We start from the raw sequence: 111,571 nt of genomic DNA, 5'->3' as shown, positions 1-111,571 counted from the left end.
TCGTGGGCGACCGCGAGGACGTGGCCGCCGGTGTCGGCCGGGACACCGGCGTCGGCGAGGCGGCCGGGCAGGGCGTCCAGGGCGCGGCCGGTCAGCAGCGCGCCGAGGACGGCCGGGCCGAGCGCGGCGCCGACCTGGCGGAACGCGTTGTTGCCCGCGGCGGCCATGCCGGCCAGGCGGTGCGGGACGGCGGAGACCGCGGAGGCCGTCATCGGGGTGAGGACGGCGCCCACGCCCACGCCGAGCAGCACCAGCCGCCAGGCCAGCGACCCGTAGGACGTGTGGGCGTCGATGCCGGTCAGCGACAGCAGCGCGCCCGCCATCGCCAGCAGACCGGCGGTGATCACGACGCGGGCGGAGACCCGGTGCATCAGCCGCCCGACCGGCACGCCGACGAGCAGCGACGTCCCGGACACCAGGACCATCCGCAGCCCGGCCTCCAGCGTGCTCAGCTGCTGGACGAGGCCGAAGTACAGGCTCAGCGCGAAGAAGAACCCGATCAGCCCCAGGAAGCTGATCATCGCGATCAGCGAGGTCGCGGCGAACGCGGGACTGCGGAACAGCGCCAGGTCGAGCATCGGGCTGCTGCTGCGGCGCTCCACCAGGACGAACCCGACCGCGCCCACCGCGCCCAGCACCAGCGCCGCCACCACCTGCGGCGCGCCGAAGCCGTCCGCGCCGCCCTCGATCACGCCGTAGACGACCGCGGTGACCGCGACGGCCGCCGTGATCTGCCCCGGCCAGTCCAGCCGGCGGCCGTGCGGCGCCTTCGAGTCGGGCAGCAGGAACGCCGCGACGCCCAGCACGGCCAGCGCCACCGGAATCGGCAGCAGGAAGATCCAGCGCACCCCGACGTGCTCCAGCAGCACCCCGGCGATCAGCGGACCCACGGCCAGCGAGGCCATCATGGACATCGCCCACACGCCGATGAACCGGCCCCGCTCCCGGTGGTCGGGGACGGCATGGCTGATCAGTGCCAACGTGGTCGGCAGCAGCGCCGCCGCGCCCAGACCGGACACCGCCTGCCCGACCCACAGCGCCTGCACCGAGTCCGAGGACAGCGAGACCGCCGCGCCCAGCGCGCAGAACGCCATGCCCGCCTGGAACACCCGCCTGCGGCCGTGCACATCGCCCCACACGCCGGTGGTGAGGATCAGCGCCGCCATCGGCAGCACGAACGCGTCCGACACCCAGGACAGTTGGGACGTCGACGCGCCCAGTGTCCGCTGGATCGCCGGCAGGCTCACCGAGACGGTGGTCACGGGCAGGTAGGCGACGAAGACGCCCAGGCAGGCCATGACGAGCGTGACGCCCCGTCCGGCCCCGGGCCGATGCCTCGTTGCAGAGTTCACGGGTGGTTTCTGTTCCTTCGACTGCGGGATGCCGCCGAGCACCGGCGACTGCGGAATGCCGCCCGGCGCCGGCGGCCGGGGAATGCCGCCCGGCATCGGCCGCCGGGTGGGCGCGGACCAGCTTCACCCGTGCGGGCGAGAAACCGGCAAGCGATCCCAGGAACCGTGCAGCAACCTCCACACAGACCGACCAGTGTGTGAGGATTCCTCCGTGCACGACGACCTCGACCACAGAATCATCCACGCGCTCTGCTGCGCCCCGCGGTCCTCCTTCCGCCGCCTCGGCGAGATCATCGGGGTGTCCGAACAGACCGTGGCCCGCCGCTACGCCGCGCTGCGCCGCGACGGGGTGATCCGCGTCGTCGGTCTGAACAGCCCGATCGGCCAGGGCCGCGGCGACTGGATCGCGCGGCTGCGGTGCCGCCCGGACGCCGCGGGGCCGGTCGCCGACTCGCTCGCCCGCCGGCCCGAGGTCGGCTACGCGAGCATCGCCTCCGGCGGGTCGGAGATCATCTGCGCCATCCGCTCGACGGGTGGGCGCGACGACGTGCTGCTGCGGCAACTCCCGAAGGCCGCCTCGATCCGCGACATGAGCGTCGACCTGATCATCCACGCCTTCGGCCCGCCGGGCACGGCCGGCTGGAGCGCCGGCAGGCGCGCCCTCACCGAGGAACAGCTGCGACTGCTGGCCGCCGAGCGCCCCGTACCCGCCGGGCCGCCGCTCGCCCCCACCGACGAGGACCGCCCGCTGTTCGACGCCCTGGCGGAGGACGGCCGCGCCTCCCACACCCGCCTCGCGGAGGTCACCGGCTGGTCCGCGGCCCGCGTCGCCCGCCGACTGGAGGCGCTGGAGGCCGGCGGCAGCCTCACCTTCGCCGTCGACATCCTGGCCGAACGCCTCGGCCACGAACTCAACGCCATCCTCTGGCTCCAGGTCGACCTGCCCGAACTTCACCGGGTCGGCGAGGAGTTGGGACGCCACGACGAGTCCGCCTTCGTCGCGGCCACCAGCGGCAAGCACAACCTGATGGCCATCGTGGTCTGCCGCGACACCGCCGACTTCTACCGCTACCTCAGCGGCCGGCTCGCCGAGATCGACGGCATCAGGGGCTACGAGATCAGCGTCCGCGCCCGCCGCCTCAAGCAGTCCGTCTCCCTCATCCACCAGGGGCGGCTGATCCACCCCGCGCTGGGCTGAGCCGCTGCCGAGGGCCTACGACCCGCCCGCGACCAGGGCGTCGCCCAGTGCGGAACGCGCGTACAGGACGGAGCGGCCGGCGCGGGTGCGGGTCAGCAGGCCGGCGGTGGCCAGCGCCGAGAGGTGACGGCTGACCGCGCCCGGGGTGACGGACAGCCGGTGCGCGAGGGCCGTGGTGGAGGCCGGCTGGTCGAGCAGGAGCAGCAGGCGGGCCCGCGGCGGTCCGATCAACTCGGCCAGCGCGTCCGGGACTCGGAGCGGCGAACTCTCGCCCATCAGGGCCCGGCCGCGCGCCGGATAGCTGATCGCCGGCGGCTCGTCCGCGTCGATCACGGTGTGCGCGCCCAGCGCGAACAGCGTCGGGACCAGCACCAGACCCCGGCCCGCCACCGGCGTGTACCGGCCGCCCAGCGCCTGCACCCGCGGGTCCGGGTCGTCCAGCCGCAGCACCCCCGCCTGCCAGGACAGCCGGTGGTCCAGCTCCGCGAACAGCCCCTCCGCGCCGCGCTCCGCGAACATCCGCCCCCGGTACGCCAGATCGGCCTCCAGCACGGTCCGCGCCCGCGGCCACCACTGCGGCAGCAGGCAGCGTTCCCAGTACGCCCGCAGCTGCGCCACGCAGCGCGCCAGCAGCTCCGCCGGATCGTCGGCCAGCGCCTCGGCCACCGACTCCGGCATCGGCGCGCCGTCGCCCCGGTAGGCCGCCGCGAAGTCCTTCGCCACCGTCTCCGGCGGCGTCCCCGCGATCGTCGCCAACTCGCTCTCGACGGACGGCCGTTGGCAGGTGGGGCGGGGCGTCAGGAAGTCCGGCGCCCAGGCCCGGGGCGTCACCAGGGCGTCCAGCAGCGCGGTGTCCAGGGTGCGGTACTCCGCCTCCCAGGACTCCGTCCAGCGGCGCTGCCACGGGTACTTGGCCGCGTGGCGGCGCGTCCGCAGGCTGAACACCGCCTCCTGCAGCGGGGAGTAGGTGATCCAGGTGGTGGCGAGGTCGTCCACGCCGAAGGCGAACTCGAACATTGACCCCAACGGTAAAAGGATTCCGGGCAGTTGGGAACCCTGGTGTCCTGACGCCCATGACCGCGACCACCGCCGCGCCCTCCGGGCGCCGCTCCCTGCTGCCCGCCGAACCGGTGCTGCGCCGACTCGCCGTGATGACCGGCGTCAACACCGTCGGCAACGGCCTCTACTACTCCGTCAGCGCGCTCTACTTCACCCGCCAAGTCGGGCTCAGCGCCGGACAGTTGGCGCTCGGGCTCGGCGCCGCCGGGGTCGCCGGGATGCTGGCCGGCGTCCCGTTCGGGCGGCTCGCCGACCGGGTCGGGCACCGCCGACTGCTGTACGTCCTCGGGCCGTTGCAGGGACTGGCCGTGCTCGGCTACGTCTTCGTGCACGGATTCGCGCCGTTCGTCGCCGCGATCGTCGTCGCCACCGTGCTGGAACGCGGCGCGGTCGTGGTGCGCAGCGCGCTGATCGCGCACCTGCTGCCCGCCGCCGACCAGGTCCGCTCCCGGGCGCTGCTGCGGTCGGTGATGAACGCCGGGCTGATGCTCGGCGGCGCGGGCGCGATGATCGCCCTCCAACTGGACAGCCACTGGGCGTACGCCACCGTGCTGGTCCTGGACGCGGCGAGCTTCGCCGCGACCTCGCTGCTGCTGCGGGGCCTGCCGGACGCGACCGTGCCCGCCGGGGAACGCGAACGCACCGGGCGGCCGCGGACCGCGCTCGCCGACCGGCGCTACCTGCTGGTCGCGTTCCTGCACGCCGTGCTGGAACTCCAGTTCGCCATGCTGGAGATCGGCATCCCGCTGTGGATCGCCGTCCACACCTCCGCGCCGCGCGCCCTGGTCGCCGTGGTCGCCGTCGTCAACAGCCTCTCCGTGGTGCTGTTCCAGGTCCGCGCCAGCCGCGGCGTCGTCGACATCCGCTCGGCGGCCCGGGCCTGCGCCCGCGGCGGCATCCTGCTCGGCGCGGCCTGCCTGGTCTACGCGGCCGCCGGCGGGCGCGGCACCGCGACCGCCGTGACCCTCGTGCTGGCGGGCGTGCTGCTGCACTCGCTCGCCGAACTGCTCACCTCCGCCGGCGGCTGGACGCTCAGCCTCGACCTCGCCGACCCCGCCGCGCACGGCGAGTACCAGGGCGTCTTCATGAGCGGGCAGGCCGGGTCGCACGTGATCGGGCCGCTGATCGTCACCGCCACCGTGCTCACCCACGGCGTCGCCGGATGGGCCGTGCTCGGCGCACTGCTGGTGGCGGCCGGACTGGCCATGCCGGCGGCCGCGGCGGCCCGTCGTCAGTCCCCCGAGAAGCCGAACACGCCGAAGTGGGACGCCTCGCCGTCCGTGTAGAGCAGCACGAATCGGCCGGACCACCGCAGGTTCGCCTCCGCCGGCAGCTCTTCGCCCTCCACCGCCCGCCGGTACTGCGCGACCGTCGGCCGGTCCGTCCCGAAGTGGTGCATCAACCGCGCATGCGGCAGCGGCCGCACCGTCCCCAGGTCGTCGTACCCCGACGGCGCCTCGGTCACCAGCACCGCCCGCGGAATGTCCAGGATCGAGTGGGTGCCCTCCTCGCCCATGAACTCCTCGTCCTCCCAGAGCTCCTCGAGCGACTCGTACTCCCCGGCCCCGATCCACCCCGTCCCCGCGAACACCTCCGCATGCAACGCACTCAACGTCCGCTGCGGCGTCCCCCGATACACGGTCAGGTAGTCCCACCCACTGGCGCCCATCTGCACCCTCCTCCGATTTCCGCCAGGACGCTACCGCACCCGGCCGACACCGTCAGTCGCCCGACATCCCGAAGACCCCCAGGTGGGTGGCCTCCTCGCCGTTGTACAGAACGACGTACTTCCCCGTCCGCCGCAGGTCGACCTCGGTCCGAAGTAGTCGAGCAGGCTCTGCGCCGGCAGCGGGCGGAGACTGGCCAGGTCCTCCCCGCTTCGTCGTTGCCCGGACGGTACAGGCCGACACCGTCGGAGCCGGCCGGCCGGCCAGGTCAGTGGCGGGTGGTGAGGGTGTGGGCGGCTTTGGCGCAGGTTCGGGCGAGGGTGGGTTCGTCGATGGTGGTGAGGTGGCTGTGTTCGACGACGGGGGTGCCGTTGACGAGGAGGAGGGTGAGCGGGGGGAGGGCGCCGAGGACGAGGGCGGCGACGGGGTCGGCGATGGTGGAGTGGAGGAGGCCGTCGACCTTCCAGAGGGCGAGGTCGGCGAGTTTGCCGGGTTCGACGGAGCCGATCTCGGCCTGGCGGCCGAGGAGCCTCGCGCCGCCCATGGTGCCGAGACGCAGGGCCTGGCGGACGGTGAGGGCGTCCGGGCGGCCGTGCAGGCGGTTGATCAGGAGGGCGTTGCGGAGTTCGGCGCCGAGTTGGCCGGACTCGTTGGAGGCGGTGCCGTCCACGCCGAGGCCGACCGGGACGCCGGCGGCGAGCATGTCGGGCACGCGGGCGATCCCGGCGGCCAGGCGGGCGTTGGAGGACGGGCAGTGCGCGACGCCGGTGCCGGTCTCGGCGAACTTGGCGAGGTCGGAGTCGGTCATGTGGACGCAGTGCGCCATCCAGACGTCCTCGCCGAGCCAGCCCGTGGACTCGAAGTAGTCGGTGGGGCCCATGCCGAAGAGCTGACGGCAGAAGGCGTCCTCCTCGGCGGTCTCCGAACCGTGGGTGTGCAGCCGCACGCCCTTGCGGCGGGCCAACTCCGCCGATTGGGAGAGGAGTTCGGTGGAGACGGAGAACGGCGAACAGGGCGCCAGGGCGATGTGGAGCATCGAACCGAAGGACGGGTCGTGCCAGCGGTCGACCGCGGCCTCGGAGGCGGCGAGGATCTCGTCGGTGTCCTCCACCGCGTGGTCCGGCGGCAGGCCGCCGTCCTTCCGTCCGCGGTCCATCGAGCCGCGCAGCGCCGTGAACCGCAGGCCGAGCTGCTGGACGGCCTCGATGGACGCGCCGAGCAGGTCGCCCGCGCCGCGCGGGAAGACGTAGTGGTGGTCGGAGGCCGTGGTGCAGCCCGACTTGAGCAGGGCCGCCGCCGAACCCAGGCTCGCCGCGTGCACCAGCTCGGCGTCGATCCGCGCCCAGGTCGGGTACAGCGCGACCAGCCAGTCGAACAGGATGGCGTCCTGGGCCAGCCCGCGGGTCAGCCACTGGTAGAAGTGGTGGTGGGTGTTGACCAGCCCCGGCGTGAGCAGGTGCCCCTCGCCGTCGATCCGCCGCGCCACGTTCTCCAGTCCCGCCGGCGCGGGCCCGTCGCCGACCGACTCGACGGTGTTGCCGAGGACGACCACGTGCCCGCGCGCGTACTCGGTGCCGGCCGCGTCGACGGTGGCGATCGCCGCGTTCTCGATCACGATCCGCCGGTCGGCGGCCGGAGGCTGCACTGCCATGGGAGCTCCAGGGTCGCAGGGGCCGTCAGGAGACGGGGATGACCGGGGTGGTGCCCTCGCGGTGCACGGTGCCCTCGATCAGGCCGTACATCCGGTCGGCCGCGAAGTACACCTCGTTCTCGTTCTTCAGCCCGAACGGCGCGAGATCGACCAGGAAGTGGTGCTTGTTGGGCAGTTCCAGTCGCACTTCGTCCACTTCCGGGCGGTGATCGAGCACCCGGGTGCCCATCGCGTGCAGTGTCTGCTGCAACGAGTACGAGTACGTGTCGGCGAACGCCTCCAGCAGATGCCGCCTGACCTCCTGGTACGACTGGTTCCACTCCGGTTGCCGCCGGCCGTCGTTGCCGTGGAAGTCGAAGGCCCAACGAGCGGTCACCTGGGTGGCCAGGATGCGGTCGTAGGCCTCCTGGAGGGTGGTGTAGCGGTCCTTGAGGTAGCCCCAGAACTCCGAGTCGGTGGTGTTCATCACCACCAGGTCCCGCAGCCCCGAGATCACCCGGAACCGGTCGCCGTCGTACACCGCCTCGGTGGTGCGCACCTCCTGCCCGCTGCGGACGAAGGAGTGCCCGGTGTCCGTCGGGCCGCTGCGGATCCGGTCCCAGGTGTACTCCTCGACCCGGATCCGGGCGCTGCGCACCACGCCGCGCTCGGAGTGCTCCACGAAGTGCCGGGCCAGCAGCAGCGCGAAACCCTCGGCGGACTCGATGCCGTACTTCTTGGCGAACGCGTACACGGTGTTCTTGGTGCTGTCGGTGGGCAGACAGTTGGCGTTCGAGCCGGTCAGGTGGACGTCGTCGAACTCGCCGCGCAGCGAGACGGAGACGTTGAGGTCCTTGATCTCGTGACGGGTGGAGTCGCGGCGGACCCGGACGATGCGGTTCTCCGCCTTGCCGTACTGGTTCTGGCCGAGCACGTGGGCCATGACGTGTCTCCTCAACGGTGGGCGGCGGCCCGGGATCGGGGCCCTAGCTGCCGCGGTAGACCGAGTAGCCGAACGGGTTCAGCAGCAGCGGCACGTGGTAGTGGCGCTGGTCGGGCGCGACCGTGAAGACGATCGAGACCTCCGGGAAGAACGGTGAAGTCCCGGACGAGCCTTGGTACTTGGCGGTGTCGAAGAGCAGCCGGGCGGTCGTGCCGCCCGCCACGTCCGGCAGGTCCGCGGCCCGGCCGTCGGCGTCCGTGACGGAGGCGCCGAGCGGCTGCCAGCCGCCGCCGGTGCGCACGGCCAGCTCGACCGGGACGCCGGCGGCCGGGCGGCCGAGGCTGGTGTCGAGCACATGGGTGGAGATGCCGGCCATCGGACCGTCCTTGCGGTTGGCGGAAGGTGACGAAGCGTCAGGAGGTGGCGAGGAGTCGGTCGAGGCGGAGGTCGTTGATCTTGCGCAGTTCCGCGCGGACGGCCTCCGCCTCGGTGGCGGCGTCGTGCGGCAGTCGCTCGCGCACGGCGGCGAGCACGGCGGCGGCGGTGCGACCGGTCGCGCAGATCAGGAAGACGTGGCCGAACTTGGCCTCGTAGGCGGAGTTGGCGGCGGCCAGCGCGACCAGGACGGACGGCTCGGCGCCCCGGATACCGGACTGCTCGCGGGCGGAGGCGGCGTCGCCGGGCCGCGGCGTGCCGATCCGGGCATGGCCGGCCAGCGCCTCGTTCAGCTCGGACGGCGAGAGGCCCGCCGTCGCCCGGGCGTTGGCGGCGAGCAGCGCGGCGCGGTCCGGCCAGGGGCGGGACGCCGCGACGGCGGCGGCCCAGGCCGGGCTGGAGCAGATGCCGAGCAGGAGTTCGCGCAGGTGGGACGGCTCGGCGGTGGCCAGTGCGGCGAGGGGCATGGGGACGGGGGGTGGCTCGGTCACGGAGGGACCTCCTGGGGTTGGTGCCACCCGGACCAAGCTAGAGCGGGCCCGACGGGCCGTCAACACTCTGTTGAACTGTTCGTACTGTTCGTGACGACCCCGCGCGGCAGGCGGCACGGTTCAGGACTTCTCCTGCCGGTTCAGGTAGTTGTACACGGTGAACCGGCTGACGCCGAGCGCCGACGCGACGGTCTCCACCCCGTGGCGCACCGTGAACGCGCCGCGTTCCTCCAGCAGGGCGACCACCCGCTGCTTCTCCGTGCGCCCCAGCTCGGCCAGCGGGCGGCCGTCGAACTGCCGGGCCATCTCGGCCAACAGCAGGTCGAGCGCGCTGCTCAGGTGCGCCAGCCGCACCGCGACGGCAGGCGCGCCGTCCCACTCCAGGACGACGTCCTCGGGCCGCGCCTCGGCCGGGTCGACGGCGGTGGCACCGACCGCCTCCAGCAGCGGCTTCAGGGCGGCGGTGAGCGGGTGGTCGGGGGTGTCGCTCACGGCGCCTCCCGGCTGTCGGGCTCGTCCAGGGCGACGGTCGGAGCGGTGGTCGGTGCGGCGGTCGGTGCGGCGGTCGGAACGAGGGGTTGTTCCGGTGGGTCGGTCAGCACGCTGACCTGGAGCGATATTCGGCTCGCGCCGACCGCCAGGGTCTCCCGCAGGAGCCTGGTCACGGCAGCCAGCGCCTGCTCGGCGTCCCCCTCGGCGCTGGTGCCGAACGGGCCCACCGAGACGGCCAGTCCGGCTTCCTCGGCGGCCCGGCGGGCGGTCCTGGCGTGCTCGGGGAAGCCGTTCAGGTCGAACGGTTCGGTCGTGAACTCCACCATCAGTCGCACTCGATCACCTTAGCGATTACCAGATCCGATGACGGTCGGACGGGCGGATTGGATGAAGGATCGGTGGAGTTCGGCTTTCGGACTGTGGAACTCCTGTGGCGGGAGCGGCCGTGCGCCGGTCAGCGGGCGCGCATCATCACGGTGAGCCGGGGCGAGTCCGCCGAGGCAGCCTGGCCGTTGACCGGACGGTAGCCCCAACTCTCGTACAAGGACTGGACTTTGCCTTCCCCGGCGGCCGGGTTGACCATCAGCAGGACACGGCTCTCGGCGCGGCGGGCGAGCAGCTCGTCGTGGATCCGCCGGGCGGTGCCCGTGCCGCGCCACGCGGAACGGACGCCGATCTCCCGGAGGGCCAGCACGGGGGAGTCGGTGAAGCCGGCGGGCAGCGGCTCGTCCATCCGCTCCCAGTAGCGGTCGGCGGCGTCCACGGTGGTGCCGTACGCGTACCCCACCGGCAGGTCGCCGTCGTGGCCGAGGACGAGGGCGAAGCCCGGGACGGCGAGGTGCCGGTCGAGGCGCTCGGCGAACGCTTCGAGGCCGTAGTTGGCCAGGTGCAGCAGCGGGGCCCGGACATCCGCGTAGACGTCCAGCAGATCCCGGCGGACCCGGGCGCCGAGGATGGTGTGGTGACGGAGCTCGACGGTCACGCGGTGGTCCTCCTGGCGGTGCGGCCCGACGGTCGGTTGTTCGCCAAGTATGGCCCGATTACGCCGCATTGACGCGGCAGTGGGGTCGGCCTACGCTCCCAGCACTCCCGGCGTACGGAGGCCCCTGGTGTCGCTCGGCGATGGTGTGGTGTTCCGCTCCCGGCGGGTGGCGCTGCCGGACGGCGAGCGGCCCGCCGACGTGCTGGTCCGGGCCGGACGGATCGCGCAGGTCGCCGCGTACGGCGCTCTGGAGGCGGACGGGGAGCGGGAGTTGACCGACCTCGGCGGCCTCGCACTGCTGCCCGGACTGGTCGACACCCACGTGCACGTCAACGAGCCCGGCCGCACCGAATGGGAGGGCTTCGCCTCCGCGACCAGGGCCGCGGCCGCCGGCGGCGTCACCACGATCGTCGACATGCCGCTGAACTCCGTGCCGCCGACCACCAGTTCGGGAGGCCTGGCGGTCAAGCGGAAGGCCGCCGAGGGGCGGGTCTGGGTGGATGTCGGGTTCTGGGGCGGTGCGGTGCCCGGGAACACCGGCGAGCTGGAACTGCTCTACAGGGACGGGGTGTTCGGCTTCAAGTCGTTCCTCGCGCCGTCCGGGGTGGAGGAGTTCCCGCACCTGGCCGACCCGGCCGAACTGACCGCCGCACTCACCGAGCAGGCACGACTCGGCGCACTGGCGATCGTCCACGCCGAGGACCCGGCCGTGCTGGACGCCGCACCGCACGTCCCCGGCCGGCGCTACCGCGACTTCCTGGCCTCCCGCCCCGACGAGGCCGAGTCGGCGGCCGTCGCCGCACTGCTGGAGTGCGCCCGGCGCACCGGCGCCCGGGTGCACCTGCTGCACGTCTCCTCCGCCACCGTGCTGCCGCTGCTGCGCCGCGCCCGGGCGGACGGGGTGCGGGTGACCGCCGAGACCTGCCCGCACTACCTGACCTTCCTCGCCGAGCAAGTCCCCGACGGGGAGACCGAGTTCAAGTGCTGCCCGCCGATCAGGGGAGCCGCCAACCGGGAACTGCTCTGGCAGGCGCTCGCGGACGGCGAGTTCGCGGCCGTGGTCTCCGACCACTCGCCGTCGACGGTCGCACTGAAACTCGGCCGACGGACGGGCGGGAGCGGGGACTTCGCCGCGGCGTGGGGCGGCATAGCGTCGCTCCAGGTGGGTCTCCCGGCGGTGTGGAGCGAGGCGCGCAGACGCGGCCACTCGCTGGCGGACGTGGTGCGGTGGATGGCCGCCGGGCCCGCCGACCTGGTCGGCCTGACCGGCACCAAGGGCGCCGTCGCGGCGGGCTGCGACGCCGACCTGGTGGCGTTCGATCCGGACGCCGAGTTCACCGTCCGCCCCGAAGGGCTGCACCACAGGAACCCCGTCACCCCCTACGCGGGCCGCACCCTCACCGGGCAGGTCCGCCGCACCTGGCTGCGCGGGCGGCCCGTCGAACTCGGCGGCGAACCGTCCGGGCGGCTGCTCGTCCGTCGCTGAAGTCGGTCGTTGAAGTCCGTTGGGAGGAGAGTCGGTTGAGCAGTGCCGAGATCGTCGGGCAGTCGTCGTTCGGCGGGATGGTCGACCTGGCGTCGCGGGCGCTCGGGGCGGGCGTCGTCGCCACCAACGAGGACACCTTCGCCGACGCGGAGAACCTGCTGGTCGCTGCGCCCGCCGAGTTCCGGCCGCACACCTTCGGGCACAAGGGCCAGATCATGGACGGCTGGGAGTCCCGCCGGCGGCGCGGCATCAGCGCCGAACAGCCGCACCCCACCGACGAGGACCACGACTGGGTGATCGTCCGGCTGGGCGCGGCCGGACTGGTGCGCGGCGTGGTGGTGGACACCGCGCACTTCACCGGCAACTACCCCGAGACGGCGTCCGTGCAGGCCGCGTCCGTCCCCGGCCACCCCTCGCCCGCGGAGGTCGCCGCCGCCGACTGGGCCGAGATCGTCCCGCGGACGGCGCTGCGCGGCGACACCGCGCACGCGTTCGCGGTCTCCGACCCGGTGCGGTACACGCACGTCCGGCTGAACATCTGGCCGGACGGGGGTGTCGCCCGGCTCCGGGTGTACGGCGAAGTGCTGCCCGATCCACGGGAGTTGGCCGGGCTGACGTTCGACCTCGCCGCGCAGGAGCACGGCGGCGTCGCCGAGGACGCCTCGGACCGGTACTACTCGTCGCCGCACCACCTGAACGCCCCCGGGCGGGCGGCCGTGATGGGGGACGGGTGGGAGACGCGGCGGCGACGCGACAAGTCCCACGACTGGGTGCGGCTCGCCCTGGCCGGGGAGGGGGAGGTGCTGGCGGCGGAGGTGGACACCTCGTGCTTCGTCGCCAACGCACCCGGGTGGGTCGAGCTGGTGGGGGCGGGCGCGGACGGGGAACGGGTGCTGCTGCCACGGACGCGGCTGCAGCCGGACACCCGGCACCGCTACCGGCTGGCCGAGGGCGCGGCGGTCACGCATGTGCGGGTGAACGTGTACCCGGACGGAGGGCTGGCGCGGGTGCGGCTGGTGGGGCGGTTGACGGCGGCGGGGGAGGAGGCGTTGGCGCTCCGGTGGTTCAACGCGTTGCCGGAGCGGGAGGCGGGAGAAGTCGCGGCGAGCGACTGGTGGGAGGCGAGGAGAAGCGCTCTCGGCCGTTCCCCGGGAACGGGCGTCGGGGCATATGCCTGTCAAGGGGTTGGTGCTCTGGCGGGGGAATATCCGGTGAGCTGATGATGGGGGGTCGGTGGGCTGGCTACGCTGGGCGGATGGTGGGCCGCGAAGGGAGGGGGTCGGGGGATGGCGACGGTGAGCCGTGGGCGGAGTGATCTGCTGGGGCCGGGCGGTGGAGGTGCGGGGCCGTTCGGGGTTCTGCGGCGTGCGCTGCGGCTGTTGGAGGCCGTGGACCGGTACGCCGACGGCTGCACGATCGGGGAGTTGGCGCGGGCGCTGACCATGCCGGAGTCGGCGGTGCGGCAGCTCGCGGAGGAGTTGGAGACCGAGGGCTACCTGCTGCACCTGGAGGGGGTGTGGACGCTCGGCGGGGCGTTCACGCTGCTCGGCGCGCAGCACCGGGAGCCGCTGGTCCGGGCCCGGCTGCACCACCGCCTGGAGGACCTGCGGGACGAACTGGGCGCCGCCGTGTACTTCAGCCGGTACCAGGACGGCGAGTTGCTGGTGGAGGCGGTGTGCGACGGCAAGGACGCGCCGGCCGTGCACGAGTGGGTGGACTTCCGGGCCACCGCGCACGCCTCCGCGATCGGCAAGTGCCTGCTCGCCCAACTCGACCACGACGCACGGCTGGACCACTTCGCCCGCCACCCGGTGGCGCGGCTCACCGCGAGGACCATCACCGAGACCGACCGCCTGATGCACCGGCTCGACCGACAGCCCGCCACCGTCCCCGTGCTGGACCTTCAGGAGTACTCGATGGACACGGTCTGCGCCGCCGTCCCGATAGTGGCCGGGAACACGGTGGGCTGCCTGGCCACCTCGCTGCCCGTCGAACAGGCGTACCGACTGCGCGAGGCCGCCGAGCTGCTCACCGCGAGGGCCACGCCGCTGATGCTCGCGATGGCGGTGTGAACGCCTGACGGCCACGCCGGCCCTGCTGCGACAGCGGGGCCGGCGTGGCCGGCGGGCGCACTGCGGGAAGGACGCCACCGCGCAGCGCGCGGGGCGCGTCGGTCCGGAAAAGCACGACGGGGGCTGCCGCGTGGATCCGGCGATCCGTTGCGGCAGCCCCCGTCGGTTCGACGTAGTCCCCTCGTTTCCGGACCGGCAGGCGGTCCGGAGCGACGTCGAAGGTTCGAGCCCGTCCCCCCGGGCACGGGCTTCCCCCGGTGCGTTCCACCGTAGGGGGAGGGCGCGGGCCGGAGTTGGCAGCGCGTGTCCGGCGAGTTGGCGAGGGGTCGACTCTCAGGGGCAGGCGTGCCGCCGGTGGTCGCGCGGGGCGAGGCCGTACGCGGTGCGGAAGGCGCGGCTGAAGTCGTCGGGCCGGGGGATGCCGCAGCGGGCGGCGATGGTGCCGATGGGGACGGCGCGCAGAGCCGGGTCGGCGAGGTCGCGGTGCGCCTTTTCGAGGCGGAGGCGGCGGATCCAGGCGGCGACGGTGTCGCCGTCGGTGTGCAGCGCGAACAGGCGGTGCAGGTAGCCCACCGAGATGTGGTGGGCGGCGGCGACGGTGGCCGGCGACAGCTCGGGGTCGTGCAGGTGGCGGCGGACGAAGGCGCGGACCTGTTCGACGAGGGAGCGCCGACGGGCGCTCTCGGGCAGCCCGGAGTCGTCCGCCAGCTCGTCGGCCAGCCACGCGGCGACCAGGTCGACGGCGATCGGGCCGAGCCGGTCGGCGACGGCGGGGCCGAGGGTGGGGGCCTGCCGGTCGATGCTGAGCAGGAAGTCGGCGAGCACCGCCGCCGGGCCCTCGGCGGCGCGGAAGCCCCGCCCGAGCAACCGGCGCAGTCGGTGCGGCGGGACGGGCAGCAGCGCGGTGGGGAAGTCGATGCCGACGGCCTCGACGCGGGGCCGGCCGTCGGCGGCGTCGCGGGCGCCGAGCGCCCGGAGCTCGTACGGGCGGGAGCTGTCGAGCAGGGTGATGTCGCCGGGCCGGAACAGCTGGGTCTGCTCGCCGTCGCGGGTCAGCGCGAGCGCGCCGCCCTGGACGAACGTCAGGTGGAACACCCCGGGGTCGGAGCGCCGGACCCGGGCGTCGCTGCGGCGGAAGCGGGCGGACGGGAAGGAGGTGCCGAGGAAGGTCACCGGGCCGAGTTCGGAGCGGCGCAGCTCGGCCTCGAACCGGTCGAGGTCCGGGGAGGTGGCGTCGCAGTCCCTGGTCAGGCCGATCAGGTCGCGCCAGACCTCGAACCGCTCCTGCGGCCGGAGTTCCGCGAACGGGTCGACGCTCTCCGTCGCCGCGGCCATGCCGGTGCCCACCTTCCGTCGTCCCTCGGCCACTCGCCGTGTCCGGCACAGCATCTCAGGCCACCGCCGGGGCTCCGCACGGCGGGTGTCGCCGGAGGCCCGGAGCGGCCCGTGGGCCGATCGAACGAAATCGGTGGACACTCGCCGCCGGCGGGAGGGCGGGCGGCCCGGCGGGCTGAACACTGACTGCCGGCCAGAACCGGGACAGACCGATCGAGGAGACCTGGTGAACCACGGAATCAGTGTGCTGTTCCGGGCGATTCCGCTGCTCATGGGCGCGGTGTCGGCCGCGCTGGGCGGCTGGGTCGTCGCCCACTCCAGCGGGCCGAGCGCCCGGGTCGCGGGCCTGACGCTGATCTTCCTGGCCGCCGTCTGCCTCTGCCTGTTCGCCACCGTGGCGACCGTCGTCCGGCAGCTGATCGGCCGCTTCACCGCAGTGGACCGGCTCGGCTACCCGCTGTTCGGCTTCGCGGTCGCCGGCGTCGCCATCGGCTACGGGCTCCGCCTGCTGACGGAGAACCGCCGGCCGCCGCCCGACTTCGTGGCCGGGAGCGTGGTCCTCGGCCTCGGCCTGGTCTGCGTGTGTGTCTCGTCCGTGGCCGCCGTCGCCACCCGTTTCACGCTGATCGGGGAGAACGCCGCCCTTCCCGACGGCTCCCCGCCGCGCTCGCCCGCGCCGTTCCGTCCGGCCACGGCCCGGGCGCTGGTGGCGCTCCCGGTCCTCGCGGCCGCCGTCGCCGCGGCCTGGGCGACCGTCCTGCTGGCCAACGGGGGCGGCGGGGACTCCGACGGACGCTTCACGGCCGGGCACCTGGTGGTCGACCTGGCGATCGTCTGCACCGCCCTGATCGGGCTGGTGGTCAGCCTCCTGCGGCAGATCCGGAACACCTACACCCGGCGGGACCGGATGTGGTGGCTCGTCCCGGCCGCCGTGCTCGGCGCCATGGACATCACCGGGGGCCTGGTCGTCGTCACGCTGAACCCCCGGCCCGCTCAACTGGCCACCGGATACGTCCAGATCGGGCTGGGGCTGATCTGCTGGACCGTCCTCGGCGCGGTGCTGCTGCTCGCCCTCGTCTGGCGCCGCGCCGCGCCGTCGGCCCACCACGTCCCGCTGATCCCGGTCGGCACCACCCTGCTCTGCCTGTTCATGTCGGCGTTCCTGTTCGAGTCGGCCGACCCGGACGTGATCGTCGCGGCCCGGGTCCTGGTCGGCCTCGGCGCCGTCTGCTTCGCGCTGTTCGCCGTCCTCTCCGTCCTGGAGAGCGGCACCGCAGGCCGGGACTGACGAGACGACCGCCCGAAAACAGCGAAGGCAGGGAGCCGATGCTCTCCTGCCGCTATCCAACTTATACCGGACAGGGGGCCTTGCGGCAAGGCCCCCCCGGTGGCGCACAATCGCTCATCTGAACCGGGGAACCCGCGCAAACAGCGCAGACGGGGCGAAACGCGCGCAACGCCCGGCAGCGGATCGGAGAGCAGTTCCATGACCCACCAGACGACCAGCGCCTTTGCTCTGCCCGAGCGGCTCGCCGCCAAGGCGGACCCGGCCCTGATCGCCGACGACGACCGGCACTTCGCCACCGTCGCCGCCACCCTCGAACAGGACATCGCCGACCTGACCGCCCGCCTCGACCAGGCCCGCCGCAACCCCGGCGGAGCCGGCCGCGCCGCCCTGGACCGCGACAACGAGATCCACCGGATCTCGTCCCGGCTGCGGACGTTGCGCCGCTTCGGCAGCGACCTGTGCCTCGGCCGGATCGTCCTCGCCGGCCAGGACGAACCCGTGTACATCGGCCGCCTCGGCCTCGCCGGCGCCGACGGCCACCGACTGCTCATCGACTGGCGCTCGCCCGCCGCCGAACCGTTCTTCGCCGCCACCCACGCCAACCCGATGGGCCTCACCAGCCGCCGCCGCTACCGCTGGCAGCGCGGCACCGTCGGCGACTACTGGGACGAGGTGTTCACCGCCGACGCACTCGACGGCCACGCCGCCCTCGACGACCAGTCCGCGTTCATCGCCAGCCTCGGCTCCGCCCGCTCCGAGCGGATGCGCGACGTCCTCGCCACCATCCAGGCCGACCAGGACGCCGTCATCCGGGCCGGCTCGCGCGGCGCCCTCGTCCTCGACGGCGGCCCCGGCACCGGCAAGACCGTCGTCGCCCTGCACCGCACCGCCCACCTGCTGTACTCCGACCCGCGCCTCGGCCACCGCAAGGGCGGCGTGCTGTTCGTCGGCCCCCACCAGCCGTACCTGGCGTACGTCGCCGACGTGCTGCCCAGCCTCGGCGAGGAGGGCGTCCAGACCTGCACCCTGCGCGACCTGGTCCCCGAGGGCCCGGCGGTCGCGGAGGAACCGGATTCCGAGGTGGCCCGGCTGAAGGCCGCCGCCGGCATGGTCGGCGCGATCGAACAGGCCGTCGGGATCTACGAGGAACCGCCCACCGAGGCCTGCAAACTCGCCATCGAGTGGTACGAGATTTCGGTCCAGCCCGAGGACTGGTCCGAGGCCTTCGCCGCCGTCGGCCCCGGCACCCCGCACAACGAGGCCCGCGAGACCATCCTCGACGAACTCATCACCATCCTGATCGACAGGAACGCCCACGCCCTCGACGACGAGGAGCACAGCATCTCGCCCGAGATGCTCGCCCGCGAACTCCGCCGCGACCGCGAACTGCTCACCGCGCTGCGCCGCGCCTGGCCGATCCTCGAACCCACCGACCTGGTCGGCGACCTGTGGACCGTCCCCGCCTACCTGCGGCTGTGCGCGCCCTGGCTGAGCCGCGAGGAGATCCGCACCCTGCAGCGCACCGACCCCGCCGCCTGGACGCTCGCCGACCTGCCGCTGCTGGACGCCGCCCGCCGCCGCCTCGGCGACACCGCCGCCGACCGCCGCCAGCGCGCCCACCGGGCCCGGCTGGCCGCCGAACGCGAAATGATGGACGGCGTCGTCGACCACCTGCTGAACGCCGACGACGACGGCGAGGGCGCGACCATGATGCTGGGCGGCGCCGACCTGCGCGACGCGCTGATCGACCACTCCGAGCCTGAACCGGTCAACCCCGACCTGCTGGCCGGCCCGTTCGCGCACATCGTGGTCGACGAGGCGCAGGAACTCACCGACGCCGAATGGCAGATGCTGATCGCCCGCTGCCCGTCCCGCTCGTTCACCATCGTCGGCGACCGCGCGCAGGCCCGGCACGGCTTCACCGAGTCCTGGACCGAACGCCTGGAGCGGGCCGGCCTGGACCGCGTCACCCTCACCTCGCTGAGCGTCAACTACCGCACGCCCGAAGAGGTCATGGCCGAGGCCGAACCCGTCATCCGGGCCGCCCTCCCCGACGCCAACGTCCCCACCTCGATCCGCCGCAGCGGCCTGCCCGTCCTGCACGGCGCCCCCGCCGACCGCGACACCCTGCTCGCGGCCTGGCTGGCCGACCACCCCGAGGGCACCGCCTGCGTCATCGGCGACCCGACCTGGCCCGGGCTGCCCCGGGTCCGCTCGCTCACCCCCGAACTCGTCAAGGGCCTGGAGTTCGACCTGGTCGTCCTGATCGACCCGGAGGCCTTCGGCGAGGGCATCGAGGGCGCCGTCGACCGCTACGTCGCGATGACCCGCGCCACCGGGCAGCTCGCCATCCTGCGCAGCCGGCCGGTGGGCGCCGGGGGGTGAGCCGGCCTCACAGCGAGTTGAGCACCCGGTAGCGCAGATGCGTGACGGTCGGGGAGGCGATCGCCTCGACCGGCTCCAGGGTGGCGCGGACGTCGTCGAGCAGCCGCACGCCCGCCCCGAGGCCGAGGGCCACCGGGACGAGGTGCAGGACGAGTTCGTCGAGCAGCCCCGCCTGAAGGTACTGGCGGACGGTGGACGCGCCGCCGGCGATCTCCACGTCCTGCTCGCCGGCGGCGGCCCGGGCCCGGTCGAGGGCGGCCTCGATGCCGTCCGTGACGAACTCGAAGGTGGTGCCGCCCTCCATCGGCAGCGGCTCGCGCGGGTGGTGGGTGAGCACGAACACCGGCGCGTGGTACGGCGGTTCGGGCCCCCACCAGCCCGTCCAGGACTCGTCCCAGGCGCCCCGGCCCGGGCCGAACATGTTCCGCCCCATGATGTGCGCGCCGGTGTTGGCGTGCAGCACGCCCAACAGGTGCGCGTCCTGCTCGCGCCCCGGTTGGTCGGTCTCCCACATCCAGGAGGTCAGGGGCTCCCGCACCCCCGGGCCGAACGGGTGCTCCAGGCTCTGGTCCGGCCCGGCGGTGTACCCGTCCAGCGAGACGGCCAGGTTGGCGGTGACGACTCCCACGAGGGCTCCCGGTGGTTCGACGGCTGTGTGTCCCCCCGGCGAATGCTAGGCAGCCGGGCGGCCATTCAGCGGGAGCCACGAGTGGGGGCGGGCACGGACCCCGGCCAGGCGGTGGCGTCCACGGCGAGCCAGGGCGCGGCGGCCACCGCCGCCGGCGTCAGGCCGGTGAAGGTCCGCACCTCGCGGTGCAGGTGGGACTGGTCCGCGAAGCCGCTCTCGGCCGCGACGCCGGCCGCCTCGCGGCCCACCGCGAGCAGGTGGACGGCGTGGTCGAAGCGCACCAGCCGGGCCGCCCGCTTGGGCGTGACGCCCAGCTGGGCGCGGAACCTGGCCCACAGCAGCTGGCGGCTCCAGCCGACCTCGTCCGCCAGCGCCTCCACCCTGGCCCGCCCCCGGCTGCCGAGGGTCCGCCGCCAGACGTGGGCCACCTCCGGGTCGACGCGCGGGCGTTCGGCGCGGCGCCGTTCGAGCCAGTCCGCCGCCACGGCGAACCGCTCCTCCCAGCAGCTTGCCGCGCGCAGCCGGTCCTCCAGCCGTCCCGCGTCCCGGCCCCAGACGGCCTCCAGGGCCGCGACCGGTCCGCCGGGCTCCGGGCCGAGCAGCGCGGCCGCCGCGACCGGGTCCAGGCGGATCTGCAGACAGTCCACCCCCCGTCCCGCCGCCCGGAGTTCGCCCGGGAGCAGCCCGACGACGACACTGCCGCGGGTGCGCCGGCCGTGCGCGTCGTAGACGATGCCCCGGTCGTCCCCCGCCCGCCCGCCGCTCAGATCGACGAGCACCGTCACCGCCGGATGCGCGACCATCGTGATCCCCGCGGCCTCCGCGTCCCGCTGCCGGAACCCGGCCATGGTGACGCCCGGCAGCAGCCCGGGCGACGGGGGCGGGAGCGCGATGTCCACCGCGGACCAGTCGGGTGGAGAGAGAGGTGACGGCACGTCAAAATCCTAAGCCGGAACGGCTATCGGTCGGCGGCGGCGAAACCCAGCAGCAACTCGGCGGTCGGCCCGGGCGCTTCGAGCATGGGCGCGTGCCCGACACCGGGCAGCATCACCACCCGCGCCACCGCGTCGTAGCGGTGCGCCGAGGACGGATCCCACCGCGGGTCGGCGGTGCCGAAGACCACCAGGGCGGGCAGTCCGAGCGCGGCCAGCCGCTCCGGCGCCCCGCGCTCGCGGAGGTACGCCTCGTTGGCGCGCAGCACCGCGCGGAACGTGCGGTAGGTGATCAACCGCGCCCCGGCCACCACCTCGTCCGGAATCACCACCGGGCGGGCGGCGATCGCCGTCAGCCCCTTGCGGACCACCGCGTCGGTGCGCAGCGCCCACAGCAGCGGCCCCAGCGGCGGGGCCAACAACAGGCGCAGCAGCAACGGCTCCGGCAGCAGCGCGTCCATGCCCGGGCCGGTGCCGACCAGCGCGAGCGAGCGCACCAGGTCCGGCCGCCGCTCGGCGAGCGCCGTGGCGACGTACCCGCCGCTGGAGTGCCCGACCGCGACCACCGGCCCCACCCCCAGCCCGTCGAGCACCGCCGCCACCCGCCCGGCCTGCACCGGTACGTCGTACGGCGGCCGCTGCGGGGACCGGCCGCACCCCGGAAGGTCGACTGTGATCACCCGGTGGTGCGCGGCCAGCACCTCCGCCACCGGGCCCCAGAACGCGCCGGACGCCCCCGACCCGTGGACGAGCAGAACCGGCGGCGCCTGCGCAGGCCCGTCGCAGACCACGTGCATGCCGTACGCGCGTTCGCGCGGGAAGTCATTCATGGCAGCGATGATGCGCGCGGGCCGACGGCCGGTCTTGGACAAATGTCGCCGGCGGCGCACCGCCTTCGGTGTTCCACGGTGGCCCGGACGCGGGATCGACGTCCCCGCCTCCCGCCCGGGCCGGACGCGACGGCGGAGGATCACTCCGACCGCACCATCGCCCCGACCACTGGAGCCCCGATGACCAGGCGCATCCTCACCGTCTGCCTCGGTAACTACTGCCGCAGCCCGTTCGCCGCGCGCGTCCTCGCCGATCTCGGCGGTGCGGCCGTGGAGGTGCGCTCCGCCGGGCTGACCGGCGCCTGGCGGGAGGCGCACCCCGAGATGGTCGCCGTGGCGGGCGTCCTCGGCTACGACCTGACCGGCCACCGGGCCACCCGCGTCACGGCGGAGCTGATCGAGTGGGCCGATCTGGTTCTCGCCATGGACCACGCCGTGCTGGACCGGCTCTACGCCCTGGCCGGCCCCGACAGCACCACCGAGATGCGGCTCTACCTCGACCACGACCGCGACGTCCCCGACCCGATGGGCCGCTCCGCCGTCGAGTTCGTCTACTGCGCACTGCTGATCGAGGCGGGCGCGGCCAGACACCTGCCCTGACGGGACGTCAAGTGCAAGGCCCGGCAACGTTGTCGAAGGATCGGCCCGTCCTGTTCCCCGACCCGAGCCCGGTCAGTCGTGCTGTGGCGAGAGGTGTGCGGACAGGGCGCGCAGGAAGTCCGGGGCGTCGAAGATCGCGCCGGCGGAGGCGACGCCGGTGGTCCTGGTGCGGCCGGTGAGGATGCGGTCGACGGCCTCCACGGCGAGCGGGGCGCTGACGGCGTAGATGTCCTGACCGGCGACGGACGCGCGGCGTTCGGCGGTGCCGGAGCGGACCAGGACGTCGACGACGAAGGTCTGTGCGGAGCGGCCGCGTTCGTCCACGGCGGTCGGCGCGGAGGCGTCGGGCGCGGACAGGTCCGCGGCCGCGTTCGCCGTCATGTAGGTGCGCACCTCCGGGACGGCCAAGTGGCTGGGGACGGTGACCACGTCGGCCATGGTGAACCCGCCGATCACGCGCCGCGGGCCCAGCGGGGCGGGGAAGCGCCAGTCGAGGGTCGGCAGGGCGTCGTCGTGGTACTCCAGCCGCCCGCCGGTGAAGCGGACCCGGCGCCCGGCCCGGCGCTGCGCCGAGACCGCGCCCGCGGCGAGCGTGCCGGCCGTGGGGTGCCAACTGCTCAGGCCGTAGGCGATGTGTGCCTCGTCCGCCGACGTCCAGTCGCCCATCGCGGCTGTCACCAGCAGGTCGCCGAGGCCGCCGTAGAAGGCCATCGCCGGGACCACCGCGGTGCCTGCCGCGCGGGCGCGCTCCGCGAACCGGGCGAAGGTGTCGAGGTTCGCCTCGATCTCGGCCGCCACGTCGACGTACGGGAGGCCGGCCCGCAGTGCCGCCTCGATCAGCGGGGCGGCGGTGGCGGCGAACGGCCCCGCGCAGTTGATCACGGCGGCGGCGCCGCGCAGGGCGCGGTCCAGCGAGGCCGGATCGTCCACCGAGGCCTGTCGCGCCTCGGAGCCCGGTTCGGCCGGCGCGGCCAGCTTGTCCCGGTCGCGGCCGACGAGCAGCGGGACGTACCCGCGCTCGCGCAACTCCGCGACCACGAACCGCCCGGTGTGCCCGTAAGCGCCGTACACCGCCACATTCCTGCCCGACTCCATGCCGCCTGCTCCCGCTCGTCCGAAATGGTCCGACTCCGACGAGGAAGACCCTCTCCCGTCCGGCACGCGGTGCCCAGTGTCCGGAACGACACGACCCGTACAATTTCCGACATGGTCTCCGCCGCGCACTCCGTCGCGATCGCCGCCACCGACGGCATGCTGCACTTCGAACTCGCCCTGGCCCAGGAGGTGTTCGGCTCGCGCCCGGACGCCGTGCCGGGCCCCTGGTACGACGTCAAGGTGTGCGGTACGCAGGCCGTCCGGGTCGGCCGGTTCCTGCTGGAGCCCGACTGCGGCCTCGACCGGCTGACGGACGCCGACACCGTGATCGTCCCCGCCCTCGCGGACATCGACCGGGACCCGCCGGCCGAACTCGTCGACGCCGTGCGCGCCGCCCACGGGTCCGGCGCCCGGGTGGTCTCGCTGTGCACCGGCGCGTTCGCCCTCGCCGCCGCCGGCCTGCTCGACGGGCTGCGCGCGACCACGCACTGGGCGCACACCGAGGAACTGGCCAGGCGGTACCCCCGCGTCGAGGTGGACCCGGACGTGCTCTACGTCGACAACGGCCGGGTCCTCACGTCCGCCGGCAAGAGCGCGGCGATGGACCTGTGCCTGCACCTGGTCCGCCGTGACCACGGCTCGGCGATCGCCAACGTGGCCGCCCGCCGCCTCGTCGTCCCGCCCCACCGGGCAGGCGGGCAGGCGCAGTTCGTCACCACACCGGTGCCCGCCCGGGACGACCACCCGCTGGCCGAGCTGCTCCCGTGGGTGATGCGCCGGCTGGACGAGCCGCTCACCGTCGAGGACCTGGCCCGCCGGGCGAACCTGAGCTCCCGCCACCTGGCCCGCCACTTCCGGACGGTGACCGGCACCACCCCGCTGCAATGGCTGCTGACGCAGCGGATCCGGCGCGCGCAGGAAATGCTGGAGACCACGGACGACAGCGTCGACGCCATCGCCGCAGCCTCCGGCCTGGGCACCTCCACCACCCTGCGCCGCCACTTCCACCGCACCGTCGGCGTGCCGCCGGACACCTACCGCCGCACCTTCCGGGCGTGAGGGGTCAGTCGCGGCGGGCGACCGACAGCAGGACGTCCACCAGGCGCTCCGCCGCGTCCGGGCGACCGTGCTCGCGGGCGCGGGCCGCCATCGCGGTGCGGCGGTCCGGGTCGTCCAGCAGGGGGCCGAGCGCCGCGCGGAGGTCGTCCGGCGTGACCGTTCCGAGCAGGGCGACGGCCGCCCCCGCCTGCTCCAAGTGGGCGGCGTTGTGGGCCTGTTCGTTGCCCGCCGCCGAGGCCAGCGGGACGAACACGGCCGCCTTGCCGAGCGCCGTCAGCTCCGCGAGGGTGCCCGCGCCGCTGCGGCTGACCACCACGTCCGCCAGCGCCAGCACGTCCGCCAGCTCGGCGCCCATGAAGCCGGTCAGGTAGTAGTGGCCCATCAGGTGGGCCGGCAGCCGCGCCGCCCGGGCGTTCAGGTCGGCCTCGTTCGCCGGCCCGCACTGGTGGACGACGTTCGCCCGCTCCAGCAGCCACGGCAGGACGCCGGACACCAGGTCGTTGATCTGCGCCGAGCCCTGCGCGCCGCCCGTGACGTACACCGTCGGCAGCGAACGGTCGAAGCCGTACAGCCCGAGCGCCGCCACCGCCTTGTCCGGGTGCCCGGTCAGCACGGCCGGGCGGACCGGATTGCCCGTCACCACGGCCGTGCTGCGGGCGGAACCCGGCAGCAGGGGCAGCGTCGACTCGGAGGAGACCGCGACCCGGGTCGCGGCCCGCGCCAGTACCCGGTTCGCCAGCCCCAGCCGCACCGTCTGCTCGTGCACCACCAGCGGGGCCCGGCACGAGCGGGCGGCCAGGCCCACGGGCACCGCCACGTACCCGCCCGTCGCCAGCACCACGTCCGGCCCGAACCGCCGGATCAGCGACCGCGCCTGCACCGCGCCCCACGGCACCCGCAGCATGTCCCGCACATTCGCCGGTGACAGCAGCTTCAGCGGATTGCTCGACCGCCGGACCTTGCCCGTCGCCACCGGCTCGAACCTGATCCCCTCGGCAGGGGCGATCCGCGCCTCCAGACCCTTCGCCGTCCCCACCCACAGCACGTCCACCGCCCGGCCCTCGGCCGCCAGCCGCTCCTGCAGCGCCCGTACCGCCGTCAACGCCGGATACGTGTGCCCGCCCGTACCTCCGCCGGTCACCACCAGACGCAACGCCCGCTGTTCGTCGCCCACTTCGCGCCACTCCTCCTGCTCGATCCGCTGCTGCGCCTCCAGGGTGCACGCTTAGCCGGTACGCCGTCACATCCGATGGGGGACACGAGGACATGCACGAGGCTTACCTGGATCCCGAATTGGCGGCGGCGCTGGCGGCCCGGGGCGGCACACCGGCGCCGTTGACGCCGGAGCGGGTGCCGCAGTGGCAGCAGGCGGACGCGGCGGCGCGACCACGGCCCGGCGTACCGGAGTTGACGGCCGACGGCCGGTTCGAGGCCGGGGTCGGGGACGGTGTGGTGTGGGCGCGCCCGTCCGGGGCGCGCGGGCGGCTGCCGGTCCTGTACTACCTGCACGGAGGCGGGCTGATCGGCGGCAACGCGTACGCCGTACTGCCGCGCGTGCTGCGCGAGTTGGCGGAGCCCCTCGGCCTGGCCGTCGTCTCGGTCGAGTACCCGCTCGCACCCGGCGCCCGGTACCCGGAACCCCTGCACGCCTGCCGGGACGCCCTGCACCGGACGCTGGCCGACGCCGACCTGCTCGGAATCGACCCCGAACGGGTGATCCTGGCCGGCAAGAGCGCCGGCGGCGGCCTCGCCGCGGCCCTCGCGCTGCTCCTGCGCGACAAGGGCGGCCCGGCGGTCATCGGCCAACTCCTGCTCAGCCCGATGCTCGACGACCGCGGCGACACCGCCTCCGGTCGCCAACTCACCGGCCACGACACCTGGGACGCCGTCTCCAACGCCACCGCCTGGTCCGCCGCCCTCGGCCCCCGCCGTGGCGCTCCCGACCTCCCGCCGTACGCCGCCCCCGCCCGCGCCGCCTCGCTGGCGGGCCTGCCGCCCGCCTACCTGGAGGTCGGGTCGGCGGAGACCTTCCGGGACGAGGTGGTGGCCTATGCGAACACCCTCTGGCAGTCCGGCGGCCACGCCGAACTCCACGTCTGGCCCGGCGCGTTCCACGGCTTCGACACCCTCGTCCCGGACGCGGCCGTCAGCCGCACGGCGGCGGCGGCCCGACGGGAGTGGCTGCGGCGACTGCTGGCGTGAGCCGGTCCGGGTCAGCCCGGGACGGCGGTGGGGGTCCAGCCGGTGGAGGTCCAGCCGGTGGGGGTGCGGGTGCAGTGGAGGTGGTGGTGGTCGCGGGTGGGGGAGGCCTGCCAGAACTCGGCGGTGGTGGCGTGGAGGGCGTAGCAGTGGAGGGCGGGGGAGGGGGTGGTGCAGGCGGGGGCGGGGCGGACGGGGCCGCGGAGGCGGACCTGGCGGCCGGGGCGCGGCCAGTAGACGGTGAGGGCGGCGTCCGGGCGGGCGGTGAACTGGCGGGCCTTCGGGGAGTCGGGCTCGGTCCAGAAGTGCCAGGCGCCGGCGGACGCGTCGACGTCGCGCAGGACGAGCACCCGGGCGTCCGGGCGGCCCTCGGCGTCGACGGTGGAGAGCGTCATCACCTGCGCGTCGGGGACGTCCGAGGCGAGGGCGTCCAGCAGCCAGGTGGTGAAGAGGGCGGCCGGGTCGGCGGGTGCGTCCGGGTTCGGGGCCGGGTAGTCGGCGGCCGCGAGGACCGGACGGGCGATCAGGGCCCGGACCAGCGGGCCGGGTTCGGTGCGGTCGGTCACGGTCTCTCCCGGGGTGGCTCCGGGCCACCCTATCGAGCGGCTTATTAGACTCAATGTTGATAAGACTCGTCGAACCCCTTGTCGAGCCCGATACCCGCGAGTAGTTTGCCCCTGTGCCCACGGGTCCACCGGGACCCCCGAAGGCCGGCCCGCCGCCCCTCAACCCCCAGTCGCAGGTACAGGAGGCACCCCCATGCCGCGCACCACCCCCTCCCGCAGCCTTCGGCCCGGGCGGCCCGCGTCCGTGCACGACAACCTCGTCCTCGAACCCCGCGACGTCCACTTCGACTGGTCACAACTGCCCCTGCACTGGATCCCCGACGAGCCGATGGCCACCCACACCATCAACGTCCTGCACCTGCTGCTCCCCGAGGGCGAACGGTGGTTCGTCAAGGTGTTCAAGGAGGCCCTGCCGCTGATCCGGGACGAGCAACTGCGCGAAGAGGTGCTCGGCTTCATCGGCCAGGAGGCGATCCACGCCGAGGCCCACCAGGAAGTCCTCGACCACCTGCTCGCCCAGGGCCTCGACCCGCGCCCGTACGTCCGGCAGATCAGCTGGCTGTTCCGCCGCGTCCTCGGCGACCGGCCCGCGCTGACCGCCCGCAAGCGCCGCGAGAACATCATCGAACGGGTCGCCTTCATCGCCGCGATCGAACACTTCACCGCGTTCCTCGGCAACTGGGCCCTCAACTCGCCCGGCCTCGACCGCGCCAAGGCCGACCCCACCATGGTCGACCTGCTCCGCTGGCACGGCGCGGAGGAAGTCGAACACCGAAGCGTCGCCTACGACTTGATGCGCCACCTCGACCCCGGCTACCTGCGCCGGATTCGCGGCATGGTCATCTCCGGCCCGCTCCTGATCCACCTGTGGGTCCGCGGCGCCCGCTACATGCTCGCCGCCGACCCCTCGCTCAACGGCAGCCTGGTGCCGACCTGGGGCGAGTACCACAAGGCCGCGAAGCGTGGACTGCTCCCCGAACCCGCCCGGTTCGTCCGCTCGGCGCTGCGGTACTTCGGCCCCGGGTACCACCCCACCAACGAGGGGAGCTCCTCGCAGGCGCTCGCGTACTTGGCGAAGTCGCCTGCGGCGAGGGCTGCCGCCGCGCACTGAAGGGGTGTCGCAAAGCCCGTCCGCAAGGTCGCGAGCACGTGCAGGTCACTGTCCTGCGCCGCGATCTTGCGGACGGGGCGCCTTCCGCTTCGCGCAGTTCTCCCCCAGCCCTGGCGGGCCGGGAGGTGCCCCCACGCGCCCCTGGTTGTGCTCTCCCGTGTCTGTGCTCTCTCCTTCTCCTCCAACCCCAAGAACTCCCGGAGTCCCTCATGGATCTCGAGACCCCGCCGCCGGACCTGTACGGCCGTCCTCGGGCGGATCGGATGTTCGCGCGGTTGACCGCGTTCGGTGACTGGTACCCCGAGGTGCTGGGGCGGCCGGGGTTGCGGCGGAGCCCCCGGCGGGCCGAGTCGCGGCCGGTGCCGCCGCTGCACCTGGTGGTGACGTCGCACCAGGTGATCGCCGAGGACGTGGTCGAGCTGCGGCTGGCCGACCCCTCGGGCGGGGTGCTGCCGGAGTGGCAGCCGGGAGCGCGGGTGGTGCTGACGCTGCCGTCGGGGCTGGAGCGCCACTACTCGCTGTGCGGGGACCCGGCCGACCGGCACGTCTACCGGGTCGCGGTGCGGCGGATCGCCGACGGCGGCGGCGGTTCGGTGGAGATCCACGACGAACTGCACGTGGGCATGCGGCTGCAGGTGCGCCGCCCCCGCAACGGCTTCGCGTTCTGCGGGGAGCCGCAGGTGCTGTTCCTGGCCGGCGGCATCGGCGTCACGCCGCTGCTCCCGATGGCCCGAGCAGCCCAACACGCCCGGATCGACTGGAAGTTGATCCATGTCGGGCGCACCGCTGCCGCGCTGCCGTTCACCGAGGAGCTGAAGGCGCTCGACCCGAACCGGGTCGAGATCCGCACCGACGACGTGCACGGCGTCCCGGACGCCGCCGAGCTGCTCTCGCACGCCGCGTGCAACGCCGCCGTGTACGTGTGCGGCCCCGCGCCGATGCTCGGCGCCGTGCAGCGGGCGCTGGACGCCTCACCGGCGGCGTCGCTGCACTTCGAACGGTTCGGCGCCGCGCCGATCGTGGACGGTCGGCCGTTCGCGATCCGGCTGGGCGAGGACGGCGGGACGGTGACCGTCCCGGCGGACCGCTCCGCGCTGGACGTCGCCCGGGACGCGAGGCCGGACCTGGCGTACTCCTGCAAGCAGGGCTTCTGCGGCACGTGCGTGCTGAAGGTGGCGTCCGGCACGCCCGAGCACCGCGACCGCAGGCTGACCGAGGAGCAGCGGGCCGCGGGCCTGATGCTGCCGTGCGTGTCCCGAGCCGCCGAGGGCGAGACCCTCGTCCTGGAGGTGTAGACCGTGGCCCAGCAGCAACTGCCCCGATTCCCGTTCGACGACAAGGACTTGGCGAAGTTCCGGGAGGTGCAGCAGCTGGCGTACCACTGCGCGGAGCAGGTCGCGGCGTGGATCGAGCCGGGTGTGACGGAGCGCCGGGCGACGGCGAAGCTGCGGCGCAGCCTGGTGCAGGCCGGCGTGCAGGACTTCTTCCACGTGCCGTTCGCCTGGTTCGGCGACCGCACCGCGTTCCGGCACTTCCACACCCCGCTGCAGTTCTTCGCGGGCTCCCGGGTGCTGAAGGAGGGCATGCCGTACGTGCTGGACTGCGCGCCGGTGGTGGACGGCTACACCGCCGACATCGGCTACGGCGGCAAGGTCGGGGAGAACCCGGTGTGGGACCTGCTCGCCCAGGACCTGCGCGTCTACCGGGAGTTGATCCTGCGCGAGGTGAAGGCCCGCAGGACGCTCGCCGAGGTGTACGCCGCGGTGGACGCGCAGATCGCCGAGCACGGCTACGACAACCGCCACCAGGTGTACCCGGGCCGGGTGATCGGCCACCAGGTGACCAGGACGACCGCCCGCGGACCGGCCGGCGTCAACCTGTTCGGCTTCGGCGTGCGCACCCTCCAGACGCTGGGCCGCGAGCTGGTCAAGGAACGCCTGGAGGGCCGCTCCCCGCTGTGGGCCGGCGGCAAGGCGTCCCGGCACGCCCCGACGCCCGGACTGTGGGCCGTGGAACCGCACATCGGCTTCCGCACGGTGGGCATCAAGTTCGAGGAACTCCTCGTGGTCACCGAGGAGGATGTGTACTGGCTCGACGACGACCTGCCGCACGTGCGGCGCTGGGCACTCCAGGAGGGCACCGTATGACCGGCCGCAGCACCGAGATCCGCCGCCGCACCGTCGACTCCGGCGGGCTGAGGCTCGCCGTGTACGAGCAGGGCGACCCGACGCACCCCACCGTGCTGCTGGTGCACGGCTACCCCGACGACCACAGCGTCTGGGACGACGTCGCGCACGACCTGGCCGCCGACCACCACGTCGTGCGGTACGACACCCGCGGCTCCGGCGCGTCCGGCGTGCCCGCCCGGCGCGAGGACTATCGGCTGGAACTGCTCGGCCAGGACCTGTTCGCCGTCGCCGACGCCGTCAGTCCCGACCGTCCCGTGCACGTCGTCGCCCACGACTGGGGCAGCGTGCAGTCCTGGGAGGCGATCACCACCCCCGGCTCGTACCGGCGGTTCGCCAGCTACACCAGCATGTCCGGGCCGTGCCTGGACCACATGGGCCACTGGATGCGGCACCGGCTGCGCCGCCCCACGCCCCGGCACGTCTCCCAACTGCTGCGCCAGGGGCTGCACTCCTGGTACATCGGCCTGTTCCACCTGCCCGTCCTCGCGCCCGCCGCGTGGAAGCTCGGCCTGGCCAGGCTGTGGCCCAAGGTGCTGAGCGACCTGGAGGCCGTCCGCCCCCGGCCCGGCCACCCGCAGCCCACCCTGGCCAAGGACGCCGTGCGCGGCATCGAGCTGTACCGGGCCAACATGCGCCCCTCGATCGCCAAGCCGCGCGAACGCCACACCGAGGTGCCCGTCCAGCTGATCACCCTGCAACGCGACCGCTACGTCTCGGAGTTCCTCTCCGAGGGCCTGGAGCGGTGGGTGCCCCGGCTGACCCGCCGCACCCTGAACGCGACGCACTGGTCGGCGCTGCTGGAGAAAGGCCCGGTGATCGCCGGCCTGGTCCGCGAGTTCGCCGCCCGCGACCACGGCTCGCCGCGCCAGGAACCCTCCGAGGGCGGCGAGTTGGTGGTCGTCACCGGCGGCGGCAGCGGCATCGGCCGGGCCACCGCACTGGCCTTCGCCGACCAGGGCGCCCGCGTCGTGGTCTGCGACCGCGACCTGCCCGCCGCACAGCGCACCGCCGAACTGTGCGCGCTGTCCGGCGCCAAGTCCGGCGCGTACCAGGTGGACGTCAGCGACGGCGCGGCCGTGCACGCGTTCGCCAAGCAGGTCGCCGCCGACTTCGGCGTCCCCGACGTGGTGGTCAACAACGCGGGCGTCGGCCACTCCGGGACGTTCCTGGAGACCACCGAGGAGGAGTGGCGGCGCGTCCTGGACGTCAACCTGTGGGGCGTCATCCACGGCTGCCGCGCCTTCGGACAGCTGATGGTCGACCACGGCCAGGGCGGACAGATCGTCAACCTGGCCTCCGCCGCCGCCTACCTGCCGTCCAAGGTGCTTGCCGCGTACGCCACTTCGAAGTCCGCGGTGTTCATGCTGTCGGACTGCCTGCGGGCCGAACTCGCCCCGCACCGGATCGGCGTCTCCACCATCTGCCCCGGCATCGTCAACACCAACATCACCCGCACCACCACCTTCTCCGGCCTCGGCGAGGACGAGCAGGCCGCCCGGCAGGCCAAGGTGTCCAAGATGTACGCCCGCCGGGGCTTCCCGCCGGAGAAGGTCGCCGCCGAGATCGTCCGCGCCGTCCGCACCGGCAAGGCCGTCGTCCCCGTCACCGTCGAGGCCAAGGCCGCGAAACTGCTCGGCCGGATCAGCCCCGGACTGCTCCGTGCCGCAGCCCGGATCAACGCCGGGTGACGGCACAGTAGTTGAGGCGTGCGGCGCGGCCGTGACGAAAACCGGCTGCGCCGCAGGTCCGACGGGCGCGAGACTGCGGGCGCATGGACACCCCCGAAGTCCGCGCCCTGGCCCACGTCGCCGCCCGCAGCGGACAGCACGACCCGCAGGAGCTGAAGAAGGTATGGCACTGCCTGGCCCGCTTCGGCCGTCCCGTAGACTGACAGCCCATGGATCTCACCGCCATGGCCGCCCCCCTCGCCTCGTTCGCACTGGTCGTGGGCCTGCTCACACTCACCCCCGGCCTCGACACCGCCCTCATCCTGCGCACCGCCGCCCTCGGCGGACGCCGACAGGCCTGGGGCGTCGTCCTCGGCATCCAGACCGGCACCCTGCTCTGGGGCGCCGCGTCCGCCGCCGGCCTCAGCGTGCTGCTCACCGCCTCCCGCGCCGCCTACGAGACGCTCCGCTGGGCCGGCGTCTGCTACCTGCTGTGGATGGGCGTCCAGATGCTCCGCAACCGCCACCAGGAGACCGACCTCGCCGCCGAGGAGACCGTCAACTCCGGCGGCTGGTGGGCAGGTTGGCGGCGCGGGACGCTCACCAACCTGCTCAACCCGAAAGTCGGCGTGTTCTACGTCGCCGTGCTGCCGCCGTTCATCCCCGCCGACGAACCGCACCTGGCCGCCGGCGTGCTGCTCACCTCGGTGCACGTGGTCGAGGGCACCCTCTGGTCCGCCGTCCTGATCGCCTTCGCCCACACCCTGCGCAACTGGCTGCGCCGCCCCGCCGCACGGCGGGTGCTGGACCGGATCACCGGGACCGCCGTGATCGGCTTCGGGGCCAAACTGGCCCTCACCGACTACTGACTTCGGCGCGTCAGGGTGAATCTGTGCGAAGTGCCTGATGAGCCCGAAGCGGTGGCTGTACCGGTGGTGTGTCGGTCGGTGCCCTTACGCGGGTCGGAACTCGGTGACCAGCTGATGGAAGGCGTCCGGGCGCGTCAGGTTGACGAAATGGTCGGCGCCGGGAACGTCGATCCGCCGGGTGCCCGACACACCGTGCGAGATCCGCAGCGCGCAGCGTCGGGTGAAGTCCGTCTCGTGCTCGCCGACCACGACCGTAGTCGGCGCCTGGACGAGGCCCAGATGTTCGATCCCCGGCCGGGCCTCGGGCAGCGGCTCGGCGGGCCACCCGGCGAAGAAGCCGGGCGAGTCGGCGTACATCTCCTGGATGCGGGCGCGCTGTTCCGGCGTGGTCCTGGGGGACCAGACATTCAGGTCGTGGCTGGCCGCGGCGGCGAAGTCGCCCCGGTCGACGGCGTGTTGGCGAGGGGTGAGGGCGTGCAGGAGGGCGGCCAGGGCGGCCCGGTCCTCCGGATCGGGGTCCGGAAGGTACATGGCGGTGCCGACCAGGATCAGGCCGGACACCCGGTCGGGGTGTGCCACGGCGAAGTCGAGGGCCTTGCGGCCCCCGTCGGACGATCCGACCAGCACCGGGCGCGCGACGTCCAGCGCGTCCAGGACGGCGAGCAGGTCGCGCGTGAAGGACCACGGACGCACCGGTTTCGCGGAGCGCGTGCCGGTGCCGCGATCGTCGTACCTGGTCACCCGGTGCCCGGCGGCGAGGGCGCCGAGGTTGGAGTCCCACATCCGAAGGTCCATGGCCCCGGCGTTCAGCAGGACCAGGTCGGACCCGACACCCGCCTGCGAGGCGAAGATCTTTCCGCCGTCGGAGGTCTCGACGAATCTGTCGACCGATCGAACCATTGACCTGTCTTCCTCTCCTCGGGTGCGGACCGCGGCTTGGGGTGAGGGGTGTTCGCCGGGGTCTTCCCACATGCGGACACTGTTCGAACTATCAGAAGTGTGACATGTGAGGTTGCACTGACGAAACGCCGGCTGCCAAGGCGGACCAGTACCGGTCTCGCCCTCGACAGTCCAACGTCACCCTGACAGGCCGAAGTCAGTAACGGGGGCCGGGGCCTCGGGCCCAGGCTCCGGCTCAGGCCTCGGTGGTCTGACGGCGGCGGTGAGGCGGGCGGCCGTTTCGGCGACCGCTGCGCGCAGCTCCGCCCCGCCCAGCACCCGGAAGTCGAACGGGACGGCCGCCAGCCACTCCTGCGCGTACATCGCCGGATTGCGGGTGCTGCCGTGCAGCACGCAACGCCCGTCCGACGCCTGCAGCCGGCCCATCGGGGCGCTGATCCACGGGGCGACCTCCTCCAGCGGGGCGTCGAACAGCACGTGCGTCGGATAGGTCCAGCCCGTGCCGAGATGGGCCTCCAGCAGGGCCACCGGGTCCAGGTCCGGCGGCATTCGGAACCCGGTCGTGGTCTCCTCGGCCGCCTGCACCCGGTCGATCCGGTAGGTGCGCACCGCGTCCGCCCGGTGCGAGTGGCACAGCAGGTACCAGCGGGCCCGGCGCGCCACCACCGCCCACGGATCGACCTCCGCCCGCCACTCGTTGCCGGCCTGGGTCCGGTACGCGATCACCACGCGCCGCCGCGCCGCCACCGCCTCCACCAGCGTGTTCACCACCCCCGGATCCGCGTACACCGCCCACGGGTCCGGCGCGGCCGCCGCGTGCTCGCGCAGCGTCGCCGCCTGCCGCCCGACCTCCTCCGGCAGTACCCGGACCACCTTGTCCAGTGCCGCCCCCACCGGATCACCCGGATCACCGGCCGCCGGACGCCCGTCCAGCACCGCCATCACCAGACCCAGCGCCTCCGCCTGCGTGAACGCCACCGGCGCGAGCCGCGTCCCCCGCCGCAACCGGTACCCGCCGTGCGGGCCGCGCTCCGACTCCACCGGAACGCCCGCCTCCCGCAGGATCGCCACATACCGGCGCGCCGCACGGTCCGTCACCCCGAGCCGCTCCGCCAACTCCTGGGACGTCGTCCCCGGCCGGGCCCGCAGGATCTCCAGCGCACGCAGCGCCCGGGCAGTGGGGCTCATCTCGGTCGACACCCCCGGCAGCCTAGTCCGCGGGCGCGGCGTCGGACGGGCGTCCGCCGCCGTGGGCGGCCAACGTGGTCGACCGGACGGCTCCCGGTGGTTCGGTGCTCGGCGGCGGTCTTCGGCCGGGGTCAGGGAATTGCGTGGCCCGGGCCCGGCCGGCCGTGCAGGATGGCCCGGTGATCGACTCCGAACCGCCCGCAGCGGCGCTCGCCTGGGCCGGCGAGGCCGCGGGCGCCGCAGCCCCGGCCCGTACCGTGCGACGACTGACCGGCGGTGCGCATGCCGCCACCCACCTGCTGCGCACCCGACAGCCCGAGCGGGACCTGGTCCTGCGCCGGTTCCCGCCGGGCGACCGCGCGGCGGCGTCCGAGGCGCGGGTGCTGGCAGCCCTCGACGGCCTGGACGGCCGGGCCCCGCGACTCGTCGACGTCGACGCCGACGGGCACCGCTTCGGCCGGCCGGCCGTCCTGATCACCCGCCTGCCCGGCCGCGCCGACATCACCCCCGCCCGCCCCGACCACGCGGCGGCCGAGCTCGGACGCGCACTGGCCCGCCTGCACGCCGTCCCGCTCGCCGGCCTCCGCGACGGAATGACGGCCGGCTCCGCCGCCACCGGCCCCGCCGCGCCGGTCCTCGCCGCCCACCTCCGCCAACTCGCCTCCCAGCCCGAGGTATTGACGCACTTCGACTACTGGTCCGGCAACGTCCTCTGGCAGGACGGGCACCTCACCGGAATCGTCGACTGGTCCGGCGCCGCGCGGGCGCCGCGCGGCTTCGACGTCAGCTGGTGCCGACTCGACCTGGCGCTGCTCCACGGGACGGCCGTCGCCGACGCGTTCCTGGCGGCGTACCAGGGCGCGGCCGGGGAGGAGGTGCCGGACATGCTGCTGTGGGACCTGTTCGCGATCGCCAACTCCCATGCATCCGTCGAGAGTTGGCAGGCCAACTATCAGGACCTCGGGCGCGCCGACCTGACCGGTGCCACGCTGCGCCGACGCCACACCGAGCGGACGGCGGACCTCCTCGCGCGCCGATGATCCTTTTCCGAGGCCCGCCGACAATCAGGAAGCAGATCGTCCTGAACCGCTCCTAGCCTTGGAGACGTACCCGCTTCTCCACCTCTCAGGAGCTCACTGTGGACATCCTGCTCATCGGCGGCCTCTGGCTGGACGGCACCGCCTGGAACGCCGTGACCCCCGCCCTCCGCGAACTCGGCCACCGCCCGGTCCCGTTGACACTTCCGGCCACGCCCTCCACCACCCTGGACGAGCAACTCGTCGCCGTCGTCGCCGCGGTGGACGCCGCCTCCGGCCCCGTCATGCTGGTCGCCCACTCCGCCGCCTGCACCCTCGGCTGGCTCGCCGCCGACGCCCGCCCCGACCGGATCGCCCCACTCGTCCTGGTCGGCGGCTACCCGCAACAGGACGGCCACCCCTACGCCGACTTCTTCGAGATCCGCGACGGCGTCATGCCGTTCCCCGGCTGGGCGCCGTTCGAAGGCCGCGACAGCGCCGACCTCGACGAGACCCTGCGCCGCCGGATCGCCGCCGACGCCGTCCCCGTCCCCGAGCCCGTCGCCCGCGGCCTCGTCCACCTGACGGACCCCCGCCGCCACGACGTCCCGGTCGCCATGATCTGCCCCGAGTTCGACCCCGACCAGGTCCGCGCCTGGGTCGCCGGAGGCCAGGCCCCCGAACTCGCCGCCGCCAAGCACGTCGAGTACCACGACTTCGACTCCGGCCACTGGCCCATGTTCACCAAGCCCACCGAACTCGCCGCACTCCTCGCCACCCTCGCCTGACCCGCACCTACAACCACCGCTCGGCGGCCTCCACGCTGTCGCTCACGCTCGTGTTGAACGCGATCGCCGCGCCCGGCGCATGCTGCCGCACGAGATTCACCACCTGCGCCGGATTCAGAGCCCGCCGAACGAGCCGGCCGCAGCAGCGGCGGCGAACGACGCCCAGGTGTCGTTCGAGAAGCGGAGCCGGGGGCCGGCGGGGTCCTTCGAGTCGCGGACGGCGGTCGTTGCGGCGTCCGGGGCCGCAACCTCCACGCACTCGCCACCGTTGCCGCCGCTGTAGCTCGACTTGCGCCACTCAAGCGCTTCGGTGTTGTTCACTCGCGTGCTCCTCTGCCGACTTGTCGATGAGAGCCGGCGACGCCTCCGGCGAGAGGGCGTCCGCCCGAGCAAGATCGTAGGTCGGGCGGACCTTTCTCACGACCTCCGTGCTCTCGACCAGCACACCCGTGTGCGGTCCCTCGACATATGCCACGTCCGGACTGGCATCGGCAAACGTCATCAGGGTCAGCGCACCCTCAAGAGCGGCATGTGCGCCAGAGCTGACCTCCAGCACCTGCACAACCGCTACCCCGGAGCGGATCAGCTCTGCCAGGTACCGGAGCTGACCGGCCATCACCGAATGTCCGCCGACCGGGCGGCGGATCGCCGCTTCGTCCAACAGCCACCACAACACCGGCCGTGTGGACGCAGCTGTGTACGCCGGACAGGAGCAACCGGCGTCGGGATACTGGGCGTTCATGGATGAGATACAGGTCGTCGTGGCCCACTCCGAGCGTGCGACGCTGCGCGTCGGCGACGTGTTCCTGAAGGTGGACGCCGATCAGGCGCGGATCGACACCGAGGTCCGGGCGATGGCTCTGGTGCCGGTTCCGACGCCTGAAGTCCTGTGGCGCAAGCCGCCCGTGCTCGCGATCGCCGCGATACCGGGGACGACGCTGGGCCGCCTCGGCGGGCCGGCGACCGGGTCGCCGGCCGCGTGGGCCGCGGCGGGCGCCGCCATCCGGGCACTGCACGACGCTCCGCTCCCGGCCTGGCAGGGGCGGGCGGGCCGGAGCGTCGGCGCACTGGCGGCGGAACTCGACGGTGAGTGCGAGCTGCTCGTGGCGAACGGCATCCTGCCCACCGACCTCGTCACCCGCAACCGCCGGGTCGCCGAGGCCGCGTTCCGCCCCTGGACGCCCGCGTTCACCCACGGCGACCTCCAGATCGCGCACGTCTTCCTGGAGGGCACCGAGGTCACCGGCATCATCGACTGGTCCGAGGCCGGCCAGGGCGACCCCCTGTACGACCTCGCCACCTTCACCCTCGGGCACGAGGACCGCCTCGACGACCTCCTCGCCGGCTACGGCACCGCCGTCGACCTCGACGTGATCCGAGGATGGTGGTCCCTGCGCAGCCTGCTCGTGGTCCGCTGGCTCGCCGAACACGGCTTCGACCCCTTCGCCCCGGGCTGCGAGGTCGACGTCCTGCGCGCCCGGATGTGACGCTGCGCCCGCCGCGGCCGAAGGAACGCGGACGAGCTCTCGTCCGACGCTCAGTCCTGGACGAGGCGGGTCAGCAGGGCGAGCAGGGTTCGGCGTTCGGCCGGGGTGAGGTGGGCGAGGAGCTGTTCGTTGGCCCGGTCGGCGAGGTGGGCGCAGGTGTGGAGGAGGCGGCGGCCGGGCGGGGTGGCGGTGACGGCGTTCTTGCGGCGGTCGCGGGGGTCGGGCTCGCGGAGGACGAGGCCCTCGCGTTCGAGGTGGTTGACGAGCAGGACGACGTCCTTCGGGTCGAACCCCAGGCGGCGGACCAGGTCCGCCCGGGCGAGCGGGCCCTCGTCGGCGACGGCGGCCAGGACCGCGTAGTGCTGGAGCTTCAGGCCGTGGGCGGCGATCGCCTCGGAGACCAGGCTGCTTGAGCTTGCGGCCGACCCGGTTCGCGGCCTGCGTTACATCGAACGCACGGCCGCAATCGACGAGTTGAGCAGCCGGCTCGCCGCCTCGCGCGCCGCAGCGCCCTCGGCGCGGGCGATCGCGTGGGCCAGTTCCTCCAACTCGCCCGCCCGGCGGGACTCGTCCCGCAGGGCGGTCATGAAGTGCTTGGCGGCCGGGGAGTCGCCGATCGCTTCGAGGCCTGCCAGCAGGGTGTTGAGGGCGAGGCGGTACGGGAGGCTGTTGGTGCCGGTGACGACGGCGGTCCAGTAGGCGGCGCTGGTGGCGGCGAGTTCGGCGTCGGGCATGGCGTCGTTCGGCAGCAGGTCGAGCAGGTGGGTGCCGACGGACGGGGAGCGTTCGGCGCAGAGGCGGGCGGCGTCGGCGCCGATGCAGGCGCGGAGTTCGAGGACGCCGACGGTGGCCTCGTCGTTCAACGCGCCCCGGGCGGTGACCAGTTCGGGGAGCAGGTCGAGCCCGGCATGATCGGCGACGGGCAGCACGCGGGTGGCGCCGCCCTGGTTGACCTCGACGAGCTTGCCCTGCTGCAGGCGCTTGATGGCCTCGCGGACGGCGTGGCGGTTGGCGCCGAAGGTCTCGGCGAGTTCGCGTTCGGACGGGAGGGCGCCGGTGAGCGTGCCGTCGAGGATCGCGTCCATCAGCTGACGGTGGATCTGGCCGGAGAGCGGCATGGGGCCCACGGGTCGGAGGTTCACGCGGCACAGCATATCCAGGTGCGTCGGGGAGCGGAGTTACTGAATTGCTCATTGTCTGGTTGGACCAGTAACCCTATGCTCCCGGCTCATGGACCTCGCATCGCTCGTGCTCTGGCTCTCCGCCCCGGTTTTCCTCCTCGGCATGCTCGTGGAGCTGTTCGTGCTGCGCCGACGGCGGCTGCCCTCCTACGACCGGCGCGACTCGCTGCTGAACATCGCCACCGCCGTCGGCAACCAACTGGTCGCCGCACCATGGGCGTTGGTCGAGGCCGTGGTGCTGCTGCGGCTGCACTCGGCGGTTCCGTGGGAGCTCACCGGGTGGCCGGCCTGGGTCGCGGGGATGGTCGCCGTCGACTTCGCGTACTACTGGTTCCACCGTGCCCACCACGAGATACGGGTGCTCTGGGCGGTGCACGTGGTGCACCACAGCAGCGAGCAGTACAACCTCTCGGTCGCCCTGCGGCAGCCGTTCCTCCTGGCCGTCACCGCACTGCCGTTCCTGCTCCCGGTCGTGCTGGTCGGCGTCCGCCCGGAGGTGCTGACGGCCTGCTTCGCGATCAACCTGGTCTACCAGTTCTTCATCCACACCGAGCTGGTCGACAAGCTGTGGGCACCCGCCGAGTTCGTCCTCAACACGCCGAGCCACCACCGCGCCCACCACGGCTCGCAGGGCCAGTACCTCGACAAGAACTACGGCGGCATCCTGATCGTCTGGGACCGGCTCTTCGGCACCTTCGAGCCCGAGGGCGAACGCGTCCGCTACGGCCTCACCAAGAACATCGGCACGTACAACATCCTGCGCGTCCAGACCCACGAACTCGCCGCGATCGCCCGCGACGTGCTCGCCGCCCGCACCTGGTCCGACCGGCTCGGACACGTACTGCGCGGCCCGGGCTGGGCGCCGAAGACGGTCGCGGACTGACGGACGCTCAGCGCGGCGCGACCGGCCGGGTCGGAGTGCGTCGAACCCGCTCATCTCCCAGCGAGATGACAGTTGTCGTGGATCATCGCGACCGGACGGGAAGCACGGGCCGGGCCTCCGGTGCTCACACACGTGCACGCTGCGATCGCCGCAGCCATCGACCGCGACCCGACCACCCGGAGGGCAACTCCCATGGCCACCACGCCGACCACCACACCAGTCACCACCGCACCGGCCGGACCCCCGGCTCCCCACCGCGCGCAGGACAGCGGCGTGCCCGGCCGGCTCGTCGCGCTGCTCGCCGTCTCCACCGGCATGACGGCCGCCAACCTGTACTACGCGCAGCCGCTGCTCGCCACGCTGGCCGAGGTCTTCCACATCGGCACCGCCACGGCGGGCGCGCTGGTGACGGCCACTCAGGTCGGGTACGTGGTCGGAATGCTGTTCCTGGTGCCGCTCGGCGACCGGATCGAGAAGCGGCGGCTGGTGGCCCTGCTGCTGGGCGTCACCACCGTCGCGATGATCGTGGCGGGTACGGCCCGCAGCTTCGCCGTCCTGCTGATCGCCTCGCTGGTCAGCGGCGCGACCTCGGTGGTCGCGCAGATCCTGGTCCCGTTCGCGGCCGGACTCGCCCCCGACCACAGCCGTGGCCGGATCGTCGGCCGGGTGATGGCCGGACTGCTCAGCGGCATCCTGCTCTCCCGCGCCGTGAGCAGCCTGGTCGCGGACGCGGCCGGCTGGCGGGTGGTCTACCTCGGCTCGGCCGCGCTCACGGCGCTGCTCGCCCTCGCCCTGTACCGGGCCCTGCCGCGACACGCGGCCACCACCGACCTGCCGTACCACCAGGTGCTGCGCTCCACCGTGCGGTTGGTCCGCACCCACCCGGCGCTGTGGAAGCGCGGGCTCTACCAGGCGGCGGTGTTCGGGTCGTTCAGCGCCTTCTGGACGACCGTCTCGTTCCAGCTCACCGGACCGGCGTTCGGGTACTCGGAGACGGGCGTCGGCATCTTCGCGCTGGTCGGCGCGGCGGGCGCGCTGGTCGCCCCGGCGGCCGGACGCTGGGCGGACCGCGGCCTCGGCCGACCGCTCACGGGGGCGGCCCTGCTGCTCGCCTCCGCGAGCGCGCTGCTCGCGGGCCTCGGCGCCCACCGCATCGTGCTGCTGGCCCTCGCCGCGATCCTCCTCGACGTCGCCGTCCAGACCGCGCTGATTCTCGGCCAGCACGTCGTCTACCGGCTCGACCCGTCCGCCAGGGCCCGTCTCAACAGCGTCTTCATCGCGACGTTCTTCCTCGGCGGTGCACTGGGCTCGGAGTTCGGCACGGTCGCCTACCACGCGGGCGGCTGGTGGGCGGTCGCGGGGCTGGCGGGGGTGCTGCCGCTGCTGCCGCTGGTGCACTGGGCGACGGACCGGAGGGGCGTGGTCGGCTGAGGGCCTCAGCCGAGGTGGCGCAGCAGTGCCGCCACGGCCGGTGTCGGGTCTCCGGCCGGGCAGACCACGGCCACGTCCCACCGGGGCCGGCCGACGGGGAAGCGGCGGAGGGCGAGGTCGGGGAAGCGGGCGGCGATCGATTCGGGGAGGACGCAGACGCCCAGGTCGTGGCGGACGAGTTCGGCGGCGGCGACGATGTCGTTGACCTCGAAGACGGGGTCGCGTTCGACGCCGGCGGTGCGGAAGGCCCGGTCGACGGCGGCGCGGACCGCCCAGCCGGGGGCGAAGTCGACGAAGGGGAGGGCGGCGACGTCCTCGAAGCGGACCCGGTCGGGGTGGTCGAAGGCGCGCTGCGGGGAGGCGGCCAGCACCATCGCCTCGCAGGCCAACGACCGTACCGTCAGGCCGCGTTGCTGCTGGCGGTCGAAGGCGACTATCGCCGCGTCCACGGTGCCGTCGCGCAGGCCGGCGCGGATGTCGGCGGCCGCGGCCTGGTGGAGTCGGATCGTCAACCCCGGGTGCTCGGCGCGCAGTTCGCCGAGCACCCGGTCGAGGCCGAGCCAGACGCCCTGCATGGTGCCGATGGTCAGCACGCCGCGCAGCACCCCGCGCGCCTCGTCGGCCGCCGTCCGGGCCAGTTCCGCCGCCCGCAGCGCGGCCCGTGCGGCGGGGACGAACGCGGCTCCGGCGGAGGTCAGCGTGACCCGGTGCGTGGTGCGCTCGAAGAGCCGGACACCGAGCTCCTTCTCCAGCGCGCGGACGGTGCCGGACACCGCCGACTGCACGACGTGCAACTGCCGCGCCGCCGCGGTGAAGCCGCCGTGCTCGGCCACCGCGACGACGACCTCCATCTGCCGCAGTTCCATTGCGCTCCCGCCCGTCGTCGCAGGTCGTGCCCGTCCGGTCGAGCAGCCTACGCGAGCCGCGACGCGGGTCGAGCGGCGTCTCTCCCGGAGCGGACGGGCGGCCCGCCCCCGCCGGTCGGGCCCGGCGCAAGGCCGAACGGCGGCGGGGGGTCGGTGGCGGGGGGTCGGTGGCGGGGGATCAGCGGCAGAGGGCCGCGTCGACCGCGTCGGTCAGGTGGGTGGCGACGGGTTCGTCCGGGACCATGGTGAGGGTGATGCTGACGGTGCGGCCGTCCTCGGTGGCGCCGTTCCGGGAGCGGTAGCCCGGGGTGGTGCCGCCGTGGCCCCAGGTGAGGCCGCCGCAGCTCAGCGGCCGGCTCTGGATTCCCAGGCCGTAGCGCACTCCGGGGCCCAGGTACTCGGCCGGGACGGTGGTGCGCATCTCGGCGAGCTGGGCGGCGGGCAGCAGACGACCCGCCAGGAGCGCGCTGTAGAAGGTGGCGAGGTCGGTGTTGGTGGAGACGACCGCTCCCGCGGACCAGGCCATCGACGAGTCCATGTCGGTGTAGTCGATCAGCGGCGCGTCCGGACCGCTGTACAGGTAGCCGTGCGGGTGGGGCTCGCGGAGGGCGGTCTCCCCGGTGGCCGGGACGTAGGTGTGGCGCAGGCCGAGCCGGTCGATGACGCGCTTGGTGAGCTCCTCGCCGTAGGGGCGTCCGGTGACCTTCTGGATGATCAGGCCGGCCACCAGGTAGTTGGTGTTGTTGTACTCCCACCGGGTGCCGGGCGCGAAGTGCGCCTTCTGGGCCAGTGCCCCGTCGAGGAGTTCGCGCGGCTCGAACCAGCGGTACTGGATGGTGGTGAAGTCGACCATCGCGGGGGCGTTCATGTACTCGGGCAGGCCGCTGGTGTGCTGGAGCAGCTGACGGACCGTGATGTTCCGGCCGTCGATGCCGTCGCCGCGCAGCAGACCCGGCAGGTAGGTGTCCACGTCGGCGTCCAGGCCGATCCTGCCCTCGGCGACCAGTTGCAGGACGACGACGGCGGTGAACGTCTTGGTGTTGCTGCCGGCCCGGATCTGCCCGTCCATCGGGACCTTGGCCTTGGTGGCCAGGTCGCCGACACCGGCGGTGTAGGTGCGGCTGCGGCCGTCGCGGTCCTTGACGGTGGCGAGGGCGGCGGGCACCCCCTCCTTCACCAGCGCGTCGAGGCGCTGCTGCACGACGTCCGGGCGCGGTGCGGCGGAGGCCGCGGTCGGGGCGAGGGCGCTCAGCGCGAGCCCGGCGGCGACCGTGGCCGTGGTGGCGTACCGCAGCGTGCGGGGGCGGTGCGCCGTGCGCTGCGGGGTGTGCTCGTTCATCCGGACTCCAGGAAGACAGAAAGGGGGAGTGGTGGGGCGGTGCGAACCGGGCGGCCGGCGCCGAGGACCGGCGCGGGCCGCCCGGGGGACGGTCAGCGGCAGAGCACCGCGTCCACGGCCTGCTCCTCGTGCTGGACGGTGTCGTCCTTGCCCGGGAACGCGGTCACCGAGATGCTCACGGAGCGGCCGTCGTCGGTGGTGCCGCCGGAGGTCTCGTAGCCCGGGATCGCCCCGCCGTGCCCCCAGGCGACCCCGCCGCAGGAGAGCGGGCGGCTGATCAGACCGAGGCCGTAGCCGACCCCGGTGCCGAGCGTGTCGGCGGGGACGGTGGCGCGCATCTGGGCGAGCTGGGCGGCGGGCAGCAGCCGACCGCCGAGCAGCGCCTCGTAGAACCGGGTGAGATCGGTGTTGGTCGAGATCATCGCGCCGGCCGCCCAGCCCCAGGACGGGTCCAGCTCCGTGTAGTCGCGCAGCGACCCGTCCGCGGCCAGCAGGTAGCCCTTGGGGTGGGCCTCGGGGATCGTCATGTCCCCGGGGAGGGGGAAGGAGGTGTGGCGCAGGCCGATCCGCTCGATGACGCGCTTGGTGATCTCCTCGCCGACCGGGCGTCCGGTGACCTTCTGGACGATCAGGCCCGCCAGCAGGTAGTTGGTGTTGCTGTACTCCCACCGGGCGCCGGGCGCGAACCGGGCCTTCCTGGCCAGCGCGGCGTCGAGGAGTTCGCGCGGCTCGGTGTACCGCTTGGAGTCCCCGAGGACGCCGGCCGGGTTCATGTAGTCGGGCAGACCGCTGGTCTGCTGGAGCAACTGGCGGACCGTGATGCTCCGGCCGTCGATGCCGTCGCCGCGCACCAGGCCGGGCAGGTAGGTGTCCACGTCGGCGTCCAGGCCGATCCTGCCCTCGGCGACCAACTGCAGGACGACGACGGCGGTGAACGTCTTGGTGTTGCTGCCGATCCGTATCTGCCCGTCGACCGGGACCTTGGCCTTGGTGGTCGCGTCGCCGACACCGGCGGTGTAGGTGCGGGTCCGGCCGTCGCGGTCCTTGACGGTGGCGAGGGCGGCGGGCACGCCGTCCTGCTTCACCAGCGCGTCGAGGCGCTGCTGCACGACGTCCGGCCGAGGCCCGGCGGAGGCCGTGGTGGACGGCGCCAGGACGCCGGCCACCACGGCGGCGGCCACGGCGGTCACGGTCGCCGCCACCCTGCGCCGGCGAGCGCGGAGGCGGCTCGGACGGTGGTGCTGCGGTGCGTGTTCGTTCACGGGAAGTCCTCTCTGGACAGGGTGCCGGGGCTCTTCCCGGCGCTCTCCAAGCGGACCATGTGACGGACCGTCAATCCGTCCGCGCAGAGGACGAGACCGCACCCGGGAACGTGCTCCGGGTCGGGTCCGGACCCGGGGCCGTACTCCCAGGGCCCTGCCGCTTGCGGTCCGCTCCCGCGTGGCGTCAGCGGGAATGTCTCAAAGTCGACTTGGCGGCAATGGTGCACTTTGACAGCGGAGCGACCCGGCCGTAATGATCTGCGGTCGTACTCACGCGCCTTCCCGGGTATGCGCGGGCGGGGATTTTCGGTCGCGCGCCGGGCGCGCGGAAATCGGGGGAGGAGCGCGGCGGGGGCGGTGTGCGCCCTGGTCGGAACGGCCGGGCGGGGGAAGCGTCCACCCGTCGAGGTGGCCGGAAAGCGCACGTCCGCGGGGTGTCGGGCGGCGAGGCGCGGGGCGTGCGGCCGGGCTTTCGGGGCGCGGGGAGCGCACGGAACTGATCGATCGTGCTTCCTGACGAAACGTCAATTTGCTTAATCGGTAAGCAGGACGTTTCCATTCCGCTTACTATTCGGCCAAACGAGGAGCGCGCGGGACCGAATCGGTGAACTTGCTGCGGGGGTTCGGCGTGCCTTCCTGACGACGAGACCTGACGACGAGAGCAGGGCATGACCCAGACAGAGCAGGAAACCCGAGCGCCCGCGCCCGGCGCGGGCCGGCGGCGGGTGGCCGAACGGGCCGCCGCCGTGGTCGCGGCCCTCGCCGCCGCCACCGCTGTCGCCGCACCCTCCGCCTCGCCGGCCACCGCCGACGGGTCGGTGACGGTGCGGGTGGTCCGCGCCGTGGACGAGAGCGGGACGTACACCCCGGCGCTGGAGCCGGGCCTGGCCGGCGTGACGGTCACGCTGACCGGCGAGGACGGCGGGGTGCGCACCGGCGTCACGGCCGCCGACGGCACGGTCACGCTGTCGCCCGCCAAGGCGACCGCGAGCGGCAAGTACCGGGTGGAGGTGGTCAATCCGAAGCCGGGCGTGCTGTACCCGGCGTTCGCGTCCCGCGAGGGCCTGGCCGGTGCGCCGGACAAGCTGAGCAGCAACGAGGAGTTCGTCGACCTGTCGGCGGGCAAGCAGGCCACCGTCACCACCGGCCTGTGGAACCCGTCCGACTACTGCCAGAAGAACGCGCCGCTGGCCACCGCCTGCCAGCCGGCGTCCCTCGACCCGGCGAGCGGCCGCACCCTGCTGACCTTCCCGTACGAGTCGCGCGGCGTGAACAAGGACGTCACCGACGTCTCCACCAACGGTGACACCGGCAACGTCTTCGGCATCGCCTGGAACCGCGAGGACCGGCGGCTGTTCAGCTCGGCCCAGGCCAAGCGCGCCACCGTGTACGGCCCCGGCGGCCCGGGCGCGATCTACGTCACCGACCCGGCGACGAAGACCACCAAGCTGTTCACCACCGTCCCCAACGCCGGCAGCACCGCGCACGCCGGCAACGCCCAGGACGACGCCTTCGTCGCCCCGGTCGGCAAGGAGAGCCTCGGCGGGCTGAAGCTCTCCGAGGACGGGCGCGACCTGTACGTGGTCAACCTCAACAACCGCAAGCTGTACCGCTACGACGCCACCGTGGCCACCGTCGAGAAGCCCAAGGCCGTCTACACCATTCCGACGCCCGACTGCCCGTCGGCGGACGACTGGCGGCCGTTCGGCCTCGGCATGCAGGACGGCGTCGGCTACGTCGGCGGCGTCTGCTCCGGCCAGTCCACCCAGAAGATCGGCGACCTGCGGGCGATCGTGCTGCCCTTCGACCCGGCCACCGGGACGTTCGACGCGGCCGTCCTCAACCAGCCGCTCGACCACCGCGGCACGCCGGCCGGGTGCGGCGGCTACTTCTGGTACCCCTGGCAGGACACCGTTCCGACCACGAACGGGCAGGTCTGCAGCCTCAATCCGGAGCCCGAGCTCGGCGAGATCGGCTTCGAGACCGACGGCTCGATGCTGCTGTCGTTCCGCGACCGGTACGCCGACCAGGCCGCCGCCGCCCCGCCCGAGGGCCCGCTGCCGAACGGCTTCGTCTACGTGCTCGCCTCGGCCGACCTGAACAAGGCCTGCAAGTCCGGCGACAGCTTCGTGATGGACGTCAACCTCGGCTGCGGGATCACCACCAAGGGCAAGGGCTTCTTCGACCTGAACCGCCCCGCCCCGGTCGGCCACCTGTACGCGTCGTTCGCGGGCATGGCGCTGTCCAAGGTGGAGAACTCGATCGCCACCTCCGGCTACGACGTCTCCAACAACATCATCACCGCCGGCACCATGTTCACCCTGCGCAGCGGCGGGATCGACCCCGGCTTCGGCAACGAACTCTCCGACGGCCGCTCCCGCTTCGGCAAGGGCGCGGCCATGGCCGACCTCGAAGTGCTCTGCGACAAGGCGCCGCTGCAGATCGGGAACCGGGTCTGGTACGACCCGGAGCGCTCCGGTCTCCAACTGCCGCAGCAGAAGCCGGTGGCGGGCGCGACGGTCAACCTGTACGACGGCGACGGCAAGAAGGTCGGCACCGCGAAGACCACCGCGCGCGGCGAGTACTACTTCGACGACAGCAACGTCACCGGCGGGCTGAAGCCGAAGACCGCGTACACCATCCGCCTCGACAACCCGGCGGACTACGCCAAGGGCGGCCCGCTGTACCACTGGGTCCCGACCAAGGACAACGTCGGCTCCAACCGGGCGATCGACTCCGACGGCACCGTCCCCAAGGGCGGAAAGTACGTCGAACGCGCCCTGACCACCGGCGGCCCCGGCCAGAACGACCACACCTTCGACTTCGGCTTCATGCAGCAGCAGGGCGAACTGCGCCTGGTCAAGAACGACCAGGACGGCAAGGCGCTGCCCGGAGCCGTCTTCCAGCTGTGGCGCGAGACCAACGCCACCGACGGGCTCCAGACCGACGGCGACAAGCCGGACACCAAGGTCGGCGACCCGTGCACCACCGGCGACGACGGCACCTGCCGCACCGTCACCGACAAGGGCACCTACTACTGGCAGGAAATCACCCCGCCCAAGGGCTACCAGACCCCCGAACAGCCGGTCCTCGGACCGGTGGTCCTCGACGACGACCACCTCGACGACGGCGTCAGCACCACCGCCGTCAACAAGCTGCTCCCCCCGCCCCCGAGCACCCCCGCGCCGACGCCGACCCAGACGCCGTCGGCGCCCTCGGGCGGCCTGGCCTACACCGGCATGGACGACACCACCCTCACGTACGCCCTGGTAGGCGGCGCGATCCTGGTGACGGCCGGCGCCGGACTGCTGATCGCCGTCCGCAAGCGCCGCGCGCACTGACGCACGGTCAGTGAGCGCCGCGCGTACTGACGCGGGATCAGCACCACCGAGGGGCCCCGGGATACTCTCCCGGGGCCCCTTCCCCACGACACCGAGAAGTGAGACGACCCCGATGGCATCCGACAAGAAGCGCCCGTCCCGGCGCAGCCTGATCGTCACCGCCGTGGCGGCGGCCGTGCTCGCGGGCGGCGGGGTGACGGCCTGGCAGCTGGCGGGCGGCGGGGAGGAGGCCCGTCCGCTGTCCACCGACGAGGCGTCCCGGCTGGCGATGTCCCGGCTGAAGGTCTATCAGGCCAGCCCGGTGCGGGTGACGTTGAAGGCGCAGGAGGGCGACGGCATGGTCGTCGAGGTGCAGGGCGTGGTGGACTACCGCAGCAAGCACGCGGCGGGCAGCTACACCGTCACGGGCAAGGACGGCACCAGCGACCACGGCCTGGTGGTGTGGGACGCCGGCGGCCTCGGCCTGGCCAAGGCGCCCGCGGGGGCGAGCGGCCCGGCCTGGGAGCAGGCCGAGCACGTGCCGCGGTCCGGCTGGTCGTCGCGCAGCTACGGCACCGACCCGCTCGACGCCGGTCTCAACATGCTGATCCAGCTCGGCGCGGACCGTCCCGACAACCCGCTGCTGCTGGCCCAGGCCGGCCCGCGCTGGCTCGGCAGGGACCGGATCGACGGCCGCGACTACGACCGGATCGCCGGCCCGCGCTCCCGCGACTCCGCCGACAAGGACAGCGGCACCTCGCCGATCACCTACTGGATCGACGCCGACGGCGGCCTGCGCCGGATCACCATGCGGATGGCCGGCCTCGGCACCCCGACCACCCTGGACATCGGCGGTCAGGACGCCGGGGCCAAGCTCCCGGAAGCGCCCTGGGCGACGGCCGGCTGAGGTGGCGTCAGACGGCCGTCGGCAGCGGGTAGCTGTCCGGGTCGACCTTGCCGGGCAGGTCCACGGCGGGCACGGCCGGCGCGTTCGGGTCGTCCATGGACGGCTGCGCGGGCGGCGCCGGCACCGCGTTGAACGCCATCCCGGGCGGCGGCTGCACCCCGACCGCGCGGCCCGGCGGGACCTTGCCGCCGCCGCTCGCCCCGCACGCGGCCAACTGCTCCAGGCCGGCGGGGCTCTGGGTGCCCGGGGTGTTGCCGGCGAAGCAGTTGCCCGGGTCGGCGGCCGAACTGACCAGGTCCACACCGTTGTTGACGGCCTTGTTCGCGGTCACCCGGTTGCCCGAGGCGGGGTGTCCGGTCGGGTCGGTGACCACGATGCCCGCGGCACGGTTGCCCTGGACGAGGTTGCGCTCGACCCGGTTGTCGGTGCCGCCGCCGATGCCGATCCCGATGCCGAAACCGCCGTCGGCCTGCTGCGGCGAGTCCGCCGAGTTGTTGTCCGCGATCACGTTGCCGGCGATCACCGCGGCGTGCTGCGGGGCCAGCGACTCCAGGTCGTTGGAGTTGATCGTCACGCCGACCCGGTTGTTGACGGACCGGTTGCCGACCACGGTCAGGTTCTCCGAGGCGTTGGTGATCTCGATGCCGACCGCGTTGCGCTCCACCGTGTTGCCCCGCACCAGGGTGTTGCACGGCTTGCACTGACCGACGTAGATCCCCGAGTCGGCCATACCGGACGCGTACGAGTCCTCGATGATCCCGTCGCGCGCGTCGAACGCGTAGATGCCGTACAGGGCGTTCCCGTACGAGGTCACCTTGCTCGCCCGGAAGCCCTGCACCGCCGGGAACCGGGTGGTGTCCAGCGGGTCGTACGCGGAGCCGCCCGCGCCGTGGCGCTGCAGCTTCTCGTCGGTGACGCCGGTGAACAGCACGCCGTTGGCCAGGAAGCCGCGCACGGTGAGGTTCTCCACCACGGTGCCCGCGCCCGTCGCGGTGATGCCGTTGATCAGCTTCAGGTCGCCGTCGAAGACCACCGTGTTGCGGTCCGCACCACGCAGCACGATGCGGGGCTTGGTGATCCGCACGCTCTCCTTGTAGACGCCCGGGTGGACGAGGACGAGATCTCCGGGGTTGGCGACGTCCACCGCGCGCTGCACCGTCGGGACGTCCTCGGGCACCTGGATCACCGTGCCCGGCGGGTGACGGTCGGCGGACGGCGACGCCGACGAGGAGCAGGCGGCCAGCGCCGGAAGCAGCAGACCCAGTGCTATCACGCCGACCCGGAGACGGCGCGGACCGGTCCGTCGGCGTACCAACAGGTGGAAATCATGGAGGAGTTGCATGAAACGTGTTCTATCGTCTCCAATAGCGCCCATGCACATCGAATCGGGGAACCCGCAGGACAGCACGGCGTCCGCCCGGCCCCGGATCGGCCGCCGGGCCCTGCTGTCCGCCGGCGCCGTGCTGGCCGCCGGGGCGGGCGCGGCCGCCGCCACCGCGTTCGGCCGTGACCCGGCCGCGGCACCCGCAGCCACGCCCCCTGCCGTGGTTCCCCACCACGGCGCACGGCAGTCCGGCTTGACGTACCGTCAACTCCCCGCCACCAGGCTGCTCGCGCTCGACCTGCCCGAGGCCGCCGACCGCGACGCGCTGCGCGGCCTGCTCGCCGCCGTGGACAAGGTGCTCGCGGCCGCGGCCGCGGCCGACGGCAGCCTCGCCGACCCGCGACTGTCCGCCGCCCCGATCTCCTCGCTGGCCGCCGTCGGCCCCGCGCTGGCTGCCCGGTTGAAGCTCCCCGCGCCCGCCGAACTCGCCGAACTGCCCGCCTTCCCCGGCGACCGGCTCGACGCCGGGCGCAGCGGCGGCGACCTCCTCCTCCAGGTCTCGGCCGAGCACCCGTGGACCACCGGCGTCCTGACGGAGCACCTGCTCGCCGCCGCCAAGCCCTCCGGGGCGACCCTCCGCTGGAACCAGGCCGGGTTCCTGCCGTCCGTCCCCGACGGAGAGACCCCGCGCAACCTGTTCGGCTTCAAGGACGGCAGCGCCAACCCCGACCCCGCCGACCCCGGCCTGTGGAACGCCGACGGCACCATCCTGGTCTACCGCCGGATACGCATGGACGCCGCCGCCTTCGCCGCTCTCCCGACCGACCGTCAGGAACTGTCGATGGGCCGCCGGCTGATGTCCGGCGCCCCCCTCACCGGCACCGCCGAGCACGACGACCCCGACATCTACGTCAAGCACCCCGACGGCTCCTACGTCATCCCCGTCGACGCCCATGTCCGGCTCAGCAGCCCCCGCCTCGACGGCGGCGCCCGGATGCTCCGCCGCGGCTACTCCTACGACGACACCCCCGACGACCGCGGCCTGCTGTTCTGCGCCTTCATGCGCGACCCCGCCCTCTTCACCCGCGTCCAGAACCGCCTCGCCGCCAACGACGCCCTCAACCCCTTCCTCACCCACACCGCCTCCGCCACCGCCTGGGTCCTCCCCGGCTCCCACCCCGACCGGCCGCTCGGCGCGACGCTGTGACCGGCGGGGGCAACGCGCGCCTCCGTGGCGAAGTCCTGCTGGACGTCGGGAGCCCGGCGGAGTACCGGGCGGTCGTCCACCGGTTCCTCACCGATGTGCTGGGCCGCTTCGAAGGCCCGTTGAAGGCCCGGGTCGAGGAGCTCGCGGCCGGGAAGGCCGGGCGGGTCCACGGCGACGCCCTCGCCGGCCGGATTCGGCTGACGGCGGCCTCGTCGGAGCTCGGCGGCATGTACCGGCACCGTCCGTGCAGTGCGGAGAACCTCGGGTGGCTCGCCGAACGGGCGGCGGAGGGCCGGACGGTGTCCGCGACGGCGACGGTCATCGGGCAGGGCGGGTTCACCGTCGACGTCGTGTGCCACCTGACGGCGTGGCGGGACGACGCGGACGAGCGGTGGGCGGTCCTCCACCTGGAGACGCCGGTCTCCGCCCCGCTGGTCCGCGCCGTGGTGGAGAGCATCCGCAACGTGGCGGACGGGGCGGACCCGGTGTTCGGATCCGTCGGCCACGGCGGAGACATGACCTGCACCGAGCTGGAGAGCGCGCTGGGCCTTCGCGATCTCGGCGACACCTACGACGACGCCCGGCGGATCCTCCGCGGCTACGACTGGATCACCGTCGTGCCACGCCAGTTGGCGGCCGAGCACGGCGGCGCCGCCGCGTTCGCCGGGGCGCGCCTGTCCGCCGTCGACGAGCTTCCGTCCGGCGCCCTGTGGCTGCGCGCCACCGAGGAGTTCGCCGACTACCGCGGCTCGGCGGTGTGGGCCGTGTTCGAGGCGCTGGCCCCCATGCTCCCGACCGGCCTGCCGGTCGAGCGGGAGCAGCTGGGCGTGCCGCGGCAGGCGAGCCCGGTGGTCCTGGAGGACGCCGCGAAGTACGGCGCGACCCGGGCGTTCGATTCCTGATCCGTAGTGGCCGACAGGGAGCCGGGCGAGGACGCCGTCACCGGCGGCCGGCGTGGTGGATCGGGCCCTCGGTGGTGGTCAGGGGGAGGTGGGTGCCGCCGTGGGTGTGGGCGATGATTTCGGCGGCGATGGCGACGGCGGTCTCCTCGGGGGTGCGGGCGCCGAGGTCGAGGCCGATGGGGGAGTGCAGGCGGGACAGTTCGGCGGGGGTGAGGCCGGCCTCGCGGAGGTGGGCGAGGCGGTCGTGGTGGGTGCGGCGGGAGCCCATCGCGCCGACGTAGGCGACGGGCAGGCGCAGGGCGCGCTCCAGCAGGGGGAGGTCGAACCTGGCGTCGTGGGTGAGCACGCACAGGACGGTCCGGGCGTCCAACTGCCCGGCCTGGGAGTCGAGGTAGCGGTGCGGCCAGTCGACGACGACCTCGTCCGCGGCGGGGAAGCGACGGCGGGTGGCGAACACCGGCCGGGCGTCGCACACCGTGACCCGGTAGCCGAGGAACGCGCCGACCCGGGCGACCGCGGCGGCGAAGTCTATGGCGCCGAAGACCAGCATCCGCGGCGGCGGGACGTGCGAGTCGACGAAGAGCGTGGCGTCGCCGAGCCGGAGCAGGCCGGTGCGTCCGGCCGCGAGCATCGCCCGGACCTCGCCGACCGCGTGCGGCAGCGGCAGGCTGCCGTGGGCGGTCCCGGCGGTGACGGCGAGCGTGCCGCCGAGGAGCGCCGACGGCCCGTCGATCACCCGGGCCAGTGCGACGGGCGTGCCGGAGACCAGAGCGGCGAGGGCCGCGTCCAGGCCGGGGGCCGGGCCGAGGACCGGCTGCACGAGGACGTCCAGCGACCCGCCGCAGGTCAGCCCGACCGCGAACGCGTCCTCGTCGCTGTACCCGAAGTGCTCCAGGACCGGCACGCCGGAGGCCAGCGCCTCCTCGCACAGCGCGTACACCGCGCCCTCCACGCACCCCCCGGAGATCGACCCGACCGCCTCGCCGTCCGCGTCCACGGCCAGCGCCGCGCCGGGCTCGCGCGGGGCGCTGCCGGAGGCCCGGACCACGGTGGCCAGGGCGAAGGGCCGCCGGGCGGCGTGCCAGGCGTGGAGTTGCGCGGCGATGTCCTGCACGAGTGCTCCCTAGTGGACGCCCAGCCAGGACTTGATCGGGGCGAGCGCGAAGTAGACGGCGAACACGAAGGTGAGGATCCACATCAGCACCCCGGGCTCGCGCCACTTCCCGGTGCCGGCCTTGACGACGGTGTAGGAGACGATGCCGGCGCCGACACCCGCGGTGATGCTGTACGTGAACGGCATGACCACGCTGGTGAGGAACGCGGGGACGGCGACCTCGCGGTCCGACCAGTCGATGAGCCGGGCCTGACTCATCATCAGCGAGCCGATCACCACCAGGGCGGCGGAGGCGACCTGCACCGGGACGATGGCGGCGAGCGGGGAGAAGAACAGCATCAGGGCGAACATGCCGCCGACGACGGTGGAGGCCAGGCCGGTGCGGGCGCCGTCGCCGACGCCGGTCGCGGACTCCAGGAAGACGGTCTGCCCGGACGCCCCGGCCACGCCGCCGATCGCGCCGCCCGCGCCGTCGATGAACAGCGCCTTCGACAGGCCCGGCATCCGGCCCTTGGCGTCGGCGAGCCCGGCCTCGGTGCCGACGCCGATGATGGTGGCCATCGCGTCGAAGAACCCGGCCAGCACCAGGGTGAACACCGCGACGGTGGCGCTGATCGCGCCCATGCCCTGCGCGCCGAACGCGCCGAACAGGTCGACGTGGCCGAAGAGCCCGAAGTCGGGCGCGGAGACCGGCGATCCGGGCCACACCGGCGCGGAGCCGCCCCAGTCGTCGGCGGTCAGGTCGGCGACCTGGTCGACGATCATCGCCGCACCGGTGCCGATCGCCAGCCCGATCAGGATCGCGCCGCGCACGCCGCGGGCCAGCAGCACGAAGATCAGCAGCAGGGTGAGGCAGAAGAGCAGCACCGGCCAGCCCTCCAGCTCGCCGAACGGGCCGAGGGAGAGCGGGGTCGGGCCGCCGGTGTGCACGAACCCGGCCTTGACGAAGCCGACGATCGAGATGAACAGGCCGATGCCGATGGTGATCGCGTGCTTCAGCGGCAGCGGAATGCCGTGCATGATCTTCTCGCGCAGGCCGGACACCACCAGCAGCACGATCAGCAGGCCGTAGATCACGCACAGCCCGAACGCCTGCGGCCAGGTGGTGTGCGGCACCACCAGCGCGGAGATCACGCCCGAGACGGACAGGCCGGCGGCGAGCGCCAGCGGCACGTTGCCGACCACGCCCATCACGATCGTGGTGACGGCCGCGGCGAGCGCGGTGGCGGTGGTCACCTGGGCGTGGTCGAGCCGGTGGCCGGTGACGTCCGCGCCGCTCAGGATCACCGGGTTGAGCAGGATGATGTAGGCCATCGCCATGAAGGTGGTGAGGCCGCCGCGCACCTCGGTGCCCACGGTGGAGCCGCGCGCCGAGATCCTGAAGTACGTGTCCAGCGCGCCGCGTGAGGTGGGGCCGGGCTCCACCGGGGTCTGTGCCATGTCGGTTCCCAAGGATCAGAGAGTCAGGTGCTCCGGCCGGACGGGGATGCGGTTCAGCGCCTTCCCGGTGGCCTGCCGGATCGCCGCCACGATCGACGGGGTGGCGGAGACGGTGGGGGCCTCGCCGACGCCGCGCAGTCCGTACGGGGCGTGCGGGTCGGGCAGTTCGAGGAGTTCCACCGGGATCGGCGGGGTGTCCAGGACGGTCGGGATCAGGTAGTCGGTGAACGAGGCGTTGCGCACCTTGCCGTCCGTGACCACGATCTCCTCCATCACCGCCAGACCCAGCGCCTGCGTGCAGGCGCCCTGGATCTGGCCGACCACGGCGAGCGGGTTCAGCGCCCGGCCGACGTCCTGAACGGCCGTCAACTCGACCACCTTGACGAGTCCGAGCTCCACGTCCACGTCCACCACGGCGCGGTTCGCACAGAAGGAGTACTGGACGTGCCCGAAGCCCTGCCCGGTCTCCGGGTGCAGCGCGACGGTCGGACGGTGGCGGTGCACCCTGGTCCGCTCGATCGGCTCGTCGCCGAGCAGCTCCGCCAGCGGGGCCAGCACGCCCGCCGACGCGGAGACCACCCGGCCGCCGGCCAGCGCCAGATCGCCGTGCGTCCAGCCGTGCCGGCGCCGGCCGCGTTCCAGCAGCGCCTCCCGGACGGCCTCGGCGGCGAGCTTGACCGCGCCGCCCGTCATGTACGTCTGCCGGGACGCGGAGGTCGAACCCGCCGAGCCGATCTCGGTGTTGGCCGGGTGGATGGCGACCCGCTCGACGCCGAGCTCGGTCCGGGCGATCTGGGCGTGCACGGTGACGCCGCCCTGGCCGACCTCCGCGGCCGCCGTGTGCACCATCGCCACCGGCGCGCCGCCGATCACCTCCAGCCGGACCCGGGCGGTCGAGTAGTCGTCGAAGCCCTCGGAGAAGCCGACGTTCTTGATGCCCACCGAGTAGCCGACGCCGCGCACGATCCCCTCGCCGTGCGAGGTGTTCGACAGCGCGCCGGGCAGCGCCCGCCGGTCGGACGGGTCGAGCGGCGGCGGAAGCGGCCGGTCCTTGACGCGCTGCAGCAGCTCGGCGACCGGCGCGGGCGAGTCGACCTGCTGCCCCGTCGGCATCACGTCGCCCTGCGCGAGGGCGTTCACCTGCCGCAGCTCCACCGGGTCCATGCCGAGCGCCGCCGCCAGCCGGTCCATCTGCGACTCGTAGCCGAACGCGGCCTGCACCGCGCCGAAGCCGCGCATCGCCCCGCACGGCGGGTTGTTGGAGTACAGCGAGATCGCCTGCATCCGCACGTTCGGGACGACGTACGGCCCGTGGCCGAGCGAGGCCGCGTTGCCCGCCACGGCGGCCGAGGTGGAGGCGTACGCGCCGCCGTCCAGCACGATCCGGCAGTCCGCGAAGACCAGCTTCCCGTCCCGGGTGGCGCCGTGCTCGTAGCGCATCCGCGCCGGGTGGCGGTGCACGTGCCCGAAGAACGACTCGTCGCGGGAGTACACGATCTTGACGGGCCTCCGGGTGTGCAGCGCCAGCAGGCAGGCGTGGATCTGCATCGACAGGTCCTCGCGGCCGCCGAACGCGCCGCCCACCCCGGCGAGGGTGAGCCGGATCTTCTCCTCCGGCAGGGCCAGCACCGGCGCCATCTGCTGCCGGTCCACGTGCAGCCACTGGGTGGCGATGTACAGGTCCACGCCGCCGTCCTCGGCGGGCACCGCGAGACCCGACTCGGGGCCCAGGAACGCCTGGTCCTGCATGCCGACCTCGTACTCGCCGGCCACGATCACGTCCGCCAGCGCCCGCACCTCGTCGGTGACGCCCAGACCCGCCACCAGCCGCTGCTCGTGGCAGAGGTTGCCGTGCGCGCGGGCCCTGTACTCGTGCGGCTCGTGGACGTAGCCGTAGCGGCCCGGGTCGAGGCACTGCTCCTCGGTGGTGATCGGAGTGAGCACCTCGTACTCGACGGCGATCCGCTTCGCCGCCCGGCGCGCCGTCTCCGGATGGTCGGCGGCCACCAGCGCGACCGGCTCGCCCTGGTGGCGGACCTTGCCGACGGCCAGGGCCGGCTGGTCGGCGAACTCCAGGCCGTAGTACGGGCTGCCCGGGATGTCCTCGTGGGTGAGCACCGCGTGCACGCCGGGGACGGCCAGGGCCGCCGAGATGTCGATCGACCGGATGTTCGCGCGCGGGTGCGGGGAGCGCAGCGCCGTGCCCCACAGCATGTCCTCGTGCCACAGGTCGGAGGAGTACGCGAACTCGCCCTTCACCTTCAGCGCGCCGTCCGGACGCAGCGGCGACCGCCCGATGCCGTCCTCGGACGCCTGGTCGATCTTCCGCAGGTTCTTCTCGCCCTGGATCGAACGCGTGGTCATGCCCCGCCCCCCTCGCCGGAGATGCCGGAGATGCGGGCCGAGGCCAGCCGCACCGCGTCCATGATCTTCTCGTAGCCGGTGCAGCGGCACAGGTTGCCCGACAGCGCCTCGCGGATGTCTCCGTCGGACGGCCGCGGGTCCCGGGCCAGCAGCGCGTCGGTCTGCACCAGCAGGCCGGGCGTGCAGAAGCCGCACTGCACCGCGCCCGCCTCCAGGAACGCCTGCTGCACCGGGCCGAGCGCGCCGTCCGGGCCGGTCAGGCCCTCCACGGTGCGGACCTCCCGGCCCTGGACCTGACCGGCCGCCACCAGACAGGCGCAGACCGGGACTCCGTCCAGGTAGACGGTGCAGGAGCCGCACTCGCCCTGCTCGCAGGCGTTCTTCGACCCGGGCAGGCCGACCCGCTCGCGCAGCACGTACAGCAGCGACTCGCCCTCCCACACGTCGTCGGCCTCCACCCGCCGGCCGTTCGCGGTGAACACCACCCTCATGCCGTCCTCCCGAGCTGCTCGCGGTAGTCGTCCCAGCACCACGCCAGGGTGCGCCGGGCCAGCACGGCCAAGGCGTGCCGCCGGTACGCGGCGGTGCCCCGGACGTCGTCGATCGGGTCGGCCGCCGCCGCCACCAACTCGCCGAAGCGGAGCGGCACCTGCGGGTCGAGCGGCCCGCCGGAGGTCCAGTCCAGGGACTCCCGCAGGTACTCCTCGGCCTCCGGCGCGCGGCGCGGCGTCGGCGCGGCCGAGCCGATGCCGGTGCCGACCGTGCCGTCGGCCGGGTGCAGGGCCAGGGCGAACGCGCACACCGCGATCACCATCGCGTTGCGGGTGCCGACCTTGGAGAACTGCTGCGGGCCGTCGGCGACCGGAATCCGCACCGCCCGGATCAACTCGTCCGGGGCCAGGCAGTTCCGCTTCACCCCGAGGTAGAACTCGTCGATCGGGATCAGCCGCACCCCGCGCACCGAGTGCGCCTCCACCCGCACCCCCCGGCCCGCCGCCAGCAGCGGCGGATGCGCGTCACCCGCCGGCGAGGCCGCGCCCAGGTTGCCGCCGACACTGCCCCGGTTGCGGATCTGCGGCGAGCCCACCGTCCGCGCCGCCGTCGCCAGCCCCGGCAGCGGCCCCGCCAACTCGTCGATGATCCGCGCGTACGGCACCGCCGCGCCCAGCCGCACCGACGCGCCGTCGCTGCTCCACTCCGCCAACTCGGCGACGCGGTTCAGGTCGAGGACCGCGGGCGGCCGGCGCAGGTCGAAATTCAACTCGACCATGACGTCGGTGCCGCCGGAGACCGGCAGCGCGCCGGGGTGCTCGGCCATCGCCGCGAGCGCCTCGTCCCAGGACGCGGGCCGAAGGAACTCCATACGGGTGACTCCTCTCTTCGCCGACTCCCGTCGCCGACTCCCGTCGCCGACTCCCATCGCCGACTCTCCTCGCCGACGGACGGACGCGGCCGGGGACGCCCCGGCGGCGTGCAGGCCAGTGAACCTCCGCCACCGGGGCCACCGGCAGTCACCGATGGCATGAGCGCCGACGGTGCGCCGCCGCACCGTCCTGTACGTTCGTCCAATGTGAACGATCCGCCGGCCCACCGGGTCACCCTGGGCCGTCCCCACCCCGGAATCACCCCCACGAGCACCCGCACCACCCGCCGCACCGTCACGAAGGGCCCCGTCCATGCGCGTCCGCGACCTGCTCGCCCCCGGCGCACCCCGACTGCGCCTGCTCGCCGGCGAGGACGAACTCGACCGCCAGGTCACCGGCGTGATGACCACCGACCTCCAGGACCCCGGCCGGTTCCTGCACGGCGGCGAACTCGTCCTCACCGGCATGCTGTGGCGCACCGCCCCCGCCGACTCCGCGCGCTTCGTACGCACCCTGGTGGCGGGCGGCGCGGCCGCGCTCGGCGCCGGCGAGGTGGAGGTCGGACCCGTCCCCGACGACCTGGTCGAGGCCTGCCGCCGGCACCGGCTGCCGCTGCTCGCCGTCCCCGACGACATCGCCTTCGGCACCCTCACCGAGTACGTCGGCCGGCACGTCTCCGCCGGACGGGCCGCCGACCTCGCCGCCCTCGTCGACCGGCACCGGCTGCTGGTCTCCGCCGCCGGCGCGGGCGGCCTGGACGCCGTCCTCGACCTGCTCGGCGGCGACCTCGACCTGGACTGCTGGGTGCTCACCCCCACCGGCCAGGTCGTCGCCGGTGCCGCCGACCGCCTCGCCCCCGCCGACCGCGACCGCCTGGCCCGCGCCCACCTCGCCGCCCAGCAGCGCGGCCACCGCCCCCCGCACCGGGTCCGGCTCGCCGACGGCGCCTACTCGCTGCTGCCCGCCGCCGAGACCGCCGGCCCCACCCCGCTCGCCGACTGGATCCTCGTCCTCGCCGGCGACCTCGCCGAATGGCCCGCCAAACGCCGCCAGCTCGCCGACAACCTGGCCCGCCTGGTCGCCGCCGAACGCGTCCGCCGCGACGAGAGCCGCCGCCTGCGCCGCCGGATCGCCGACGAACTCCTCTCCCTGCTGCGCCGCGACGCCGACCCCGCCGAGATCGGCCGCGCCCTGCACGGCGAGGGCCACGCCCGCCGGCTGGTGCTGTCCGCCGACGCCACCGGACTGCCCGACGGCGCGCTGCGCCCGATCCTCGAAGAGGCGCTGCCCGGCACCGCCCTGGTCGCCGCCGCCGGCCCCACCGGCGCCGTCGCCGTGCTGCCCGCCCCCGACGCCGCCGCCGTCCCCGCCGACGAGGTACGGGCCCTGCTGGCCCCGCTGGAAGCCGGACTCGACGCGGAGCAGCGGATCGCCGTCGGCGTGTGCGCGCCCACCGCCGATCCGGCCGGGCTGCGCGGCGCCCTCGACGAGGCCCGGCACGCCCGCCGGGTCGCCGACACCAGGGCCGGCCGGATCCGGGTCGCCGGACCCGAGGAACTCGCCTCGCACGTCCTGCTGCTGGCCGCCGTCCCCGACGAGGTCCGGCGCACCTTCCGGGCCCGGCTGCTCGACCCCGTCACCGTCTACGACGAGGAGCACCAGGCCGACCTGCTGCACACCCTCGCCGCGTTCCTGCGCGCCGACGGCTCCTGGACCCGCTGCGCCGCCCAACTGCACGTGCACGTCAACACGCTGCGCTACCGGATCGGCCGGATCGAGGAGCTCACCGGCCGCGACCTGTCCCGGCTGGAGGACCGGGTGGACTTCTACCTGGCCCTCCAGATCGCCTGACGGCCCGTCAGGCGTTGCGCCGCCGGCCGCGCAGGCGGCGCGGGCGGCGCGGGTACGGGAACAGCCGGGGCCTGCGCCTGGCCGCGACGTCCTCGACCCAGCCGAACACCAGCACCAGCAGGGCCAGCAGCGGGATGCCGACCAGCAGGGTGAACCACTGGCTGGTCAGCAGCCACTTGAGGTGCGCGTAGAAGAAGTCGACCTCCCACAGCCGGTCGATCAGCGGGACCGCGCACACCAGGGCCGTCACGTGCCACAGGTAGACGCTGACGGCCCGCGAGTTCAGCAGGCTCACCAGGCCGTTCCAGCGTTCCAGCGGCGCGGGCCACTGCTCCCAGGACGGGCTGATGTGCAGCAGCATGGCGACGAAGCCGAACGACCACACCGCCTGGGCGATCGGCCAGGCCTCGATGTCGGTCTGCTGGGTCGGATCGACCGGCCGGGTCTGCAGGTACCAGAAGCCCGCCACCATGATCAGCGGGGCGATCGAGGGCAGCACGTACTGCGGAATCCTCCGCAGCAGGCCCTCCTGGTGGGCCATGCCGAGGATCCAGCAGGAGCCGAACATGGCGAAGTCGTTGGCGGTCTCCCACACCCGGGGCCAGACGACGTCCTGGTCGGGGAAGAAGCCGTTCATGACGATCACGATCGCCAGCGGCGTGAAGAGCGTCACCAGCGGGAAGCGCCGCAGGGCCTTCAGCATCAGCGGCGACAGCAGCACGTACCAGAGGTAGGCCCGCAGGTACCACAGCGGCACCACCAGCTGGGTCGCCCAGCCGGACTCCAGGTGCCCGCCGAAGCCGTGCAGCCCGTCCGCGGCGAACGGGGGAGTGCTCAGCGGCAGCACCCAGAACGCCAGCTTCGCCCACCACCACGCGGGGTGGCCGTCGGAGTCCGGGCCGCCGCCGTCGAGGACCTGGAGGGCGACCACGATCGCGCCGAACAGCCACATCGGCGGCAGCAGGCGGCGCAGCCGGCCCCGGATCACGCCGAGCGCGGGGCGGCTCAGCGAACGCGTCATCAGCGAGCCCGCCAGCGCGAACATCACGCCCATCGACGGGAAGAGCAGCGGCAGGAAGAACCAGCCGAAGTTGTGGTACAGCACCACGCGGACCAGCGCCAGGGCGCGCAGCAGGTCCAGGTAGCGGTCCCGGCCGCCCTTGCGGGCCGCGGGCGGCGGCGGGTCGGCGGGCAGATCGCGGCGCAGCTGCTCGGGGATTCGCAGGCGGATGGTGTCGCTCATGGGTCAGGCCTCCACCGGTGCGGCGGCGACCTCGCCGGTGCGCCGGAGCTTCTGCCAGCGCAGCCGGCCACCGGTCAACGCGGTGATCGTGGACTGCAGCAGGACGATGTACATCAGCTGCCGGTACACCACCTGCTGGAGCGGCAGGCTGATCAGGTGCCAGGGCTTCTCGCGGTCCAGCCGGAAGGCGTACCAGGACAGCAGGGCCTGCATCGCGATGAAGCCGCCCCAACTGGCGAGGGTGAGCGAGGCGTCGGTGAACAGGATGCCGTACAGCAGGAACAGGTCGACCAGCGGCGCCAGCAGCGGCGCGACCACGCCGAACAGCACCACCAGCGGCAGCCCGATCCGGCCGAAGCGGCCCGCCGGGCCGCGGGCGATCACCGCGCGGCGGTGCTTCCACATCGCCTGCATGGAGCCGTAGCTCCAGCGGTAGCGCTGCGACCACAGCTGCTGGAGGCTGGCCGGCGCCTCGGTCCAGGCGCGGGCGCGCTCCGCGTAGACGATCCGCCAGCCGTCGGAGAGCACCGCCATGGTGATGTCGGTGTCCTCGGCGAGGGTGTCGTCGCTCATCCCGCCGACCGCCCGCAGCGCCTCCTTGCGGAACGCGCCGACCGCACCCGGGATGGTCGGGATGACGTTCAGCACGTCGTACATCCGGCGGTCCAGGTTGTGGCCGAGGACGTACTCGATGTGCTGCCAGGCCCCGATCAGGCTGTCCCGGTTGCCGACCTTGGCGTTGCCCGCGACCGCCCCGATCCCCGGGTCGCCGAACGGCTGCACCAACTCCCGCACCGTGGACGGCTCGAACACGGTGTCGCCGTCCATCATCACCACGATGTCGTACGAGGCGGCCGCGACACCGGCGTTCAGCGCGCTGGGCTTGCCGCCGTTGACCTTGCGGATCAGCCGGACGAACGGCAGGTCCATCTCCTCGACGATGTCCGCGGTGCCGTCCGTCGAGCCGTCGTCGATGACGATGACCTCGATCGGATAGTCGCTGGCGGCCAGCGAGTTGAGGGTGTTGGCGATGCACTCGCGCTCGTTGTACGCCGGGACGAGGACGGTCACCGGCTCGGTGACCGGCGGCCCCCACGCGCCCTGCCGCTTGGAGCGGCGGGCGTGCACCGGGGCGAGGACGATCATCAGCGCGAACCGGCCGAAGTTCAGGAACCCGACCAGCGCGAGCAGCCCGACCAGCAACGGCAGGGTGTACACCGCGACCTGGGTCGCCCCGATGAAGCCCTTGCCCGCCCACAGCTGGAAGCCGTGCACCGGCACCATCGCGGGGGAGGCGCCGAGCGCGTCCGAGATGGTGGTGAAGCGGTAGCCCTCGCCCTGGAGCTTGACGATGATCTGCTCCAGCGCCTCGACGGTCTCGGCGCGGTCGCCGCCCGCGTCGTGCAGCAGGATCAGCTCGCCCGCGCCCGGCGTGGACGGCATCGCGGCCTTGACGATCTCCTCGACGCCCGGGCGCTTCCAGTCGTCGGTGTCGCGGTCGATGAACGCCGTCAGGTAGCCGTGCGCGCCCACATACTTGATGACCGGGTAGTTCCAGTCGTCCATCGCGGAGGCGTTCGAGGAGTACGGCGGCCGGAACAGCGAACTGTGCACGCCCGCGACGCCGGCCAGCGCCAGCTGGGTCTGCGCCAGCTCCCAGCCGATCCGGGAGTGCGACTGGAACGCCAGGTCGGGGTGGGTGAAGGTGTGCAGGCCGATCTCGTGGCCGTCCCCGACGATCTGCCGGATCAGCTCCGGGTTGCGGGTGGTCATCGCGCCGGTGACGAAGAAGTCCGCGCGGATGTCGTGCGCCTTCAGCACGCTCAGGATCTTCGGCGTCCACTCCGGCGAGGGGCCGTCGTCGAAGCTCAGCACCACCGTCTTGTCCGGAATCCGGTAGCTCACCGGGTTCGCCTTGTGGTCGCCGCGCGCGTCGATCACCGGGCCGCCCGTGAGCAGGTCTTCGGGGACGGTGGTCTTGTCGACGGACTCCGCGATCCGGGTGTCGTGGAACACCTCGTTGGTGGAGAGGCCGCGCAGCACCAGCAGTACCAGCAGGCACGCCAGCAGGGACAGCGGCATCACGAAACGCAACGGCGGCGCGGCCAGTCGGCGCGGCCTCAGCAGGGACTGCCGCCGGCGCTGGTGGCGGGACAAAGGGCGCTCCTGGAAAGGGGTGGTGCGAATGGATCAGGGGTGCTTGCTCGACGGCGCCGACGGTTTCCCGCTGGTCTTCGAGCCGCCGGTCGAGCCGCCGGTCGAGCCGCCGGTCGAGCTGCCCGGTTTGGGCGAGGTGGAGTGCGAGGGCGTCCGCGACGGGGAGGAGGACGAGGACGGCGAGGGCGACTTCTCGGCCGAGGCGGAGGGGGACGCCGACGGCGCGGGCTGCGCCGGCTGTGCGGTCTGCGGGGGGATCTCCATCGCCGGGGCGTCCGCCTGAACGCCGATCAGGCTGCCGCCCATCGCCACCGCCAGCACCGCGCCCACCACCGACACCGGCCAGCCGAGACCGCGCAGCAGCCGGCCGCGCAGACCCGACTCGTCCACGAACACCGCTTCGGGCAGCGGCTCTTCGGGCAGCGGCTCTTCGGCGAACGGCCGTTCGGTGAACGGCTCCTCGAACCCGTCCGGGCCGGGCGCGCCGGGCGCAGTCGGGTACGCCGACGCGCGCTCGGAGGAAGTCATGGCAGGGCGCACCGAGCGAGGCCTTTCAGGGGCAGGGAGCGAAGACCGCGGGAGCGTGACTCGAACGGTAGTGCACCGACCTGGGACGAATTGGCGTCGATGTCCACTTTCGACACCTTCTGGGTCAGGGTTGTGATCGGATCGAGACTCTTACCGCCACGTACTGGTATGTACCTGTGCACGGACCGTTGACCTCGGCCGATGGCCGCCCGGCCGGGCCGTCCCGGCGGCGGCGCGGCGTGTGAGCCCCGTTAGGATGACCGCCTCCGACCGGTCGTCGATCCCCGCGCAACAGGCGTGTCCACAGCTGCCGCCGCTGCGCCCCAAGGAGCCCGTGTGCGCCAGTCCCGCCGCTTTCCCCGCCGTCGCGTGTGGAGCGTGATCGCGCTGCCCACCCTGCTGTGCGCGCTCGCCGCGTGCACCGGCGACCCCGCCGCCGGTGGGGACTCCGCCGCGAAGGGCGGGCCCGCCGCCGGCGCTTCGCCGACGCCGAGCGGGCCGCCGGGGACCCTGTTCGACACTTTCCACTACACCGGCCCCGACGATCCGAACCTCGCCGCGCACGGCTGGCAGGTCCGCGAGGGCGGCGGCGGACCGGGCATCAAGGACACCTGGACCACCGCCGGCGCGTCCTTCCCCGAGGACCAGAGCGCCAAGGGCGGCCGGGCGCTGCAACTTCGCTCCACCACCGACGGCACCAAGCAGGGCACCAAGCAGGTCGAGGTGCAGAGCACCGGCGGCAACCTGTTCCACGGGACCTTCGCCGCCCGGATCCGGTTCAGCGACAAGCCGTCCAGCGGCCGCACCGGCGACCACGTCGTGCAGACCTTCTTCCCGATCTCGCCCGAGGACTCCTCGGCGAACTACAGCGAACTCGACTACGAGTACCTGCCGAACGGCGGCTGGGGCGCGCCCGGCCCGAAGCTCGACACCACCAGCTGGTTCAAGGCCGACCCGCCCGACCGCGTCACCCACGCCGTCAAGCAGCGGCTGGAGGGCTGGCACACCCTGATGGTCACCTCGACGGACGGCAAGGCGGTCTACTCGCTGGACGGCAAGGAGCTGTTCACCAGCTCCGACAAGTACGTCGCCCGGGAGCGGATGGACATCCACTTCAGCAACTGGTTCATCGACCTGCTGCCCTCGGTCACCGGCCCGCGCAGCTGGGACATGAAGGTCAACTGGTTCTACTACAAGGCCGACCAGGCCCTCACCGCGGCGGAGGTCCAGCAGGCCGTGGACGGCTTCTACGGCGCGGGCACCGACTACGTCAACACCCTGCCGAAGAATCCCTGACCCCGGCACACGCGAAAGGGCCCGGCCTGGCGGCCGGGCCCTTTCTGCTTCTGCGCGGGTGCGTCAGTGCTGGGCGGGGATGATCGTGGTCAGCCAGGTGAAGACGCCCGGGACCAGCTGCTTCCACACGTCGCTGCTGTGCGGGCCGGTGGTCTCCTGCACGGTCACCGTGGTCGGGGACTTGGCCGCCGCCTTCAGCGCCTCGCCGCCCTCCAGGCCGTCGCCCCGGTTGCCGGTGACGTACAGCGCGGTCTTCGGCGGGGTCTTGGCGTCCTTCAGGATGTTCAGCGGGTTGCTGATCTCCTTCAGGTGCGGGTCCTTCGCGGTCAGCGACTGGGCCTCCGCGCCCGGGTCGTTGTAGCCGGAGAGGCTGATGCCGGCCCGGTAGCGGTCCGGGTGCTCCAGCGCCAGCTTGGCCGCGCAGTGCGCGCCCGCCGAGTAGCCGGCCACCGCCCAGCGGTCCGCCGAGGGGTCCACCCGGAAGTTGTCCAGCACCATCTGCGGGACGTCCTTGGACAGCCAGGTGTCGGCGTTGACCTTGCCCGGCACGTCCGCGCAGCCGGTGTCGACGGAGTCGCCCAGCAGGTTGGTGCGCGGCGAGACCAGGATGAACGGCGCGACCTGCCCGCTCTGCATCATCGGCTTCAGCTGCTCGGACACCTTGAGCGTGCCGAACCAGGTCTTCGAGGAGCCCGGCCAGCCCGGCAGCAGCTCGACCACCGGGAAGGTCTTGTCCTTGTACGCCGGGTCGTTGTACTGCGGCGGCAGCCAGACCAGCACCTCGCCGTCGACGCCGGAGACCGCGCCCTTCAGGTCGGTGGTCTGCACGTCGTTCGGCACCTTGGAGTCGCCGACCGGCTTGAACTGCTGGACGACCTTGGTGTGCTGCTTGGAGTCGTTGCCCGGGGTGCCGGAGGCGCCGGTGTCGGCCTGCACGTTCGGCACCGCGCGGACGTGGTTGCCGGTGCCCAGCAGGTCGTCCCAACTGCCGTAGATCAGATTGGCGTTGTTGACCATCACGAAGACCGTCAGCACCGCGGTGATCTGACAGAAGAGCAGCATCATGACCCTGGACAGGGCCTGGACGGGCTTCGGACCACGCACCCTGCCCCACAGCAGCAGCGCCACCGCCAGGGAGATCGGCACCAGGATGATCGTCAGAATAAGGAACGGGGTGCCTGTCAGCTGCATCGGGTTCTCTCGAATCGGGTCGTCCGGCCGTCCGGGGCACGGTCCCCCGGTTCACACATCACACTTGTCAGACTGCGTCAAACACACGATCAGTTGCCGGTGACACCCGCAGAAACCTGAGAGGAACATCACGTTTTCGTGAGAATCCGCTGTGCGTTCGCGGCCTAGTCTGCCAGCTCGTCCACATCCCTCCCGCACCAGCCCGAAGCTTTTACCGAAACCAGGAGCATTCATTCCGTGACCAGTGCCAACGGCCCCGCCCGCCCCGCCCTGCCGAGCCTGCTGGGCCTCGGCCCGCGTGCCGAACGCCGCCGCCGCACGCTGCCCGCCGGGGTGCTGCGTCTGCCGACCATCGGCGTGGACATCGGCGGCACCAAGGTGGTGGCCGGCGTGGTCGACGGGGACGGCAAGGTCCTGGAGCGGGTCCGCGCCGAGACGCCCGACAAGAGCAAGAGCCCCAAGGTCGTCGAGGACGTCATCGTCGAGCTCGTCCTGCAGCTCGCCGACAAGCACGACGTGCACGCCGTCGGCGTCGGCGCGGCCGGCTGGGTCGACTCCGCACGCTCCACCGTGCTGTTCGCCCCCCACCTGAACTGGCGGGGCGAACCCCTCCAGCAGGCGCTCAGCGCCCGGCTGCGGTTCCCCGTCGTGGTCGAGAACGACGCCAACGCCGCCGCCTGGGCCGAGTGGCGCTTCGGCGCCGGCCGTGGCGAGGACCACATGGTGATGATCACCCTCGGCACCGGCATCGGCGGCGCGGTCGTCCGCGAGGGCTACGTCGACCGCGGCAAGCACGGCCTGGCCGGCGAGTTCGGTCACATGCAGGTGGTGCCCGCCGGCCACCGCTGCCCCTGCGGCAACCGCGGCTGCTGGGAGCAGTACTCCTCCGGCAACGCCCTGGTCCGCGAGGCCCGGGAACTCGCCGCCGAGGAGTCGCCCGTCGTGCAGCCGCTGCTCGCCCGGGCCGGCGGCAGCCCGCTCGGCATCACCGGCCCGCTGGTCACCGAGGCCGCGCGCGAGGGCGACCCGGTCGCCGTCGAACTGCTCTACGAGGTCGGCCGCTGGCTCGGCGTCGGCATCGCCAACCTGGCCGCCGCGCTCGACCCCGGCCGCTTCGTCGTCGGCGGCGGCGTCAGCGAGGCCGGCGACCTGCTGCTCGACCCCGCCCGGGACGCCTTCCGCCGCACCCTCACCGGCCGCGGCTTCCGCCCCGAGGCCGACATCGTCCACGCCGCCCTCGGCAACGAGGCCGGCCTGGTCGGCGCCGCCGACCTGGCCCGCCAGGTCGCCCGCCGTTTCCGCACCGTCAAGCGTCGCCGGGTCGAGCGCGCGGCCAGCCGCTGACGCGGCAGCAGATACGGTTCGGCATCCGGCAGTTGGCCGAACGTGCCGTTGTCGGGTGCGCGGCGGGTGTGGGAGAACGGGAGACCGATGCCGTCCCAGGAGGCCGTATGAGACCCCTCGTCCGTCTCGTCCCCGCACTCGCACTCGTCACCGGACTGCTCTGCACCGCCGCACCCGCCCAGGCCGACCAGGCCGCCGCCACCGGGAAACAGCCCGAGGCCGTCGGCTGGGGCGGAGCGGTGACCAGCGTCGACGCCGACGCCACCGCCGCCGGACTGGAGGTGCTGCGGCGCGGCGGCAACGCCGTGGACGCCGCCGTCGCCACGGCGGCCGCGCTCGGCGTCACCGAGCCCTACTCGGCGGGGATCGGCGGCGGCGGATACTTCGTCCACTACGACGCCCGCACCGGGAAGGTCACCACCCTCGACGGGCGGGAGACCGCCTCGCGGACCGCCGACAGCTCGCTGTTCCTGGAGAACGGGAAGCCGCTGGCCTTCAACGACGCCGTCACCAGCGGCCTGTCCATCGGCGTCCCCGGCACCGCCGCCACCTGGGAACAGGCACTGCGCCGCTGGGGCAGCCGCGACCTGGCCGACGTACTGAAACCGGCCGAGCGGATCGCCGATCGAGGGTTCACGGTCGATCAGACCTTCCAGGACCAGACCGCCCTCAACCAGGCCCGGTTCCAGGACTTCCCGGCCACCCGCGCGCTGTTCCTGCCGAACGGGAAGCTGCCCGCCGTCGGCTCCACCCTGCGCAACCCCGATCTCGCCGCCACCTACCGGGAGTTGGGACGCAAGGGCACCGACGCGCTGTACCGCGGCCCGATCGGCGCCGACATCGTCCGCACCCTCCAGCACCCGCCCGTCGACCCGGCGTCCGGGCGCAACGCCCGCCCCGGGAAGGTCGACGCCGCGGACCTGGCGGCCTACCGGGTGAAGCAGCAGGACCCGACGCACGTCGACTACCGCGGCCTGGACGTGTACGGCATCGCCCCGTCCTCCTCCGGCGGGACCACCGTCGGCGAGGCGCTGAACATCCTCGGCGCCGGCAGCTCCGCCGACCCCGTCCAGTACGACCACCGCTTCCTGGAGGCCAGCCGGATCGCCTTCGCCGACCGCAACCGCTGGGTCGGCGACCCGAGCTTCGTACAGGTGCCGACCCGTCAGCTCCTCGACCCGGCCTACGGCGCCTCCCGGGCCTGCCTGATCGACCCGAAGCACGCCCTGACCAGCCCGCTCGCCCCCGGCGACCCGTACCACCCGGCGGCGTGCGCGAGCAGCGGGCAGCCGGTGGCCGAACCGTACGAGGGCCTGAGCACCACGCACCTGACGGTCGCCGACCGGTGGGGCAACGTCGTCGCGTACACCCTGACCATCGAGCAGACCGGCGGCAGCGGCATCACCGTGCCCGGCCGGGGCTTCCTGCTCAACAACGAGCTGACCGACTTCAACTTCACCCCGCTCACCCCGGGCGTCCCCGACCCCAACCTGCCCGGCCCGGGCAAGCGCCCGCGCTCCTCGATCTCGCCGACCATCGTGCTCAAGGACGGCAAGCCGTACCTCGCGGTCGGCTCGCCCGGCGGCGCCACCATCATCACCACCGTGCTGCAGGTGCTCACCGGGCGGATCGACCGCGGCCTGACGCTGGAACAGGCCATCGCCGCACCCCGGGCCAGCCAGCGCAACACCGCCGCCACCCAGGCCGAACCGGCGTTCCTCGCCTCCCCCGAGGCGGCGCAACTCCAGGCCATGGGCCACGTGTTCAGCTCCACCCCGGAGATCGGCGCCGCCACCGGCATCGAACGGCTCCCCGACGGCCGCTGGCTGGCCGCCGCCGAACCCGTCCGCCGAGGCGGCGGCTCGGCCGCCGTGGTGCACCCCTCCCGCTGATTCGTCGCCTGCCGGGCGCTGTCGGTGGCGGGCGGTATGTTCGGACGGGGTGACCGGCCCGGTGTCGGGAGCCCCGTCCGTCCGTACCGCCGAGGGAAGGCCGCCGTGACCGTCCGCATCGCCACCTGGAACATCAACTCCGTCACCGCCCGGCTGCCCAAGCTGCTGGAGTGGCTGGAGTCCGCCGAGCCGGACGTCCTGTGCCTGCAGGAACTCAAGTGCACCACCGAGGCGTTCCCGGCCGAGGCGATCGGGGAGCTCGGCTACGAGAGCGCCGCGCACGGCACCGGGCGGTGGAACGGCGTCGCCGTGCTGTCCCGGATCGGCCTGGAGGACGTGGTCCGCGACCTGCCCGGCCAGCCCGGCTTCCTCGCCGAGGACGCGATGCTCCCGGTGGTCGAGCCGCGCGCCGTCGGCGCGACCTGCGGGCCCGTCCGGGTCTGGTCGGTGTACGTGCCCAACGGCCGCGAGGTCGACCACGCCCACTACCGCTACAAGTTGGAGTGGCTGGCCGCGCTCCGCGACGCCGTCCGCGAGGACGCCGCCGGCGAGCGCCCGTTCGCCGTCCTCGGCGACTACAACATCGCCCCCACCGACGCGGACGTCTTCGACATCGCCGCCTTCGAGGGCCTCACCCACGTCACCGCCCCCGAGCGCGCCGCCCTGACGGCCCTCCAGGAGGTCGGCCTGCAGGACGTGATCCCCCGCCCGCTCAAGTACGACCACCCCTACACCTACTGGGACTACCGGCAGTTGGCGTTCCCGAAGAACCGCGGCATGCGGATCGACCTCACCTACGCCAACAAGCCGTTCGCGGACGCGGTTTCGGACAGCTACGTCGACCGCGAGGCCCGCAAGGGCAAGGGGACGTCGGACCACGCGCCCGTGGTGGTCGACCTGGACCTCTGAGCCGGGGCGTCAGAACAGCAGGGAGACGACGGCCGAGGAAATGACGTTCCACAGCACCGGGTTGGCGTTGACGTCGTCCAACTCGGCCCAGGTGTACAGGGCGACGGCGCACACCCGCAGCGGGTCGGGCTCCGCCGACACCTGCCCGTCGGAGCCGGCCAGGATCCGGCCGTCCTCCAGGAGTTCCGCGCGCAGCAGCCCGCGGCGGACGAAGCGCAGGGTGCGGTCGCCCGCGCGGAACTCCACGAAACGGCCGGAGCGCAGCAGGTGCCGGCCGCGCGCGCGAATGTGCAGCTCGGCGCCGTCGAAGGTGCCGGTGACGCCGCGGCGCGCCAGCTTGGCGGCGTGGAAGCCGGGCTGTCCGAACCGGGGCAGCTCGGCCAGCGGGCGGCCGTCGAGCTCCACCCGCCAGGACTCCGTGGTGTCGGTGTACGTCCTCGAACGCGTCCGGTGCAGCGTCAGTTCGCCGAGCTGCGTGGCGACCGACGCCCCGTCCGGGCGCATCTTCGTGAACTCCACCGCTTCGTCTCCTTGTTCGTGAAACCGCAGGTGAAGGCTAGGGGGTGAAGATCTCTGCGTCAGTATTCTCCGAGTGTATAGACGTGAAGTACACCTCCGGCGTACTCTCTCGATCATGAGCGTTCCACTCACCCTGCTCGGGCTCCTCGAACGCGAGCCCAGCCACGGCTACGACCTCAAGCGGGACTACGACGCCTTCTTCGGACGCGGCAAACCGCTGCCCTTCGGCCAGGTGTACGCGACCCTCGGACGACTCGCCCGGGACGGCAAGGTCGTCGTCGGAGAACCCGAGGCCGGCGACGGGCCCGACCGCAAGCGCTACGTCATCACCGAGACCGGCGCCACCGAGTTCGAGGACTGGCTGCGCGAACCCGTCGCCGCCGAACCCCACCTGCAGACCGTGCTGTTCAGCAAGGTCGTGCTCGCCCTGATGCTCGGCCGCGACGCCGAGACCTACCTCGACACCCAGCGCTCCGCCCACCTGCGGCGGATGCGCGAACTCACCGAGATCAAGCGCTCCGGCAGCCTGGTCGACGCCCTCCTCGCCGACCACGGACTGTTCCACCTGGAGTCCGACCTGCGCTGGATCGACCTGACCGCCGCCCGACTCGACGCCCTCGCCGCGGAGGTGGCCAAGCGATGACCGAACCCCTGATCCACGCCCGCGACGTCACCCTCGCCTTCGGCGAGACCCCCGCCCTGCGCGGCGCCGAACTCGCCGTCGAAGCAGGCGAGATCCTCGCCATCATGGGCCCCAGCGGCTCCGGCAAGTCCACCCTGCTGCACTGCCTGGCCGGCATCCTCACCCCCGACAGCGGCGAGATCCGCTTCGACGGCCGCCGGATCGACAACCTCGGCGAACAGGAACGCAGCGCGCTGCGCCGCGACAGCTTCGGCTTCGTCTTCCAATTCGGCCAGCTGGTACCGGAACTGACGGCCGAGGAGAACGTCGCCCTGCCGCTGCTGCTGAGCGGACAACGCCGGGCCGCGGCACTCCAGCGCGCCCGCGGCTGGTTCCCGAAGCTCGGCCTGGACGGCCTGGAGGCCCGCCGCTCCGGCGAACTCTCCGGCGGCCAGGCCCAGCGCGTCGCCCTCGCCCGCGGACTGGTCGCCGAACCGCGCGTCCTGTTCGCCGACGAACCCACCGGCGCGCTCGACTCCCTGACCGGCGAACAGGTCATGGACCTGATGGTCGGCTGCGCCCGCGACCAGGGCACCACCGTCGTGCTGGTCACCCACGAGGCCCGGATCGCCGCCTACGCCGACCGCGAGGCGATCGTCCGCGACGGCCGCGCCACCTCGATGAGCGGACGGCCGACCTCATGATCCGGCTCGGACTGCGACTGGCCGTCAGCGGCGGCCGCGAAGCGATCGTCCGGCTGGCCATCACCGCCGGAGCCGTCGCCATCGGCGTCGGACTGCTGTTCACCACGCTCGCCGCGATCAACGGCGTGCACGCCCAGAACGGGCGCAACGCGTGGCTCAACACGTCGTTCGTCAACCGGCTCCCCGCCGATCGGGAGGCAGCGGGGGGTTCCGGCGACGGGACGACGAGTTCCGCCTCCGGCGGTGTGGGGACGGGGAGTTCTGGGGCCGACGCCGGCTCCGCCGCGGCGGGGAGTTCCGCCTCCGGCGGGGCGGGCGCGGGGAGTTCGGGAGGCCCGGGGGCCGACGCCGGCTCCGCGGCGGCGGGGAGTTCCGCCTCCGGCGGGGCGGGTGCGGTCGATCCGATGTGGTGGTCGACCAGGCGGGACACCGTGCTCGGGCGGGAGCTCGGGCGGGTCGACGTGGCGACGACCGGGCCCCGGGCCGCGGTCCCGCCCGGGGTGGCGCGGATGCCCGCGGCAGGGGAGTACTACCTGTCGCCCGCGCTGGCGCGGCTGGTGGACGAGATGCCGTCCGCACAGCTCGGGGACCGCTTCCCGGGGCACCGGATCGGCATCATCGGGCCGGAGGCGCTGCCCGCGCCCGACAGCCTGATCGCCCTGGTCGGCCGGACCCCGCAGGAGATGCAGGGGATGCGCGGCGCCGCGCTGGTGGACCGGATCGCCACCGAGTCGCCCGACAGGTGCGGCGAGTGCGTGGTGGGCATCAAGTCCAACGGCGTGGACCTGATCCTGACGGTGGTGACGGGCGCCCTGGTCTTCCCGGTGCTGATCCTGATCGGCACCGCGACCCGCCTGAACGCCGCCCGCCGCGAGCAGCGTTTCGCCGCGATGCGACTGGTCGGCGCGACGCCCCGGCAGGTGTCGATCGTCTCCGCCGTGGAGGCGACGGTCGCCGCCGCGGCCGGGGTGGCGCTCGGCGTCCTGCCGTTCCTGGCGCTGCGCGGCACCGTCGCGAAGGCCCGGCTGACCGGCAGTCCGTTCTTCCTCTCCGACCTCTCCCTGACGCCCCTGCAGATCCTCGCGGTGGCGCTGGGCGTCCCGCTGGCCGCCGCCGTCGCCGCCCGGATCGCGCTGCGCCGGGTGCAGATCTCGCCGCTCGGGGTGAGCCGCCGGGTGACGCCGAAGCCGCCGCGGGCGTGGCGGGCGGCGCCGCTGGTGGCGGGCCTGGTGGAGCTGGTCGCGTTCCTGATCTGGCACCCGGGGTCGGTGCCCGGGCAGGTCAAGGGCTACCTCTCCTCGTTCCTGCTGATCGCCCTGGGCCTGGTGCTGTCCGGCCCGTGGCTGACCATGGTCGGCGCGAACCTGATCGCCCGGCGCACCCAGCGCCCGGCCACCCTGATCGCGGTGCGCCGGCTGGCCGACAACCCGACCGCCGGGTTCCGCGCCGTCAGCGGACTGGTGCTGGCGCTGCTGGTGATGACCGCGACGCTGGGCGTCATCACCACCATCAGCCAGGAACGCGACCACCCGCACGGCGGCCCGCAGTTCAACCACCTGATGGTCAACGACCTCAGCAACGGCTACGACCAGGACCACCGGCCCAACAGCCAGGGCCGCCCCGCCCCGCCCGAGCTGATCGAGCGGCTGCAGAACGTGCCGGGCGTCCGGACCGTCCTGCTGTCCCACCCCGCCGACGAGGCCGTGCCCGTGCACTCCGCCGACGGCGACAACACCGCCCGGCAGGTGGTGGACTGCCGCCCGCTGAACGCCGTCGTGCTGTACGGCCACTGCGCGCCCGGCGCGCAGACCGCCTACGTGCCGTCCCCCTGGTACGGCTGGGCCGACGAGACCGCCACCCAGTGGCCGACCGCGCCGTACACCGTCGAGCAGCTGGCCGGGCTCGGGGTGCTGAACGTGGTCGTCGACACCGACGGCTCGACCGCCGCCGTCGAACAGGCCCGCACCATGGTGGACACCGCCTACCCGGCGCCCCGGCAGGCCGTGACGCTCGCCGAGGCGTGGAAGATGGCCGGCGCCGAGACGCACGCCTACCAGCAGCTGGCCGACGCGGTGATCCTCGCGACCTTCCCGATCGCAGGCTGCAGCCTGGCGGTGAGCCTGGCCGGATCGCTGAGCGAACGCAAGCGGCCGTTCAGCCTGCTGCGCCTGACCGGCGTGTCACTGGGCACGCTGCGCCGGGTGGTGGCGATGGAGTCGGTGGTGCCGCTGCTGGCGATGGCGGCGGTCGCGGTCGCGGTCGGACTGCTCGCCGCCGACCTGTTCCTTCGCTCGCAGCTGCAGTACTCGCTGCACGCGCTGGGCGTCGGCTACTACGTGACGGTGGGCGCCGGCCTGACCGCCGCGCTGGCGATCATCGGGGCGACCCTGCCGCTGCTGCGGCGGATCACCGGACCGGAGACCGCCCGCAACGAGTGACCGCCCGCCGAAGGGGCCGTTCGGGTTCGGAGCATCCTCCGCCCGAACGGCCCTTGAGGTGTCGCCGGGCCCGGCGGCGCTGCCTAGCGTGGTCGGTGACCAGGAGTAGCGGCACGGACACGCGCCGCCGCCCCCGCCCGACCCCCCTGGAGGTACGGCATGCGCCGAACGCGCACCGCCGCCGCTCTGCTCGGCACCACCGCACTGCTCGGCACCACCGCACTGCTCGCCCTGGCCGGCCCCGCGTCCGCCAAGGGCAGCCAGCCCGCCTGGGTCAGCCCGGCGCAGGCGCAGCCCGGCCAGTCCGTCGCGGTCAGCGTGAACTGCGCCGGCAGTTCGACGAAGTCCCTGACCGCGACCTCGCCGGTCTTCGCCGGCGGCTCGACCACGCTCAGCGTCGGCCCCGACGGCAAGTACTCCGGCACCGCGACCGTCATCTCCGCGAAGGAGATGGTCGACGCCGCCGTCAAGCGCGGCAGCGCCGGCGAGTCGTCCTGGGGCATCGACGGCAAGTGCCCGAACGGCGACACGTTCGTCGGCGCGGTCGCCGTCAGCGGCGCCGCGGCCGGCAGCGGCAGCACGTCCGGAAACGGCGGCACCGGCGGCGAGTGGGAGGGCAGCAGGCTTCCGCACGGCGGGGTGGAGACCGGGGTCGGCGGATCGGTCGGCATGGACGCCGGGCGGCTGGCCGCCGGGGCCGCGCTGGTGACGGCGGGGGTGGCCGGGTTCTGGCTGCTGCGCCGCCGCGGGTCGGCCACCGGCCGGACGCCCTGAGCGGCCCGCCGGTACGCGCCCACCGTACCCGGCAGGCTCCGCGTCCCCCGGAGAGCACGGAGGGCGGCACCCACCGTCACGGTGGGGCCGCCCTCTTCCGCGTGCGTCAGACCGCCGGCGCCACGGCGGGCTGCGGGGCGGGGGAGTCGGTGCGCCGCAGGGTGCCGATGGTCAGCAGGTACTGGCCGACGAGGTAGGTCAGCATGATCAGGAAGCTGTGCATCGGCAGGTGCTTCCAGTGCGCGATGTCGGTGGCGATCAGCGTGTCGGACAGCAGGAACAGCGCACCGCCCACGCCCGCCCGCCAGTCGATCCGGGACGAGGTCAGCGCGGTGGCGGCCAGCAGCAGGCTGTAGCAGGCCATCGGGATCCGCATGCCGGCGTCCAGGTCGGGCAGCAGCAGGGTGATCAGCGTCGCCCAGACCACCGCGTAGCCGACCGCGAGGAGCGCGGTGCGGCGGCGGTCGGCGAGCGCGCCGAGCTTCACGAACATCGTCACGTAGCAGGCGTGGCCGACCGCGAACGAGCCCATGCCGGCCAGGAACCCGCCGGTGCCGCCGATCTCCAGCAGGATGTCGCCGCCCGCGCCGAACAGCAGCGCCGGGATCAGCAGTTTGGGCGTCGCGGGCCGTGCCGACGCCCACACCCAGGCGGCCAGCAGCGGCATCAGCAGCGGCTTGGTGGCGTAGTGCAGCGGGTGCAGCTGGAGGACGATCCCCAGCAGGTGCGCGGCCGAGGCGGCGGCGAAGGCGATCAGCAGGGCCCGCGCGGTGCGCGGGTCACGGGCGGGGCTCATGCGGGGGCACTCTCCGGTGAGGCGGCAGGGGTCTCGGTACGCGGCGCGGGCTGCCAGCCCGGGCCCTTCGCCAGGTGGCGCAGCCGGTCTCCCCAGCTGGTGGCACGCGCGACGTCCCGGGCGATCGCCGCGTACTCGTGGGTGGCGACCTTCAACGGATTGTAGGTCGATATGTTCTTGGTCAGTCCGTACACCGGCTGCGCGGCCTCGGCCGCGAAGGAGCCGAACCAGCGGTCGAAGACGATCAGGACGCCGCCGAAGTTGCGGTCCAGGTAGCCGCCCTGCGAGGCGTGGTGCACCCGGTGGTGCGACGGCGTGTTGAACAGGTACTCGATCGGCCGGGGCAGCTTCCCGATCCGCTCGGTGTGGATCCAGAACTGGTACACCAGGTTCACCGAGCTGCAGAACGCCACCGCCGCCGGGTGCACGCCCGCCAGGATCATCGGCACGTAGAACACCCAGCCGGTGACGGACGTCCAGGGCTGGCGCAGCGCCGTCGACAGGTTGTAGTGGCGGCTGGAGTGGTGCACCACGTGGCAGGCCCACAGCACGCGGATCACGTGGTGGCCGCGGTGCGACCAGTAGTAGAAGAAGTCGTAGGCGAGCAGCATCAGCGGCACCGTCCACCACAGCACCGGCGCCCGAAGCGGCGTCAACTCGTACAGGAACGAGTAGATCGCCACGATCGGGATCTTCCACCCGGCGTCGAACAGCAGCGACCCCAGACCCATCGACAGGCTGGCCGCGGTGTCCTTCGCGGCATAGCCCTGCTCGTCGTCGTCGGGGTGGAACCGGTAGGAGGCGATCTCCAGAACGGTGAGCAGCACAAAGGCCGGTATCGACCACAGCACGACATCGGGCAGGTGAGGCATGCCCGGAACCATAAGGGACCCGGGCGGCGTGCGGAAGAGGTAGTTACCGGCGCGTACAGTCCGGTTCGGCGTCTAGGCTTGGGGGCGACATGGAGCGGCAGGAAGCAGCCGCCGGCGCCCGAACGGCCACCGGCGGCACGGGGATCGGACGCACGGGCGGGGCGACACGCCTCGCGGCCGCCACCCGGCCGTACCCGGCGGACGCCGGTACCGGAAGCGAACTCGCCGATTCCGTACGGGAATTGGCCGGGAGGTTCGCCGCCGCCGAGCCGGCCGGGGCGGACCTGCTGGCCTCCGCCGTGTTCGGCGCGTACGGCGCCCGACACCTCGGCGGCGCACCCCAGCAGGCCGAACCCGCACCCGGCACCAGCTGGTGGCACGGACCGAGCGTCCACCACACCACCTCCCCGCTGTTCCGGCCCCTCGACTACCGCCGGATACGGCGCGAAGGCCCCGCACTGCCCGCCCCCCGCCCCACCGGCGGCGGCCGGCACCGCAAACCCGAACGCCCCACCACCGAACTGCGCATCGCCGCCCGGCTGCTGCTCACCCACCCGCTGGTCACTGCCGACGGCCCGCACGGCGCGTCCCTCCCGCTGATCCGCCGTCACGCCGCCACCCTCGCCGAACGCTTCCACACCCTGCTCGGCTACCGGCTCACCCTCGGCCCCGCCCACGCCCGCCTGCACAAGGCCGCCCTCCCCGGCCGCGGCCTGCCCGGCCTCGACCCCGCCGGATACGCCGCCCTCGTCCGCGCGCTCGGCGAGATCGGCCGCGGCGCACAGCCGGACGCCGTGCCCGACGCCGTACGGGCCGTGCTCGACCGGTGGCAGCCGACCCCCGAACTCGCCGCCGACCTGCTCACCGCACCCGAACTGCCGCCCGCCGGGCCCGAATCGACCGTCCGCCGGCTGCTCGCCGAAACCCCCGTGGTGCTCCTCGACGACCTCGCGCCCGCCGAGCGCGACCACCTGCGCGAGGCCGCCCCCGCAGAGACGGAACGATTCGCCGACGTGCTCGGCCTCACCGCCGAGATCCGCGCCGAAGGCATCGCCCTGCTCGACCCCGCCGACGAACTCACCGACCTCGCCCTCCCCGGCACCGGCACCCTCGCCCAGGCCGCGCTGCTCCTCGCCGAACGCCTGGTCGAGGACCTCCGCCCCGTCGACACCGAGAGCGCCCCGCCCGCCGTGCTGATCCCCGACGCCCTCATCGACGGCACCCTCGGCGACATCACCGACGACTACGGCATGAGCGCCGGATGGGACGCCGGCTACCTCGCCGACCTCGCCGCGTTCCGCCGCGACGCGCTCGACCTGCTCCACCGCATGGGGCTCGCCGCCCCGGCCGGCCGGAACTGGCTGCTGCGCGCCCCCGCCGCCCGCTACGCCCCCCGCGCCGAACTCCAGCCCGCCCCGGGCTCCGGCCGCCACTCCCGCCCCCGGGGCAGGGACCGCCAGGCGGTGTGAGCGCGGACGCCCGGCGGTGACACGCGGTCAGAGCGTGAGCGGGCGGACGTGTTCGGCGACCGGGCGGAACTCCTGGACGGTGCTGTCGTACTGGACGCGCTGGCCCTGGTGGAGGAAACGGTCGTCCTCGGGGGCCAGGACGGAGTCGTAGTAGACGGCGACGTCGGGGCCGCCGTCGTCCGGGGCGATGTAGCCGTAGGCGTGGCGGGTGTCGAACCAGCGGACGGTGCCGGTCTCCATGGCGGGGCTCCCTTCGGGCCGGTCACCCTCAGTATCGGATGCGGCCCGGGAGCCCACCACTCGTTCGGAGCAGCGTCAGCGCTGCGCGGCGCTCACCGCGGGCGTCCGATGGCCGACGGTCTCCACGGTGGCGGCGACGCCGAACGAACCGAGGACGACGGAGGCCGCGACGGCGGCGCAGGCGAGCAGTCGGCGGTGCCGCTTGGGCAGCGGGAAGGCCGAGGCAGTGCGGGCGTTCATGGCAGGGAGCCTGACAGAGCGGCGTTACGCGGTCACGAAACGCGGGTGAAATCCGGAAGGGATCTCGGCGTCGGAACCTTCACCGCCGGATCGCCGCAGGTCGGACGGGCAGTCGTGGGTGTGCGCAGCAGACGCGGCAGGAACGAGGCCAGCACCTGCTGGGCCGCGCCGTAGAAGAAGATCGGCAGCAGCACCGCCGGGTGCCCGCCGAACTGGGAGCCGGCCAGGGCGGCCGCCGCGCTGGTGTTGTTCAGGCCGGAGGCGAGGGTGAGCGTGGTGCGGGCGGCCGGCGCGGCGGGGGAGCGGCGGGTGGCCAGCCAGCCCGCCAGGAACGGCCCCGCGCAGACCAGCGCCCCGCACCCGGCGGCCACCACGACCAGCCGCGGCTCGGGCCGCAGCACGATCTCCCGGGCCACGCCCGCCGCGTTCAGGTACGTCAGGGCGAGCGCGTTCAGCAGGCCCAGCAGCCGGAGCCGGGGGAGCAGCGCGGCGCGCAGCCGGCCGCGCAGCGGGCGGCGGGTGACGCGGCGGGCCAGCAGGCCCGCCAGGCAGGGCAGCGCCACCCACAGCGCCATGAACCGGCAGGTGGCGTCGGAGTGGGCGAGCGTGTCCAGCACCCGGCGCGGGCCGCCGCTCTCCGGTTCCTCGGCGAGGGCGAGTCCGAGCGGGGTGGTGAGCGGGCTGAGCAGCGTCGTGGTGAGGACCAGGCCGAGGCCCAGCGGCGCGTCCCCGCCGACCCGGGCGCCCCAGGTCTGCGCGGCGCCGGCCACCGGCATCGCGGCGGTCAGCGCCAGCCCCACCACCAGCCAGCGCGCCTCCCGGGCGTCCGGCCAGCACCCGGCGGCGGCCCGCTCCGCGCCGAGCAGCACCACCGCCCGCAGCACCAGCGCCACCCCCAGGCCGGTCAGCAGCAGCCCCGGCCGCAGCAGCGCCCGCCCGACGTCCGCCGCCCGGGTCTCGAACCCGCCGATGAACATCGCCGCGACCAGCATCAGCATCGGCACCGTCACCCCCGCCGCCCGGCAGTGCCGGATCTCCCCCGCCGCCCCCGGCAGCACCGCGCCCAGCAGGCAGGCGGCGAGGGTGGCGGCGGCGAGACGGCGCCGCAGGGCGCGGTCGAGGGCGGTGCAGAGCGGGCGCATGAGGGGACGGGCTTTCGGGCGGACGGGCTTTCGGGCGGGGGCGGGGCGCGTGCCGGCGGCGGCGCGTCCTCGGGCGGGACGCGTACGGGTGCGGCGTGGTGACGGGCCGTCGGGGCGGCTCCCGGCGGGCGCGGGCGGATGACGGCCGCCCGGCCGCCGTGCGGCGTGGAGACCGACCCGGATCAGCCTGCCACCGTCCCGGGGCGGCCTCGACCATGACGAACTCTTGGCAAAGGCGGGCGAGTTGCCGTCCCGCCCAGTCGCCGCACGGGGACCGGCCCGTCGGGGCGGGCCGTGGCGGCGGGCCCGTTTCACTCCTGCGGGCGAGACCGCTCGGGGTACTCCTCGCCGACCGCCGTGCCGACCGCGTCCCGCAGCCCGTGCGTCGGGTGCATGCGGGACGGCCCGGCCGCCGGGTCGGCGCGCAGTTCGCGGACCAGGGCCACGCACAGCGCCAGCATCACCAGGACGAACGGCAGCGCGACCAGGATGGTGGCGTTCTGCAGCGCCGTCAGCCCGCCCGCCAGCAGCAGCGCCGCCGCGACCGCCGCCATCAGCGCGCCCCACACCACCACCAGCCAGGTCCGCGGGTGCAGTGCGCCGCCCGAGGAGAGCGAACCCAGCACCAGCGAGGCGGAGTCCGCCGAGGTGATGAAGTACAGCATCACCAGCAGCACCGCGATCACGCTGGTCAGCGAGCCCAGCGGCAGCGCCTTCAGCATCTCGAACAGCCCGGCGTCCGCGCCCTGCGGAATGGTCGCGACCAGGTCGGCCGCGCCGGTGGACTGCAGCCGGATCGCCGAGGCGCCCATCACCACGAACCAGACCGTGGTCGCCCCGCTGGGCACCAGCAGCACGCCGATCAGGAACTGGCGCACCGTCCGGCCGCGCGAGATCCGGGCGATGAACGTGCCGACGAACGGCGCCCAGGACAGCCACCACGCCCAGTAGAAGATCGTCCAGGAGCCCAGCCAGTCCTCGTTGGTGAACGCCCCGGTCTGGGTGGCCAGCACCGCCAGGTCGGAGAGGTAGCCGCCGACCGTGGACGGCAGCGCGTCCAGCACGAACACCGTCGGGCCGACCACGAAGACGAACGCCATCAGCGCCGCCGCCAGCAGCACGCTGGCCGTGGACAGCCACTTCACGCCCCGGTGCACCCCCGACATCGCGGACAGCACGAACGCGCCGCCGAGCGCCGCGATCACCACCAGCTCCACGCCCTGGGTGGCCCGGACGTCCGTCACGTACCCGAGACCGCCCGCCACCTGGATCGCGCCCAGGCCCAGGCTGGTCGCCGAACCGAACACCGTCGCGAACACCGCCAGCAGGTCGATCACCCGGCCCGCCCAGCCGTGCGCCCGGCGCTCGCCGAGCAGCGGCACGAACGCCTCCGACATCCGGTTGCCCCGGCCCTTGCGGAACGTCGTGTACGCCAGCGCCAGACCGCCCACCGCGTAGATCGCCCACGGGTGCAGCGTCCAGTGGAACAGCGAGAACTCCAGTGCCCGCTGCGCCGCCGCCGGGGTCTGCGGCGCGATGTCCGAGCCGGGCTGCGGCTGCGCGTACAGCTGGAGGGGCTCGCCGACGCCGTAGAACAGCAGGCCGATGCCCATGCCGGCGCTGAACATCATCGCCACCCAGGCCAGCGTGGAGAACTCCGGCTCCTCGCCGTCCCGGCCGAGCGGAATCCGGCCGAACCGGCTCACCGCGAGCACCACCGCCAGCACCAGGAACACGTCCGCGGCGACCACGAACAGCCAGCCGAAGGAGTGCAGCACCCAGGACAGCGCGGTGCCCGACGTCCGACTCAACGAGTCCTCCGCGAACACCCCCCAGGCGACCACCGCCAGCACGGCGACCGCGCCGACGCCGAACACCACCCGGTCCAACGGGAAGGCGTCCGGCGACGCGGGCTGACGGTCGGTCGAAGGCTCCGAAGGTGTGGACATATGAGGCACTATGTCCACACCTGCCGGTTTCGGGGTAGGCGGCACGCCGAGAGCCGGCCGGGCGTCAGGGCATCGGCGCCGGCGGCTCGTACGGGCCCAGCACCAGCCGGACCATCTCCTCCAGCCGGGTGCGGGCGTCGTCCAGGGTGGACCGGCCGGTCACCCAGGCCGTCAACTCGCCCTGCCAGGCGTGCCCCACCATGTGCCGCACCAACTCCCCGGACGCCGACGGCACCTCCGGCAGCACCGCGCCCAGCGCCGCCCGGTCCGCCCGCGCCAGCCCCTGGAGGGCCTCGCTGGCGAACGGGTCGGTGGACGTCGCCACCGCCACCCGCAGCCGGGCCAGTTCGGGCTGCCGCTGGTACGCCCGCATGCCCCGGCGCACGAACCGCACCGCCCGCTCGGTCGGCGAGGCACTGCGCCCCGCCCCCACCTCGCCCACCAGATCGGCGAGCAGCAGTCGGTGCCAGTCCGCCATCGCCGCGGCCAGCAGATGATCCTTGGAGGAGAAGTACCGGTAGGCGGTACCCAGGGCCACTCCCGAACGCTCCGACACCTGCTTCATCTGGAGCCGCTCCACGCCGATCTCGGTCACCAGAGCCAGGGCGGCGGACAGGAGGGAGCCGCGGCGTTCGAGCTGACGGGGGGACATCGCCTCCACCGGACGAGGTGACAGGTCAACCTTGGTCACCCGAACCATGATACGGGGCAGCCCCGCGCCGCGGTATGACGCGACAGGTCACCGGTCAGTGACGGTCACGAACGGTGTGCTCAGGGCGACTTCGGCGCGGCCGGCAGTTTCGGCCGCAGCTCGCGCAGCAGCGTCTCCTGCACCGCCGACGCCACCAGCGCCCCGTCCCGGTCGTAGAACTCGCCCATCGCCAGCCCCCGGCCGTCCGACGCGGACGGGCTGCGCTGCGCGAACAGCAGCCACTCGTCGGCGCGGAACGGGCGGTGGAACCACATCGCGTGGTCCAGCGAGGCCAGCGCCACCCGCGACTCCGCCACCCGGTGCACCCGGTGCGGCTGAAGGTGCAGCGCGGTGGTCGAGGCCAACGTCAGGTCGGAGAGGTAGGTCAGCGCGCACACCTGCAGCAGCGGGTCGTCCGCCGGCAGCCGGGCGTCCGTCCTCAGCCAGACGAACTGCTGCGGGACGCCCGGCAGTTCGGGCGGAAGGCCCGGGGCGTCGGCCGGGACGAAACGCATCCGCAGGGCGCGGAAGATCGCCGACTGCCGGTACTCCTCCGGGGCGTCGCGCTGCCAGGCGACGTACGGGTCCGGCAGCTCCTCCGGGCCCGGCACCGGCGGCATGGTGCGCTGGCGGTCGCCCGAGGACTCCGGGCGCTTGAACGACGCCGACATGGTGAAGATCACCTCGCCGCGCTGGACCGCCGTCACCCGCCGGGTCGCGTACGAATTCCCGTCCCGGGCCCGATCCACCTGGTAGACGATCGGCCGGCGCGGATCGCCCGGCCGCAGGAAGTAGCCGTGCAGGCTGTGCACCCGCCGGGCCTCCTGCACCGTCCGGCCCGCCGAGGTCAGCGCCTGCGCCGCCACCTGCCCGCCGAACGCCCGCAGCGGCGCACCCGCGTGACAGACGCCACGGAACAGGTTCTCGTCCAGCTCCTCGATGGCGAGCAGCTCGCCGAAGGAGGGCAGGACAGGGGCGGTAGTCGGCGGCAGGGAGGCGGATGCGGTCACGCGCCACATGCTAGAACACGTTGCAGTATCGGGCGGGTGTGGAACGGGTCACGTCGGCTGTCGGCGGCGGTCGCCACCGGCGCCGGCGGCGGGCGGGGCATCGTCCGGGAGTGTGGCGACGGGGTTTTGGAACGGTCGTTCTTGACTGGTCGTTCTCGAATCCGTAGGGTCGTGGTCATGGGAAGACCACGCGCCTTCGACGAGGCCGAGGCCGTTCGGGCTGCCGCTGCGCTGTTCGCGGAGCGGGGGTACGACGGGACGTCGGTCGATGATCTGGTGCAGGGCCTCGGGGTGCACCGGGGCAGTCTGTACAAGGTGTTCGGCAGCAAGCGGGGGCTGTATCTCGCCGCGCTGCGGCACCACTTGGACGACGAGGTGCTGCCGACCGTGGCGGCGCTGACCGTCACCAGCGGGCCGGCCGAGGCGCTCGCGCAGGCGGCGGCCGGGTTCGACGGCGGGACGTCGGGCGGGCTGCTGCTGTCCGCGGCGGTCGGGCAGGCGGCGACCGATCCGGACGTCGCGGCGCTGGTCGCCGAGGCGGTGGGCGCACTGGAGCGGGCGCTCGCGACGGTGCTCCGGGAGCCCGTCGGCAGCCCGCTGGTCGAGGCGCTCGGTGCGAGCGTCCTCGGACTGCGGCTGCGCGACCGGGCGTTCGGCCCCGAGACGTCCGCGCCGGCCGTGCTCGCACTGGCCGCCCGGCTGGCCGGCTGACCGGCCGTCACACACACAAGCACTAGGGAGGGTTCACCGACATGGCTCGACTGACTGTCGACAACGGAACGCTGGTCGTGGAGATCGAGGGCCTGGACAAGCTCTGGGCGATCAAGAGCCGGATCGAGATACCGCTGGCCAACGTCCGCGGCGCGACCGCCGATCCGGGCGTCGCCTCGGAGCCCAAGGGGATCAGGGTGGGCGGCACCCAGTGGCCCGGGCTGATCACCGCCGGCCGGTTCCGCCGCCACGGCGAGCTGGTGTTCTGGGACGTGAAGAACCCGGCGAAGGCCGTGGTGATCGAACTCGCCGACGAACGCTACGCCCGGGTGATCGTCGAGGTGGAGGACCCGCGGGCCGCAGTGGCCCTGGTGGAGGGCGCACTGCGGCACTGACGGCCGTCAGAGCTGCGGGACTTCGCCGTCCTGGCCGGGTGACCGCTCGGCCGGGGCGGCGACGTTCGGCCCGGCGGCGCCCGGCTCGGTGCCCGGCCCGGCGACCTCGGGCCCGGCGGCGGCGTCCGGTCGGGCCGCGGCCAGCGGGGCGTCCGGGCGGGGCGGGGCGCCGGTGAGGGCGGCGGGGGTGTCGGGGACGGCGGTGGTGGGCGGGTTGAGCGCCTCGGGGACGAGGACGTCCGCCCCGGCGGGGGTGGCCGCGACGGCGCGCCACCAGAGTTTGACGGGCGGCGGGTCGGCCGGCTCGAAGGGCTTGCCGGGACGGGGCATCGCGAGCGTGACGCCGGCCGCGTTCGCGGCGGCGACCGTCCGTTCGGCGGGCTCCTCCCACGGGTGCGGGGCGAGGTCGAAGGTGCCCCAGTGCATCGGGAGCATCACCTTCCCGCCCAGGTCGCGGTGGGCCTGCACGGCCTCCTCGGGCGTCAGGTGGACCTCCGGCCAGTGCTCGGAGTACGCGCCGACCTGCATCATGGTGGCGTCGAACCCCCCGAAGCGGCGGCCGATGTCGGTGAAGCCCGGGAACCAGCCGGTGTCGCCGCTGTGGAACAGCCGGTGGCGGCTGCCCTCGACCACCCAGGACGACCAGAGGAACTTGCCGGTGGGCCGAGGCCCGCGCGAGCAGTAGTGGCGGGCGGGGGTGGCCGTCAGCCGCAGGCCGTCGAGTTCGACGGACTCCCACCAGTCGAGGTCGACGATCCGGTACGGCTCGACGCCCCAGTGCTCCAGGTGCGCGCCGATGCCCAGCGGCACCGCGAACACCGCGTCGCCGGCGGCCAGCGTGCGGACGGTGGCCATATCCAGGTGGTCGTAGTGGTCGTGGGAGATCACCACCACGTCCACCGGCCCGAGTTCGGCCAGCGGCAGCGGCACCGGGTGCAGCCGCTTCGGGCCGATCCAGCCGAACGGCGAGACGCGCTCGCTCCACACCGGGTCGAACAGCACCCGCACGCCGTCCAGTTCGGCCAGCACGGTGGCGTGCCCGAGCCAGGTCAGCCGCAGCCCGGACTCGGGCGGGGCGGCCAACTCGACCGGCAGCAGCCGGTGCACGGGCACCGCGGCGGAGGGGGAGCGGCGGTCGCCGTCCGCGGCCAGCCGGGTGCGCATCAGCGCCAGCGGGGTGTACCCGTACGCGAGGGGGCGGGTCGGCACCGGGTTGCGGAACGAACCGTCCACGAAATGAGGCGAGTTGCGCACCTTGTTCCAGCGGCCGCCGCGCGGGTCGGCGCCGAACGCGTCGGTGCGCATCCGGTGCCAGCTCTCCCGCGGCAGCGTCCGGTACGAGCGCTTCGCGTCGCGCAGCGCGAGCCCGGCCTCGGCGGCCAACTCACCGGCGCGGAACAGCCAGGAGACAGGACGGGACAAGGCACCTCCACGGTCGAACGCCCGAACGGCGGCGCGCCGGGACCGCGGGACGCGGGGAGCGCCCCGCGCGGGTCGACGGCAGGCCGGACGGCGCCGTCCGAACAGCCAGGGGGCTCCCGGCACGGACAGCGCATTTCAAACCCGGACATTACCTGCCAAATGTCCAAGATCAGTCGAACGGGCTCGCGGCGCGCCGTTCGAACCAACGCGAACGGACCGCCCCGGAAACCCGGGACGGTCCGTGCGGAGGAGGCGGAGGTCAGGCGGCCGGATCGGCGGCCGGGTAGAAGCGGGTGATGGCCTCGGCGACGCAGTGCGGCTTGGCGCTCGTCTCGCTGGAGATGGTGAAGCGGACCACCGCCTGCACCCCGCCCGGCACCTCGTCGGCCGACAGCAGCACCGCCGTCGCCCGCACCGGCGTGCCCACCGGCAGCGGGGCCGGGAAACGGACCTTGTCCGAGCCGTAGTTGAGGGCCATCGCGATGCCCGCCACGTCGTAGCACTCCTTCGCCAGCACCGGCAGCAGCGACAGCGTCAGGTAGCCGTGCGCGATCGTCCCGCCGAACGGCGAGTCCTTGGCGCGCTCCGGGTCGACGTGGATCCACTGGTGGTCGCCGGTCGCCTCGGCGAACAGGTTCACCCGCTCCTGGTCGACGGTGTGCCACTGGCTGGTACCGAGTTCGGTACCGACCGCGGCGGTCAGGTCGGCGAGCGAGGCGAAGGTCGTCACGGGGCGCTCCACAGGTGCGACGGGGCAGGGGACGGCCCGGCGGGCCGCCCCGCAGAGTATGCCTACTCGCCGGTCACCTGTCAGCGGCGTCCCGTCGGAACGCGGCGTCCGGCGGTGGAACGCGGCGTCCGGCGGCGGAACGGGGGGTCAGAGCGAGGCGTCGGGCATCAGGCGGCGGCCGGAGACCAGCTCCGGGGTGATCGCCACGTACTCCGGGCCCGGCTCCGGGATCCACGGACGCAGGCCGTCCTCCTCCAGCGAGGCCCGCTCCTGGGCGTCGCGCACCACCTCGGCCCGCCCGTGCACCAGCACGCTCCAGCCGCAGCGGCCCGCCGGGTCGAAATCGTCCACCTGGAACGCCGCCACCGTCCCGTCCAGCGCCCGCGCCACCCGCGTGCCGGTGCGCAGCGCCAGGATCAGCCGCCCGTCCGCGGCCAGCCGGAACGCCACCGGCAGCACCGCCGGCAGCGCGTGCTCGGTGTACACCACACGCCCCAGCGGCACGGCGCCGAGCAGGCGCAGGCACTCGGCCTCGCTCAGGGTCTCCACCCGGTCGTCTCGGTCCATGAGGTCGATGGTGCCCCGCCCGACCTGCGGCCGAACAGGGCCCATGGTCCCTGAGCTGGGGCTCATCGGGCCGAATTCGGCGCGCGGCGGCACCGCTCGGCGATACCTTGGCTGCGGCCGCGGCACGAGTGGCCCGGCGCGGCAGGCAGAGGGGGCGGTACACGGTGAGCGGTGGCATCGAACTGGTGGTGATCGGCGCGGACGGCGGCCCCGAACGCGGCCACGGCGGCTCCGCCCGCGTCGCCGACGGCGCCCGCACGCTCGCCGCGGCCCTGCCCGGCCGTACCTTCGACGCCGGCACCCGGGGCAGCAACGTGACCGTGCCGCCCGCCGGCGGCGACGCCAACGTCCTGCTCACCGGGCTGCGCGAGGCCGCCGCCCGCCCCGCCCGGTGGCTGGTGGTCTGCCTGCTCGGCCAGCTGATCGCCGACCCGCGCGGCCGTCGGGTCGCGCTGGTCACCGCGGGCTCCACCCCCGACAACGCCTACCGGCGCGGCCTCGCCTGGGACTGGATCACCAGCGCCATGGTCCACGGCGAGCAGGAGGAGACCCTGTTGATCGTCGACGCCGTCGCCGACCGCGACACCTGGACGGCGCTGCTGCGCGAGGACGGCGCGGGCGAACTGCTCGCCCACTCCCGGGTGCCGCTGTGGGGCCGGATCGGCCGCTGGAGCGCGGGCCGGCGGGGGCGCGACGGCGTCCTGCCCGGCGCGGAGGGCTCGTTCAGCTGGGCGCTCGGCCGGGTGCTGGAGCACGGCGTGCCCGGCGCGCCCGCCGCCGTCGGACCGCTCGACCTGCAGCCCGCCGTCGAGGGCCAACTCGGCTGGGGCGAACCGGCCGCGGCCGGCGAGGCCAGACTCCTGGTGCCGCGTGACGGCGGGAGACTCCTGATGCGCAATCGGGCCGCCGTGCGGGGAGCGCTCGCCGGACTGCCGCTCTCCGATGAACTTTTGGCAGTTCTGTGGCGAGAAAGCACCCCAACCGATCCGCCTTCCGCGTAAGGTCAGGACGCCCCGGGTGTTGCCGTACCGGGGCGGGTTGGCGAAGAATCGACCTCCGAGCGACCCGGAATCACCACAGGGGACGGCAGACGAGATCCGCGGTCCGGACCCGCCACAGGTTCGGCCGCGACAAGGTGGGGCTATGCGGCAGCGCGGAACTCTGGTGCGCCCTAAGGCGGTTGGGATCAGCGGGCTGCTTCTGCCATTCCTCCTCACCGCCCTGACGGCATGCGGTGCGACCGAAAAAGGCTCCGCCGACCGCCTCGGCACCCCCGACTCCGGACTTCCCCGCGCGAGCGCCGGCCCCACCGGGAACAACGACCCCCAACACAGCCCCGTCCCCGACCAGGGCGCCCAAGGACTGGACGCGCACAACGCGGTGATGTCCTATCAGTCCTGGTGGGACGTCCGCGCCGAGGTGTTCCAGCGATCGAATTCGGACGGAACCTCGCTCAACCAGTACGCCACCGGAAACGCGCTCGGCGAAGCCCTGCTTTCGCTCAACCGCCTGCACGACGCCAAACTCGTGATGACCGGCCGGCCCAGGACCTCACCCCTCCTCAAAAGCCTTGACCTGAACGCGAAACCGCCCGTCGCGACCGTCGAGGACTGCCTCGACGTCACCGACTGGCACCAGGTGGACGCCACCACCCGCGAGATCAAGGACCCGCCCCAGCGGCTGTCCCGCTATCCCGCGACCGCCGTCCTGAAGAAATACGGAAACCGCTGGCTGATCGCCGACTTCACCCGTGAGGTGACCAAGACATGCTGAACTCCGCCCGGCGCGCCGCCCTCTGTGTACTGACCGGAATCGGATTGACGGTCGGCGCCGTTCCGTCCGCGAGCGCCGACGTCGTCGGCCCCTGCGGCGACACCACCATCTGCGCGGGCCACGGCTGGACCGCCACCGCGCAGCCCCCCGGCTCCGGGGGCAGCGGCGGGGGCGGTGACTCCGGCTCCAACACGTGCAGTTGGAACGGGGAGACGGTGCCCTGCTGGCGCGACGACCTCGGCTGGTTCTCCGAGGGCTGCTACTACCGGCTGGCCAGCCCGCAGCCGCTGGAGTCCGAGGACGTCTGGGACGGCAGGACCAGCAAGGACGGCGCGATCTACGACCGGGCCTGTCTCGGCAACGAGGCGCCCGGCGCGGTGTTCCTGGCCAGCCCGCCCGCCGGCATGCGGCCCCGGACGCCCCGGCAGCTGGCCTTCGACGCCCTCGGCAAGATCGAGATCGGCCTGCGCGAACTGCACGTCGCCCCGAAGACCGACGCCGTGGTCGGCTCCCCGGTGTGGCTCTGGTTCGACCCCGCGAGGGACTTCACCGGCCCGCTCAGCGGCACCGTCCACGCCCCCGACTACGACGTCACCACCACCGTCACCCTCAAGCAGGTCATCTGGCACGTGGACGACGGCCCGGCCGGCCAGGGCCGGGTCACCGACGTCGTCTGCGACGACGCCGGAACGCCGTTCACCGCAGGCGGCACGCCCAGCTGCAGCCACACCTTCACCGCCAGCTCCGCGAAGATGAACGACCACGCCTACACCGTGACCGTCAGCCTGCTGTGGCGGGTCACCGCCCACACCTCGACCAACGTCGACATCAACATGGCGGACTTCACCTGGCGCACCGACCTCGACAAGCCGGTCCTGCGCATCCCGGTCAACGAGGTCCAGGTGCTGAACTGACCGGCCGGCGGCCGGAGATCCGGCCGCCGCACCCGAACTGACGTTCCATCACGAGTGAGAGGCCGCGAAGCGGTGGAGAACCGAAGCATGCCGACCCCGCCGCGCCGCCTCGGGGCGCGCCGGCGCAGGCCCGCCGTGCTGGCCATGGCCGCCGCACTGATCGCCGCCGGCGGACTGGGCGGCGCCGTGCTGTACAACAGCAGCGGCCAGCGGATCGCCGTCCTGGCGCTGGCCCGCGACGTCCCGATGGGCCAGGTCATCGGCAACGACGACCTGGTGGTCGCGCACATCGCCGGCGACCCCGCGCTGCACCCGCTGGACGCCCGCGACCTCGAACACACCGTCGGCCTGCGCGCCACCACCGACCTCAAGCGCGGCGCCCTGCTGGTCAAGTCCGACCTGACCAGCGACCCCGCCACCCAGCCGGGCCAGCAGATCGTCGGCCTCGCCGCCAAGCGCTCCCAACTGCCCGCCACCCGGCTGCAACCCGGCCTCCAGGTGCTGGTCGTCTACACCCCCGACAGCACCAAGGCCGACGGCACCACCCGCACCCCCGAGACGATGGCCGCCATCGTCTCCGGCGTCGGCCGCACCGACACCGACGGCACCACCGTCGTCGACGTGGCCGTCGGCCCCACCGACGGGCCCCGGCTCGCCGCCTGGGTGGCCGGCGGCAAGTTCCAGGTGATCCTCGCGCCCCGAAACGCCGGGGGCTCCTGATGACCGTGGTGGCCGTACTCGGCGGGCCGGGGGCGCCCGGGGCCACCAGCAGCGCCCTCGCCCTGCTGCTGTCCTGGCCGCTGCGCCCGGGCCGCCGGGTGCTGCTCGCCGAGTGCGACCCCGACGGCGGCGCGATCCTGGCCGGCGCCCTCGAGGGCCGCGTCGAAGCCGTCTACGGACTGCGCAACCTCGCCGTCGCCGACCGGCGCGGACTGCTCGCCCAGACCCTGTGGGAACAACTCCTCGACGTCTCCCCGCAGGGCACCGGCGAACGCCTGCTGCTGCCCGGACTCACCGACCCCACCCAGGCACCCGGCCTCGCCTACACCTGGGAACCCCTGGTGGAGGCGCTGCGCGCGCTCGAACCCGACGGCTACGACGTCATCCTCGACCTCGGCCGCTCCGGCGCCAACGGCCCGATGGCCGTGCTCGCCCGGCGCGCCGACGTGGTCGCCGCGACCGTCCGTACCACCCTGCGCGGACTCTCCGCAGCCCGGCCCCGGCTGGCCGCGCTGCGCGAGGACCTCGACACCAACGGCACCGGCTCCGACAGCCTCGGACTGCTGCTGGTCGCCGAAGGCCCCTACCCCGACCACGAGGTCTCCCGACAGTTCCGACTCCCCGTCCTCGGCAGCCTCGCGCACGCCCCGCGCACCGCCCGGGTGCTCTCCGACGGCGGCGACACCACCGACCGGCGGTTCATCCGCTCCGAGCTGATGCGCACCGCACGGACCACCGTCGACCGCGTCCAGCACCTCGCCGACGTCCGCCGCCGGCGCCTCGGCCCGCAGACCCGGCCGGCCCCGCAGGCCCGGCAACTCCCGCCGCAGCAGCCCCGGCCGCACCAGGCGCCCGCCCCGCACCAGCCCATCACCCAACAGGCCGTACCCTCGCAGCAGATGACGCAGCAACAGATGACGCCACCGCAGGCCACACCGCCCGCAGCCCCGTTCGCGCCGCCGCCCCCGCCGTACCAGCAGCCGCCGCACGGGCAACAGCCGTTCGCCGCCGGGCCGGTGGGCGGACGGACGCCCCAGCCGTACCCGCCCCAGCCGCACCCTCCGCAGCCGCACCCTCCGCAGCCGTACCCGCCGCAGGACCGGCCCCAGCAGCCCCACCCGCCGCAGGCGTACCCGCCGCAGCCCGGGCCCGTTGCGCCGCCGCAGCAGCAGGTGCACCGGCCGCAGCCCGGCGGGCAGTTCACCGGGGAGTGGCCGATCCGGGTGGACAGCCCGCCGCAGATCTCGTACACCGCGCCGTACATCGCGCCGCCCGTGGTGCCGCAGCCGCCCGCGCCCGCGCCGTTCCCCGCGCCGTTCCCCGCGCCGTTCCCCGGACAGGACGACGGGCCCGCCGACGGGACGGGGGAGGTGCACCGTGCGCGCTAACCCGTACCAGGGGCCGCCGCCGCCCGGCCCGTACGTCAACGGGCAGGTGGTGTACGGCGGTTCGCCGGACGCCGCCGGCCTGCCGTGGGCCGCGCCGGTGATGCCCGCCCCCGCCCCCGCCGGCCCGGTGGCGCCCGTGCCCGCCGCCGTACCCGCGCCCATGCCCGCGCTCGCCGCCGCCGGCGCGGCGCCCGCGATGGACACCCAGGTCGCCCGGGAGCTGAAGCGCCAGGTCGCCGCCGAACTGCACCAGCAGCTGTCCCGGCTGAACGAGGCGTCCGGCACCGAGGCCGACCGCGCCACCCGCCGCCAGCGCGGCCGCGCCCTGATCGAGGAGGCCGTCGCCCGCTGGTCCGACGCCTACGCGCAGACCCACGGCATCCCGCCGACCCGCGACCAGGACCGGGCCCTCGCCGAAGCCGTCTACGACCTGCTGTTCCGCGCCGGACGCCTCCAGCCCTACCTGGACGACCCGGAGATCGAGAACATCCTGATCAACGGCTGCGACGACGTCTGGGTCTCCCGCGTCCACCAGCCGCTGCGGCAGGTCCCGCCGGTCGCCGACTCCGACGAGGAACTGATCGAACTCCTCCAGGACCTCGCCCGCCAGCACGGCGGCGGCGAACGCAGCCTCTCCACCGCCAGCCCGATGCTCGCGCTGCGTCTGGAGGGCGGCATGCGCCTGCAGGCGATGACCGAAGTCACCCCCCGCCCGTACGTGGCGATCCGCCGCCACCGGGTGGCCAGCGCCAACCTCCGCGACCTCGTCCAACTCGGCACCGTGGACACCACCTTGGCCGCGTTCCTGGCCGCCGCCATCCGGGCCCGGAAGAACGTCATGATCACCGGCACCCAGGGCGTCGGCAAGACCAGCCTGCTGCGCGCGATGGCCGCCGAGATCCCCCCGGACGAGCGGATCGGCACCCTGGAGTCCGAGTTCGAACTGTGGCTGCACACCCTCGGCCACCTGCGCCAGGTCGTGCCCATGGAAGCCCGCGAGGGCAACGGCGAACGCGTCGACGGCCGCCTCGCCGGAGAGCTGACCATCGGCGAACTCATCCCCGCCGCACTGCGCATGACGCTGTCGCGGATCATCGTCGGCGAAGTCCGCTCCGGCGAGGTCGTGCCGATGCTGCGCGTCATGACCAACGGCGAGGGCGGCTCCATGTGCACCCTGCACGCCCGCGGCCCGCACATGGTCGTCGACCGGATCGCCGAACTCTGCCTGGAGTACGGCTCCCACATGACCGACAGCCTGGCCTACCGGCTCACCGCCAACGCCATCGACTTCATCGTGCACGTCACCATGGTCGACGAGACCGCCGTCGGCGGCCGCCGCCACCGCTTCGTCTCGCACGTCCTGGAAGTCGCCGGCCTCGGCGAATCCGGACGGCCCGCGATGAACACCGTCTTCGGGCCGCGCCCGGAACTCGGCGAGGTACGGGCCGTCCCCGTCACCCCGCCGCACAGCCTGGACGACCTGCGCCGGGCCGGCTTCGACGCAGGACTGCTCGCCTCCCCCTACGGGACCTGGGGCGCGCCGCTCAACCTGCGGATCGGGGGGATGCGCTGATGCTCCTGTACGTCCTGTGCGGACTGCTCGTCGCCGGCGGACTGGTGGCCCTGGCCACCGGCCTCGTCGGACGGCGCGACGACCCCGAGGAACAGGCCAACCCGCTCGAAGGGCGCCTGCACACCCTCTGGTACGGCGCGCCCGGCACCGCCTCGCCCGGCATGGCCCGACTGCGCCGCGTCCAACTCGCACTCGCCCTGCTCGGCGGCCCCGCCGGCTGGCTGTTCACCGGCATCCCCCTGGTCGCCCTGCTGGTGCCCGCCGCCGTCTTCGGCCTGCCCTGGCTGTTCGACGCCACCCGCTCCGACACCCGCCGGATCGAACGCCTCGAAGCCCTCGCCGAATGGACCCAGCGCCTCGCCGACGTGCTGCTGCTCGGCGTCGGCCTCAACCAGGCCATCGTGACCAGCCGCCGCACCGCACCCGCCGCCCTGGAGACCGAGATCGCCGACCTCGCCGCCCGCCTGCAGGCCCGCTGGCGCCCGGAGGACGCCCTGCGCGCCTTCGCCGACCAACTCGCCGACGCCACCGCCGACAAGGTGCTCGCCGCCCTGCTGCTGCGGGCCGGCGACAGCGGCCCCGGCCTGGCCCGGGCGCTCGCCGACATGGCCGAGTCCGTCCGCGAGGAGGTCCGCCAGCGCCGCACCATCGAAGCCGACCGGGCCAAGCACCGCACCACCATCCGCTGGATGGTCGGCATCATCCTGCTGGTGATCGTCCTCGGCTCGTTCAACTCCCGCTACACCGCGCCCTACACCACCGGCATCGGCCAACTCGTGCTCGGCGTCGTCGCGGTGGCGTTCGTGCTGGTGATCGTCTGGATGCGCTCGCTGGCCTCCTACACCCCGCTGCCGCGCATCCTCGAACAGGACCGGCGCTCCAAGGCCGGCCGGATGCCCGGACAGCGCACCGGCGAGGAGAACACCGCCGGGAGCGCCGCCGGCGACGACACCGACCCGCTGGTCAAGGGGGCCCGATGATCTCGCCCTGGGCCGTCCTCGCGGGCGCCGCCGCAGCCGGCGGCCTCGCCCTGCTGCTCGCCGAACTCCGCCCCGCCCCACCCGACCTGGGCCAGGCCCTGGACCGGCTGCACCGCACCCCCGAACCCCGCCGGGCCACCGCCGACGACCCCGCCGACCCCTGGTACGACCGGGTCGGCGAACGCTCCATGCGGCTGCCCGGCGTCCGCATCCCGCAGCAGGAACTCGCCCTGATCGGCCGCAGCCCCGCCCGGTTCATGGCCCACAAGGTGCTGTTCGCCGTCCTCGGACTCGCCCTGCCCAGCTGGTTCGCCGCCCTCGCCACGCTGTTCGGCGACGGACTGCCGCTCGCCGTCCCCGTGCTCGTCGGACCACTGCTCGGCGCCCTGCTCTGGTTCGTCCCCGACGGCATCGTCAGCGGCGAGGCCAAGGAGGCCCGCACCGAATACCTGCACGGCATCGCCGCCTACCTGGAACTCGTCGCCCTGGAACGTGCCGCCGACTGCGGACCCGCCGAAGCCCTCCGCCGCGCCGCCGCCGCCGGCCGCGGCACCGTCTTCCGGCGGATCCGCGACGCCCTGGAACGCGCCGCCACCGACCGGCTCCCGCCCTGGGACGGACTCGACACCCTCGCCCAGGAGCTGGGCCTCACCCCGCTCCAGGACGTCGCCGACATCATGCGGATCTCCGGCGTCGACGGCGCCGCCGTCTACGACACCCTGCGCGCCCGCGCCAAGAGCCTGCGCAGCGAACTGCTCTCCGAGGAACTCGCCAAGGCCAACACCGACAGCGAACGGATGGTCGCCCCCGGCTCCGCCCTCACCCTGCTGATGACGGTCCTCATCGTCTTCCCCGCGCTCTACCAGATGCTGACCGTCCAATGACCCCGCCGACCCGCCGACCCCGCCGGAACCGTCCCCCTTTCCCCGCACCGGAGAGCACACCATGAACCGAATCCGCGCCCTGGCCACGGCAGTTCTGCTGCCGCTGCTGTTCCCCGTCCACCTGCTGCGCCCCGTCCTGGAGTTCCGCCTGGTCAAGCTGCGCGCCGCCCGGGCCTCCGGCGACCGCGGCGCGATCAGCATCGAACTCGCGCTCGCCGTCATCGTGCTGGTCGCCATCGCCGGCGCCGTGGTCTACGCGATCACCCAGCTCGGCACCAACGTCAAGAACAAGATCCCGCAGAACGTCCCGGACGGGGGCCAGGCGCCGTGACCCCCCGCCCGCCCCGACCCGTCGCCCTCCGCGCCCTGACGGCCCGGCAGTTCCGCGGACGGACGCTCGACGCGGGAGCGATGGCGATCAGCCTCGCCATCGTCTTCCCCGCCGTGCTGTTCGTCATCCTCCTGGTCGTGCAGGCCGGACTCTGGTGGTACGCCGACCAGGCCGCCCTGACCGCCGCCCGGGAGGGCGTGGACGCCGGACGCGTCAACGGCGCGCACGCGGACGACGGGCCGAGGCGGGCCCAGGACTTCACCGACCGGCTCGGCGACCTCGCCCGGCTGGAGGGCATCCAGGCCGACAGCGGCGACCCCGAGCTGTACCGGATGTCCGTCACCGTCCACCCGGCGTCCGTCCTTCCCTTCTTCGACCGGCTGACGCTCACCAAGACCGCCAGCGCGCCCCGGGAGAAGTTCGTACCGCAGGGGCAGCCGTGAACCTCCACGACGACCGCGGGTCGTTCGCGATCGAGGCCGCGATACTCGTGCCCGTGGTGCTCGCCTTCGCGCTGATGGCGGTCGCCGCCGGGCGCGTGCAGAGCACCGGCGCGGTGGTGGACGCCGCCGCCCGCTCCGGCGCACGCGCCGCCTCGCTGGCCCGCACCCCCGAGGGCGCCCGGCAGGCAGCCGCCGACGCCGTTCAACAAGCTCTCGAGGACCGGGGCGTACAGTGCGCGACCGAGCCCGTCGGAGAGCCCCAGTACGGCATCCTGAGGACCGACGGCGATCCGCTCACCACCATCACCGTCCAGGTCTCCTGCACCGTCTCCTTCGGCGACCTGATGGAACTGGACGGCCTGCCCGGCCACAAGACGCTCACCGGTACATTCACCTCCGTGGTGGACCGCTATCGGGGAAACTGACCGCACGTCACCACCGGAGGGGGGAAGGGACTGTGAACGAACAAGGCGTGAACTGCCGTGACCGGGGCAGCATTTCGGTCATGGTCGCCGTCACCGCCGTCAGCCTGGTGGCCGTGGTCGGCCTGGTCCTCGACTGCGGCGGCCGGCTGCGTGCCGTCGAACGGGCCGACGCACTCGCCCAGGAGGCGGCCCGGGCCGGCGGCCAGCAACTCGACATCGACGCGCTGCGGGCCGGCCGGGGCTACCGCTTCGACCGCGCCGCCGCCGAACGCGCCGCCACCGGGTACCTGCGCAGCCACGGCATCAAGGGCGCCATCGGCTTCCCGAACCAGGGCGACCTGCAGACCTTCAGCGTCACCGTCGAAACGGACTACCCGACCGCGCTGCTCGGCCTGGTCGGCATCACCACTCTCCCCGTGCAGGGCCACGGCAAGGCCACCCTGGTACACGGCATCACGGAAGGGACGACCGGCTGATGGCCGCGCGCGGAGCCGACGACCAGCACCGCAAGGGCCGCCAGGGGCGGCGACCGCACCCCGGCGGCAACCCGCCCGCCCACCTGCGCCCCGCCCGACGACGGCGGGGCGCGGGCGGATCGGTCCTCGCCGCGCTCGGCTCACTGCTGACGCTGGCCGTCCTGCTGGTCGGCGTGCCCGTCCTGCTCGGCTACGGCACCGCGACCGTCGCCGCGATGGGCAACCCGCTGGGCCGCGGCCTGGTCGAGGCGCTCACCAGCCCCGACGACGGCAGCCTGTTCCTGTGGCTGCTGGTCGCCGTCGGCTGGCTCGGCTGGCTGTGCTTCCTGATCTCCGTCCTGATCGAGATCCCCGCCCAGCTGCGCGGCCGGGTCGCCCGCCGGCTGCCCGCGTTCGGCTGGAGCCAGCGGATCGCCGCCGGCCTGGTCGGCTCCGTGCTCGCCCTCCTCCCGGTCGCCGGCTCGGCCTTCGCCGCCACCCCCGAACTCGCCGAACGCCCCGCCGCCGTCGCCCAGTTGACGGCCTCCCCGGCGCTCGCCGCACTGCCCGCCGCCGCCCCGGCCGCCGCACCCGCCGCCGACCCGCAGCAGCCCACGTACACGGTGCGCGACTCCCGGCCCGCCGACAGCCTCTGGTCCATCGCCGAACGCCAACTCGGCGCCGGCGAACGCTGGACGGAGATCGCCAAGCTCAACGCCGGCCGCCCGATGGACGACTCCGGCACCCGCTTCGACGCCGACCGGCCGATCCAGCCCGGCTGGCAGCTGCTGATGCCCGGCGACGCCAAGCCCGACCCGGCCGGCGGCGGCGGTGGCGGCGCGGCCGCCGGCGGGAACGCGGCGCCCGGCGGGGGCACCCAGAGCGCGGCCGTCCCCCCGGCCGGGCTCGCCGCGCCCGCCCACGGCACCGTCACCGTGCACTCCGGCGACTCGCTGTCCGGCATCGCGCAGCGGGAGTTGGGCGACGGGGACCGCTGGCCCGAGCTCTTCGAGGCCAACAAGGGCGTCACCGCGCCCGACGGCGAGAAGCTCACCGACCCGGACGTGCTCGCCACCGGCATGGTGCTCACCGTGCCCGGCGCCCAGCAGCCCGCCGGGCAGCAGCAGCCCGCGCCGCAGTCGTCCGGGGCGCAGTCCTCGGGGCCGCAGTCGTCCGGGCCGCAGCAGGTCGTTCCGCGCAGCCACGCGCCCGAGAGGCCGGAGCCTGGCGACCAGCCCGCACCGGTGCAGACGCCCGCTGCCGAGACGCCCGCGCCGTCCGAGACGCCCTCGCAGGCCCCTGCGCAGACGCCCGCCGCGTCGCAGGGCGCGTCGCAGGGGGCGTCGCAGGGCGCCGAGACGCCCGCGCCGGCCGGGGAGACGCCCGCGCCGCAGGACAGCGCCCCCGCCGCCAACCTGCCCGCCGTCCGCGACCACCAGCAGGCGCAGCACGGCGACGACTACACCGTCCCGCTGGCCGTCTCCACCGTCGGCGTGCTGATGGCCGCCGCCCTGATCAGCCTGGTCGCCCGCCGCCGCACCGACCAGCAGCGCGCCCGCCGCCCCCGGCACCGGATCGCCCTGCCGTCCGCCCCCGCCGGCCGCTTCGAGGCCGAACTGAAGGCCCGCCAGGACGACGACGGCCTCGACCTGCTCAACCGCGCGCTGCGCACCCTCGGCCGCAACACCGTCCGCGGCGACAAGCGGCTGCCCGCCCTGGTCGCCGCCCGGATCACCACCGCCGGCACCGTCGAACTGCACCTCGCCGCCCCCGCCGTGCCGATCGCCCCGTTCCGGGCCGCGCACGCCCCCAACGTGTGGTGGTGCCCCGACGACTCCAACGAGCTGCTGTCCGCCGGCCAGGCCGCCAAGTACAGCGCCCCCTACCCGGCGCTGGTCACCCTCGGCAACAGCCCCGACGGGTCCACCGTCCTCGCCGACCTGGAGACCGTCCGCCTGGTCCACCTCTCCGGCCACCCCGACGACGCCGACGACGTGCTGCGCACCCTCGCCGTCGAACTCGCCCACAGTCCGCTCGCCGACCGCCTCCACCTGCACCTGGTCGGCATCGCCACCGACCTGCCCGCCGCCGGCCCCGCCACCGACCGGGTCCACCACCACGCCACCCTGGAGGCCGCGCTCGCCGCCCTCGGCCCGCGCACCGCCAAGGCCCGCGCCACCCTGGTCGCCGCCGAGGCCGGCAGCCCCCGGGAGGCCCGCAGCCGGGGCAGCGCCGACGAAGCCTGGGTGCCGGAGATCGTGCTCTCCGCGCAGCCGCCCGCCGGCGGCATCCCCGCCGAACTCGGCCGCCTGCTCGACGGACGCCCCCGCACCTGCCTGGCCGTGCTCACCCGCGCCCCCGAACGCGGCGCCGGCCCCGTCGCACGCTGGACGTTGCCCGCCACCGGCCAGTCCACGCTGCCCGGCCTGCACCTGAGCGTCGAACTCCAGCGCCTCAGCCGCGAACAGTACGACCAGCTCGGCGAACTCGTCCGCGCCTCCGGCGACTTCACCCAGCACCCGGCCCCCGAGTGGACCCTCGACGGCCCGCACAACGGCCCCGAGGACGAGGCCGAGATCCCGCTGCCCGCCGTCCCCGCGCTGGCCACCGTCGGCGCGGCGATCGCCGCCCACCCCGGGGCGTTCGGCTTCGACGCCGGATCGGGCGGGGCGTCCGGGTTCGCCTCCGAGTTCGCGTCCGACCTCGCGTCCGACCTCGCCTCCGAGCGGGTGGACACCGGTCTGGACGCGCGGCTGATCGCGCTGCTCGGCGGGCCCGGCGGGGCGGCCGCCGGCTCCGACACGCCCGTGCCGCTGTCGCTGGCCAAGCCCGGCGCCGCCTTCGCCGCTCCCGTCGAGGGCGACCCCGGCGCGCCGCGCGTGCTGGCCCGCGTCGTGCCCACCGGCAGCAGCCCGTTCGCCGGGCTGGTCCCCACCGCGCCCACCAACCCGTACGCCGTCACGCCCGTCACCCCCGTCCCGCCGGCGGAGACCGGACCGCCCGCGCCGCCCGCGCCGGAGGCCTCGCCCGCCGCGCCCCGGCACGCCGCCAACGGCCAGGCCCGCAAGGCCACCACCCCGCCGCACGGCACGCCCGTCGACCCGCGCCTCGGCGCGACGTACCCCGTCGCTCCCGTTGCTCCGGTGGAGCACGACCCGGACGAGGCCGACACCGCCGAGATCCCGCCGGTGCGGACCGAGCCGGAACTGCCGCAGCAGGAGCCGCAGTCGGAGCCGTCGTACGAGCCGTCGCAGGAGCTGTCGCCGGCCCCGGAGTCGGCGGCGGAACCGGTCGCCGAACCGGTCGCCGAGCCGGTGGCCGGGACCACGCAGTACGGGCAGGGCACGCAGTACTTCGAGCTCCCGCCCGTGGAGGCCGCCCCGGAACCGAACCTCGACAACTCCCGGCAGTACGTCGAACTGCCGCCCGTCGAGCCCGCCCCCGCCCCGTTCGTCCCGGCCCAACTCCCGCCCGCCGCACCGGTGGTGCCCGAGCCTGCGCCGATCCACGACCAGGCCGAGGCCCTCGACCCGCACGCCGTGAGCGCCAGCGCCCGGCCCTCCGCCCGGCCCGGAAGCACCCCCGCGCGGACGGACAGCGACGACCTGCTGGCGATCCTCCGCTCCCCGGAGGCCCACCACCTGCGCTCTGCGCCGCGGATCCGGCTGCTCGGCCCGGTGGACGTCCTCGGCGTCGCCGGGCACATCGACCCCGCCGCCCGCCCCCGGCTGACCGAGCTCGCCGCCTACCTGGCGCTGCGCCCCGCCTCCGAGCACTCGGTGATCGACCGGGACATCCACCCCGGCGCCGCCCACCTCGACCCGAAGGCCACCGTCGAGCGCCTCGCCGAGCCGCTCCCCGTCAAACTCGCCGCCCTGGCCACCTGGTTGGGCACCTCCCCGGAGGGCCGCGACTACCTGGCCGCCGAACCCGCCGAGACCTACAGCCTGGCCCCGACGGTCGGCTGCGACTGGGACGAGTTCCGCAGCCTCTACCGGCGCGGCATGCGCTCCACCTCCACCACCGCCGACGCGGCCCTCGCCCACGCCCTCGCCCTGGTCCGCGGCGCCCCGTTCGCCGAGGCCCCCGGCGGCGCCTTCGCCTGGGCCGAGGCCGAACGCCAGGACATGCTGGCCGCGATCGTCGACACCGCCCACGAACTCGCCGCCCGCCGCCTCCAGTACGGCGACCACCGCACCGCCGAGGCCGCCATCTTCCGCGCCCTCGCCGTCGCCCCCGACGTCGAACTCCTGCACCGCGACCTGTTCTACGCGTACGCCTCCGCCGGCGCCCGCGACCAACTCGTCCGCGCCGTCAACCGCCTCGACGCCCTCAGCCGCCGCACCGGCCGCGACCTCGACCCCGACACCGTCGCCCTCCTCCGCGACCTCCTCACCGGAGGCTGACGGACACCTCGCCGGCAGGGCTCACGATTCGGTGGGCACTGTCGGCGGATCACGATCCCACCCCGGGACGGTTCACGCTCGCCGCCGGGCCGGCCGGCGGCTCATGAGCGTCGTCATCGACCACGGCACCATCTGCTCATGCATGGCGGGCAGCGAATCGTCCCGTCCTCGCGTGATCGCCAATGAAAGAGCAACCGATGCCACCGACTTTCCTGTTCGACCTTGACGGCCTTTTGATCGACTCCGAGCCGATCTGGGACGCGGCAAAGCGTGAAGTGTTCGGTCCGCTCGGTCTGCACCTCACGACGGAGATGCAGGCGGCGACGCGCGGGCTGCGGCAGAGGGACATGGTGGCCTACTGGTTCGAGCGGGCCACCCTTCAGGCCGACCCCGACGACGTCGAGCAGCAGATCGTGGCCGCCGTGTGCCGTGGGCTGGCGGGAGTGGCGCTGAAACCCGGCGCCGAGCACGCCGTCGCGGCGTGCGCGCGTGCATCGAGGGCGATGGCCGTCGTGTCGTCTTCGCCGGAGTCGGTGATTCGGCATGCGCTCGCGAGCACCGGCCTTGACCGATCTTTTGATGCCGTGTTCTCGGCCGAGGACGACGAACACGGCAAGCCCCACCCGGGCGCCTATCTCCGCGCCGCCGCCGCCCTCGGCGCGTCACCCGACGAATGCATTGTGTTCGAGGACTCGCTCAACGGCGTCCTCGCCGGTGTGTCAGCCCAGATGACGGTCGTCGCCGTTCCCGAGGCCGCTGATCGCTGCGATCCGCGCTTTGCGATTGCCACTCTGGTACTGGAGTCCCTCAAGGATCTCGATACCTCTGTACTCGGCGCGTAGGTGTCCAGGGAGAGCCGGAACACCACGTCCTCACCGGTTCCCGGCGGACGCCTGGGCAATCCACAGCCGAGAACTGCTGCGGCGCCCGGTGGCGACGACGCCGAGGCCGATCCGGGAGCATCCGGCCATGCAGTTGACCGCTGATGGGGCCACGCCCGTCCCACCGCCCGGTCCTGCTGGACGAGTTCGAGACCGACGACGGCTACGCCTTCGTCCCGTGCCGCCCGCTGTTCCTGGCCGCCGGGGAGCGCGTCGAACTGACCGGCGACCGGGCGGAGATCGTCCGATCCGACGGCTCCCGGCGGGCGGTGGAAGGGTCTTGGGAGACTCGGTGCGGGTCGGGCGTCAGGAGACGTTGAGGGACAGGTCGTCGAGGACGAACGAGGTCTGCTTCTGGTAGTCCTCGGCGCCGGTGAAGGTCAGCGTCACGCTCTGGCCCGCGTAGGCGGACAGGTCGACGGTGTGCTGGGTGTAGCCGGTGTTGTGGTCGAGGTTGGAGTGGGTGGCGACGGTGGTGCCGTTGGCGGTGACGGTGAGCTTGTCGTAGGCGGTGGTGGTGCTGGTCTCGGCGGTGTCGACGTGCAGCCAGTAGCCGAGGCTCGCGGTGCAGCCGGCCGGGACGGTGACGGTCTGGCTGAGGGTCTCGGTGTGGGCGGTGCCGTAGCCGTCCAGCCAGACGTCCCAACTGCCGCTCCGGGCGGGCTCGGTGGAGGCGCTGTTGAGGGTTCCGGCGGTGCCCGTCCAGGGGCTGGGGGTGCCGGTCTCGAAGCCGGGGTTGCCGAGCAGCTGGGCGGCCGTGCAGGTGCCGGTGGGCGGCGGGGTGGTGCCGCCGTTGCTCGGGACGCGGTTGAAGTCGGCCGTGAAGGTGGACTCGATGCCGGAGATCACGGCCGGGTCGGAGATGATCAGGCCGAGTTCGCGGTTGTGGTTGAGCGAGTTGTCGGAGAAGTTCTCCGACCCGGCGAACACCTTGGCCGTGGACGTGCCGTAGTCCGCGACGATCGCCTTCGCGTGCACGTAGAACCCGGTGCTGCTGGTGTACGTGGTGACCTTCCCGCCCGCCGCGGTGACCTGGTTGAACTGCGCGGTGTACTTCGCGGAGGTGTCCTCGGCGACCACCCGCACCGTCACGCCGCGCTGCTCGGCGGCGACGATCGCGTTGACCAGCGCGGTGTCGCCGAACTCCTCCTCCTGGACGTCCAGGCTGTGCTGCGCGCCGTTGATCAGCGCCAGCAGCCGGCTCTGCGAGTCGGTGGGCGACCACACCAGGTCGGTGCCGTCGGACGGGGTGATCGCGGTGTGCGCGTAGTCCGCGTCGAAGACCTGCTCGATCGCGGCGACGTCCGCCGGGTCGGTGTCCAGGACGCCGTAGTCGCGGGAGGTGGAGTAGTAGGTGGTGTCGAAGTTGCCGGTGGAGATGTACGACCTGGCGCCGTCCACCGTGATGGTCTTCTGGTGGGTGTAGGTGAACGAGGAGGAGGAGTAGACCACGCTCACCCCGCCCGCGGTCAGCGCGTTGTACGCGGCGCTGTTGACCGAGCTGTGGTTGGGGTCGAGCACCACCCGGACGTTCACGCCCGCCTTCTGACGGTTCACCAGGGCGGTGGTGAGGGTGGTGTCGCGCAGCTCGTAGATGGTGACGTCGACCGACTTGGTGGCGGAGGCGACCAGGCCGTAGATCGCGTTCTCGCCCTGGTCCGGGAGGATGACCAGCGTGTACGGGCTGGTCGCGGCGTGCCCGGCGGCGACCGGGGTCAGCACGGTGGCGGCGGCGGTGGCACCGGCGGCGAGGGTGCGCAGCAGGCGGCGGGTGAGGCTCATGGCAGGCTCCAGCTGTTCGGTGCACGTACGGAAGTGACGCGCGTAGCGCCGCCCAGTAAGGCATGCCCTGACGGCCGATCAGAAGAGCTTGAACATGTCATGGCGCTGAACAGGAATACTTTTACCGGAGCCCGGACAACCGTTGACCGGACGCGGCCCCCCGAGACCGCCGCCCCGCCGCCCCGCCGGCCCGAAGCCCCGCCGGCTCACGGCTTCCGGTCGGCGGCGGCCTCCAGCGCCGCGAGGTCGAGCCTGGTCATGTCGAGCATCGCGGTCGTCGCCCGGCGGGCCCGCTCCGGGTCCGGGTCGTTCAGCAGTTCCAGCATCCGGCGCGGCACGATCTGCCAGGACAGGCCGAAGCGGTCCTTCAGCCAGCCGCACTGCCCGGGCTGACCGCCGTCCGCCGTCAGCAGCTCCCAGTAGCGGTCGACCTCGGCCTGGTCGTCGCAGTCCACCTGGAGCGAGACCGCCTCGTTGAAGGTGAACACCGGCCCGCCGTTGAGCGCCCGGTACCGCTGCCCGAACAGTTCGAACTCCACCAGCATCACGCTGCCCGCCTCGCCCGGGCCGGCCTCCGAGTACCGCTTGACGTCGGTCACCCGGCCGTCCCGGAACACCGAGAGGTACAACGCGACGGCCTGCTCGGCCTGGTGGTCGAACCACAGGAACGTGGTGATCTTCTGGCTCATCGGGAGAACGCCTTCCGCCGCTGTCGTGCCGTGCCGTGCCCGGGTTGTATCGCCCCGACGCTAGCCCGGGCGGGGCGGTGCGCCCGGGCGGCGCTCCGGCGGTGCGGCAGGTCGGGGGACGGCGGCGGCCGCAGGGCGTTCGGGCGAGTGCTCGGCCGGGTGCTCGGCCGAGTGTTCAGTCGAGGGCCGACAGGGCTTCGCGCAGCGGGCCGTAGCCGTCGGACGGGTCGGTGCGGTCGCGCAGGCAGCGGTGGACGGCGGCGGTCAGCTCCAGTCGGGGGCCGATCCGGCGGCCGATCCGGGCCACCGACAGCTCGGGACGGGTCTCGGCGTCGACGTCGTTGTTGCAGCGCAGCGGGATCCAGCGGGCGCCCCGGGCGCGGCAGGCGGTCTCGCCGAGGTACCAGAGCGCGCAGTCGAAGACCGGGTCCTCGAACAGGCGGATCGCGTTCGGGAGATGGGCGATCCGGTACCGTTCCACGGCCGCCATGTGGTCCAGTCGGTCGCCCAGGCCGAGAGTGTCGATGCGCTGCCGCAGCACGTCCTCCAGCAGCCCCAACGACCGTTCGGAGAAGTCGAGTCGGCCGTCCAGCCCGGTGGCCCGCGCCCACAGCCCGAACGCCTCCTCCCGGGTGGCCAGCCAGTGCGCGAGGTCCTGTCCGGGGCGGCCGGGGTCGAGCGGGCCGGGGCCGCCGGGCAGGGGGCGGCTGCCCGGGTTCTGCGCGGGACGGCCGGCGGCCAGGGCCAGCGCCCGGTCCACCACCGAGTCCCAGTACGCGTAGCCCTCCAGGGTCTCCAGCAGGCGGCCGGCCGCCGCCGGATCGGCCACCGCGACCACCATGCCGAGCGCGTTGCACATCGGGAAGTCGTCCTCGCACAACTCCTCCGCCTCGGCCAGTTCCTCCGCCTCCTCCTCGTCCAGCACCTCCTTCGGCAGGCGCAGCAGCGGCTGGATCCGGTCGGGCGCGTGGGGCTGCGGCTCGGGCGAACAGTGCCACAGCGCACCGTAGTTGCGGACGTGCACCTCGCCGAAGTACCACGTCGCCGCGGTCAGGAACGGCTCGTCCCGTGCCGCGTCCGCCCGCTCCCAGTCGGGGTGGCGGCCGCGGACCGCCTGCTCCAGGCGGGGGAGCGATCCGGTGGTGAAGTCCCAACCGCCGCCGGTGAGTTCGGCCCAGGCGGGAAACCCGTCCCGCCCGAGCGCCAGCCACTCGTTCAGCCGGGGGTTGTCGAGCCATTCGGGGTCGTCGATGCTGGTCATGACCGCCGAGCATAGGACCGCCCGCCGACAAGAAGGATGCTGACGAGACGTCAACTGCCTTGTGCGAAAAGAACGGTGAGCCTCGGCATCCGGGACGCGGCCTGCTCGGGCGTCCACGGTTCGCCGACCGCTTCGGCGTTCACCGGGCTGTCGTGGCCCTCGGCGAGCAGCGCCTCCTCCAGACCGTCCTCGTCGCCGGTGATCTCCTCCCAGGCGGAGGCGGCGCAGTAGTCGAGCTCCTCCCAGTCGGGCACCATGCGCTCGTCCAGCGCGGCCAGGCGGTGGAACTCGGGGTGGTCGGCGAGCGCGTCCGGGTCGTCGACGGCCAGGCGGAGGGCGTCCCGGCCGAGACCGACCAGCCAGGAGTGGAAGTACCAGAGCGTGTCGTCGCTGACGAAGCCCGGCCCGACCAGCTTCGCCAGCGCGACCGTCGCCATGGTGTCCAGCGGCGCCCGCACCTCCTCCAGACGCAGCTGGAACGCGCGCACCTCGTCCAGCGGGAGCTGAGCCAGGCGTTCGGTGAGCAGCTCGGTGCGCCGGCCGGACGGGGTGGTGGGCGCGGTGGCCTCCACCAGCTCCCAGAAGTCGTTCAGGTTCATGCCCGTCATGCTCGCACGGCACGGCGACAGGCCGGCCGCCCTTGACCTCAAGGGCGCTTGAACTCGCAGGATGGGCGGGCGGCCGGAACGACCGGCCCGGTGAGCGGTGGAGGCATGATGCGAGCGGTGTGGCTGCGGGAGTTCGGCGGGCCGGAGGTGCTGGTGCCGGGCGAGGCCCCGGACCCGGTGGCGGGGGAGGGGCAGGTGCTGATCGACGTCGCGCACGCCAACCTGACGTTCGTCGAGACGCAGTTCCGCGCCACCGGCCTCGGGCCGTTCACCGCCGCGCTGCCGATGATCCCCGGCAACGGCGTCGGCGGCACCGTCGCCGTCGTCGGCCCCGGCGTCGACCCGGCACTCCTCGGACGGCGCGTCATCTCCTCCACCGGCGGCAGCGGCGGCTACGCGGAACGCGCCGCCGTCCCCGCCGCCGGCCTCCACCTCGTCCCCGACGGCCTCGCCCTGGACGCCGCGACCGCGCTGCTCGCCGACGGCCGCACCGCCCGCCTGCTGCTGGAGACCGTCGCGCCCGCCCCCGGCGCCCGCGTCCTGATCCTGGCGGCGGCCGGCGGTGTCGGGACCCTCCTCGTCCAACTCGCCGTCCAGGCAGGCCTGCACGTCGTCGCCGCGGCCGGCGGGCCCGCCAAAATCGCCCTCGCCGCCGAACTCGGCGCCGCCGAGACCCTCGACTACCTGCACCCCGACTGGACCGCCGGAACCGCCCCCGTCGACCTCCTCCTCGACGGCGTCGGCGGCGCCCTCGGCCGCACCGCCGCCACCCTGCTCCGCCCCGCCGGCCACCTCCTCAACTACGGCCTCGCAGGCGGCAGTTGGACCAACATCCCGCAGCACGAGATCGACGCCCGCCGGCTCACCGTCCACACCCTGCGCCCCACCCCCGACACCGTCCACGCCGCCACCGCCCACGTCCTCGCCGAAGCCGCCGCCCACCGCCTGCGCCCCGTCATCGGCCGCCGCTTCCCCCTCGCGCACGCCGCCGCCGCCCACCGCGCCATCGAATCCCGCGCCACCCTCGGCAAGACCCTCCTGGACGTCCACCCCGCGAACTGACGGATGGCAGACGACGCACCCCTGTGCGCACGCCAGGGTGTCCGCCGCCGTGCCGGGGAGCGAGGCCGTCTACGCACTCAAGGCGGTTGGAGTCTGAACTCCCCTCGTGGGCAGTCCACTTGTGGGACTCTGGCCTGACCTGAAATCCCACGCCTTGGGGGCGCAGTGAGTCGAGCACTGGGGTCAGTGGATGTCGGCCTGATCTTCAGCGATCCGGACGGCATGGAGGCCACCGAACGCGAGATGGAATCGCTGATCGAAGAACTCGATCAGCTTCCGCTGGTCCACCTGGAACACAGTCCGGCCCCGCCTGCCCCGCAAGGCACCCGGGCCGGTGACGCCACCGTCTACAGCTCCCTGGTCCTGGGTCTGGCGGGGGCGCCCGCCGTCCGGTCGCTGATCCTGCTGGTCCAGGACTGGCTGGCCCGCCGCACCTCGGGCACGGTCACGCTCCGGATCGGCGACGACGAGCTGGTCATGGAAGCCGGATCACCCGCCGACCGCCGGCGGATCGCCGAAGCCTTCCTGGCCCACCACGCCTCCACCGATCGCCCCGGGGGCTCCGATCGCTCCGGGGGCTCCGAGGGCTCCGATCGCTCCGGGGGCTCCGATGGCTAAGCGAGCCCTGATCCTGGCCACCGAGACCTATGACGACGACCGGTTCGCAGCCCTTCCCGGCGCGACCGCCGACGCCGAGCAGCTGCGCGACGTGCTGGGCGATCCTGCGGTCGGCGGGTTCGAGGTGAACGTCCTGCTCGAAGAAACCGCACGGGAGTGGAAGAAGGCGATCGAGCAGTTCTTCGCCGCCGCCACCGGCGCCGACACCCTGCTGCTGCACCTGTCCTGCCACGGCCGCAAGGACGGCCGGAACCGGCTCCACTTCGTCACCCACGACAGCGAGTACGGCGCGCTGGCCGCCACCTCGGTCAGCGCCGAGTTCGTCGCCGACTGCATGGAGCAGAGCCGAAGCCGGCGCACCATCCTGCTGCTCGACTGCTGCTACAGCGGAGCGTTCAACAAGGGCATGCGGACCCGGGGCGACCAGGAGGTCGAGCTCAACGAGACCTTCGAAGGCCGGGGCCGGATCGTCATCACCTCCTCCACCGCCCTCCAGCACAGCTACGAGACCGCGTACACGACCGACCTGGTCAGCCGAGTCGAAGGCGAGCCCTCGGTGTTCACCTCCGCGGTCGTGCACGGACTGCGGACCGGGGACGCGGACCTCGACGAGGACGGCGTCATCACCGCTGACGACCTGTACCGCTTCATCAGCCGCTGGGTACCCGAACGGGTACCTGACCAGACGCCGACGCTGAGTGTCGACTCCGCCGACGGCGGGCGCATCGAGTTGGCCCTCAACCCGCGCGCCGCAGAGACTGCCCTGCGCCGCGCACTCGCCGGCGCCGAACTGCCCCAGCCCGTTCACCAGTTGGCACTTGCCGAGGCCGACCGTCGGGCGAAGGAGTCGGAGGCGAGAGCCGCCGAGCTGAGCGAGCAGGTCAAGAAGGCGGAGGTGGAGACGGCCCAGCACAAGGGCGCCCGGGCCCGCAGCGCCCATGAGCTGTCGCGGATGCTCGGCGTGCTGTTCGGGATCGTCGGCGGGGCGATCGGCCTGTGGACGGCTTCGCTCTGGGTGAGCGGTTTTACCTTGCCGCACGGTGGCGGGAAGTTCTTCGCCCTGGCGATCTGCGGGGCTGTCCTCAACTTCTCCTTCGCCGTCGTGGTGACCGGGACGATCGGGCTGGCGGCTCTTGTGGCAGCGGGCCTGGGCAAATGGCTGGAGGAGGACGAGCCGTTCGCCCAGGACGTGCCGACCGGGCGGAAGGTCCTCGCGGGCCTCGCGATCGGCGGCGCAGTTGCGCTCCTGCTCGCCGTGTTCGCCGCCGAGGTCATCTGGCTGCTGCCCGCCGTTCTCCGTCTCGGGGCATGGGTCTCCGGCCTGGCCGGGCTTCCCGTCGGCTTCCCCTCCGGCTGGGGTGACGTGCTGGTCGCACTGTCCGGGAACGCCGGGCTGTTCGCGGCTTCGGCCGCGGCCCGTCCGCGCAGGCCCGACGACGAGGTCATCGAGGAGAGGGGACCCGGTTACATCAGGCGGGTCCGGCACAGGAAGATATGGGGTCCGTTTCGCGAGACGTACACCGAGACACGCGGTGGGGACTTCGACATCTTCTGACTCCGCCCGGCGGTGGACGGCCCGGTCACGGGAGGGCGCCGAGGAGACAGCGGTTTCCGTTCGCCGTCTTCCGCGTGCTCAGGTCGTCCTGGCCCATCTGCGTTCCCTCACCAGCCTGTGCCGGACGACAGGCCCGGCGCGTTCCACGTCGTCGGCCTGGTCATCACCGATTCGGGCCGCCTCTGCGTCGCCGACGCGGCCGGTGTCCTGGGAATCGATCTCGACGGGCAGCCGGAGGCCGACCCCGCCCGAGGTGCGGGCGGGGTCGGTCCGGGGTC

106 protein-coding genes (2 of these 106 only partly in view) are annotated in these 111,571 nt (G+C 73.6%); 53 read left to right on the top strand and 53 right to left on the bottom strand.

Going from position 1 to position 111,571, the window contains the following annotated elements:
- Nucleotides 1-1,298, bottom strand: the 5' portion of a protein-coding gene (locus AMK19_RS06905; protein WP_083646549.1) for an MFS transporter. The gene continues 247 nt to the left of window position 1, outside the view; only the first 1,298 of its 1,545 coding nucleotides appear in the window; its start codon is at nt 1,296-1,298; the stop codon falls past the left edge of the window.
- Nucleotides 1,299-1,563: 265 nt separating this feature from the next.
- Between AMK19_RS06905 and AMK19_RS06900 the strand changes: the two genes are divergently transcribed.
- Nucleotides 1,564-2,550 carry an Lrp/AsnC family transcriptional regulator gene (locus AMK19_RS06900; protein ID WP_073808942.1) on the top strand — a complete coding sequence of 329 codons (987 nt, stop codon included), beginning with the start codon at nt 1,564-1,566 and terminating at the stop codon, nt 2,548-2,550.
- 15 nt (nt 2,551-2,565) lie between these two features.
- Here the strand turns inward: AMK19_RS06900 and AMK19_RS06895 are convergent, their stop codons facing one another.
- Nucleotides 2,566-3,567, bottom strand: coding sequence for a helix-turn-helix domain-containing protein (locus AMK19_RS06895; RefSeq protein WP_073808941.1), 1,002 nt, complete (start codon nt 3,565-3,567; stop codon nt 2,566-2,568).
- A gap of 56 nt (nt 3,568-3,623) precedes the next feature.
- On the opposite strand from AMK19_RS06895, the gene AMK19_RS06890 reads away from it, so the two are divergent.
- On the top strand, nt 3,624-4,895 hold the full coding sequence (locus AMK19_RS06890) for an MFS transporter (RefSeq protein ID WP_083646548.1): 1,272 nt from the start codon (nt 3,624-3,626) through the stop codon (nt 4,893-4,895).
- Here the strand turns inward: AMK19_RS06890 and AMK19_RS06885 are convergent.
- From AMK19_RS06885 to AMK19_RS06850, 8 genes are all read right to left on the bottom strand, one after another.
- Nucleotides 4,841-5,278 carry a hypothetical protein gene (locus tag AMK19_RS06885; protein ID WP_073808939.1) on the bottom strand — a complete coding sequence of 146 codons (438 nt, stop codon included), beginning with the start codon at nt 5,276-5,278 and terminating at the stop codon, nt 4,841-4,843. The genes AMK19_RS06890 and AMK19_RS06885 overlap by 55 nt on opposite strands.
- Before the next feature lie 266 nt (nt 5,279-5,544).
- A complete protein-coding gene (locus AMK19_RS06880) occupies nt 5,545-6,927 on the bottom strand; it encodes an 8-oxoguanine deaminase (protein WP_073808938.1) in 1,383 nt (460 codons plus the stop codon).
- A gap of 25 nt (nt 6,928-6,952) precedes the next feature.
- On the bottom strand, nt 6,953-7,849 hold the full coding sequence (gene pucL, locus AMK19_RS06875) for a factor-independent urate hydroxylase (protein WP_073808936.1): 897 nt from the start codon (nt 7,847-7,849) through the stop codon (nt 6,953-6,955).
- Between the two features lie 43 nt (nt 7,850-7,892).
- Entirely contained in the window at nt 7,893-8,225 is a 333-nt protein-coding gene (gene uraH / locus AMK19_RS06870; RefSeq protein WP_073808935.1) for a hydroxyisourate hydrolase, read from the bottom strand.
- A 37-nt stretch (nt 8,226-8,262) separates the two neighbouring features.
- A complete protein-coding gene (gene uraD / locus AMK19_RS06865; RefSeq protein ID WP_241844283.1) occupies nt 8,263-8,775 on the bottom strand; it encodes a 2-oxo-4-hydroxy-4-carboxy-5-ureidoimidazoline decarboxylase in 513 nt (170 codons plus the stop codon).
- A 120-nt stretch (nt 8,776-8,895) separates the two neighbouring features.
- Complete coding sequence (locus AMK19_RS06860) at nt 8,896-9,267, bottom strand: helix-turn-helix domain-containing protein (RefSeq protein WP_073808932.1); 372 nt, start codon at nt 9,265-9,267, stop codon at nt 8,896-8,898.
- Nucleotides 9,264-9,593, bottom strand: a complete 330-nt coding sequence (locus AMK19_RS06855; RefSeq protein WP_241844282.1) for a thiamine-binding protein — start codon at nt 9,591-9,593, stop codon at nt 9,264-9,266. Before AMK19_RS06855 ends, AMK19_RS06860 begins: the two co-directional genes overlap by 4 nt.
- Before the next feature lie 128 nt (nt 9,594-9,721).
- Nucleotides 9,722-10,249 (bottom strand): GNAT family N-acetyltransferase, encoded by a 528-nt coding sequence (locus AMK19_RS06850; RefSeq protein WP_073808930.1) that lies wholly within the window; start codon nt 10,247-10,249, stop codon nt 9,722-9,724.
- A 127-nt stretch (nt 10,250-10,376) separates the two neighbouring features.
- Here AMK19_RS06850 and allB point away from each other — a divergent pair, with 127 nt between their 5' ends.
- From allB to AMK19_RS06835, 3 genes are all read left to right on the top strand, one after another.
- Nucleotides 10,377-11,735, top strand: coding sequence for an allantoinase AllB (gene allB, locus AMK19_RS06845; RefSeq protein WP_241844281.1), 1,359 nt, complete (start codon nt 10,377-10,379; stop codon nt 11,733-11,735).
- A gap of 35 nt (nt 11,736-11,770) precedes the next feature.
- Nucleotides 11,771-12,955: an allantoicase gene (gene alc, locus AMK19_RS06840; RefSeq protein ID WP_274536956.1), complete on the top strand. Its 1,185-nt coding sequence runs from the start codon at nt 11,771-11,773 to the stop codon at nt 12,953-12,955.
- A 66-nt stretch (nt 12,956-13,021) separates the two neighbouring features.
- Nucleotides 13,022-13,807, top strand: coding sequence for an IclR family transcriptional regulator (locus AMK19_RS06835; protein WP_073808929.1), 786 nt, complete (start codon nt 13,022-13,024; stop codon nt 13,805-13,807).
- A gap of 333 nt (nt 13,808-14,140) precedes the next feature.
- On the opposite strand, the gene AMK19_RS06830 is transcribed toward AMK19_RS06835, so the two are convergent.
- Nucleotides 14,141-15,142, bottom strand: a complete 1,002-nt coding sequence (locus AMK19_RS06830; RefSeq protein WP_073809607.1) for a helix-turn-helix domain-containing protein — start codon at nt 15,140-15,142, stop codon at nt 14,141-14,143.
- Between the two features lie 226 nt (nt 15,143-15,368).
- Between AMK19_RS06830 and AMK19_RS06825 the strand changes: the two genes are divergently transcribed.
- Nucleotides 15,369-16,430, top strand: coding sequence for a DUF2776 family protein (locus tag AMK19_RS06825; protein ID WP_073808927.1), 1,062 nt, complete (start codon nt 15,369-15,371; stop codon nt 16,428-16,430).
- 198 nt (nt 16,431-16,628) lie between these two features.
- Nucleotides 16,629-18,815, top strand: a complete 2,187-nt coding sequence (gene helR, locus AMK19_RS06820) for an RNA polymerase recycling motor ATPase HelR (RefSeq protein ID WP_073808926.1) — start codon at nt 16,629-16,631, stop codon at nt 18,813-18,815.
- A gap of 7 nt (nt 18,816-18,822) precedes the next feature.
- Here helR and AMK19_RS06815 read toward each other — a convergent pair whose 3' ends face one another.
- The 3 genes from AMK19_RS06815 to AMK19_RS06805 all read right to left on the bottom strand — a co-directional run bounded on the left by AMK19_RS06815 (nt 18,823) and on the right by AMK19_RS06805 (nt 21,205).
- Entirely contained in the window at nt 18,823-19,443 is a 621-nt protein-coding gene (locus tag AMK19_RS06815; protein ID WP_073808924.1) for a dihydrofolate reductase family protein, read from the bottom strand.
- A 65-nt stretch (nt 19,444-19,508) separates the two neighbouring features.
- Nucleotides 19,509-20,291: a helix-turn-helix domain-containing protein gene (locus tag AMK19_RS06810; protein WP_083646589.1), complete on the bottom strand. Its 783-nt coding sequence runs from the start codon at nt 20,289-20,291 to the stop codon at nt 19,509-19,511.
- Between the two features lie 110 nt (nt 20,292-20,401).
- Nucleotides 20,402-21,205 (bottom strand): alpha/beta fold hydrolase, encoded by an 804-nt coding sequence (locus AMK19_RS06805; RefSeq protein WP_073809606.1) that lies wholly within the window; start codon nt 21,203-21,205, stop codon nt 20,402-20,404.
- Nucleotides 21,206-21,385: 180 nt separating this feature from the next.
- Here AMK19_RS06805 and AMK19_RS06800 point away from each other — a divergent pair, with 180 nt between their 5' ends.
- On the top strand, nt 21,386-21,805 hold the full coding sequence (locus AMK19_RS06800) for an arsenate reductase/protein-tyrosine-phosphatase family protein (RefSeq protein ID WP_073808921.1): 420 nt from the start codon (nt 21,386-21,388) through the stop codon (nt 21,803-21,805).
- Between the two features lie 72 nt (nt 21,806-21,877).
- Here AMK19_RS06800 and AMK19_RS06795 read toward each other — a convergent pair whose 3' ends face one another.
- A complete protein-coding gene (locus AMK19_RS06795) occupies nt 21,878-22,900 on the bottom strand; it encodes a saccharopine dehydrogenase family protein (RefSeq protein ID WP_073808919.1) in 1,023 nt (340 codons plus the stop codon).
- 111 nt (nt 22,901-23,011) lie between these two features.
- On the opposite strand from AMK19_RS06795, the gene AMK19_RS06790 reads away from it, so the two are divergent.
- A complete protein-coding gene (locus AMK19_RS06790) occupies nt 23,012-23,959 on the top strand; it encodes a helix-turn-helix domain-containing protein (RefSeq protein WP_073808918.1) in 948 nt (315 codons plus the stop codon).
- Nucleotides 23,960-23,963: 4 nt separating this feature from the next.
- Here the strand turns inward: AMK19_RS06790 and AMK19_RS06785 are convergent, their stop codons facing one another.
- On the bottom strand, nt 23,964-25,133 hold the full coding sequence (locus AMK19_RS06785; protein ID WP_073808916.1) for a UDP-N-acetylglucosamine--N-acetylmuramyl-(pentapeptide) pyrophosphoryl-undecaprenol N-acetylglucosamine transferase: 1,170 nt from the start codon (nt 25,131-25,133) through the stop codon (nt 23,964-23,966).
- 92 nt (nt 25,134-25,225) lie between these two features.
- Here AMK19_RS06785 and AMK19_RS06780 point away from each other — a divergent pair, with 92 nt between their 5' ends.
- Nucleotides 25,226-26,161 (top strand): alpha/beta hydrolase, encoded by a 936-nt coding sequence (locus tag AMK19_RS06780; RefSeq protein WP_073808915.1) that lies wholly within the window; start codon nt 25,226-25,228, stop codon nt 26,159-26,161.
- Between the two features lie 11 nt (nt 26,162-26,172).
- Here the strand turns inward: AMK19_RS06780 and AMK19_RS06775 are convergent, their stop codons facing one another.
- The gene (locus AMK19_RS06775) at nt 26,173-26,724 is read right to left on the bottom strand and encodes a pyridoxamine 5'-phosphate oxidase family protein (RefSeq protein ID WP_073808913.1); all 552 of its coding nucleotides are present in this window, start codon (nt 26,722-26,724) and stop codon (nt 26,173-26,175) included.
- 193 nt (nt 26,725-26,917) lie between these two features.
- Here AMK19_RS06775 and AMK19_RS06770 point away from each other — a divergent pair, with 193 nt between their 5' ends.
- From AMK19_RS06770 to AMK19_RS06750, 5 genes are all read left to right on the top strand, one after another.
- A complete protein-coding gene (locus tag AMK19_RS06770) occupies nt 26,918-27,835 on the top strand; it encodes a metal-dependent hydrolase (protein WP_073808912.1) in 918 nt (305 codons plus the stop codon).
- A 209-nt stretch (nt 27,836-28,044) separates the two neighbouring features.
- A complete protein-coding gene (locus AMK19_RS06765; protein ID WP_073808910.1) occupies nt 28,045-29,130 on the top strand; it encodes a PDR/VanB family oxidoreductase in 1,086 nt (361 codons plus the stop codon).
- A 3-nt stretch (nt 29,131-29,133) separates the two neighbouring features.
- Nucleotides 29,134-29,982, top strand: coding sequence for a M24 family metallopeptidase (locus tag AMK19_RS06760; protein WP_073808909.1), 849 nt, complete (start codon nt 29,134-29,136; stop codon nt 29,980-29,982).
- The gene (locus AMK19_RS06755; protein WP_073808907.1) at nt 29,979-31,712 is read left to right on the top strand and encodes an SDR family oxidoreductase; all 1,734 of its coding nucleotides are present in this window, start codon (nt 29,979-29,981) and stop codon (nt 31,710-31,712) included. The genes AMK19_RS06760 and AMK19_RS06755 overlap by 4 nt, the downstream gene beginning before the upstream one ends.
- Before the next feature lie 209 nt (nt 31,713-31,921).
- Nucleotides 31,922-32,560 carry a LysE family translocator gene (locus AMK19_RS06750; protein WP_241844279.1) on the top strand — a complete coding sequence of 213 codons (639 nt, stop codon included), beginning with the start codon at nt 31,922-31,924 and terminating at the stop codon, nt 32,558-32,560.
- A gap of 84 nt (nt 32,561-32,644) precedes the next feature.
- On the opposite strand, the gene AMK19_RS06745 is transcribed toward AMK19_RS06750, so the two are convergent.
- Both AMK19_RS06745 and AMK19_RS06740 read right to left on the bottom strand, forming a co-directional pair.
- On the bottom strand, nt 32,645-33,460 hold the full coding sequence (locus AMK19_RS06745) for an alpha/beta fold hydrolase (protein WP_073808904.1): 816 nt from the start codon (nt 33,458-33,460) through the stop codon (nt 32,645-32,647).
- Nucleotides 33,461-33,637: 177 nt separating this feature from the next.
- A complete protein-coding gene (locus AMK19_RS06740) occupies nt 33,638-34,648 on the bottom strand; it encodes a helix-turn-helix transcriptional regulator (RefSeq protein ID WP_073809604.1) in 1,011 nt (336 codons plus the stop codon).
- 179 nt (nt 34,649-34,827) lie between these two features.
- Here AMK19_RS06740 and AMK19_RS06735 point away from each other — a divergent pair, with 179 nt between their 5' ends.
- Together AMK19_RS06735 and AMK19_RS06730 are read left to right on the top strand one after the other, a co-directional pair.
- Complete coding sequence (locus AMK19_RS06735) at nt 34,828-35,688, top strand: phosphotransferase family protein (protein WP_198953231.1); 861 nt, start codon at nt 34,828-34,830, stop codon at nt 35,686-35,688.
- A gap of 98 nt (nt 35,689-35,786) precedes the next feature.
- Nucleotides 35,787-36,452: an alpha/beta fold hydrolase gene (locus AMK19_RS06730; protein ID WP_073808903.1), complete on the top strand. Its 666-nt coding sequence runs from the start codon at nt 35,787-35,789 to the stop codon at nt 36,450-36,452.
- Nucleotides 36,453-36,566: 114 nt separating this feature from the next.
- On the opposite strand, the gene AMK19_RS06725 is transcribed toward AMK19_RS06730, so the two are convergent.
- On the bottom strand, nt 36,567-36,773 hold the full coding sequence (locus AMK19_RS06725; RefSeq protein WP_073808901.1) for a DUF397 domain-containing protein: 207 nt from the start codon (nt 36,771-36,773) through the stop codon (nt 36,567-36,569).
- Nucleotides 36,751-37,194, bottom strand: a complete 444-nt coding sequence (locus AMK19_RS06720) for a DUF5753 domain-containing protein (protein ID WP_143200077.1) — start codon at nt 37,192-37,194, stop codon at nt 36,751-36,753. Before AMK19_RS06720 ends, AMK19_RS06725 begins: the two co-directional genes overlap by 23 nt.
- On the opposite strand from AMK19_RS06720, the gene AMK19_RS06715 reads away from it, so the two are divergent.
- Nucleotides 37,193-37,939 (top strand): phosphotransferase family protein, encoded by a 747-nt coding sequence (locus tag AMK19_RS06715; RefSeq protein ID WP_073808898.1) that lies wholly within the window; start codon nt 37,193-37,195, stop codon nt 37,937-37,939. The two genes, AMK19_RS06720 and AMK19_RS06715, sit on opposite strands and share 2 nt — an antisense overlap.
- A gap of 50 nt (nt 37,940-37,989) precedes the next feature.
- Here the strand turns inward: AMK19_RS06715 and AMK19_RS35030 are convergent, their stop codons facing one another.
- Nucleotides 37,990-38,289, bottom strand: a complete 300-nt coding sequence (locus AMK19_RS35030) for a MarR family winged helix-turn-helix transcriptional regulator (RefSeq protein ID WP_241844301.1) — start codon at nt 38,287-38,289, stop codon at nt 37,990-37,992.
- 93 nt (nt 38,290-38,382) lie between these two features.
- Nucleotides 38,383-39,081 (bottom strand): FadR/GntR family transcriptional regulator, encoded by a 699-nt coding sequence (locus tag AMK19_RS35025; RefSeq protein ID WP_158071875.1) that lies wholly within the window; start codon nt 39,079-39,081, stop codon nt 38,383-38,385.
- A gap of 88 nt (nt 39,082-39,169) precedes the next feature.
- Between AMK19_RS35025 and AMK19_RS06700 the strand changes: the two genes are divergently transcribed.
- Both AMK19_RS06700 and AMK19_RS06695 read left to right on the top strand, forming a co-directional pair.
- Entirely contained in the window at nt 39,170-40,003 is an 834-nt protein-coding gene (locus tag AMK19_RS06700; protein ID WP_073808895.1) for a sterol desaturase family protein, read from the top strand.
- Nucleotides 40,004-40,195: 192 nt separating this feature from the next.
- On the top strand, nt 40,196-41,434 hold the full coding sequence (locus AMK19_RS06695; protein ID WP_083646543.1) for an MFS transporter: 1,239 nt from the start codon (nt 40,196-40,198) through the stop codon (nt 41,432-41,434).
- Nucleotides 41,435-41,439: 5 nt separating this feature from the next.
- On the opposite strand, the gene AMK19_RS06690 is transcribed toward AMK19_RS06695, so the two are convergent.
- From AMK19_RS06690 to AMK19_RS06680, 3 genes are all read right to left on the bottom strand, one after another.
- Complete coding sequence (locus tag AMK19_RS06690) at nt 41,440-42,300, bottom strand: LysR family transcriptional regulator (RefSeq protein WP_073808894.1); 861 nt, start codon at nt 42,298-42,300, stop codon at nt 41,440-41,442.
- 178 nt (nt 42,301-42,478) lie between these two features.
- A complete protein-coding gene (locus AMK19_RS06685; RefSeq protein WP_073808892.1) occupies nt 42,479-43,639 on the bottom strand; it encodes a serine hydrolase domain-containing protein in 1,161 nt (386 codons plus the stop codon).
- 92 nt (nt 43,640-43,731) lie between these two features.
- Nucleotides 43,732-44,841 carry a serine hydrolase domain-containing protein gene (locus AMK19_RS06680; RefSeq protein ID WP_143200110.1) on the bottom strand — a complete coding sequence of 370 codons (1,110 nt, stop codon included), beginning with the start codon at nt 44,839-44,841 and terminating at the stop codon, nt 43,732-43,734.
- A 728-nt stretch (nt 44,842-45,569) separates the two neighbouring features.
- Here AMK19_RS06680 and AMK19_RS06675 point away from each other — a divergent pair.
- The gene (locus AMK19_RS06675; protein ID WP_073808889.1) at nt 45,570-48,242 is read left to right on the top strand and encodes an SdrD B-like domain-containing protein; all 2,673 of its coding nucleotides are present in this window, start codon (nt 45,570-45,572) and stop codon (nt 48,240-48,242) included.
- A gap of 112 nt (nt 48,243-48,354) precedes the next feature.
- Nucleotides 48,355-49,128 carry a hypothetical protein gene (locus tag AMK19_RS06670; protein WP_073808888.1) on the top strand — a complete coding sequence of 258 codons (774 nt, stop codon included), beginning with the start codon at nt 48,355-48,357 and terminating at the stop codon, nt 49,126-49,128.
- A gap of 7 nt (nt 49,129-49,135) precedes the next feature.
- Here AMK19_RS06670 and AMK19_RS06665 read toward each other — a convergent pair whose 3' ends face one another.
- Nucleotides 49,136-50,401: a right-handed parallel beta-helix repeat-containing protein gene (locus tag AMK19_RS06665; protein ID WP_241844277.1), complete on the bottom strand. Its 1,266-nt coding sequence runs from the start codon at nt 50,399-50,401 to the stop codon at nt 49,136-49,138.
- A gap of 100 nt (nt 50,402-50,501) precedes the next feature.
- Here AMK19_RS06665 and AMK19_RS06660 point away from each other — a divergent pair, with 100 nt between their 5' ends.
- Both AMK19_RS06660 and AMK19_RS06655 read left to right on the top strand, forming a co-directional pair.
- A complete protein-coding gene (locus tag AMK19_RS06660; protein WP_073808886.1) occupies nt 50,502-51,659 on the top strand; it encodes a Dyp-type peroxidase in 1,158 nt (385 codons plus the stop codon).
- Nucleotides 51,656-52,561: a hypothetical protein gene (locus AMK19_RS06655; RefSeq protein WP_073808885.1), complete on the top strand. Its 906-nt coding sequence runs from the start codon at nt 51,656-51,658 to the stop codon at nt 52,559-52,561. Before AMK19_RS06660 ends, AMK19_RS06655 begins: the two co-directional genes overlap by 4 nt.
- A gap of 37 nt (nt 52,562-52,598) precedes the next feature.
- Here AMK19_RS06655 and AMK19_RS06650 read toward each other — a convergent pair whose 3' ends face one another.
- The 5 genes from AMK19_RS06650 to AMK19_RS06630 are packed head-to-tail and all read right to left on the bottom strand — an operon-like array spanning nt 52,599 to nt 58,842.
- Nucleotides 52,599-53,675: an XdhC family protein gene (locus AMK19_RS06650; RefSeq protein ID WP_073808883.1), complete on the bottom strand. Its 1,077-nt coding sequence runs from the start codon at nt 53,673-53,675 to the stop codon at nt 52,599-52,601.
- Nucleotides 53,676-53,684: 9 nt separating this feature from the next.
- Nucleotides 53,685-55,115, bottom strand: coding sequence for an NCS2 family permease (locus tag AMK19_RS06645; protein ID WP_073808882.1), 1,431 nt, complete (start codon nt 55,113-55,115; stop codon nt 53,685-53,687).
- Nucleotides 55,116-55,130: 15 nt separating this feature from the next.
- On the bottom strand, nt 55,131-57,479 hold the full coding sequence (pucD, locus tag AMK19_RS06640) for a xanthine dehydrogenase subunit D (RefSeq protein ID WP_073808881.1): 2,349 nt from the start codon (nt 57,477-57,479) through the stop codon (nt 55,131-55,133).
- Nucleotides 57,476-57,970, bottom strand: a complete 495-nt coding sequence (locus tag AMK19_RS06635; protein ID WP_073808880.1) for a (2Fe-2S)-binding protein — start codon at nt 57,968-57,970, stop codon at nt 57,476-57,478. The genes pucD and AMK19_RS06635 overlap by 4 nt, the downstream gene beginning before the upstream one ends.
- A complete protein-coding gene (locus AMK19_RS06630; RefSeq protein ID WP_073808878.1) occupies nt 57,967-58,842 on the bottom strand; it encodes an FAD binding domain-containing protein in 876 nt (291 codons plus the stop codon). Before AMK19_RS06630 ends, AMK19_RS06635 begins: the two co-directional genes overlap by 4 nt.
- Nucleotides 58,843-59,155: 313 nt before the next feature.
- Here AMK19_RS06630 and AMK19_RS06625 point away from each other — a divergent pair, with 313 nt between their 5' ends.
- Nucleotides 59,156-60,694, top strand: a complete 1,539-nt coding sequence (locus AMK19_RS06625) for a PucR family transcriptional regulator (protein ID WP_073808877.1) — start codon at nt 59,156-59,158, stop codon at nt 60,692-60,694.
- A 7-nt stretch (nt 60,695-60,701) separates the two neighbouring features.
- Here the strand turns inward: AMK19_RS06625 and AMK19_RS06620 are convergent, their stop codons facing one another.
- From AMK19_RS06620 to AMK19_RS06610, 3 genes are all read right to left on the bottom strand, one after another.
- Nucleotides 60,702-61,937, bottom strand: coding sequence for an acyltransferase family protein (locus tag AMK19_RS06620; protein WP_083646542.1), 1,236 nt, complete (start codon nt 61,935-61,937; stop codon nt 60,702-60,704).
- A 3-nt stretch (nt 61,938-61,940) separates the two neighbouring features.
- Nucleotides 61,941-64,031, bottom strand: coding sequence for a bifunctional polysaccharide deacetylase/glycosyltransferase family 2 protein (locus AMK19_RS06615; protein WP_443134994.1), 2,091 nt, complete (start codon nt 64,029-64,031; stop codon nt 61,941-61,943).
- Between the two features lie 96 nt (nt 64,032-64,127).
- A complete protein-coding gene (locus AMK19_RS06610) occupies nt 64,128-64,622 on the bottom strand; it encodes a hypothetical protein (protein WP_073808874.1) in 495 nt (164 codons plus the stop codon).
- Nucleotides 64,623-64,958: 336 nt separating this feature from the next.
- Here AMK19_RS06610 and AMK19_RS06605 point away from each other — a divergent pair, with 336 nt between their 5' ends.
- The gene (locus tag AMK19_RS06605; protein ID WP_143200075.1) at nt 64,959-65,918 is read left to right on the top strand and encodes a glycoside hydrolase family 16 protein; all 960 of its coding nucleotides are present in this window, start codon (nt 64,959-64,961) and stop codon (nt 65,916-65,918) included.
- A gap of 63 nt (nt 65,919-65,981) precedes the next feature.
- Here AMK19_RS06605 and AMK19_RS06600 read toward each other — a convergent pair whose 3' ends face one another.
- Complete coding sequence (locus AMK19_RS06600; protein WP_338015772.1) at nt 65,982-67,064, bottom strand: alpha/beta hydrolase; 1,083 nt, start codon at nt 67,062-67,064, stop codon at nt 65,982-65,984.
- A gap of 282 nt (nt 67,065-67,346) precedes the next feature.
- On the opposite strand from AMK19_RS06600, the gene AMK19_RS06595 reads away from it, so the two are divergent.
- From AMK19_RS06595 to AMK19_RS06585, 3 genes are all read left to right on the top strand, one after another.
- Complete coding sequence (locus AMK19_RS06595) at nt 67,347-68,453, top strand: ROK family glucokinase (RefSeq protein WP_143200074.1); 1,107 nt, start codon at nt 67,347-67,349, stop codon at nt 68,451-68,453.
- Between the two features lie 107 nt (nt 68,454-68,560).
- Nucleotides 68,561-70,345 carry a gamma-glutamyltransferase gene (gene ggt / locus AMK19_RS06590; RefSeq protein ID WP_073808869.1) on the top strand — a complete coding sequence of 595 codons (1,785 nt, stop codon included), beginning with the start codon at nt 68,561-68,563 and terminating at the stop codon, nt 70,343-70,345.
- A 105-nt stretch (nt 70,346-70,450) separates the two neighbouring features.
- A complete protein-coding gene (locus AMK19_RS06585; protein WP_073808868.1) occupies nt 70,451-71,254 on the top strand; it encodes an exodeoxyribonuclease III in 804 nt (267 codons plus the stop codon).
- 9 nt (nt 71,255-71,263) lie between these two features.
- On the opposite strand, the gene AMK19_RS06580 is transcribed toward AMK19_RS06585, so the two are convergent.
- Entirely contained in the window at nt 71,264-71,773 is a 510-nt protein-coding gene (locus AMK19_RS06580) for a hypothetical protein (RefSeq protein ID WP_073808867.1), read from the bottom strand.
- 115 nt (nt 71,774-71,888) lie between these two features.
- Between AMK19_RS06580 and AMK19_RS06575 the strand changes: the two genes are divergently transcribed.
- The 4 genes from AMK19_RS06575 (at nt 71,889) to AMK19_RS06560 (ending at nt 76,311) form a co-directional block, all read left to right on the top strand.
- Nucleotides 71,889-72,416: a PadR family transcriptional regulator gene (locus AMK19_RS06575; protein ID WP_073808866.1), complete on the top strand. Its 528-nt coding sequence runs from the start codon at nt 71,889-71,891 to the stop codon at nt 72,414-72,416.
- Nucleotides 72,413-73,099: an ABC transporter ATP-binding protein gene (locus AMK19_RS06570; RefSeq protein ID WP_073808864.1), complete on the top strand. Its 687-nt coding sequence runs from the start codon at nt 72,413-72,415 to the stop codon at nt 73,097-73,099. Before AMK19_RS06575 ends, AMK19_RS06570 begins: the two co-directional genes overlap by 4 nt.
- Nucleotides 73,096-75,537, top strand: a complete 2,442-nt coding sequence (locus tag AMK19_RS06565; protein WP_073808863.1) for an FtsX-like permease family protein — start codon at nt 73,096-73,098, stop codon at nt 75,535-75,537. Before AMK19_RS06570 ends, AMK19_RS06565 begins: the two co-directional genes overlap by 4 nt.
- Before the next feature lie 159 nt (nt 75,538-75,696).
- On the top strand, nt 75,697-76,311 hold the full coding sequence (locus tag AMK19_RS06560) for a hypothetical protein (protein WP_073808861.1): 615 nt from the start codon (nt 75,697-75,699) through the stop codon (nt 76,309-76,311).
- A gap of 106 nt (nt 76,312-76,417) precedes the next feature.
- Here the strand turns inward: AMK19_RS06560 and AMK19_RS06555 are convergent, their stop codons facing one another.
- Nucleotides 76,418-77,107: a lysoplasmalogenase gene (locus AMK19_RS06555; RefSeq protein ID WP_073808860.1), complete on the bottom strand. Its 690-nt coding sequence runs from the start codon at nt 77,105-77,107 to the stop codon at nt 76,418-76,420.
- Complete coding sequence (locus AMK19_RS06550; RefSeq protein ID WP_073808858.1) at nt 77,104-77,979, bottom strand: sterol desaturase family protein; 876 nt, start codon at nt 77,977-77,979, stop codon at nt 77,104-77,106. Before AMK19_RS06550 ends, AMK19_RS06555 begins: the two co-directional genes overlap by 4 nt.
- An 89-nt stretch (nt 77,980-78,068) precedes the next feature.
- Between AMK19_RS06550 and AMK19_RS06545 the strand changes: the two genes are divergently transcribed.
- Complete coding sequence (locus AMK19_RS06545; RefSeq protein WP_073808857.1) at nt 78,069-79,448, top strand: DUF2398 family protein; 1,380 nt, start codon at nt 78,069-78,071, stop codon at nt 79,446-79,448.
- Nucleotides 79,449-79,475: 27 nt separating this feature from the next.
- On the opposite strand, the gene AMK19_RS06540 is transcribed toward AMK19_RS06545, so the two are convergent.
- From AMK19_RS06540 to AMK19_RS06520, 6 genes are all read right to left on the bottom strand, one after another.
- Complete coding sequence (locus AMK19_RS06540; RefSeq protein WP_073808855.1) at nt 79,476-79,688, bottom strand: cold-shock protein; 213 nt, start codon at nt 79,686-79,688, stop codon at nt 79,476-79,478.
- 75 nt (nt 79,689-79,763) lie between these two features.
- Complete coding sequence (locus AMK19_RS35875) at nt 79,764-79,928, bottom strand: hypothetical protein (protein WP_158071873.1); 165 nt, start codon at nt 79,926-79,928, stop codon at nt 79,764-79,766.
- Between the two features lie 32 nt (nt 79,929-79,960).
- Nucleotides 79,961-81,070, bottom strand: a complete 1,110-nt coding sequence (locus tag AMK19_RS06535) for a bile acid:sodium symporter (protein WP_073808854.1) — start codon at nt 81,068-81,070, stop codon at nt 79,961-79,963.
- A gap of 311 nt (nt 81,071-81,381) precedes the next feature.
- Complete coding sequence (locus AMK19_RS06530; RefSeq protein WP_073808852.1) at nt 81,382-83,019, bottom strand: BCCT family transporter; 1,638 nt, start codon at nt 83,017-83,019, stop codon at nt 81,382-81,384.
- Between the two features lie 64 nt (nt 83,020-83,083).
- Nucleotides 83,084-83,710 carry a TetR/AcrR family transcriptional regulator gene (locus tag AMK19_RS06525; protein ID WP_073808851.1) on the bottom strand — a complete coding sequence of 209 codons (627 nt, stop codon included), beginning with the start codon at nt 83,708-83,710 and terminating at the stop codon, nt 83,084-83,086.
- An 80-nt stretch (nt 83,711-83,790) separates the two neighbouring features.
- Nucleotides 83,791-84,729, bottom strand: a complete 939-nt coding sequence (locus AMK19_RS06520; protein WP_073808849.1) for an acyl-CoA thioesterase — start codon at nt 84,727-84,729, stop codon at nt 83,791-83,793.
- A 168-nt stretch (nt 84,730-84,897) separates the two neighbouring features.
- On the opposite strand from AMK19_RS06520, the gene AMK19_RS06515 reads away from it, so the two are divergent.
- Nucleotides 84,898-85,431, top strand: a complete 534-nt coding sequence (locus AMK19_RS06515) for a TetR/AcrR family transcriptional regulator (RefSeq protein WP_083646539.1) — start codon at nt 84,898-84,900, stop codon at nt 85,429-85,431.
- 41 nt (nt 85,432-85,472) lie between these two features.
- Nucleotides 85,473-85,826, top strand: coding sequence for a hypothetical protein (locus tag AMK19_RS06510; RefSeq protein ID WP_073808846.1), 354 nt, complete (start codon nt 85,473-85,475; stop codon nt 85,824-85,826).
- Between the two features lie 6 nt (nt 85,827-85,832).
- Here AMK19_RS06510 and AMK19_RS06505 read toward each other — a convergent pair whose 3' ends face one another.
- The 3 genes from AMK19_RS06505 to AMK19_RS06495 form a co-directional block, all read right to left on the bottom strand.
- Complete coding sequence (locus AMK19_RS06505; RefSeq protein ID WP_073808845.1) at nt 85,833-87,248, bottom strand: MBL fold metallo-hydrolase; 1,416 nt, start codon at nt 87,246-87,248, stop codon at nt 85,833-85,835.
- 259 nt (nt 87,249-87,507) lie between these two features.
- Nucleotides 87,508-87,978: a MaoC family dehydratase gene (locus AMK19_RS06500; RefSeq protein WP_073808843.1), complete on the bottom strand. Its 471-nt coding sequence runs from the start codon at nt 87,976-87,978 to the stop codon at nt 87,508-87,510.
- 147 nt (nt 87,979-88,125) lie between these two features.
- The gene (locus AMK19_RS06495) at nt 88,126-88,545 is read right to left on the bottom strand and encodes a pyridoxamine 5'-phosphate oxidase family protein (RefSeq protein WP_073809592.1); all 420 of its coding nucleotides are present in this window, start codon (nt 88,543-88,545) and stop codon (nt 88,126-88,128) included.
- Between the two features lie 164 nt (nt 88,546-88,709).
- Between AMK19_RS06495 and AMK19_RS35870 the strand changes: the two genes are divergently transcribed.
- The 14 genes from AMK19_RS35870 (at nt 88,710) to AMK19_RS06425 (ending at nt 103,679) form a co-directional block, all read left to right on the top strand.
- Complete coding sequence (locus tag AMK19_RS35870) at nt 88,710-89,546, top strand: hypothetical protein (protein ID WP_073808842.1); 837 nt, start codon at nt 88,710-88,712, stop codon at nt 89,544-89,546.
- Nucleotides 89,547-89,688: 142 nt separating this feature from the next.
- Nucleotides 89,689-90,318 (top strand): hypothetical protein, encoded by a 630-nt coding sequence (locus AMK19_RS35015; protein ID WP_143200073.1) that lies wholly within the window; start codon nt 89,689-89,691, stop codon nt 90,316-90,318.
- Entirely contained in the window at nt 90,312-91,232 is a 921-nt protein-coding gene (locus AMK19_RS06480) for a hypothetical protein (protein WP_073808839.1), read from the top strand. Before AMK19_RS35015 ends, AMK19_RS06480 begins: the two co-directional genes overlap by 7 nt.
- 87 nt (nt 91,233-91,319) lie before the next feature.
- Nucleotides 91,320-91,952, top strand: coding sequence for an SAF domain-containing protein (locus AMK19_RS06475; protein WP_073808837.1), 633 nt, complete (start codon nt 91,320-91,322; stop codon nt 91,950-91,952).
- Complete coding sequence (locus AMK19_RS36435) at nt 91,952-93,340, top strand: hypothetical protein (protein ID WP_073808836.1); 1,389 nt, start codon at nt 91,952-91,954, stop codon at nt 93,338-93,340. Before AMK19_RS06475 ends, AMK19_RS36435 begins: the two co-directional genes overlap by 1 nt.
- Nucleotides 93,330-94,913 carry an ATPase, T2SS/T4P/T4SS family gene (locus AMK19_RS06465; RefSeq protein ID WP_083646537.1) on the top strand — a complete coding sequence of 528 codons (1,584 nt, stop codon included), beginning with the start codon at nt 93,330-93,332 and terminating at the stop codon, nt 94,911-94,913. Before AMK19_RS36435 ends, AMK19_RS06465 begins: the two co-directional genes overlap by 11 nt.
- On the top strand, nt 94,913-95,893 hold the full coding sequence (locus AMK19_RS06460; protein ID WP_073808834.1) for a type II secretion system F family protein: 981 nt from the start codon (nt 94,913-94,915) through the stop codon (nt 95,891-95,893). The genes AMK19_RS06465 and AMK19_RS06460 overlap by 1 nt, the downstream gene beginning before the upstream one ends.
- Nucleotides 95,890-96,777 carry a type II secretion system F family protein gene (locus tag AMK19_RS06455; RefSeq protein ID WP_073808833.1) on the top strand — a complete coding sequence of 296 codons (888 nt, stop codon included), beginning with the start codon at nt 95,890-95,892 and terminating at the stop codon, nt 96,775-96,777. Before AMK19_RS06460 ends, AMK19_RS06455 begins: the two co-directional genes overlap by 4 nt.
- Before the next feature lie 61 nt (nt 96,778-96,838).
- Nucleotides 96,839-97,108: a hypothetical protein gene (locus AMK19_RS06450; protein ID WP_073808831.1), complete on the top strand. Its 270-nt coding sequence runs from the start codon at nt 96,839-96,841 to the stop codon at nt 97,106-97,108.
- Complete coding sequence (locus AMK19_RS35005) at nt 97,105-97,551, top strand: TadE family protein (protein ID WP_143200072.1); 447 nt, start codon at nt 97,105-97,107, stop codon at nt 97,549-97,551. The genes AMK19_RS06450 and AMK19_RS35005 overlap by 4 nt, the downstream gene beginning before the upstream one ends.
- Entirely contained in the window at nt 97,548-97,976 is a 429-nt protein-coding gene (locus tag AMK19_RS35865) for a TadE/TadG family type IV pilus assembly protein (RefSeq protein WP_073808828.1), read from the top strand. Before AMK19_RS35005 ends, AMK19_RS35865 begins: the two co-directional genes overlap by 4 nt.
- A gap of 80 nt (nt 97,977-98,056) precedes the next feature.
- Nucleotides 98,057-98,452 (top strand): hypothetical protein, encoded by a 396-nt coding sequence (locus AMK19_RS06435; protein WP_073809587.1) that lies wholly within the window; start codon nt 98,057-98,059, stop codon nt 98,450-98,452.
- Nucleotides 98,452-102,837, top strand: coding sequence for a BTAD domain-containing putative transcriptional regulator (locus AMK19_RS06430; protein WP_073808826.1), 4,386 nt, complete (start codon nt 98,452-98,454; stop codon nt 102,835-102,837). The genes AMK19_RS06435 and AMK19_RS06430 overlap by 1 nt, the downstream gene beginning before the upstream one ends.
- Before the next feature lie 197 nt (nt 102,838-103,034).
- Complete coding sequence (locus AMK19_RS06425) at nt 103,035-103,679, top strand: HAD family hydrolase (RefSeq protein WP_073808825.1); 645 nt, start codon at nt 103,035-103,037, stop codon at nt 103,677-103,679.
- Between the two features lie 345 nt (nt 103,680-104,024).
- Here AMK19_RS06425 and AMK19_RS34140 read toward each other — a convergent pair whose 3' ends face one another.
- The 4 genes from AMK19_RS34140 to AMK19_RS06400 form a co-directional block, all read right to left on the bottom strand.
- Nucleotides 104,025-105,500, bottom strand: coding sequence for a phospholipase D-like domain-containing protein (locus tag AMK19_RS34140; protein ID WP_083646534.1), 1,476 nt, complete (start codon nt 105,498-105,500; stop codon nt 104,025-104,027).
- Between the two features lie 206 nt (nt 105,501-105,706).
- Nucleotides 105,707-106,189 carry a VOC family protein gene (locus tag AMK19_RS06410; protein WP_073808822.1) on the bottom strand — a complete coding sequence of 161 codons (483 nt, stop codon included), beginning with the start codon at nt 106,187-106,189 and terminating at the stop codon, nt 105,707-105,709.
- A 175-nt stretch (nt 106,190-106,364) separates the two neighbouring features.
- Nucleotides 106,365-107,450, bottom strand: coding sequence for a hypothetical protein (locus AMK19_RS06405; protein ID WP_073808820.1), 1,086 nt, complete (start codon nt 107,448-107,450; stop codon nt 106,365-106,367).
- Nucleotides 107,451-107,500: 50 nt separating this feature from the next.
- A complete protein-coding gene (locus tag AMK19_RS06400; protein ID WP_073808819.1) occupies nt 107,501-108,049 on the bottom strand; it encodes a DUF4240 domain-containing protein in 549 nt (182 codons plus the stop codon).
- 114 nt (nt 108,050-108,163) lie between these two features.
- On the opposite strand from AMK19_RS06400, the gene AMK19_RS06395 reads away from it, so the two are divergent.
- From AMK19_RS06395 to AMK19_RS06385, 3 genes are all read left to right on the top strand, one after another.
- Nucleotides 108,164-109,120 carry a zinc-binding dehydrogenase gene (locus tag AMK19_RS06395; RefSeq protein WP_241844276.1) on the top strand — a complete coding sequence of 319 codons (957 nt, stop codon included), beginning with the start codon at nt 108,164-108,166 and terminating at the stop codon, nt 109,118-109,120.
- A gap of 186 nt (nt 109,121-109,306) precedes the next feature.
- Nucleotides 109,307-109,738 carry an effector-associated constant component EACC1 gene (locus AMK19_RS06390; protein WP_073808816.1) on the top strand — a complete coding sequence of 144 codons (432 nt, stop codon included), beginning with the start codon at nt 109,307-109,309 and terminating at the stop codon, nt 109,736-109,738.
- Nucleotides 109,731-111,293, top strand: coding sequence for a caspase family protein (locus tag AMK19_RS06385; RefSeq protein WP_073808814.1), 1,563 nt, complete (start codon nt 109,731-109,733; stop codon nt 111,291-111,293). Before AMK19_RS06390 ends, AMK19_RS06385 begins: the two co-directional genes overlap by 8 nt.
- 276 nt (nt 111,294-111,569) lie before the next feature.
- Here the strand turns inward: AMK19_RS06385 and AMK19_RS06380 are convergent, their stop codons facing one another.
- Nucleotides 111,570-111,571, bottom strand: a 2-nt sliver of a protein-coding gene (locus AMK19_RS06380) for an alkyl/aryl-sulfatase (protein WP_241844275.1). 1,999 nt of this gene lie beyond the right edge of the window; just 2 of its 2,001 coding nucleotides fall inside the window; its start codon lies beyond the right edge, outside the window — the gene reads right to left on this strand; its stop codon straddles the right edge of the window (only 2 of its three bases are visible, at nt 111,570-111,571).

The organism is Kitasatospora sp. CB01950, from assembly GCF_001905465.1.
Taxonomy (GTDB): Bacteria; Actinomycetota; Actinomycetes; order Streptomycetales; family Streptomycetaceae; genus Kitasatospora.
The sequence above is the reverse complement of the archived record's forward strand: the minus strand, read 5'-3'. Positions and strand labels throughout refer to the sequence as shown.

What these genes read in the sequence shown, in the direction of transcription:
- AMK19_RS06460 (WP_073808834.1), top strand. Translation starts at nt 94,913, where the DNA reads ATGCTCCTGTACGTCCTGTGCGGACTGCTCGTCGCCGGCGGACTGGTG.
- AMK19_RS36435 (WP_073808836.1), top strand. Translation starts at nt 91,952, where the DNA reads ATGACCGTGGTGGCCGTACTCGGCGGGCCGGGGGCGCCCGGGGCCACC.
- AMK19_RS06575 (WP_073808866.1), top strand. Translation starts at nt 71,889, where the DNA reads ATGAGCGTTCCACTCACCCTGCTCGGGCTCCTCGAACGCGAGCCCAGC.
- AMK19_RS06770 (WP_073808912.1), top strand. Translation starts at nt 26,918, where the DNA reads ATGCCGCGCACCACCCCCTCCCGCAGCCTTCGGCCCGGGCGGCCCGCG.
- AMK19_RS06855 (WP_241844282.1), bottom strand. Translation starts at nt 9,593, where the DNA reads ATGGTGGAGTTCACGACCGAACCGTTCGACCTGAACGGCTTCCCCGAG.
- uraH (WP_073808935.1), bottom strand. Translation starts at nt 8,225, where the DNA reads ATGGCCGGCATCTCCACCCATGTGCTCGACACCAGCCTCGGCCGCCCG.
- AMK19_RS06880 (WP_073808938.1), bottom strand. Translation starts at nt 6,927, where the DNA reads ATGGCAGTGCAGCCTCCGGCCGCCGACCGGCGGATCGTGATCGAGAAC.
- AMK19_RS06835 (WP_073808929.1), top strand. Translation starts at nt 13,022, where the DNA reads ATGGCGACGGTGAGCCGTGGGCGGAGTGATCTGCTGGGGCCGGGCGGT.
- AMK19_RS06630 (WP_073808878.1), bottom strand. Translation starts at nt 58,842, where the DNA reads ATGGAGTTCCTTCGGCCCGCGTCCTGGGACGAGGCGCTCGCGGCGATG.
- AMK19_RS06800 (WP_073808921.1), top strand. Translation starts at nt 21,386, where the DNA reads ATGACCAGGCGCATCCTCACCGTCTGCCTCGGTAACTACTGCCGCAGC.
- AMK19_RS06555 (WP_073808860.1), bottom strand. Translation starts at nt 77,107, where the DNA reads ATGAGCCCCGCCCGTGACCCGCGCACCGCGCGGGCCCTGCTGATCGCC.
- AMK19_RS06720 (WP_143200077.1), bottom strand. Translation starts at nt 37,194, where the DNA reads ATGAACGCCCAGTATCCCGACGCCGGTTGCTCCTGTCCGGCGTACACA.
- AMK19_RS06530 (WP_073808852.1), bottom strand. Translation starts at nt 83,019, where the DNA reads ATGTCCACACCTTCGGAGCCTTCGACCGACCGTCAGCCCGCGTCGCCG.
- AMK19_RS06670 (WP_073808888.1), top strand. Translation starts at nt 48,355, where the DNA reads ATGGCATCCGACAAGAAGCGCCCGTCCCGGCGCAGCCTGATCGTCACC.
- AMK19_RS06430 (WP_073808826.1), top strand. Translation starts at nt 98,452, where the DNA reads ATGGCCGCGCGCGGAGCCGACGACCAGCACCGCAAGGGCCGCCAGGGG.
- AMK19_RS06755 (WP_073808907.1), top strand. Translation starts at nt 29,979, where the DNA reads ATGACCGGCCGCAGCACCGAGATCCGCCGCCGCACCGTCGACTCCGGC.
- AMK19_RS06690 (WP_073808894.1), bottom strand. Translation starts at nt 42,300, where the DNA reads ATGGAACTGCGGCAGATGGAGGTCGTCGTCGCGGTGGCCGAGCACGGC.
- AMK19_RS06805 (WP_073809606.1), bottom strand. Translation starts at nt 21,205, where the DNA reads ATGAATGACTTCCCGCGCGAACGCGCGTACGGCATGCACGTGGTCTGC.
- AMK19_RS06765 (WP_073808910.1), top strand. Translation starts at nt 28,045, where the DNA reads ATGGATCTCGAGACCCCGCCGCCGGACCTGTACGGCCGTCCTCGGGCG.
- AMK19_RS06715 (WP_073808898.1), top strand. Translation starts at nt 37,193, where the DNA reads ATGGATGAGATACAGGTCGTCGTGGCCCACTCCGAGCGTGCGACGCTG.
- AMK19_RS06620 (WP_083646542.1), bottom strand. Translation starts at nt 61,937, where the DNA reads ATGAGCGACACCATCCGCCTGCGAATCCCCGAGCAGCTGCGCCGCGAT.
- AMK19_RS06810 (WP_083646589.1), bottom strand. Translation starts at nt 20,291, where the DNA reads ATGGCCGGGTTCCGGCAGCGGGACGCGGAGGCCGCGGGGATCACGATG.
- AMK19_RS06405 (WP_073808820.1), bottom strand. Translation starts at nt 107,450, where the DNA reads ATGACCAGCATCGACGACCCCGAATGGCTCGACAACCCCCGGCTGAAC.
- AMK19_RS06495 (WP_073809592.1), bottom strand. Translation starts at nt 88,545, where the DNA reads ATGGACCGAGACGACCGGGTGGAGACCCTGAGCGAGGCCGAGTGCCTG.
- AMK19_RS06410 (WP_073808822.1), bottom strand. Translation starts at nt 106,189, where the DNA reads ATGAGCCAGAAGATCACCACGTTCCTGTGGTTCGACCACCAGGCCGAG.
- AMK19_RS06750 (WP_241844279.1), top strand. Translation starts at nt 31,922, where the DNA reads ATGGATCTCACCGCCATGGCCGCCCCCCTCGCCTCGTTCGCACTGGTC.
- AMK19_RS06535 (WP_073808854.1), bottom strand. Translation starts at nt 81,070, where the DNA reads ATGCGCCCGCTCTGCACCGCCCTCGACCGCGCCCTGCGGCGCCGTCTC.
- AMK19_RS06675 (WP_073808889.1), top strand. Translation starts at nt 45,570, where the DNA reads ATGACCCAGACAGAGCAGGAAACCCGAGCGCCCGCGCCCGGCGCGGGC.
- AMK19_RS06435 (WP_073809587.1), top strand. Translation starts at nt 98,057, where the DNA reads ATGGTCGCCGTCACCGCCGTCAGCCTGGTGGCCGTGGTCGGCCTGGTC.
- AMK19_RS06450 (WP_073808831.1), top strand. Translation starts at nt 96,839, where the DNA reads ATGAACCGAATCCGCGCCCTGGCCACGGCAGTTCTGCTGCCGCTGCTG.
- AMK19_RS06645 (WP_073808882.1), bottom strand. Translation starts at nt 55,115, where the DNA reads ATGGCACAGACCCCGGTGGAGCCCGGCCCCACCTCACGCGGCGCGCTG.
- AMK19_RS06795 (WP_073808919.1), bottom strand. Translation starts at nt 22,900, where the DNA reads ATGGAGTCGGGCAGGAATGTGGCGGTGTACGGCGCTTACGGGCACACC.
- AMK19_RS06890 (WP_083646548.1), top strand. Translation starts at nt 3,624, where the DNA reads ATGACCGCGACCACCGCCGCGCCCTCCGGGCGCCGCTCCCTGCTGCCC.
- AMK19_RS06830 (WP_073809607.1), bottom strand. Translation starts at nt 15,142, where the DNA reads ATGGCCGCGGCGACGGAGAGCGTCGACCCGTTCGCGGAACTCCGGCCG.
- helR (WP_073808926.1), top strand. Translation starts at nt 16,629, where the DNA reads ATGACCCACCAGACGACCAGCGCCTTTGCTCTGCCCGAGCGGCTCGCC.
- AMK19_RS06895 (WP_073808941.1), bottom strand. Translation starts at nt 3,567, where the DNA reads ATGTTCGAGTTCGCCTTCGGCGTGGACGACCTCGCCACCACCTGGATC.
- AMK19_RS06455 (WP_073808833.1), top strand. Translation starts at nt 95,890, where the DNA reads ATGATCTCGCCCTGGGCCGTCCTCGCGGGCGCCGCCGCAGCCGGCGGC.
- AMK19_RS35875 (WP_158071873.1), bottom strand. Translation starts at nt 79,928, where the DNA reads ATGAACGCCCGCACTGCCTCGGCCTTCCCGCTGCCCAAGCGGCACCGC.
- AMK19_RS06545 (WP_073808857.1), top strand. Translation starts at nt 78,069, where the DNA reads ATGGAGCGGCAGGAAGCAGCCGCCGGCGCCCGAACGGCCACCGGCGGC.
- AMK19_RS06395 (WP_241844276.1), top strand. Translation starts at nt 108,164, where the DNA reads ATGATGCGAGCGGTGTGGCTGCGGGAGTTCGGCGGGCCGGAGGTGCTG.
- AMK19_RS06685 (WP_073808892.1), bottom strand. Translation starts at nt 43,639, where the DNA reads ATGAACGAGCACACCCCGCAGCGCACGGCGCACCGCCCCCGCACGCTG.
- AMK19_RS06520 (WP_073808849.1), bottom strand. Translation starts at nt 84,729, where the DNA reads ATGTGGCGCGTGACCGCATCCGCCTCCCTGCCGCCGACTACCGCCCCT.
- AMK19_RS06740 (WP_073809604.1), bottom strand. Translation starts at nt 34,648, where the DNA reads ATGAGCCCCACTGCCCGGGCGCTGCGTGCGCTGGAGATCCTGCGGGCC.
- AMK19_RS06610 (WP_073808874.1), bottom strand. Translation starts at nt 64,622, where the DNA reads ATGACTTCCTCCGAGCGCGCGTCGGCGTACCCGACTGCGCCCGGCGCG.
- AMK19_RS06695 (WP_083646543.1), top strand. Translation starts at nt 40,196, where the DNA reads ATGGCCACCACGCCGACCACCACACCAGTCACCACCGCACCGGCCGGA.
- AMK19_RS35015 (WP_143200073.1), top strand. Translation starts at nt 89,689, where the DNA reads ATGCGGCAGCGCGGAACTCTGGTGCGCCCTAAGGCGGTTGGGATCAGC.
- AMK19_RS06475 (WP_073808837.1), top strand. Translation starts at nt 91,320, where the DNA reads ATGCCGACCCCGCCGCGCCGCCTCGGGGCGCGCCGGCGCAGGCCCGCC.
- AMK19_RS06625 (WP_073808877.1), top strand. Translation starts at nt 59,156, where the DNA reads ATGCGCGTCCGCGACCTGCTCGCCCCCGGCGCACCCCGACTGCGCCTG.
- AMK19_RS06700 (WP_073808895.1), top strand. Translation starts at nt 39,170, where the DNA reads ATGGACCTCGCATCGCTCGTGCTCTGGCTCTCCGCCCCGGTTTTCCTC.
- AMK19_RS06565 (WP_073808863.1), top strand. Translation starts at nt 73,096, where the DNA reads ATGATCCGGCTCGGACTGCGACTGGCCGTCAGCGGCGGCCGCGAAGCG.
- AMK19_RS06425 (WP_073808825.1), top strand. Translation starts at nt 103,035, where the DNA reads ATGCCACCGACTTTCCTGTTCGACCTTGACGGCCTTTTGATCGACTCC.
- AMK19_RS06790 (WP_073808918.1), top strand. Translation starts at nt 23,012, where the DNA reads ATGGTCTCCGCCGCGCACTCCGTCGCGATCGCCGCCACCGACGGCATG.
- pucD (WP_073808881.1), bottom strand. Translation starts at nt 57,479, where the DNA reads ATGACCACGCGTTCGATCCAGGGCGAGAAGAACCTGCGGAAGATCGAC.
- AMK19_RS06550 (WP_073808858.1), bottom strand. Translation starts at nt 77,979, where the DNA reads ATGCCTCACCTGCCCGATGTCGTGCTGTGGTCGATACCGGCCTTTGTG.
- pucL (WP_073808936.1), bottom strand. Translation starts at nt 7,849, where the DNA reads ATGGCCCACGTGCTCGGCCAGAACCAGTACGGCAAGGCGGAGAACCGC.
- AMK19_RS06780 (WP_073808915.1), top strand. Translation starts at nt 25,226, where the DNA reads ATGCACGAGGCTTACCTGGATCCCGAATTGGCGGCGGCGCTGGCGGCC.
- AMK19_RS06400 (WP_073808819.1), bottom strand. Translation starts at nt 108,049, where the DNA reads ATGAACCTGAACGACTTCTGGGAGCTGGTGGAGGCCACCGCGCCCACC.
- AMK19_RS06745 (WP_073808904.1), bottom strand. Translation starts at nt 33,460, where the DNA reads ATGGTTCGATCGGTCGACAGATTCGTCGAGACCTCCGACGGCGGAAAG.
- AMK19_RS06510 (WP_073808846.1), top strand. Translation starts at nt 85,473, where the DNA reads ATGGCTCGACTGACTGTCGACAACGGAACGCTGGTCGTGGAGATCGAG.
- AMK19_RS06660 (WP_073808886.1), top strand. Translation starts at nt 50,502, where the DNA reads ATGCACATCGAATCGGGGAACCCGCAGGACAGCACGGCGTCCGCCCGG.
- AMK19_RS06885 (WP_073808939.1), bottom strand. Translation starts at nt 5,278, where the DNA reads ATGGGCGCCAGTGGGTGGGACTACCTGACCGTGTATCGGGGGACGCCG.
- ggt (WP_073808869.1), top strand. Translation starts at nt 68,561, where the DNA reads ATGAGACCCCTCGTCCGTCTCGTCCCCGCACTCGCACTCGTCACCGGA.
- AMK19_RS06635 (WP_073808880.1), bottom strand. Translation starts at nt 57,970, where the DNA reads ATGAGGGTGGTGTTCACCGCGAACGGCCGGCGGGTGGAGGCCGACGAC.
- AMK19_RS06385 (WP_073808814.1), top strand. Translation starts at nt 109,731, where the DNA reads ATGGCTAAGCGAGCCCTGATCCTGGCCACCGAGACCTATGACGACGAC.
- AMK19_RS06480 (WP_073808839.1), top strand. Translation starts at nt 90,312, where the DNA reads ATGCTGAACTCCGCCCGGCGCGCCGCCCTCTGTGTACTGACCGGAATC.
- AMK19_RS06515 (WP_083646539.1), top strand. Translation starts at nt 84,898, where the DNA reads ATGGGAAGACCACGCGCCTTCGACGAGGCCGAGGCCGTTCGGGCTGCC.
- AMK19_RS34140 (WP_083646534.1), bottom strand. Translation starts at nt 105,500, where the DNA reads ATGAGCCTCACCCGCCGCCTGCTGCGCACCCTCGCCGCCGGTGCCACC.
- AMK19_RS06570 (WP_073808864.1), top strand. Translation starts at nt 72,413, where the DNA reads ATGACCGAACCCCTGATCCACGCCCGCGACGTCACCCTCGCCTTCGGC.
- AMK19_RS06560 (WP_073808861.1), top strand. Translation starts at nt 75,697, where the DNA reads ATGCGCCGAACGCGCACCGCCGCCGCTCTGCTCGGCACCACCGCACTG.
- AMK19_RS06540 (WP_073808855.1), bottom strand. Translation starts at nt 79,688, where the DNA reads ATGGAGACCGGCACCGTCCGCTGGTTCGACACCCGCCACGCCTACGGC.